Origin of the sequence: Methanosarcina sp. (assembly GCF_035390745.1) — an archaeon.
Classification (GTDB): domain Archaea; phylum Halobacteriota; class Methanosarcinia; order Methanosarcinales; family Methanosarcinaceae; genus Methanosarcina.
Genome location: NZ_DAOOUJ010000001.1, coordinates 57,672 through 173,014 on the forward strand (window position 1 = coordinate 57,672; position 115,343 = coordinate 173,014).

Sequence of the window (115,343 nt, forward strand, 5' to 3'; positions counted from 1 at the left end):
GGATGACAGCTGGGTGGAAAGTTTCTTTTTTACCTATACATTTAAATACTTCCTACAATTATAATCATAGTTATTATATATATGATCAGGGGATTGATTGCACGTGACTTCCATAGTAACTGATTTCAGAAGGGCGAAGCAAAACAACTCATCAAAAAAATTAGTTGATGAGGGGGGTTTAAAAACAACAAATATTGGATCCTTAATGGATAGCATTCCAGTAACTATTTTCAGGACATTGAACGATTCAGCATGGTCGATCCGCTACATTAGTGAGAATGTGTTAGAATTAACCGGCTATTCCAGGGCGGATTTTCTTTCCCATAAGTTGTCATGGTTTGAAATTGTTTATCCAGAGGATGTTCCATTAATTGACAGGAGTATAAAGAAGGCTAAGACAAACGGAACTGCTTACCAGGTAGAATATAGGATCAAAAAAGCAGATGGCAGTACGGTATTCATTCAGGAACAGGGCCATCTGGTGAATGATGAAACCGGAAAACTTGCTTATATTGACGGAATTTTTCTGGATATAACTGCGCAAATAAAACGTAGAGAAGAGTCCCAGAGGGCAATTGTAAGCAGCATACCCAAACCATCACTTGCACTTTATGTAGATTCTTCTGCTAAAATAAAGTACATCAATGACTATTTTGCGAAAGTATGTAAGTTTAGAAGTGCAGGTGAAGCAACAGGTCTGTCACCTTCTGATCTAGTGGAAAGCAATGGAAAAAAATCACTTGCTGAAACAGTTCTGGAAACTGGAAAAGGGGTTTACAACCTTGAGAGGGCACTTAAACTTAAGGCACTGGATAAACCTCTGCAGACAGTAACCTCTTCCGTCCCAATAAAAGATGATTCTGGGGCAACTGTCGGAAATCTCACGATCATAACTGATATGACCGAGATGAAAGACAAGGAAAAAGAAATTCAGGACCTTTTAGAATATACTAACAGTTGCCTGAAGAATCTTGGAGAAGGTATCAGGAGACTAAGTGAAGGGGACCTTGAAGCTCATCTTGATAAGATTAAAGATGACGATTTTGGCAGGACCTTTGACGAATTCAACAGTCTTGTTCTCAATTTGAAATCTGTTATTGGTAACATCCTTGAAGATATGCTTACCACGCTGGAAGAAGCCCGCCAGTCCGAAGAGGCTGTCGGGCAGATGAATGCCGGCATGCAGCAGATCTCAACGGCTGCAGAGCAGATTGCAACCGGTTCGGAGAACCTTTCAAGGCATGCCGGCACAGCAGCTTCTGACATAAAAGCTTCTCAGGAGATCTTTAAAAAGCTCAGCGACTCTTCCACCAAATCCTCCAGCTATGCTTCGCAGGCAGGTAAAAAGAGCGATGAAGCCCAGGCAATAAGCAACCAGGCACTGGAGGATGTGGAACAGGTCGTTGCAGAAATCTCCAAACTTGGAGATATCGTCCACTCTCTGGATGATGCTGTCAACAACATAGGGTCTGTCACCGGAAAAATCAAATCCATTGCTGACCAGACAAACCTTCTTGCATTGAATGCAGCCATTGAAGCTGCAAGAGCCGGTGAATACGGCAGAGGATTTGCTGTTGTTGCCGATGAGGTTAGAAAACTTGCTGCCGATTCGAGAAAGAGCACTGATGAAATTAATGAAATTGTCACAAACGTCCAGAAAGAGACGAAAAAAGTGACTGAAGCTATTAATGTTGCTGACGGTCAGGCTAAAACCGGAAGCAAGAACATTAAACAGGCTCTGAATATGAGCCATGAAATTGCCGATGCAGTTGCCACTATAAACTCCATGCTTGCCGAACTTGACAGGCTTTCAGATGAAGGGCTCAACAAAATTGAAAATATCGAGAAAAGCATAAGTGAGACCGCATCCACAGCCGAAGAAAATGCTGCAAGCAGCGAAGAAACCTCGGCTGCAATCGAAGAACAGACTGCTGCCATGCAGCAGGTAAGCAGTTCGGTAAAGAATGTCAGCGGGCTTGCCCAGAAAACAGTTGACGCTCTCATGGAGAACTTCAAAGTATCTGAGGAATCGAAGAACAGTCAGCTCTCTTCTGCAAAACCACAAAATTTTGACAGAAAGAAAAGTTCAAAGATGTACTGAATATTGAATCTGTTTGATTCGGGGTCTAATGGGGCGTATTAATTTGAATTATGTAGCTTCCTAAGCCCCTGCAGGGTGATAAAATGAGTTATCATAGTCAGATCGTAAACGTGGATAATACAATTCAGGTGATTGTCTTCAGTCTTGGAGAAGAGCGATATGGCGTCGAAATCTCTCAGGTAAAAGAGATTATCCTGCCAACTCAAATCACCAGAATTCCAAATGTGCCTGGCTTTGTAGAAGGAGTCCTGAACCTTAGAGGCCAGATAGCAACAATCATCAATCTCAGGAAGAGACTGGGAAAAGAACCGAAGAAGAATGATGAAAATACCCGGATTATTGTCATCGAATACAATAGTGCTACTATAGGGATGATGGTTGACAGTGTAAGTGAAGTCAAGTACCTGTCTTCTGAGAATATCGAAGAAATACCCAAATTTTTGGCTTTAAGAGATGATTCCAGGTTCTTAAAGGGAGTGGGAAAACTTGAGGACGGGCTTCTCACATTAATGGACCTTAGAGAGTTATTCAGCGAAGAAGAGCTGAAGGAGATAAGGGGATGACCGAAAAAGTCCACCTTAGAGCTCCTATTAAAATTTATGATGGCGGATGGGTGGATGTAGAACTTGTAGTCACAGACAGCAATCTGGTTATTGGAAAACGGAGCATCCCCCTGAGGGAAATAGAAGACCTGGAAGATGTTGAAATTGAGGGCGTCAATTGTATCCAGATTAAAAAAGAGGATAAAATTATACTTCAGCTCCCTAAAAATCTCCATCAACAGGTCTTCAAATTCATTGCATTTAATCTCAAAGCAGATAAGTTTGCAGTGTTTTTCCTGTCGTCCGCAACTGTTGGGGGCGTTGTTTCATCGAATGCACAGTGGGAAAAAGGGTATTTCAGTGTAACAGATGAAGGTTTCTGGTTTTTGTCCGCCAAATATCAGAAAAGAATCCCTATTGAGAATCTCGGATCTGTTAAAACTGACCTTAGAAACGTGGGCGGGAAACAGAGGAAAGTCCTTGTCCTGTCCCACGTTGAAAAAAGTAACGTAGTAACAAGCCTGGTCCTTTGCCCGGAAAGCACGCTGGAAATGCTTGAAGGCTATCTTCAGAGGCTCTTCGAAAAACATAAACCGGCAATTAACCTGTCCGACAATGAAATGGAAATTCTGACTCTGATATATTCCGGGCTGGATTTTGCGTCAGTTGAAAACATAGTCGGAGTATCAACGGATGAATTAAATAATTATTATGATCGCCTTGTCGATGCTGGACTGGCTAAAGTCGTAAAAATTAGAAAAGAAATAGAATTGACCCCTCGCGGGGTAAGTATGGTTGATAAAATATCTAAGAGATAATTTCGGGGGATACATATGGCAAAAGTATTGATTGTTGATGATACTGCTTTTATGAGAAAACTTTTGAAAAACATTCTTTTCGGTGCAGGATTCGATATTGCAGGGGAGGCCGAAAACGGACAGCAGGCTGTGGAAATGTACAGGACGCTCAAGCCAGACGTTGTTACAATGGATGTTGTCATGCCTGAAATGACGGGAATTGACGCACTAAAACAGATAAAGACCACTATAGATAAAGATGCCAAAATTGTGATGTGCACTGCTATCGGGCAGGAAAACATCGTAAAAACAGCCATCAAACTGGGGGCAAGAGGCTACATTATAAAACCTTTCCAGGCTCCGAAAGTCATCGAAGAAATAAAAAAAGTAGTCGGTGAATGAGTCTGGGGATAGCATGATTCGTACTCTTATTGTTGATGATTCTGCCTTCATGCGGATGGCAATAAGAAGCATGCTTGCCAGCAGCCCGGATATAAAGATAGTCGGAGATGCGTGTAATGGAAAAGAAGCTGTAGAAAAGTCAAAAGCATTACACCCTGACATAATCATAATGGACGTTAACATGCCAGTCATGGACGGGCTGACAGCTGTTAAAACCATTATGAGTACGGACCCTGTCCCCATTATCATGTTCAGTACCCTGACTGTAGAGGGCTCAAAAGAAGCACTGGAGGCTTTGCAGCTTGGAGCAATAGATTTTGCTCCAAAATCCGAATCTCACCAGGATGTGAATAAGTCTGAGAAAGAGCTTGTTGATAAAATAAGAAATATTCACAGCTCAAATCCAAACATCTTAAGATTAATTAATATGAGGAAATTCAAAGGTGAGGTTGTCAGGGGAAAATGGAAAGGTGCCGGCGACTTTGGGATTCTCATTGGGTCATCTACGGGAGGTCCTTCAACCCTTGAACAGGTACTTCCAAGGCTTCCCGGAGACCTGCCTGCTCCGGTATTTGTCGTCCAGCATATGCCTGAAGGTAATTTTTGCAAACAACTGGCAGACAGACTGAATTTCCTGTCTGAGCTGAAAATTAAGGAAGCCATAAATAATGAAAAGGTATCCGCAGGTGTTGTTTACATAGCCCCGGGAGGCTATCACATGACCCTTAGAAAGGCTCTTGGTGTGGTCAGAATAAAACTCGTAAAAGGCCAGCCGGTTCATGCTGTAATGCCTGCAGTTGATGTGACTGCTGAAAGCCTGTTAGAGGTATATGGAAAGAATATAGTAGCCACTATTCTTACGGGTATGGGATTTGACGGAGCTGCCGGATTTAAAAAGATAAGGGATGCGGGCGGCTCCACAATTGCATGCAGTGAAGATACTTGCATTATTTTCGGAATGCCAAAAGCTGCAATAGAAGCTGGAGCTATTGATGTCGTGAAACCCATTTTTGAGATCCCTGAAGAAATAGTGAGGATGTCGGAGGTGAAATGCAATGGAAAGTGATATGGCAGCCTATAAAAGCGATTTCCTTCAGGAAGTATATGAGTGTCTCGATATATACAATCAATCTTTTGTGGATCTGGAAAACGGAGACACTGCTGCAGTTGATGAAATTTTCAGAATTACCCACACAATCAAAGGAATGGCCGGGTTTCTTGGATATGCTTCACTTGAACATCTGTGCCACACCATGGAAGAAGTCCTCTGCGGCATAAAAAACGGAGAAATAGATATAGATGGTGACCTTGTCGATATCCTTCTTTCAACAGTAGATAGAATAACGGATATCGTCAAACAGATAGAAAGTGCAGATAATGATAATGTAAAAATAGATGATCTGGTAGAAGCTTTTCAAAATTACGATAAAACAAAGAACGAAGAGCATGAGCCTCATTGCACTCTATCTGCAGAAAATAAGGAATCATCTCCGACAACAACAGCTGTACAGCAGCCAGTGGAAAATATTTCTTCAAGCTCTGAACCTGAGGAAAATGGAGGAACATGCAGTCTGGATGACTGTAACCTTGTTCTGGAAGTAATTCTTGTCAAAGACTGTGTCATGAAAGGTTTGCGAGCATCATTAATCATAGAATCTCTCAAAGAGCTAAGCAGACTGGCTAAAATAGAGCCTGATGAAAATGAGATGGACAACAGTTTTGACGGCCATTTTAAAGTGTTCCTTTCAGGAGACAGCAGCAAGGTTGAAGGGCTGATGGACAGAATTTCTGAAATTGAACATTTCAATATTTCTGAAATTAAACCGACTAATAAGGCATGTGAAACAGCTGCACAGCAGTCGGAGGAAAATATCCCTGCAGTTTCTGAACTCCGGGAAAACGGGGCAGCCTGCAGTCTGGATGATTGTAACCTTGTTCTGGAAGTAATCCTTGTCAAAGACTGTGTCATGAAAGGTTTGCGAGCGTCCTTGATTATTGAATCTCTCAAAGAGGTATGCAAACTGGCTAAAATAGAGCCTGATGAAAGCGGGATGGACAACAGTTTTGACGGCCATTTTAAAGTGTTCCTTTCAGGAGATCACAGCAAAGTTGAAGAAATTATGGCCAGAAATTCTGAAATTGAACATTTTAATATTTCTGAAATTAAACCGGTCAATAATGCATTTAATGACGAAATTAAATGCGATAGCTCTTTCTCAGAGAAATCTCAACACGATGTTCATTCAACCGCAGATGCTCCTGTTGAACCAGCGGCTGTTTCAGGGTTAGGCGACAGAAATTCATTTCACTCCTGTATATACAGCTTGATAGCAAGAATGCGCTGCATTTTAAGCAGAATAAGCAAGTCCATAAATTGTTTCAAAAGAACCGAATCCGCGGTAGTGCTTCAGAAGAACAGATGTAGTGGCTCTTCCGCAGATCATCCGGATCCACAGGAAACTCCTGCTCCCAAACCGGCTTCTGAGGTAATTCCTGCAGTTTCTGATCAAAAGCTGCAGCTGGAAGAAGTTAATGTTCTGGAGCAGATTCCAGAAAAGGTTTCTAAGAAAATTCTTTCTGAAAAAGTTTCTGAGACGATTCTTCCAGAACAGGGTATTCCTGCTCAGGAGATGCGGCTGGATAAAGCCCAGTCTCTGGTAGAGAATTCCGGGAGCATCCCTGCTCGTGAGTTACATCCACAGGAAGCTCCGGAGATTGAGGATCAGGAAACGGAATCAAGCAGCCATTCTTCTGAATCAGCATCATCTGCAAAATCACCTGTGGAATCTAAAAGAGAGGAAACCATCCGCGTCAGGACCTCTAATCTGGATAATATAATGAATCTTGTTGGTGAGCTTGTCATTAACAAAGGACGACTGCTTCAGATATCTCAGCAGTACAACTTGCCTGAGCTGGGAGAAGCAACCGGGACTCTGGATAAATCAATTTCGAGCCTTCAGGATGAAGTAATGAGAATAAGGATGGTAAAAATTGAGAGGGTGTTCAGCAAGTTTCCGCGTATGGTGAGGGACTTAAGCAGAAAATTAAACAAAGATATTGAGTTTGAAGTTGAGGGGCAGGATACAGAGTTAGACCGAACAATTTTAGATGAAATCAGTGATCCTCTGGTCCACCTTGTGAGAAATGCTGTAGATCATGGCATAGAATTCCCTGAAGACCGGGAAAAAGCTGGAAAAAGCGGCACCGGACACATAAAGCTCTCAGCAAGAAGAGAGAAAAACAACGTAATAATCGAGATCGAAGATAACGGCAAAGGCATAGATGTTGAAGTAATAAAAAGGAAAGCTATCGAGAAAGGTCTATTATCCTCATCAGATGCAGAAAACCTCAGTGAAGAAGAAATCCGGATGCTCATTTTTGCCCCGGGATTTTCGACAAAGGATGTCCTGACAGAGGTCTCCGGCAGGGGCGTGGGGATGGATGTAGTAAAAACTGCGGTTGAGAAACTTGGAGGAAAGGTTAAGCTATATTCGAAGAAAGGGGAATTTACGAAAGTCAGAATTGACCTGCCTCCTACGGTTGCTATAATAAAATCCCTTCTGGTAGATGTGGGTCCAGAAACATATGCGATTCCTATCTCCAATGTCGTGAAGGCTTTGAGCGTTGACAGCAGCGACTATAAGCTCGTTAAAGAAACTCCTGTGCTTTATATCAGGGACAAACTAATACCAGTTGTCGAATTGAAGGAATTTTTTAATGTTGAATGTGAAAAGCTTGATCAACAAATCGCCATAATTGTCGAAAAAGAAAATGAAGAAGTTGGCCTGATAGTCGATTCGATCATTGACCAGCAGGAAATTGTCATTAAACCACTTGGAAATGTGTTATCGAATTCGAAAGGATTTATTGGTGCCACGATACTGGGGGATGGGCGTGTGATACCGATTATAGATGTTTCAATGCTTATTAAAGGTGATAGTGATGACTAATTTAGATAATCTTACTGATGTGGAAATGGATGTTTTGAAGGAACTGGGTAGTATTGGAACTGGACATGCTGCAACATCCCTTTCCCAATTACTCAATAAAGATGTCTATTTTTCAGTTCCTGAAGTCAAGGTAGGGGAAATAAAAAATCTTTCCAGCGAATTCATTGGCGAGGTCGTCGCAGGAGTAATTATAGCACTTCAGGACCTCGAACAAAAAAAGTCTGGATATCTGTACATAATGTTTCCGGAAAAGTCTGCAAAAAAAATTGCAGGCGATTTATTTGGAATGGATGAGCTGGATGAGGAGATGTATGCGTCCACAATTATGGAGGTCGGAAATATATTATCTTCGTCTTTCTGTGACGCGTCAGCTGACTTTATGAACATCATATTACTTCCGTCCCCACCAAGTTTCGCAGTAGATGTTCCCACTGCAGTCATTGATTCGGTAGTTTCACAGATGGCCAAAAACAGCAACCATATTATTCTATTTGAGACCGCTTTAAGCTCTGATGCAGACATTGAGATTTATTTAGCCCTGCTTCCTGAATCCTGTCTGCTTGATGATATGATGAAGATACTGGGACAACTATGAGCAGCGATATTTTGTTCGTGTCGAATGGAAGTGGAAAAGCGATTTTCTTAACCGGCAGAGATGTACTGGTAAAATCCTTCTGTTCACTTTCAGATACCTGCTCGTCCAGGGATTCCTGCCGATCATGTTCCCTTATTAATGCTGCAAAGAATCATCTGACGGGCACTAAATCAGAATCGAACGTTAAGGAGCTGGATGGAGAACTGTCTGCCGGTATAGGGGAGTATAAAATCGGGAGAAATGTCCTCTTAAAAGGCATGGGCCTTGGTTCATGCATTGGAGTTATTCTTTCCGATGTTTCGACAGGTATATGCGGTATCGCACACGTGCTGCTTCCGGGAGCCTCAGAGAAAGGCGAGACCAAGTATGCCGAAACCGCGATAGAAAAAATGTTTGAAGATATGGTGAAAATGGGAGCCAGAAAAAGCAGGATTACTGCAAAGTTTGCAGGAGGGGCTCAGGTTTTCAAGCATATGAACCTTGATATGCTTAAAATCGGTGACAGGAACGCGATATCTGTTGAAGAGACACTGGTCAAAAAAAATATACCTATTCTGGCAAAAGACGTCGGCGGAGATGTCGGCAGGAATGTTATTTTTAATCCTGCTGACGGAAGCATGATTGTTAAGTATACTACTAAAGGGGATGTATTGTGGTTATAAATGTTGATGACGACTTTAATTTTCTTGTTCGAAAGATTTCTAGGTCGTCGGGTATTGTTCTTACAGGGTACAGGGACAGTTATCTTAAAAGAAGAATTGACCTGAGAATGAAAGCTGCAGGTGTGGATAACTATGCAAAGTATCTGAGGCTCCTGGAAAGAGATCAAAGCGAGATGAAAGAGGTCATAAATACACTTACAGTAAACGTTACCGAGTTTATGCGGGATAAAACTCCATTTATGTTTTTCCGGGAAGAAATCCTGCCTGACATAATGGAAAGAAAAAAGCAGTGTAAAAGCAATATCGTCAGGTTCTGGAGCGCAGCCTGTTCTTATGGGGAAGAACCTTATTCAATTGCAATTTGTTCAAGAGAGGTTTTGCCGGATGACTGGACTGTATCCATTTATGCAACGGATATTGAAGAAAAATGCCTTAGAGGTGCTTCAGAGGGGATCTACAGCAGAGAACAATTGAAAAACCTTGATCCTTCAATTGTAATGAAGTATTTTGAGCCTTCAGGGGAGGACTTCAAAGTAAAAAATATCCGCAAGCTGTCGATCAGATTTCAGAAGCATGACCTGACAAGCGAAGCTCCAGTATCAAAACATTTTGATGCCGTATTCTGCAGAAACGTCATGATATATTTCAATGAAGGCCAGAAAATAAAAATGTTGAAGGACTTTTATGAGGCTCTTTCAGATGACGGTTATCTTATTATTGGCAAATCCGAAACTTTGCCGATCGAAATTAGAGAATTGTTCGCCCCTGTGAGTGTAAAAGAGAAGATTTTCAAAAAAGTCTAACATTTTTAAAAAAATATCTGACAGATTGTTTATGTTTTTTTCAATTCAGGTCTCTTATTTTTTCCAATTACTTTTTTATTTCTTTTTTATAGTGAGTCAGGTTGCTGAAGTTTTCAACTTTACAGCTGTTTATTATTCAGCAGTATTTTTCTCACAGCTTACAGGTTTTTAACTTATCTGCCGAGGTATGGAACAGGCTGGTCTGCCTGGAATTATGTGATCTTTTACATTTGTTTGCATACCTTTACATGGAGTGAGATTTTTTTTCTATTAGGTTTTTTAAAACTAAATTCATTAATTCCTATATTTTTCTTTAACTGCTTATAAATAGTTGTAAACAAGGCTTTACACAAAGTGTCTCGTGTATGTATAGAAAAGTATGTAATAATTTAATTTTGTTTTTCTTATTGTTGTGAAATTACTTCGATATGTTGCGGCAATAACGAAAATAACGAATCTCAAGCCTTTATATTTTCATAATTGAGATATTAATTAATTTATTTGTCGGTTTTTATCTTAAAATTAATTACTTTTTTTATGAAGTTAAATCTTAATTTTATTTGAAATAAAGCACCTCTTAATATCTTTCTATTTTTGCTAAGTTATGTAAACATTATTTGATTTAAGTTCCAGTTTTTAAAATAAAAACATATCAATAAGCTTAATATTTTATTGAGCGTTTTCCAGGATGTTATCAAAATATTTTGTTTTTTGTCCAGAAATACCCTTTAATTTACCTCTATTTTTGTCTATTTTTGTTCAAAGTAAGCCTTGTAACAGCCGAAACATTTATAATATTATCTGATATTATATTTGGTGTTATAATAATCACACCAAATTGAGGTGAATTATTATGTGGAATCGATTATCTAAAGATGAAAAAGGGTTTACCGGGCTTGAAGCCGCAATTGTGCTGATAGCCTTTGTCGTCGTAGCAGCAGTTTTCAGCTACGTCATGTTGGGAGCGGGGTTCTATACAACCCAGAAAAGCCAGGAAGTCGTGCACACTGGTGTAGCTCAGGCAAGCAGCAGCATTGCACCTTCAGGAGATGTAATCGTCAGAGCCGACGATGACGGCGGTAATGCAGATCAGATTACATTCTACATTACAAACACTGCCGGTGGAACCTCTGTGGACCTGGATAAGACAATTCTTACTTACACAGATGAAGATGACTTTGTAACAAGGGAATATATGGTCGACAGTACCACTACTCCTGTAACCAAAGGGCCGACTTCCATTCCTGCCGACGGTGCCTGGGGAAATACCTATGGATGGGTATATGACGGTGTGATTGTCACCAACGATGATAATCTGCTCGAAAAAGGAGAGAAGTACAAGGTAGTAATTGATGTCACTCAATTACTTGCAACCAGTACTGCAAAGACCCTGCCTGAAGTAAATGAACAGGTCAAGATTGAGGTCAAGCCACCAGAGGGTGCAGTCCTTACTTTAACAAAGTCACTGCCAGCTGCATTATCTGCAGACCAATTCTATCCGGTCTACTGAGGTGATTCATAATGTGGAAAATATTCTCTAAAGATGAAAAAGGATTTACCGGGCTTGAAGCTGCAATTGTTCTCGTAGCATTTGTAGTAGTGGCTGCAGTTTTCAGCTACGTCATGCTCGGAGCAGGTTTCTATACAACTCAGAAAAGCCAGGAAGTTGTGCATACAGGAGTAGCTCAGGCAAGCAGCAGTGTCGAATTGAGTGGAGACCTAATTGCCAAGGGTGATGCAGGAACTCCTCCTACTGAAATTGACACTCTTACTCTCTGTCTGCAGCTCACTTCAGGCGGTTCATCCGTTGATATGGCTAAGACACTTATAGTTGTTTCAGCTCCAGATATTGCACCAACTGAATTGACTCTGGGTGGATCTGCTGATGCAGACAACTTTGCTGTAACAGGCAAGTATAACGCTGATACTGATAACCTTCTCGCTAAAGGTGAGAAATTCGAATTAACCGTCGATCTGGATGCTGTGGCTGCTGCAGCTACTGTTCCTACAAGTGTAGGAGCTAACGACGAGTTCCAGCTTGAAATCAAGCCGCCTCAGGGTGCTTCTTACACCATTCACAGGCAGGCACCTGCATCAATCAGTGCTATAATGACACTCGTCTAAAAATAAATTTAAAGCAGTGGTGACACTCTTCGGAGTGCCATTACTTTTATTTTTTAACGCTACAGCTTTGGTGATATTATGGGGGACTCATTTGACCAGTCAATGATTGATAAAATTGTGGCTACAGCAGAAAGCGACACTATAGAATCCAAAGTTGCAAGTCTTGAAGAAGAAGTAAACGAGATCAAAGGCTCTATTAAGAATCTTCTCATGGACATAAGAGAAACAATGAGTGTCCTTGAAAACCCTTTCCAGAATATCCAGGGGATTGCCAATATTTCCAGTGCTATAGTAAGTCCTAAGCCTGCTGAAGAGATCCCTGAAGAACGTCCTCCTAAAAAAGAAGAAGTAAAGGAAGACGAGCCTGAGGAAGAAGATCTGGAAGTGGAGAAGGTTCCAAAGAATTTCCTTGAAGATCTTAAAAAGGCTGCCAAAAGACAGCAAAAAAGGGGAGACTCAAAACTCATTGATCCCATTTCCTTCTATAAGACTATTGTCTGGTGCAAGGATATGGCGGGGAAATACAATCAGGATGCCATAAAGGAATTGCTTGAAGTGTTCACACTTTTAGGATACATTCCTGGTGAGATTAAAGAGATCATTGTTAAAATACTTGATATCCTGTTCAAAAACAACAATCTTGATGACGCAGTTGTGGACCTGTACAGGCTTTATCACATACTTTATCCGGAAGACCTGTCTCTTGACTCAAAAATGCTGGATCACATCCTGAATGAAAAAGCTAAATCACATCCTGAATGAAAAATAAGAGGGGAAAGAATACATGTCAAAGGAAGTGATAGCTTCAGCAATACTCGTAATCGTGAGTGTCATAGCTGCAGTAGCTTTTGTTAATGCCATCCTTCCTTCGGTATATAGTCTCTCCGGATCTTATAGCTCCGTTGCTCAAACAATGGAAGACCAGTTCAAATCAGATATCGATATCATCTTTATTTATCCTGATGGAAATAATATTAATGTTTGGATAAAAAATGTTGGGTCATCAAATATACCTCTTGAAAAATTAGAACTCAGTGACATATTTATCATTTCTTCTTCAAGCTATTGCAATCCCGGATTTGAGTCTGCTTCAAATCCAGCATGGGATTTCACTCTTGCAAATGGGGACGGGGATACCTGGAATCGTGGGGAGACGATTAAGGCAACTATAACTCTTGACAGCTTGCCCAGTGATATTTACAAAATCACTTTCTTCCTCTACAACGGGGTATCAACATCAGATACATTCTCAACGTGATATCATGGGCCTTGATACAATAATCGTAGCGTTCTTTGTGATGGGGACGGTTCTGGTTGTTGCAGGTACCCTGACAATGGGGACTAACAATCTTGTTGAGTCCTCTTATCACGGATACGTTTCAGCTCATCAAACAATGATGGATCGGCTTCAGACCAGTACTGAAATCCAGAAAATATCGTTTAATGTCTCGACAAATCATACCAGCTTTACAGTTGCAAATACAGGTGAAACCAAATTAAGCGGCTTCGAGCTATGGGATGTAATTCTGGTAAAAAATGGCCAGGTGTCCTATCTGAACGAATCTCAATATAACATAACACCCGGCACGGATATCATGAATCCCGGGATTCTGGACCCTCACGAAAGTATTAATATTGAACTATTAACCGATCTTGCATCCAATGAAAGTTTTATTGTAAAGATTGTTACTGAAAATGGTATCGTCTCTTCCGCAGAGCACGTGGCAGGTGAGTAATATGGGGGAAAAAGAGGAAAAAAAGAATATTATCTCAAGCGGTAATGATGAAATTGATAAAAAGTTAGGTGAGGGTATCCCATTAGGTTCCCTTGTGCTCATTGAAGGTGAAAACGATACTGGGAAGAGTGTTCTCTGCCAGCAACTTACATTTGGCGGATTGAACCAGCTTCATAAGATAGCATACTATTCAACCGAGAATACCATTAAAAGCATGCTGGCTCAAATGGACAGCCTGAGCCTCGATATCTCGGATTTTTACAGCTGGGGATATTTCAGGATTTTTCCGGTTCACCTTGAAGGTGTTGAGTGGACTTCTGAACAGATGAAAGGTACCCTGCATCTCATGACAACTCACATTAAAAGTATCCGGGAAAAAGTCATTTTTATCGACTCTCTCACAATGTTTACTACTTATTCTGGTGAAGATAATATCCTTGAATTCCTCACAAGTTTGAAAAATTTATGTGACAAGGGATACACGATTTTCATTACTCTGCATCAGCATGCATTTAAAGAAGACACTCTTGTCAGAATACGGTCAGCATGTGACTGCCACCTGTTCCTGAGAAAAGAACAGCTTACAGACCGCTACATCAGCGTTATGGAAGTCTCAAAAATAAGAGGCGCCAAGAAAAGCACAGGTAATATAGTAAGTTTTGAAGTTCAGCCTGGGTTCGGTTTAAAGATAATTCCAATATCACAGGCCAAAGTATAAGAAAATTTGAACATAACTTAGCCGCGCATGAGGTTGACATGGATAGCGTTGAAGAAAAGTTAAGCAGTGAAGACGGTCATGCACTTAACGCAGGAGTATTCACAAACTTTCCGTTTAAGCCGAAAAAATATGACGGGCATGACCATTCAAATCTGAAAACATGTAACCTTTACAAGCTCCTCCCTCCGGAAATGAAGGAGGAAGTTGAAAAAAACCTTCATCTTCTGGAGTACCTTCATATCCTGCCCATAGATACGATGGGTATACCCAGATATGTCCCCAAGCTGGAGTCCAAGCACGGCGATATAGAGGATGCAAATCTGATCTACAAGGTCAACGACCAGATCTATGTCCACATTTATCCCAACAAAAACGACGTAAGGAATTTCTATATTCCCATTGAGCCCATACTTCTTACCGGAGTTGGGGGTCTCATTAAAGAACTGGAAATAAAGCTTGTAGACCACCTGACCGGGATTGAATTTGATCCTGAAAATCTGGAGGAAAAAGAAAGGATACTTAGAGAATCCCTGGATGCCGTCTGCATAATTGGAAAAAAAAGTTCGGTTGCCAGTTCTGCTTCCGGAACCGCTTCTGGAGTCAAAAAACTGCTGGGTTCCAGGATTATCCCTGCCAAGGAAGATCCTGATAAAAATCATATATATGTAACAAAAGAGCAGTATGAAGCTCTGAAATACTCGGTTATAAGGGATAAAATAGGAGTGGGTTTCCTTGACCCTTACATAAATGACAACAAAATTGAAGATATTACCTGCAATGGTCTCGGGCCTATCTTTATTGAACACAAGGTGTTCAAGGGCCTCAGGAGTGTCATAGAATTCAACGACAGTGATGCTCTCAATCACTACATTGTCAGGCTTGCAGAAAGGATCGGAAAACCCATTACTTTCAAAAATCCTATCGTAGACTCTACACTCCCGGACGGGTCAAGAATTAACATTGTTTTTGGGGACGATATCAGCAAAAACGGGAGTAATTTCACCATACGTAAATTCGCTGATATTCCGTTCAGTATTCTTCAGGTCATAAAAGGAGGAAGCCTGGATTACAGAATGGCAGCTTACCTGTGGATCCTTATCGGTGAAGGAATGAGCGGTTTCATATGTGGAGAAACTGCCAGCGGTAAGACGACCACATTGAACGGAATTACAGCATTTATAAATCCCGAGGCAAAACTGGTTTCAATAGAAGACACTCCCGAACTGCAGATCCCCCACAAAAACTGGACCCGAGAAACAACAAGAGGCAGTACAAGGGGTTCAGGAACCGGAGAAGGAAGTGGTTCGGATGTTACAATGTTCGACCTTCTCAAAGCTGCATTGAGGCAGAGGCCAAACTACATCCTCGTGGGAGAAATCCGAGGAGTTGAAGGTAATGTCGCATTCCAGGCCATGCAGACCGGCCACCCAGTCATGTCAACGTTCCACGCAGCAACTGTTGAGAAATTGATCCAGAGGCTTACTGCTGATCCTATAAACATTCCTAAAACGTATGTGGATAACCTCAACTTTGTTATTATCCAGTCTGCGGTAAGGAGACCTGACGGTAAGCTTGTAAGAAGAGTTCTCAGTATAAATGAGGTTCTCGGCTTCAACCCGGATAAAGGAGGAATTTCATTTATTGAAGCATTTTCCTGGGATCCGGTTACTGATACCCATGTATTCAGTGCTATGGGAAGTTCGTATATCCTTGAGAATAAAATCGCCACAAGGCTTGGAATTCCAGGCAAGAAAAAGAAAGTAATTTATGATGAGATTGAAAAGCGGGCAAAAATCCTGGAAAGGCTGAACGAGGAAGGGATCACAAATTACTGGGAGTTTTTTAACACAATAGCAAAGATTACAAAGTCCGGTATGCTGAGGATTCAGTTCTAAATGGTGGTTTAAATGGGTGTCAACGCGATAAAAAACATTTTTAGCAAAAAAGCTGATTCAGGATCCATTTTAGACCAGCTTTATGTCAAATATCAGGACTACCAGAAAGAACTCTATATGAGCAACGATATGCTTTTTGCTCTTACTTATATGGCTTCAATCTCGACTGCCAACCTCACAAGAGACAAAATATTCTCAAGCATATCTGAAAAGAAAGAATACTGTCCGAGCAAATATTTTAATCTGATTAGAGAACTGGCTCAACACTGGCATTATGATTACGCCAATGCCTGTGAACTCATATCCACAAAAGTAAAGAATGACAGGATGAGGGCACTTCTCAACAGGTTATCAAACGCCATTGCGGCAGGGGAACCTGATGGTGAATTTCTCAAGAAGGAATGGATATTATTCAAAACAAAAAGAAAAGATGAGTTCGAGAGGGACCTCGACACCACAAAAGAATGGTCAAACGCATATACAGCTTTGCTTGTCTCCACATCCCTCGTAGCTATTATTATATTGCTCTCAGTGATTTTGTACAACGTTGGGGACCCGGCTGATACGCTTTATTCCACAATGGTTATCATATTTTTTATGGCTTTCTTTGGGGTAGGTCTACTTTACAGGTGTTCTCCAAAAGATACTAAAGTCCATAGTTTAAGTGTAAAATCAAAAGAGCAAACATTCGTTTATAAATGGGCTCCTCTTACGCTTGTTCTGGCCGTCCTGTCCGTTATAGTGTTAACTATTCTGCCGGCTTTTACCGGGTTTGCTGAGGATTTCTTTATTGACATTAAAGGGGTCGGAATGATTATTGCAGGAGTTATCATGATTCCTGTAGGGCTTGAGGCAAAAAGAGATATTGAAAAAGTTAACAAAAGAGATGAAAGTTATACGACTTTCATACGAAGCCTCGGATCCATTATAAGCGGTTCCGGTCTGACAGTCCCAAAAGCCCTTCTGAAGATTGACCCCAAGAACCTTGGGGAGCTTAAGGATATGAGCCAGGAACTTTACAAGAAACTGGCATCCGGGCTGGACCCTGCACTTTGCTGGGGGAGGTTTGTCGGAGAAACGGGCAGCTACTTAATCTACAAATTTACAAGTGTCTTTGTAGATGCCGTTAATTTCGGGGGTAATGCGGAAGTAGTAGGTGAGCTTGTAAGCTCGTCCAATCTTGAACTGGTCCTTTTGAGGATGAAAAGGGAACGCATATCCAAAGCATTTTCCAGTCTTGTCATACCTCTCCATGTGGCTATGGTTGGTCTTCTACTCTTCATAGGCCAGATCCTGACGATCTTTACTAACATCGTAACTTCTCTCTTTGCCCAGTTTGAAATAAGCGGTTCCGAACTTGAGGGTATACCCGGAGGCATGGGAGGTATGAATATGGGCATATTCGGGGGGGTTCCTGTCGAACTTCTGGGGCAATTTGTCGTGATAGTTACTATCATTCTAACGATTGCTAACCTGCTTGCAATCGTTGCCGTGAAAGGCGGGCCTACGTACCTGGCAATCTATTATGGCACATTTATGTTCATACTTTCGGGAATACTGATGATTGTAGTCCCTCCACTGGTGGAGATGGCCTTTTCATTCGATGGAGTACTTGAAGGTCTTTCAGGAGGCATGTAAATATGGATTTAATCACCATATACAAAGAGAACTTTACTATCTTCATAGGTATTTTTGTAGCTCTGGCTGTAATGGGAACAACGTCTCTATATGACAGATATAAAAGCAAAGGTGGAGCCTCATTTGACTTTAAGGAACTTAAACTTTTTTCGGGCTCAGGTCCGAAAATAACAGCTATTGGCTCTAAGTGCTTGAAGCAGTTTTCTGAGTTCTGCAAAAAACCTGGCAGTTTCATCCAGAAAAAATCTAGCTCAGCTCAGAAAAAATCCGGTTTGATTCAGAGTAATTCAGTTAGTAATTACCTTGAACAGCTTGAAGCAGTGCTCCTGAAAGTAAAAGATGCTGTTCAGAAGCTCTTTGTTAGTATCCGCGGTAAAATGTCATCTCTTTCATCCTCTTTACCTCGCAAGAATATAGATAATAAGGAAAAATTTGTTCCTTTATCTGATAGCCAGAAAGAGGATCTAAAGTCCGGTGTAACTGATAAAGTCAACAGTCTTGACAAAGTAGTTGAATCCAAAAAAGACGAGTTAGATTTTGACGACGACCTCCTGACTAAAATGTCTAGTTCAAATGCTTTAACAGGCAGCAGTCCTGAGCTTAAGACTGTAGAACCGCCTGCTGGCGAGATATCTTCAGATCTGGATATGTCGTTTGATAATGATTTCAAGCTGGATGAAAATGAATTTGCGATTAAAGTTGAAGGACTGGATAATGAACCGGCACCTGAAAATAACTTCGCGTTTAGTGAAAACACTGCTGAGATAAAGTTCGGCGACGAAAAAGACAATTTATTGGATTCGCTGAAGAAAGATATTGTGGTTAAGAAAGAGAAAAAGATCAACTTCATGGATAATATGCAGGGGGAAAACCTGGACGTGAAGCTGATTAAATCCGATCTTGAAGGCGTCCTCACAGAGTTAAATAAATATAAACAGTATCACAAATCGTAACTGATTGTGCAGATAAAATTTTAATCACAGTCGACAAAGACTCATAATAAAAATAGAAAAAGTTTTAATGTTTGAATAAACATTTATAATTACTATTAAATGTAAATTGTAGAATAACAGATAAAATGAGTGATGAAAAATGGTAGATGCAAAATACATCGGGCTTATTGTTTTAGCAGTGTTTTCAGGATCTATGCTGGTTTACACATGGCTGTCCCTCTATAACAGGTATGATCCCAGTGTGGTGTTCTATGCGGCGCTTCTGATCCTGTCCTTCTCTCTGATGCTGGTAAGAGCTAAGACAACCCAAATTAATTAAAATACATTATGAGGATTTCAAAAGACCTGATATGCAAAAAAATATTCCAGTAAATACTTGCAGAGTTGCAGGTTAATCGAAATCCTTATCTTCCTTCTAAAATCAAGAAAATATAAGCGTCTCCGCAGGCTGTCTGACAGACCATAAAAAGAAACTTGAAAGCAGGAAAAAACAGTAAAAAGAAAGAAAAGAAATCACAGTCATTATTTGCCTGTTTTTTCCCTTCTTTTTTCTCGGAAAAATTTACCTTACGATTACAACCACTGCGCCTTTTACATCAAGCACGTCGACCTCGCGGCCTCCGGAAATGACTTCTTTCCGGATTTCAACGGCTTCAGGCTCGAGTTCTATTTTTTCTCCGTTTACAGTAACGGTTATCTTGCCTGAAGCTGCCTGAGCCTCGACTGCTGCAGGATCTTCTGCTTTGAGGGCTTTTACAACGGCTCCAGCCTCTTTTCTGAAGCGCGGTCCAAGAAGGCCCATATTGGGTTTAACTTCCACAGGCACGTACTCAAATGAAGGAGCTCCTTCCATAAGCTCAACCTCGGAGTTTGTAGCCCCTGCAATATCTCCGGTATCGATCTCTGCATTGTAGATCTCTATTTTCTTCAGGGGAGCATTGAGAGCCATTCCAAGGTCTGACTTGTATCTGCGGACCTCTCCTGTGATATCTTTGATCATTTCGCCTGCGGCTTCGGCTTCTTCGCTTATCAGGCTTTCATTGACAGCAGGCCAGGCCTGGGTGTGCACACTCGCATCATCGAACCTTGAGTACATCTCTTCTGCAAAGAAAGGTATGAATGGAGCCAGCAAAAGGGAAAGGGTTCTGGTCGTTGTATAAAGCACATACTGGGCTGCTTTCCTTCCTTCCTTATCTTCACCGTAGAGCCTTCCTTTTACAAGTTCCAGATAGTTGTCTGCAAGGACTTCCCAGGCAAAGCCCCGGATAGCCTTGAAAGTAGAATCGAACTGATAAGCATCCAGCTCCTTTGTAGTGGTTTCTATAAGCCTGTTAAGCTTGCTAAGGAGCCACCTGTCAATGGTATAGAGAGAATCAAGAGGGAAGTTTTCGGCATCTTCAGGCTCAAAGTCCTTCAGGTGGGACATTGAGAATCTGTATATGCTCCACATCTTCTGCAGGAAACGTGATGCTGAGACCACATCTTTCCAGCGGAACATCACATCAGAACCAGTGGAACCTCCAACAGCGCCCCACTGCCTGAAAGCATCGGCACTGTACTGTGTGGTCACTTCTTCGGGAGAGATAACGTTTCCGAGGGACTTGCTCATCTTATGTCCGTCGGGTCCAAGGACCATTCCATTGATAACTATGGAGTCCCAGGGTCTCTTCCCTTCAAGTGCCAGGCTTCTCAGAATGGTGTAGAAAGCCCAGGTCCTTATGATGTCATGCCCCTGAGGGCGGATCTGTGCAGGCAGGCGGAGGTCGTGTTCGCTTTCCCAGCCGCTGACATGTAATGCCGTAATAGAAGAGTCCATCCAGGTATCCAAGACATCGGTTTCGGGTTCGAATTCAGTTGAACCGCAGGCACAGGCTTTCTTTGGTGCATTTTCGTTCGGGTCAATCGGGAGCCAGCTTTCTTCGGCAATCATGACTTCGCCGCACTTCTTGCAGTACCAGATCGGGATCGGGGTTGCAAAGATCCTCTGCCTGGAGATGCACCAGTCCCATTCCATAGTGCCTGTCCAGTTCTGGAGCCTGACTTTCATGTATTCAGGATACCATTTAATCTCATCTGCGGCTTTCAGGATGTCTTCATGGTTGATTTTTACGAACCACTGGGGCTCGGAAAGGATTTCTATAGGGGTATCGCAGCGCCAGCAGAGCCCGACATTCTGCTCAAGAGGCTTCTGGTCATAGAGGAAGCCTGCGGCTTTAAGGTCGGAAATGACAGCCTGCCTGCATTCGGGAATGCTCATGCCTTCATACTTGCCTGCAGCTTTTGTCATCTTGCCCTGCTTGTCGATGGCTTTTACGAGAGGTAATCCGTACTTAACCCACCAGCGCACGTCCTGCTTGTCTCCGAAAGTACAGATCATCACAGCGCCTGTACCGAATTCGGGTTCAACAGCTTCGTCAGCAATCAGTTTCACTTTCTGTCCGAAAATTGGCACTGTAATTTCTTTGCCTATATACTGGCTGTAGCGTTCATCTTTGGGGTTAACTGCAACTGCAACACAGGCTGCCATCAATTCCGGCCTGGTGGTTGCGATGTTTACCTTGTCGAAGTGGACAAAATTAAGTTTTGTCTGCCCCTGGTCATACTCAACTTCCGCAAAAGCAATGGCAGTTTCACAGCGGGGGCACCAGTTTACAGGGTGGTCTTCGTGGTAAATATGCCCGCCGTTGTACATCCTGACAAAGGACTTCTGTGTCTTTACGAAGTATGAGGGCTCCATGGTGACGAATTCGTTGCTCCAGTCCACTGAGAATCCCAGGCGCAGCATTGTCTGGCGCATCTTGTCAATGTTTCCTGCAGTAAGTTCTCTGCACATCCTGCGGAATTCGGCTCTCGGGACCTGGTTTTTCGTAATCCCGTGGATTTCTTCAACCTTGACTTCGGTTGGCAGGCCGTGGCAGTCCCAGCCCTGGGGAAACATCACGTTATATCCGCGCATGCGTTTGTACCTGGCGACAAAGTCGATGTAACACCAGTTGAGCGCGTTTCCGATATGGAAATTACCTGTAGGATATGGAGGTGGGGTATCAATAATATACTGGGGGCGGGTATCTTCTCCCCAGTTAAAGTGGTACATGGAGAGGTTCCATTTCTCCATCCACTTTTTCTCAACCTCATTTGCATTATATTCTTTTGGAATTTCTGATTCTGTCATAAAGACACTCCGTGATTGAGAAATGAGTGTAAGAATTTCTTTGGTTTTAGAGTGCTTGCGATTATTTAAATATATCTGGTTTAGAACAAAATGTTAATTTCTTACTGTTCAACGATTGTCAGGAATATAAATCTGTTATAAATCTGTTTTTTGTTGATCGCATTTCTTTATCCGAAAACCGACTTACAGGCTATCAAAAGGAGTCAGCTAATATCAATCAGGCTACCGGATTGATATTTGTTTGTGGGCTCTATCCTGCAGCCCTTCTAGGCTGTAATCCTCCGACTTTGAGCAATAAAAACAGATCTTTCAGTTTTACTTGATAACTTAAATTTCAAAAGGCGCTATTCAGTAGTGGAATTCTTTATGAAAGGAAAAAATGTTTTAAATCAGTATGTGTAACGTTTATTGAATTGAATCTCTTATTATGCTTTTCAGAATATGGTTGCTAATCAATTTATGGACGATATAACCAGATAAACGGTGGAAAATTTATGTGCTTGTAAATAGTTAGTTTGGCTCAGTTGTCTTTCTCATTATATCTATCATTTCATCAGGCCTGAAAGGTTTTACTATGAAACCCATAGCACCTGTTTTCATTGACTCTGTTATTACGGCCTGCTGACCAGGAGAAGAACACATTATCATTTCTTCGCCTTCTCATGTACTGTGTTTTTCCTTTTATGCATATCTCCAGGCATCCCGGATATGCATGGCATTCATTCCAAGGCTCTGAGGTGGATAGATATCATTTTCGGGCGTATCTCCGATAGACAGCACTTCCCGGGGTTCAAGCCCGAGACCGTCGAGAGCCATTCTGAAGAGCCGGGTGTCAGGCTTCTTGATACGGTGGTCAGAAGACATAATTACGAAATTAAATCTGTCGTACAGTCCCAGGAAGCGGAGCTCCTGTTCCGTAAATACTCTCTGAGCATTGGAAACAATACATTTGGGAATGTTTCTGTATTTCTCAAGCAGGCGGAGGCTCTGCGGGTAAGCTTCCAATTTCTTTAAAGATGCAGTTCTGAAGACCTTGGCCGTTTCAATTCCAAGCCAGTAGGGATCGATTTCTCTAAAAGCGTTTTCTGCACAGATCTCGGCAAAGATCTCTTCTATGCGGATATCAGGGTGCTGCTGGCCTGAATTCCCAAGCCTGCCTATAACTTTCCACCTGTACTCTTCTCTGAGCCGGTCGGGTTCTATCCTTACCCCCTGATAGAGTAACCATTTGCTTACTCTCTCGTTTGTCTCCTGGCTTTTTTCGTCAGTTTTGATATCAATAAGGGTTTTGTAGCAGTCAAAAATTAAGCCTTTGATTTTTCCGTTCTGGAGCATAAAGCGTCCTCTTTTGTTTTTTATCTCTGAGTTTTTTGGGTCTTTTCTATGTCTATCTTCTATCAATCTAGATATTTATTTTTTAATATATAGATATTTCGCAAATACTCATGTTGGATCTAAATCTAAATATATAGTTCCTCATGACTATATATCTTCCTCCTGTAATTCTGAAAATAAGGCGAGGTTGAAGGTAAAATCTGGGACATTGTACAGAGATTCCGGAGTAGGGCCTTGCGTCAGAAAATACCGGTCTGCTGTGGTCTGGTGGGATCCGTCTGTCCGAAGAAAAGAGCTGAAAGGCATCGCCTGAGAATTCGGCAGATGCTTATGAAAAAAAAAGGTGCGCTGGATTATTGATTGCGGGATAAAATACCCAAAAATGGGTTGCCCTTCATTTTTAAAAATCTGCCCGTTTTTTTGGAATCAATCCGTTATCCCGTAATGTTTCCAGGCTTCTTGAATGGTCATTGCCTGCATCCCGAGCTTTCTGGCTGGAAGTATCTCGTTTTCGTAAGAGTCTCCAAGGGACATAACACATTTGGGCTCAAGCTCAAGTTCCATCCTTTTTAGCGCGGTCATAAAAAGCCTGAGGTCAGGTTTTTTGTACCCAAAGTCGGATGAGAATATAACAAAATCAAAGTAGTCATAAAGCCCGAGGAACCTGAGTTCAAGTTCGGAAAAGACTCTCTGCCCGTTGGAGATTATGCACTTGGGTATATTTATGCAGTGCTCTATCAGCTTTATGCTCTGAGGGAAGGGGCGGAGTTTCCGGATAGAAGCCGCCCGAAAGACCCTTGAAGTCTCAATTCCCAGGCTTTTTTCTTCTATTTTCCAGATCGCGTTTTCCCGGCAGATCTCGGCAAAGATTTCCTCAACCTTTACTTCGGGGTATATCTCCCTTGAGTCCTCCATCCTTTCTTTGACCTTAAACATATATGTGTCCCAGAGCTTTTCCGGCTTTATCTTTACGCCATGATAGGCAAGCCATGCGCTTACGGTCTCATAAGTCTCGATTGTGTGTTCGTCGGTATGGATATCGATAAGCGTCTGGTAGCAGTCAAAAATAACTCCCTTTATCTGACAGCTCTCAAATGTATCTTCCCCTGCTACTGAAGGATCGCCCAGAAAGGTGACAGTTCCCTCACCTGAATCAGATTCATTATTTGCTGAAATGTTCTTGCCTCCCATATCCCCTTAATAATTGTTTTCGATCTCCTTAATTTTACCTTCTGTCTTCTATTTTGTCTCCGATCTTAAAGTTTTCTTATTACCTTAATTCCCTCTATTTATTGCACCTAAACATTCACGTGCTTCTCTTATCAGGTAATTCCTGTACTCGCTCTGGTGAAGCCTTGCAGAACGGAGCAGCCCTATACTCATGAAAAAAGGCAAAACTCTGGTAATGCGGTAAAAGTCCTTTTCTCCGCGGCTGTATTCCCAGAGGAAGTTCCCTATATACGGCTCGGCTTTCCAGCCTCCTCCTTTGCGTAATTCGAATTCATTCTTAAGTTCTGCAGTAAGGATTCCCAGGTCTCTTACAGGATGTGCCTCTAACCAGGAACTCTCAAAATCAATAGCATAGGGCTTTCCTTTGCAGAAAATATAATTTGAAGGAGTAACGTCCCTGTGGACCATACAGCCGTGCTCACGGTCAAGCCAGGAACTGTGCCACCATTCTCCAAGGAGTTTGTTAAAAGTCTCTCTCGTGCTGTAATCAAGTTTAAGGTGGTCCATGACTTCGTGAAAATTTCTGAATTCGTTTTCTTTGTTATAAGAAGACTGTGTGTTTTCATGCAGCTTCCTCAGCATATGGGCAACTGCAGCCAGTTTTGCATACAGGTCCTCTTCGCGTTTAAGGTACCAGCCCAGGGATTTTCCGGGTATGTGTTCGGTTACAAGGACACAGTTAAAATCTTTCCTTACTGCCAGGGGCTTTGCAACATCTATTATCGAAGCTGCTTTTTTCAGGTTTCGGTACTCGTTCATCATGCCTTTATAGGGATTGTAAGCTTTCAGCTTCCCTGTGGGTTCGGCAAAAAATTTTGCCATTACGCTGAAATGTTCTCCTTTAAACTGATACCTGCAGACAGTATGAGAGGAATTGTACTTAAAAACGTTTACACAGCACTGTTTGTTGCGAATCCTGTTTCCGACAACCTCTTCTACAAGCCAGTCCCTGAACGGGTCTCCAGGGTACAGAGTATTGACATGGCGATTTGCCACTTCAAATCAACCCCATTTTTCCAGAAATAACCTCAACAATATTTTGCTTCATAGTTTATCTCTTTACTTAAGCGGCTGTATCTCCTATTTAATCGGCTGTGAATCCAAATTTTGACAGTATTGCTGATAATAATCATGAAATTTAGTACGGCAACGAAATTAGACATCTGTCAGAATCTCATGAAATTTAGATATTCCTGAAACCCGGCTCTTAAAAAACCAGTGTAATAAAAGGCAGTTATACTCGAAACCCTGTAATAATCAACATAACCAGTTACAGGATTTGATTTTATGGCTTTGAATCTTCAACGCTGTCAACAGTATACTATAACCCGTGTATCTTATATTATTATTGGTGTTTCAATAAGGAGTTTTATCCTCATCTTTCAAAATCAGGTCCGCCAACATCGGCTGTGTTATTGTATCCTCGCTCCTCCCAGTAACCTCTGTAAGGTGAGTCTCTGAGTTCGATCCTTAATATCCATTTTGCCCATTTATACCCGTACTTATCCTCAGCCACAAGCTGAAGGGGAAATCCTCTTTCAGGCGGCAGGGTAACATCGTTCAGTCTGTATGCGAGTATGATGTCTTTTTCCAGCAAATAGTCTTTAGTTTGATAAGGACAAAATTACAATCCTCCAATCCATGCAACGTCATTCGCTGCACTGAGTCTTTCTTGTCCCGCTCGACGGAGGAGAGCGATCTTTCCCGTAATAAATAAGAAGAAAAAAGAAAGCTAAAATTAATCGCCAGAAAGTCAAAAGATGAATGAAGCGATAAAAACCAGCTAAGAGCTAAAAAACTAACAATTAAAAAAAACTGACATGAAAGGGCTAAATGAAACGGGATTTAACTGTATTATTTAACCGCACCAGAGGGTAAAAGAAGGTTTTCTCAGGCTAAACGGAGTGTTTTTGACGATATTCAGTTTAACATAGGAAAGTCAGAAGTAAAAATAAAGAAGAACCCGGAAAGCTGCAGATGGAAGAGAAAAGCTAAAAAAGTAAGCCTGAATTATTTTCAGGCTTCATCATATCCTATTTCTTCTTTTGTAAGGTAGCATGCAGGGTCGTCTGCCCAGACGTTTCCGTATACGGCTTCGGCTCTTACTCTAAAGTTTCCGTTGCAGACATCAAACCATTTGCATTTTGCACAACGGTCTCCGTGTGCCTGGATAAGGGGCTTTCTGTTCTTGAGCCCTGCCATGAGTTCATCCCCGAGGTCGGTCCAGATCTCGCTGAAAGGCCTTTCCCGCACGTTTCCGAAGGAATAGTGCCTCCAGAACTGGTCTGCGTGAACCGAACCGTCCCAGGACACGCATCCTATCCCTATTCCTGAAGAATTGCCCTGGTTCATGGAAAGAAGCTCAAAAATCTCGGCAGCCCTTTTCGGGTTTTCGTTCAGCATTTTCAGGTAAATGTAGGGGCCGTCGCAGTGGTTGTCCACGGTAAGGACTTCTGCAGGAAATCCTTTTTCGTGCAGTTTTTTTGTCCTTTCCATAATGAGGTCCACAGCCTGCCTGGACTCTTCAAGGGAGAGGTCTTCGTCCACCATTTTCGAGCCCCTGCCTGCATAGACCAGGTGGTAGAAGCATATCCTCGGGATATTTTCCTGCTCAAGCAGGTCAAAGATAGCAGGGATATCCTTTACATTTTGCCTGTTGATCGTGAAGCGGAGCCCTACTTTTATGCCTTCTTCCTGGCAGTTGTGAAGGCCCCGGAGGGCTGCATCAAAAGCCCCTCTCATGCCCCTGAATTTGTCGTTTGTCTCTCTTATGCCGTCAAGGGAGATTCCTACATAAGAAAGCCCTACCTCTTTTAGCTTTTTTGCAAGAGGCCTGTCTATGAGGGTCCCGTTTGTAGAAATAACTGCTCTCATCCCTTTTTCGCGCGCATAGGCTGTAAGTTCGGGCAGGTCTTTCCGCATTGTGGGCTCGCCACCCGAGAAGAGCATAACCGGAGAGCCAAAGGCTGCAAGGTCATCAATAAGGGCTTTTCCCTCTTCTGTAGAGAGCTCGTTTTTAAACTCCTCATCTTTTGCCTGAGCATAACAGTGGACACATTTCAGGTTGCAGCGGTGTGTCATGTTCCAGACTACAACCGGCTTTTTATCTTTTGAAAACTGCAGAAGGTGAGAGGGAAGCCTCTTAGAGTCCCTCCCATAACGAAGGGCGTCAGAAGGCTCCACGACTCCGCAGTAAAGTTTTGAAATGCCTATCATGTAGATCCGTCAAAATTGAGATTGTTTTCCAGAAGTATTAAGTATTGTTTTATTAAGTATTGTTTTTTGAACCGGCTTTAAGGCTGTGAACCGGCTTTAGAGCTGTTTTTCACAGCTCTTTTTTCATAGCTTTTATCAATGCTTCAAATGTGAACTCATCAGGGATTACGTTTGCATTGACCCCGTGTTTTTTCAGGGTATTTCCCGTAGGGGTACCGATTGCACCCACAACAGCCCTGCTGAGAGCCTCTTTTACAGCCTCTGATTCTCCCAGGTTTTCCGCGTGCCTCATAAAACCTTTAACCATCATGGAGCTTGTAAAGGCAAAAGCGTCAACCTCTCCTGCAAGGGTGCGTTCTATGAGCTCTTTCTGGGCTTCACCTTCAGGGATAGTGAGGGTATACACATGAGTCTCGTAAACCGTTGCCCCGCACTTCTCAAGGCCTTCGATTAAGACTTTTGCCCCATAAGCACTTCTAGCAAGGTCAACAGTTTTTCCTTTAACTTCCGGGCAGAGAGCTTCTACGATCCCTTCGGAACTGTAGTCCGCAGGCAGGAAAGAATTTTCAATTCCTATTTTTACAAGCTCTTTTTCCGTGTTCGGACCAATTGCTATTACTTTGCTTTTTTTCAGAGCTGAGATGAAGCTCTCTTTTTCTGCATTCGAGAGTTTGTCCAGTGTGAAAGTTATTCCGTTTGCACTTGTGAATACAATGTAATCTGAAATCCCGTCAATGACCCTTTTTACAAAAGGCTCGAACCCTTCATCCTTTATTCCTTCCAGCTTTATCATCGGGACATATAAGGGCTCAAAACCGTACTCTCTGGCAATTGCTTCTGATTTTTCCCTGTAGCTTTCAGGCCTCATGATTGCAAGCACGGGAATTTTCTCTTCTGCCATATTTACCTACTCCTATCACTTTATGGGTTAAAACTCCGCATCAGTAATCTGTTCTCCGAGGATATCGTGCAGGTTAACGACATCTCCCACAACTGTGATGGCAGGGGCTTTTACTTTTCTTTCTTCTGCCAGGTCAGCGATGTTTTCAAGGGTTCCCACGGTTACCCTCTGGTCAGGTCGGGTCCCCCTCTCTATTACTGCAACAGGGGTTTTTGGGTCTTTGCCGTGCTTTATAAGCTCTTCGGTGTTTCGCCTGAGCATCTTTACGCCCATGAAGATTACAATTGTCCCGTTGAATTTTGCCAGGGTCTTCCAGTCGAGTCCGCTTTCTTCTTTTGTTGGGTCTTCGTGTCCGGTTATGAAGGTGACCATCGACGTGCTTTCCCTGTGGGTTACAGGAATTCCGGCATAAGCAGGCACTGCGATTGCGGATGTGATCCCGGGAACGACTTCAAATTCTATGCCTTCTGCTACAAGCACCTCGGCTTCTTCTCCTCCCCTTCCGAAGACGTATGGGTCTCCTCCTTTCAGGCGGACTACCATTTTGCCTTCCTTTGCCTTCTGAACAAGCACTTCGTTGATCTCGGACTGGGTCATGGTGTGGTTGCCTGCATATTTTCCCACATCAATCTTCTCTGCACTTTCCGGCATTGAGCTCAGAATTGCTTTTCCGGGAAGCTGATCATAAACAATGACTTCAGCATTATCAATCAGCCGGCGGGCTTTCAGGGTAAGGAGCTCAGGGTCACCTGGACCAGAACCCACAAGATAAACTTTTCCATAATTTCCTGACATGTGACGACGGTTCCTTTTTCTTCATTTGTAATTGGTGATAAGCAGTTCTCTTCATCATTATCCAGATAGATGGCTCATATCCAGATAGATGGCTCGAACCTGTATAGATAAATTCCATTACAGGATAGTTTCTTCTGGGGAAGACCATCTTCTAAGAAGAGAGGTTTGACAGAAACGCAAATCTGTAGGGTTTAAAGAGCTTTTATAATAAATAGTATCCCATCTTTCCTGAGTTTTATTGCGAAACTTCTATATATTGTATATTATACTTCTATTCTCGAATTTCCCGGGCATCCTTTTACTGTCCGGTCCTTAGTATAAACTGGTAAGGTGAGCAGGAATCAATAAATACTCCAACTGGTAAGGTGAGCAGGAATCAATAAATACTCCGGATGTAATCAGTGAATTCTTTATAATCAGCCAGTCCATCATACATGAGTAATCGTCATATCAATCAGTATTCATCATAAATCATGAGTTTAATCAGTGAGTTCATCATGCTTCGCATAACTTTTCTTGGCACTGGAGGGTCTCTCCCGACCCGCAACAGAAATCCGTCAGCAGTAATGGTCAACAGAGAGGGGGAGCTTATACTCTTTGACTGCGGAGAAGGCACCCAGCAGCAGATGATGAGGGCAAAAACAGGGATGATGAGCCTGTCCTCTATTTTTATCAGTCATTTCCATGCCGATCATTTTCTGGGAATTCCGGGTCTGATCCAGACCATGTCTTTTATGGGCAGAAAAGAGCCTCTCATGATTTATGGACCAGCCGGGACCCGGGAATTTACCGAGCTCTTCAAGGCTCTTGGTTATTTCAACCTCAAATACGAAATTAGGGGCATGGAACTGAAACCCGGGGATATTGTCGAAGGGGAGGGGTATTTGATTCGGGCTTTAGGGACAGAACACAGCGTACCAAGTCTTGGCTATGCCCTTATTGAAAACCTCCGCCCCGGTCGTTTTAACAGGGAAAGAGCAGTAGAGCTCGGTGTCCCTCCCGGTCCCCTTTTTGCGAAACTTCAGAAGGGCAGCCCTGTAGAGGTCAGCGGAAAGGTCGTAAAGCCCGAAGAAGTCGTAGGAGCTCCAAGACCTGGAAGGACAATAATATACTCCGGGGATACCAGACCCTGTGAAGCAGTGCTCGAAGCCAGCAGGGATGCCGACCTTTTAATCCATGACGGCAGCTTTGCCGACGAGATGGCAGACTGGGCGGTAGAGTCCATGCATTCGACAGCAGGTGAGGTAGCAGCTCTTGCAATGGAGGCAGGGGTCAGGAAACTGGTCCTTACTCATATCAGCTCACGCTACACCGATGATGTGGAACCTATCATGAAGGATTCGAAAAAAGTATTTGAAAATGTTATTGTAGCCGAAGATCTGATGGAACTTGAGGTGCCTTATCGGCCCGAGTGAATCGGGTACTGAGGGATTTATAAGTGATTTCGTTTTTTAAAAACAGGATTTAAAAGTAGATTAAATCCTCTTAAGGAAATAAGCCTGTAGGATGAATCTTTATCCGAACCAGGTTTTAATCTAACCATATTTCAGTTCCAGGCTGTTCAAACAAGTGTCCAGTCAAGTTGTTTGTCTTCAGCATCATAAAGTGTAACTCTCATTGTCTTGTCTTCTATTTCATAGATCGGTTTGACTCCAAGGTAGAATATGTCCCCCGGGTTGATTTCGGTTTCTCCGCTAACCCTTCCAAAATACACTCTTCCTTTTGTGTCTATTTCTTCGACTGTTACACCTTTCCAGGCCAGGTTCTTGATCACATTTATGACTTTGCATTTAAAACGATCTACTTCACGTATTTCATTCATGGGAATCCCTTTTAAATCTTGTTTCGGGTATAGTTAAGACTTCGCTTAAATATGATTTCTGATAGAAAAATAACGATTTCTGTACATAAAGCTATCCCAGAGGCTTTAGCAGAAATAGTTTTTTTAATTTTTCTTAAAGTTTTTTCCATGAAATAAAAAAGAAGAGAATGCCTGTAAAAATTAATAGAAATGTAATATTATAATAGAGAGAAAGTAAACAGGCACTTTCCCTTCAGTTCTTGTTTTTAGTTTATACGTACAGGTGAGTCGGGTCCGGGGTGAAATCCTTCCTGCCCAATCTTGCAAGGGCTTTTTCAAAGTCTTTGCCTGTGACAATCTCCCTGTCTTCGATGATTGCCTGATGCAGGGCTGTTTTAAGGATTTTCTCGACAATATCTCTGCCTGAAAGCCCTTTTGCCTTCTTTGCAAGTGCCTGAAAATCACATTCCTCTACATTCAGGGGGAAGGTTTTCACATTTGATTCCAGAATATGGACGATTTCTTCTTCCCCTGGCAGGACAAACTCTATTTCCTCTTCGAATCTGCTTCTTACGGCAGAGTCCAGGGAATTGATCCGGTTTGTCGAACAGATGGTACAGACCCCGTCGCGTTCAACTATTCCGTCCATTTCTGTAAGAAGGGCATTTACGATTTCGCTGACGTCTCCTCTTAGCTCCTGGAACCTTCTGTCGAGGGCTATGGCATCAAGTTCGTCAATAAAGATTATGCAGGGAGCTGTCTCTTCTGCGCGGTCATAAAGCTGGTGGATCTGGCGGGCTCCATCTCCTACATATTCCCCTATCAGCTGTGTGGCTTTGACAGGAATGATCGGCACATCTGTTTTGTTTGCAAGGGCTTTTGCAAGCATGGTTTTTCCTGTGCCTGAGGGACCGAAGAACAGGATATTTCTCGGTGCCCATTTCCCGAAGCGTTCGGGCTCTTCGAGGAAGCGTTCAATCAGCCTGCACTTCTGCTTTGCAAGTTCCTGCCCTATGACGTCTTCAAATGAAACATCACTTTTTATTTCTGAAGAGGACGAAATCCCTGTTTCCTCTTCGGTTACGATAATCGACGTTGAGCTGCCTATTATGGATTCTGCGGGTTCCACATCTATAATGCGGTATGCAAAGTCCGGGAACATCCTCTTGTCAAAGAGATAGTCTCCTTTGCGGGCAACGTATCCGCTCCACTGCTCCCGTGCATAGAACTCAAAGACATCCCTGTTTTCAATAACCGGGTACTCTTCCATCATGCCGCTCAGGGGATATCCTTCAGGCTTCAGGATAAGAAGTTCGGATGTTGACTTCCCAAACTCGGTATTGTTCTCGTGAGTCTTTTTCGCATTCACTCTTTGTGAGACTGGTCGCACTTTGTTATCAACTCGAATACTTTTCTATACCCTATAGTGACCTGAGGGGATAATAAAATTAACCCATGATCCAGCCCTGAGATTCGATTACGAAAGCCTTCTCCTTACTCTGTAAATAAGAATTTTTTCCGTGAAAGTCATTTTTTTCTGAATGTTCTTTTCTGCTTTATCTGAAATCATTATAACTTCAGGTAACCATTATATATTGAGATACTCAATTACAGATGTGCATCCTGAAGGATATCATATTGATGTAAAATATTTATAGGAGTACGGATAAAGAGCTTATTGATTAAAACCTGTTTGAACAAACGATATGCAGGCCTTAATGAGTAGTCTATTTAAGTAAAGAGGCTTTCATAACGGGTTCTTTGTATACCCTTCAGATCTATTCATTACATTTACAAATGAAATTGATCAGAGGGAAAGCTAATATATTAGATCAATAATATAAATATTTTAATTATCAAATTAAACTATTTTCCAGAATAGTTAAAACTGGTAATTAATCCAGTGTACTGCCTAATTAACATATTTGTATTGTAGTATATTCGTAGAAATTTGAACAACGTAAAAAAACTTAAGCATCTAAGTTAGTTCCAGAGTATGATTTGTATGTTTACTATGGAGAACACGGAAGGTTTCGACCAGAAAACTCTTGACAAAATGAACGCTGAAGTCAAAAAGACTATGAGCAAGCACGACCCAAAGTCGAAAGATTATAAGAAAATCTGCGAACAGGTTGAGGACCAGGTCTTCGACAAGTACTGTTCTGAGATATTCAGACCCTCTCTTAAACTGTAACTCTTGCCGCTGGATAAACTTATCCCGGTAAGTTTTTATTTTTTTGTTCTATTTTTTATTTTTTCAGCCTTTAACTAATACACTATTTTTATCCAGTTATATTGCAAATATGTGATCATGTCTTATGTTTGATCTGATTGACTATAATATAGGGATCTACAATCAGAACCTCGACCTTCTTCCTGGTATTTTGAAAAGTCTTACAGGAGACGAACAGATCCTTTTCGTCATAACCCTTGAGAATGGTGGAGAATTATACGCATGGGGCACCACGGATAATGCGGAATTCGTTGAATTCGAAAAACTGGAGGCATTAACCGATCAGGAGCCGTCATCAACAGTCAGGAGTGATGAAGCAACGGTTCGCTCAATTATTGAATCTTCTTTCCCTGTACAGGAGTTCAACAAGGCTGTGAAATCCGGCAAGCTGACGGTTGAAGATGCAATTTTTCTGCAAAAACTTATGCTCTGGGCAATAAATGTGGGGATTGCTGACATTTTTATGTAAATTCTGCTCTAGTTATCGCCGGTCCTTCTTGAAGAGTTCTTCTTGAAGATAATAAAAATATGGATTTTTCAGTCTATAAGAATTTCAACACATACTCTCATATTTTTTTTAAAATTTTATATCTATTGAGAACTTTTTTATATCCTTTCTTCTTATTTTCAATTATGGTTTCTTGCAGTAAAAATAGAATTCTGAGTTTATTATTATCAGTGCTTTTGCTTGCTCAAATAACAGGTGTAGCCTCCAGTGCGGGTGATATTACACCTGCCGGTACCTATACAACTTCTATTAATTCCAGTGCAGAGAACGATCTTTATTCCGAGTTGAGTGCCCAGATGAAGATTTACAACGAGAACTTTGATAATGTTCCCGTGCTTGTTCAGAGGCTGGTTGGAAGTGAGGAGATTGCCGCGAAAATAAAGCTTAACAATGGTGAAATGCTCTATGTAACTGCACTTATGAATGGTGGAAAAGTAGGAGACTTTTACAGTTATGACACACCCAATGATCCGAATTCAAAGTTCGGTCCTACCATAACTATTGAAACAGACGAAGAAACGATAAGAGAGATACTTAATTCGGATGATCCTTTGAGAAAAGCCGTAGAGAATATGAATGAGGGTTCTCTCAATGTGGAAATCAAGGGTTTCTTCCGAAAGACCGTGCTATGGAGTATACAGCAACTGTATTCATAAGCCCTGAGAGTATTCACAACTCCACAAAACAGGCTTGAATAAACTCAAATAAAAAATAAATTGAATTGACAGAGTAAATCTGGATAACTGATTATGCAGGAGATTCCCCTCCTTACTCCATCAGGGAAAAGGAGGGTTTTTTGCCTCTTTTTCAGACTTTAGTTGAATTCTCAGTGCTTAACCACTTCTCCGGGAAGTGTGGCTCTTCCTTTTTCCATTACCACACCTATATTTATGCTTGTATTGATTCCCGTATGCACATCGTCTCCCATGATCACGCCGAGTTTTCTTCTGCCTGAGTCAATAATCCTGCCTTTGAGCATTACCTTTATGTTTTTCCCGTCGTGGCGGAGGTTTGCAACTTTCGTACCGGCTCCGAAATTGCAGCGGCGCCCTATTATACTGTCTCCCACGTAACTCAGATGTCCTACGTGAGTGCCTTCCATAACAACTGTATTCTTAACTTCCACGGCATTTCCTATTCTGACGCGGTTGCCCAACGCTGTTGAAGGGCGGATATAACAGTTAGGCCCGATATCGCAGTTCTCTCCTATTATCACAGGTCCCTCGATATAAGCCCCGCTCCGGATAAGAGATCCCTTTCCGATTGAGACCTCCCCTTTTAAAGTAACGTTTGGCTCAACAGTACCCTGGCAGCTGCCTTTCAGAGTTTTTAATAAGTGCTCGTTTGCTTTCAGGAGGTCCCAGGGATACCCTATGTCAATCCAGCTTTCTTCGAGAGGGCTGTAACCTACAGGAGCTCCGCTGTCGATCAGCATCTGGATGGAGTCTGTGATCTCAAATTCGTTTCTCACGGAAGGCTGGGTCCTGTCAATAAAGTCAAAAATGGATTCTCTGAAAAGGTAAATTCCTGCGTTTGCAAGTTTGGTCGGTGGGTTTTTCGGCTTTTCAATTATCCTGATTACTTTACCATTCTTGGTTTCAAGCACTCCGAAATCCGAGGGGTTTTCCACCTCTTTTACGCAGATAACAGCTTCTTCTTTTCTCGAGACAAGGGCTTTTAAGTCCTTCTGCCCGATGAGCATATCTCCGTTAAGTACAAGGAATGCTCCTTCAACATGCCCTCTGGCATAACCTATAGCATTTGCAGTCCCTAACTGCTCTTTCTGCTGCACGTACTCGATGCTCACTCCCCATTTGCTACCGTCCCCAAAATGAGCTTTTATCTGCTCTTCAAGGTAGCCGGTAATGAAGACAAAGCCCTCGATACCTGCTTCTATGGCCGAATTCAGGATATGCTCAAGTATCGGTTTGTTTGCTACCTGAAGCATCACCTTCGGGCAGTCGGAAGTAAGAGGCTCCATCCTTGTGCCTTTGCCTGCCACAAGGACAACAGCTTTCATTTAAGCGCCTCCTTCGCTATCTTTTCTGCCATCTCATAAATTCCGTCCACGTTTTCGCGGGCTTCTGCGGTAATCCTTACTTTCGCTTCCGTACCCGAGGGGCGGACAAGCACCCAGCCGTCTTCAAGTTCCACACGGATGCCGTCAATATCAAGGACTTTTCCGAGCGGTTCCAGTTTTGCTTTTACCTTTTTCATGAACTCTGCTTTCTTTTCATTCGGACAGGCTAGAGCGCCTCTCTTTGTGGCATAAACTGGAAGTTCTGCCCTGAGTTCACTCAGCTTCTTTTCCCCGACAATTTCAACAAGTTTTGCAGCTGCATAAATCCCGTCCGGGCAGTAAGAGATCTTCGGGAAAATCCAGCTTCCTGAAGGCTCTCCGCCATAGATTGCACCGTACTGCTTTATGCCCTCTGCAACATAAACGTCCCCTACTCTTGTCCTTATGATTTCCGAGCCTTCAAGATAATCATCTACCATCATGGAGGTGTCCACAGGCACTACAACAGACCCTTTTTTATCCTCGCATTCAAAACGCCCGAATATTGCAAGCAGCTCGTCCCCGGACACGAAATTGCCCTTTTCATCCACTGCCATCATCCTGTCTGCGTCCCCGTCATGTGCTATTCCAAGGTCGGCTCCGAAATCAACAACTGCCTTTTTAAGCAGTGAGAGGTTCTGTTCGTTGGGCTCGGGGTTTCTTGCCGGGAAATGCCCGTCAGGCTGGGAATTCAGAGTTATTATCTGACAGCCAAGTTCCTGCAGGAGATAAGGGGATATTGTGCTTCCAGCTCCGCATCCGCAGTCAAGAACCACACGCAGCTTTGAATCTCCTACAAGTTCTTCGATCATATGCATGTGATCCCGGATGGCATTCTCGTCTTCAGCAATTTTTCCTATTAAGTTCCAGGGAGCCAGCGAAAAGTCTCCTTTTTCAATGGCTTCTTCAATTTCTTCCTGCTGGGCTGAATCAAAAGCCATACCGTCAGGGTTCCACAGCTTTATCCCAACATACTCTGAGGGGTTGTGTGAAGCTGTAACCATTACGCCGCACTCATATTTCCTGGCTGCATATGCAAGGGTGGGAGTGGTTACCATGCCCACTTTGGTGACATCGCAGCCTGCTGCAGTCAGCCCTGCAACAAGGGCGTGCTCGATCATGGGAGCCGAAACCCTGGGGTCTCTTCCTATAACCGCAGTTTTTTTCCGGCTTCCGAGAACAAGCCCTACCTGCAGTGCAAGTTCAGGCGTTACTTCCTTGTTGACTATACCTCTAATTCCTGAAGATCCGAAGAGTTTCATAAATCCCACTCCATATTTCATGAAGTTAAGTTCTGTTCTGAAAGCTTATTTTCCTTTACTGATCTGTTTAAGTTCCAAACCCTGAATTTCTAAGTTTTTGCTATTACTCTACAGTGACACTCTTTGCAAGGTTGCGGGGTTTATCAATAGCGCAGTTCCTGGCAAGGGCAGTGTAGTAAGCAAGCAGCTGAAGCACAACAACACTCAAAAGTGGAGCCAGCAGTTCATCACTTTGCGGAACTCTAAGGACAACATCCGCATATTTTGCTATTTCTGTATCATTGATATTGGCAACTGCTATTACATAAGCGTCCCTGGCTTTCACTTCTTTTATGTTGCTGAGCATCTTATCATAAGTCTGCCCTTTAGTGGCAATTGCAACTACAGGAGTCCCTTCGTCAAGCAGGGCAATAGGTCCGTGTTTCAGTTCTCCTGCAGCAAATCCTTCGGCATGCACGTATGAAATCTCCTTGAGTTTCAGGGCTCCTTCAAGCGCTATCGGGTAGCTCAGGTGCCTGCCAAGGAAGAAGTAGCTGTTTGCATGGGCAAAGTTCTCAGCGCATTCTTTTACCAGTTCTTTCTGGTTGAGAATCTGCTGAACTTCTCCCGGGACTTTTCTGAGTTCCGTGATGAAACTTTTTACATAATCGGGACTCAGCTTGCCCCTTACAAGAGCGAACTTTACAGCGAGAAGGTAAAGACAGATGAGCTGAGTACTGAAAGTTTTCGTGGCAGCAACTCCTATCTCAGGGCCTGCCCTTGTATACAGCACACTGTTTGCCTCTCTTGTTATCGTGCTTCCCACAACATTTGTGATTGCAAGGGTGGGACAGTTGTAAGACATAATCTCCCGCACGGCTGCAAGTGTATCAGCGGTTTCTCCTGACTGGGTAATCGCAATGGCAAGGGTACCTTCATTCATAACAGGGTTTCTGTACCTGTACTCAGAGCATATGTCAATGTCGCAGTGAATTCCTGCCAGCTGTTCAAACAGATATTTCCCGAGCAAACCTGCGTGCCAGGAAGTTCCGCAGGCGAGAATCTGAACCCTTGAAAGTTTCTTTATTTCATCTTCACTGAGGTTCAGTTCTTTTAAGTATATGGCTCCTTCAAGCTCCGAGACCTTTCCTGCCAGAGTATTATGGATTGCACTGACCTGTTCGTGGATCTCTTTCAGCATGAAATGCTCGTAACCTGCTTTTTCTGCAGCTTCAAAGTCCCATTCTATTTTTTCTATTTTCTTTTCTTTGAGGTTTCCTTCTTTATCAAACACCTTTACACTGTCGGGGGTCAGGACTGCAGTCTCATAGTCATCTACAAAGATTACATCCCTGGTATAATTCAGAAAAGCAGTTACATCAGATGCGGCAAAGTTTTCCCCTTTTCCAAGCCCTATAACAAGAGGGCTGTCCTTGCGGGCAAGCACAAGTTTTCCCTGCTCATCTGCAGAGAGTATTGCAAGAGCATAGGAACCTTCAATCTCCTTTAAAGCTTCTCTAAGTCCTGCAAGGAGGTCACACCGGGCTGTTTTTCCATCCGGGCTTCCATACATGTGTTTATGCAGAAGGTGTGCGACTACTTCTGTATCGGTTTCAGATTTGAATATGTAGCCTTCTCCAGTGAGCCGCTCTTTTAATGCCATGTAATTTTCAATAATCCCGTTATGCACCAGCGAGATTTTATCCGGGTTTCCTGAGTTGTGGGGGTGAGCATTTACCGTGCTTGGACGACCGTGAGTTGCCCAGCGGGTGTGTCCTATCCCGATAGTTCCTCCAAGGTTCTTCGGAATTTCGGATTCGAGATTTACGATTTTTCCCACTGCTTTGTGTGTTTCAATCCCGTTTCCAAGGACTGTAATCCCTGCCGAGTCGTATCCCCTGTATTCAAGTTTTTTAAGAGATTCTATAATTACCGGCGCAGCAGCATTTCGCCCTGCATATCCTACAATTCCACACATTTTTTAATCTCCCTCATATGAGCTTAGAGAACCACCGAATCACGGGACAGGTCTCTGTAAATGGTGTTTCCGGATTCTACCTGACAATTGACAGCAATCATTACTCCTGCTTTCACGAGCACCCTGCCTCCTATGCGGTTGTCGTCCCCAAGTATAGCGCCGAGCTTTGGAGCCTTGTGGATCTTGCTGTTAAGGTTTATCTCAAGGTTTTCCTTTTCCTCTGCAGTAAAACCGGGGCCAAGAGTATTATTGCTTCCAATTATAGAGTTCGAAATCTGTCCATGAGAAGAAATCCTGCAGTCATTCATTATGATACTGTTCTGTATCTCGGTAAAGGATCTTATGGACACGTTGTCTCCTATCGTGGTGGAGGGCAAAATTACTACATTAGGTCCTATATCACAGTTTTCCCCGATTACTACAGGACCTACAATATAAGTTCCGGAACGGATTCTTGTGTTTTTACCTATTGCAACTTTTCCGCGAATTATCACTCCTTCTTCAAGTTCTCCTTCCTGCTTCATGTTTTTGGGGGAATTTAGCACGATAGCATTTGCTTTCAGGAGATCCCATGCGTGAACCGCATCCAGCCATTTTGATTCTGTATTAACTGAGGTGACCATTTTTCCCTCATCAATCATAAGCTGGAGAGTATCGGTTATTGCATATTCTCCGTTTTCTGATATGGGGGTTTTTTCAATGGTTTCAAAGACCTGCGGCGTAAAAATATATATTCCGGTGTTTACAAAACGGCTTAAGCCTCCTGGCCTTTTTTCCAGAATCTGGGTGACTCTCTTCTTTTCTTTAATAACTACTCCATAACCTGCCGTATCTTCCATTCTTACGGTTAAGATGCTTGCATCGCCTTCATAGTTGTTAAGGAGGTCGGCTATGGTTTTGGGTTCTATGAGGTTGTCCCCGTTCAGGACAATGAATTCGGAATCTTCGGGGCTTATAAGTTTTTTTGCCTGTTCAATTGCATGCGCTGTACCTAGCTGGGCTTTTTGCTCGACATATGATATGTTCACCCCAAAGTTCAGCCCGTCTTCAAAATAGTTCATTATGCGCTCTTTTTCATACCCGACAACCAGGATGATCTCTTTGATCCCGTTTTTTTCAAGCGAAGATATGACATGTTCCAGAATAGGCCTGTTGGCGACAGGAAGCATTACTTTGGAACGAGTAAGAGTAAGAGGCCTGCATCGCAGTCCTTCCCCTGCTGCGAGGATAATAGCTTTCATAGAGTTAAAAAACATTTTTTAGAATTTATACATTCCCTTCAAAAACCGTTGGATTAATATATAAAACAGCATTTATACAATACGACTCTTTAAAGATATTTTTATATAATATTCCAATGAATTTCGGATCTATAAAAAGGGGAAAAATATATATAAGAAGTGGCGGCGTCTGCTTTAAAAAGTGAACTAAGTTCCATCTTTTCCAGTAATTCCGAAGATTATGGTGGTAAGTTTGAGTATTATTATAGCTGCAAATTAGAGGATGTTCCTATTACAACTGCTTCTTCAATGATTGCCTGAATTGTCAGTATTGAATATCCTGATGCCTGTAATTGTCAGAAACCTGATATAGTTTTGCTTACTTTCTGGAAAACTATATTATTGTGAAATGAGTCAGTTCTTAAAGTTCGAATACCTGAATGATATAAATATTTTTTATATTTTTTCAGCTGCCGAAGACACCTGACATCCCAAAATATATCAATATTAAGAAACAATCTATTCTAAAGTTGCTAGAAAAATTTTACAAAGTGACTGGTGTTACGGACAGTGTGATCAATACCTGCAAAACACTTTTTATTACAAAGTGCCTTGTGGACAGATCAACGGATGGCTGGCAATCTAAGGAGGACTGTAGAATAGCAAAACAGGGCTACTGATAGATAATTTTACTGTTTACTCTATTTAACAGATCCATTCGGTTACATAACCAATCAGTAAAAAAACATATAAGAAATTTGAGGCTAATTTCGAAGCAGAGGCAGGAGAACGAAAACCGGTTCTCCTGGGTGAAGCGGGACTGCCTTAAAAAGGATAAACTCGTTCCTCAAAATTGGGTTGAGTCTAAGAAGCAGGCACCTTTTCAGGCTTGCAGTTCGTTACAATTGTCTTAACAAGACAGCTGCTCCCTGCTGGAAGAATACTTTCACCCCGCGTCACTCAACTTTATATCCTCTGCTGCAGTAATTTAGAGTGCCTCACAATAAAAATATGATAACCATGAGGCTTGAGGAGAATGAAACATGAAACAAACGGCAGAATCCATTAGAGACCGGTTTATGAAACTTGGCATCGATGTGCCTGTTGAGGACATCGAAAGCAGACTCGACGAGCTGATTAAGAAGTTCAAGGTACCTTCAAATGAAGCGCAGCGCAGCGTAACAAACTACTTTTTGAAGAAATATTCTATTCCTAAAAATGAGTTTTATGTCAGGCAGGCTGAACCCCAGCTCACCAAAATTGTGGACATTACGGAGAACGGGCAGTGGGCAAACCTTAGAGCAAAGGTTGTTCAGCTCTGGGAAAACACTCATGAATCCATTTCTCAGGTTGGGCTTCTGGGGGATGAGACCGGAATCATAAAGTTTACCATCTGGAAAAATGCCGAACTTCCCCTTCTTGAGCAGGGAGAGAGCTACCTTCTCAGGAGTGTAGTTGTCGGGGAATATAACGATAGGTTCCAGGTTCAGGTTAATAAGAACAGTTCCATAGAGAAACTCTCCGAGCCTGTTGAAGTGGGAGGGGGTGACTTCACTCCTGTATCAAGGGAAGCTGAGCTCAGGAACATTGCTGATCTTGTCGGAAACCAGTGGGCAACCGTAAGAGGAAAAGTTGTCCAGCTCTGGGAGAACTCCCACGAGTCGATAGAACAGGCGGGGCTTATAGGTGACGAAACCGGAGTGATCAAATTCACCAACTGGGCAAGCTCCGAACTTCCGGACATGGAAGAAGGCAAGAGCTACAAGCTGAAAAATGTAGTTGTCAGCGAATGGAACGGCAAGGCTCAGGTCCAGCTTAACAGGTCAAGCTCCATAGAATTACTGGATGAAGATATTGAAGTAAAGACCTCCATGTCTACCTATTTCGGGGCCCTCGTTGATATTCAGACAGGGTCCGGACTTATAAAACGCTGTCCTGAATGCAAAAGGGCTCTGGTTAAAGGTGCCTGTGCAGAACACGGGAAGGTCAAAGGGGAATATGACCTCAGGATAAAAGCGGTCCTTGATTCCGGAACTTCCACTCAGGACGCCCTGATTAACAGGGAACTTACTGAAGAGCTTTCAGGAATTTCCCTTGACAGCGCCATTGCAATGGCTGCAGATGCCCTTGATCCCGGGGTTGTACTGGACAAACTGAAACATGAACTTGTCGGCAGGTATTATACCATCACCGGACACAAGCTTGACCGCTATATCCTTGTGGAATCTATTACTCCAAGGACCTCTCTTGACAGGGAGCTCCTTGACCAGATGCTTTCTGAACCGCTTTCTCAACCGGAGGTGAAATAAATGGCAGGCTTTTTCAGGGAGGCAGCTCGACGGGTTTTTGCCCGGGAACTGAAAGACTCGAACCTCACATCAAAGGATGAAAGCGACCAGTATGCTCCGCAGTATCTCCTTACTCCAACAGGGGCGAAAGTGAACCGCATCTTTATTGTGGGTACACTTATCGAAAAAGAAGATATAGGCACAGACTCTGAATACTGGAGGGGCAGGGTTTCCGACCCTACAGGTTCTTTCCTTGTCTATGCAGGGCAGTACCAGCCTGAAGCTGCTCAGTTCCTTGCTGAATGCGAACTGCCAGTTTTTGTTGCGGTAATCGGCAAGACCAGTACCTATACTACAGATGATGGGAATGTCCTGACCTCAATTCGCCCGGAATCTATTCAGCAGGTGGATGAGCTGACAAGGAATCTCTGGGTACTTGATACTGCAAAGCAGACTCTTGAGAGAATAAGGGCAGTTGAGGCGCAGGAAGACCCTAACTCAAAGCTTGCAAAAGAGCACTACTCAAGTGATCTGGATACTTACCGCGAAATGGTAAGAAAGGCTCTTGAATCCCTTAAAGACAACACATAAAAGCAGTAATAAGCTTTGTAACTGAGTAAAATGTTGCACTGAAGCATTCGGAAATTCAGGTTTTTCCTGAATTTTCGTTTTAAACAAAGAAATTTTGTGCTTCATTTAACTTCTATAAATCATTTCTTTGTTTTTGTTTCGTTTTTCTGTTTATATTTGTTTTTTCTAATTCTTTTTCAGATTTTTTTTCAGATTAGTTTTCCAAATTTAATTTACTGAAGAAATCTCTTCTTTTTTCACGAAATTACACAATTGAAAGGCAAAATCTAGATAAATAAACGAAGCAGATATAAAATTAATATTGCGTGCTTTAATCAGAGCCGATGATAAAATTAGAGTCTATACTAGAATCTATCAGTTAATCAGTAAATGGGATGATTTTGTGAAAACCTATCTTGTGGTCTGGTTTAGTAGTGAAGGAGTTCGCCCGTCTGAGGTCAACCAGAGGCTACTGTCCCTTGGTTTCGAACCCATGCAGGGCAGCTACGACTTTGTATATAACTGGAACAGCAATGTTGGTGTTGAAAAGATTCTCGAGTTTGGGGATAAAGTCTATTTGAGCCTTCAGGGCACGGGCGTAATGTTCAAACTGGAGACCATGTGAATTTACAGGAATTTACAGATAAGCAGTTCCAGAGACCTCGCCTAGCGAGGCATGTGCCTGAGTTCTGGATATGAGAGGCCCTTCATCAGGCTTCGGCTCTGTCAGTTAAAAGTCTCCGGCAGCTTGAGACTTTTATGCCCCTTTTATTTGTGCTTTTCTTCTCCTTCTTTTTGTTTTTTAAGGGCATCCTGGAACCTGATATACCCGCAGAGGTCTCCTTCAAGTGTAAGTACCCTTCCTTCTATGCTCCCTTTTTCGATTATAAGTTCTACTACACTTGGACTTGACATTCTGGGCTTTGTAGGAGAACCCGGGCATACAAGCATTACATCCTTTCTTTCAATCAAAGGGCGGTGAAGGTGCCCGAAAATCAGGACGTTCACTTCCATTTCTTTTGCCAGATAACCCTGGGCGGTTGTGTCCATCACTGAGAGCCCTCCTTCGTGAATCACCCCGATTTTCACTCCTTCAACCTCAAATTTCAGCCTTTCGGGAAGGAGTTTCTTGACTTCGAGGCTGTCATCGTTTCCGTAAACGGCTTTCAGCTTGCCTGTGGCATTAAAGGCCTGGTACGCTTTTAAAGTACTGAAATCCCCCGCATGTACGATCAGGTCGCAGTCTTCAAGAAGGCTTTTAAGCTGCCCTGGAATCTCTCCTGTTTTTAGATGGGTATCGGAAAGTACAATCAGTTTCATGAAAAACCTCCTTTATAAGGTAAAATAACCGTGTGAAGATAAAAATGTACAGCGTGAACTTCAGTAAGCCCGAGGATCACACCTGAATTTGAGATTAAGCTTTATATTGAAAAATGAAGACTCGAGTCCAGATGCCTTTACCTGGAACCTCTGAACCCTGAATTAAACATAAAAAGTTAAAAACGAAATATATTCATTCGACTGTCAGGTCCACAAGCTCATACTCGAGGTTCTCGGTTTCCAGCCTGTTCAGGAGAGCAGAGACCTGTTCATCCACTGAGACCACAAGGGACGAAAGCCCGTGATATGCAGCTTCAATAACGGATTCGTTTGTTCCGAACATGACATTCGGGCTTATGCCTATTTTGCGAAGAGCAATTAACGACTCCACACCGATAGCTGCTATATAGGGTTTTGAGATTGCCAGCATCTTCAGGCGCTCGAGGTCTACTTTTCTTGACCCTCCGCGCTCAACCCTGGGAACCTTGCAGATTGTGATGGTTGCATTTTCCAGGTCTATAAGGCCCTTGAGGCTGGTTACTCCCACATCTTCTCCTTCGCTTGCATCGGAAATAATAGTTCCTGACGCACCTGTTGTTTCCTTGCTGCTTACATAGAGGAGCCCGTTTTCCATTTTCAGGTAGACCTGCTGGCCTTCTTTGACCTCTTCTCTTGTAATGGCTGTCCAGGTAGAGACATGGCTGATTATATCCTCCATGACAAAGCGGGCGTACTGCTTCATTTCGGTGGCATTTTCAAGGACCCACTCTACGCCTTCTTTTGTTATCCTGTACCGAACACGGCCCTCGGTGACAATCAGCCCGTCATTCACAAGTTCCTTAATGTATTCGGAAACAGCCTGGGGGGTTATTCCGATCTTTGCGGCAATCTCTTTTTGCCTTACATTGGGCTGGTGGGCTGCAATCTCAATAAGGACCTGAAACTTGGTCACTCCGCTCTTGGTCTGGAGGATTTTAATCATCAATCGTAATTCTCCTCAACATCTTCGATTAATTTTAGCCGCTGCCCCATTACTGAAAGCCTTTCGGACCTGCGGGCAACAGCACATATATAGAAGGGATTCTTATTAAGAGTTCTTGTGAGGTTGCTCATTGATGTATTGCCTTCTTCCACCAGTCTCTCCAGTTCTTCCATAGCATCCTTTACCTCTTCATAAGGCTTGAAGGTCAGCATAATAATATCACTGAGATCTTCAAAGGAACACTGAAAGTTCACCTGAACTTTTGAGTAAGAACTGTGGTATTCTTTTGAAGGTTTTTGTCCAGCTTCAGGTACCCTCCACTGGCTTTCAAGGAGCCCGGCTTTTTTCAGAATATGAAGGCTTTTTGATGAATCTGCGCCTATAAACTCATCGATTTCCGCTCTGGTCATCCATTTATTAGAAAGTGCATCGAATATTTTTTTATGGGTTCTGGATCCAAAAGTCCTGAGTAATGGTACTAAATAGGAAGGATCGTTAATTATTCGAGTTCTTTTACCCATTTATGTCCTCTCCTTCTCACCTTATATCGGTTTCAAATATAATAAAGATTTGTGATGTGATTATTCGTTATAAGCAATCTCAAGCCCTTCGGGGCCGTCCCAGGAAAAAACAGGGGCCTTACGCTTCAGTCCACGTGTCTTTTCGTGCAGAGCATGAGCAACAATTGGAAGGGCAATGGTAGCATCCACAAAAACCTGAACTTTTTTCGCCTGAGCCGCGATTTTGCCCCAGGAGACTGCTTCGTCAAAAGTGCAGCCTGAGAGCCCGCCCCAGTGCGGAGAATCTGCTGTATACTGGATAGCGTATTCATGTCCTGAAACATCCATTCCCAGAATGGAAGCTATCACTTCGGTCTGCTGGATGAAATTCTTAGGGACTCCGCCCCCTACATAGACCACGCCCGTATGTCCTGACTTTTCCACTATCCGGGTGATTTCGTCAACGTCTTTTATCTGGTCTATTTCAAGTTTTATACCTCTTCTCCTTGCAATTGTAAGCCCTATTCCTATGGAACTGTCAGACAGGGCAGGCACAAAAATAGGGACATTGTTCCTGTATGCGCTTACTACTATCGAATCCTCAGCAGCTCCTCTTCTTACCAGCTCCTTTCCAAGAAGATGCATAAACTCCCTTGAAGAACAGCTAGTCTCTCCTATCTCCTCCGCAAAATCCGCAATCAGGTTGTCTGCGGTTCTGAATTCTTCTTCAACTGCAAAAACGTCATAAATCCTGTCCACACCGTGTTCAAAGAGCTTTTCATCGTTGGCAAGGTGTGAGCCCACATAGTGCTTCCTGCCGAGGGCTTCGTGAGAATCGTGGAACAGGTTTGCTCCTGTGCTTACGAGGCAGTCAATCATCCTTTCCCGAATCAGGTAGGAAATAACCCTGCGCATGCCGGCAGGGACCATGGCTCCAGATAAGCCCATAAGCACAGTCGTATCTTTTTCTCTGAGCATGTTATGCCAGGCCTGGACTGACTCAGCCAGTTTCCTGCCCTGAAAGCCGGTCCTGAGCATTCCATCCATCAACTCGCTTACAGACCTGTCCTTTACATCAATTGGAACTGTTGGGTTGTTCGTAAATACGTTGTGATGCATACCATTCTCCATATAAATGTAACAAATTACAATGCCTGTGACCCTTATTGTCCTGTCCTGCGTAACCCGGCAATAGACGGCAAGAGATGCAAATAACGTTAAGGGATTATATATTTTTCATTAAATATCAATATATGCAGACCCTCTTGCCCGACACTTCTCACAGAGAACGGCTTCTTCCGGAGAAGCTCGATTTCCATGATTAAAAGACACAGGTCAGTGAAATACGAATAATGGATAATTTCATAACTTCTGGAAGCTTTCTGTGACAGCCAGATGATGGACAATGATGTTCCGGAAGTGATATAGGAGTATACCAGTTAACGGATATGTCGTAAACAAATAATATTGTAATAATTAAGCAATATCTGTAACTAATAAATGCTATAATGTATATGAAACAGCAGTATTGACCGGAATCTCTGTACGAGATCTCTTTTTCTTTAAATTACAAAAACTGCTGCGGATATTACTGTCATCCAGTCTCCGCTTTCGTGTACTGTGGACGACCTGGGGACGCTGAAGGTTTTGAGAGGTGGCTCTTTTGTCCAGGTGCTGTACATGCTTTCTGCAAGTTTTACAGCGTGTATACCAGCATCCTGTGGATTTTCTTCGTAAGCGTGGTACTCTGAGATATAGCCGTGTCTGCTAATATCCTTCGGGAGAGCACATCCTACAGAAGTGGTTAATGTTCTCCCGGGCTCATTGGAAGAGATTCTGGACATTACACAGAAAACTATCTCTCCAGGGCTCAGTTCTTTTAAACCCTCTTCCTTTGTCACAATTTCACATTTAGGGGGCAGAATGGAACTTACAGTCACCAGATTAAATTTTTCAATGCCTGCATCCCGGAGGGAAACCTCGAATGATTCAAGTTTTTCGGGGTGTGTGCCGACCCCAGTTGTAAAGAATACTTTTTTTGGAATTAACTTTGTAATCATTTTTGTATCCTTAAAATATCCTCAGTTTAAGCCTAAGTCAGATAGCAATTATTATTTTTAAGCGTTGCCCTCCAATTTCGCTGAGTAAAGTTCAATTTCTGTTTATTCAGGCGTCAGCGAACTGCCCAGGTCCATATCTATACTTTTATTTTTATATTCTTTTAAGGAAATCTCCAGATTGATTTTATCAATCTGAGGTTCTTTTCTTTTTTTCAATCTACTAAACGAATTTCTTTACTCAAAATCAGCCTGTTACTTTTAAGGTTTCTTTTGTTCTGTTCTTTCTTACCAATTTTCTCTTGCCCCCTCTGTTTTTCACTTAGACCGCTTTACTTTCCGGTCTTTCTGCAAAATCTCTCATAAGCTTTATATTATGCAGGATAATTAATCGTGTGTTACTCCCTGCAATTTTCCTGTCCGCAGCCTTTTAATAGGGAAACTATTCAATTTTTCCGGAGGCTTTCGGAAGTGCGGACCTGATTACATGCGTTATTGTAGCAGGAGATTGTGTTTTTTTCTGGCCCCGGGCCTGAAGATAGATACCATTAATTAACCCTCATCTCGACACAAAGGCAGAGAAAATGGCAGAGAAACTCAACCTTAAAGTTATGGAATTGCTTAACGGCAGGCGGCTTTCAATAAGCGGGATCACGCGGGAATTGAAAGCTGAGGGAATAGAAGAACACCGTCTGGTCCTTACAGGCTATCTCAGGGCGCTCAGGGACCTTGGACTCCTGGACGAAGTCGAGGTTCCCCCTTCGAAAATCTATGCTCTGCCTGAAAAGAGCAAAGAGCCTTTGCCGGAAAAAGGCAGGGAACCCAGGTCAACCGACCCCTCCAACCCTGAAGACATTTATTCCAATTTCAGGGACCAGCTCCTTAAAGTAGACCTGGACTTCCGGATCCCTGTTGGCGTTTATGTAATTTCCCGGCTTTTTGAAAGGCCCTGTTTCCGCAGGGAGCTAAAGCTGGTGGGAATCACTCAGAAGCACCTTGACCAGTATATGGAAAAGCCCGGAATTGTCTGCGAAGCCCCTGACTCGCACCTGAAAAAAGCCAGAGCCGATATCACAAAAATTGAAATCCCTGCGGATGACCCTGCATACGAAATCCGCGAAAACAGGGAAGAGATAATAAGGCTTGCAAACGAGGTTCTTGCTGGAATGATAAAACACAGAATAGACCTGGAAGGGCTGGTAGCAAAAAGCAAGCAGACTACCCTGCTTCCCTGAAGACATTACACAGACCAAAATCCTGAAAATCTTTATACAAATCCAAACTGCTATCAATCAATATCAAACGGCAGGCTGGCCCGAAGATGAAAGTTGCCTGTATCCAGATGGATGTGCTTCACTGCAAGAAGCAGGAAAACATTGAAAAAGCCCTTTGCATGGCTCTCGAAGCCGTTATGAAAGGAGCCGAACTAATTGTTTTTCCCGAGGTCTTTTCCACAGGCTTTTGCTATGATAACTTCGGTCATGCTGCAGAAAGCCTGCCTTCTCCTGTCCTTGAAAACCTGGCATGTTTTTCTGAAGCTAATGACTGTGTTATCCTCGGCTCTGTTATTCTGAAGGAACCCGCAAAAGATTGTGAAAAAAGAGATATCAGAGAAGGAGAAATTGATTTTTCAGGAAAAGTAAAGGAAGTGCCGGGAAGTAAAAACTCCGCTCTCTACTATAACCTCGGTTTCTGTTTTGAGTCCGGAATCCTTGCAGGCACTTACCGCAAGACCCACCCCTTCAGGGACGAAAATAAGTATTTCTCAAAAGGCAGCTCAATAGAGCCCATTTCCCTGAAAAAGCAAAACCTGAAAATCGGTTTTGAAATCTGCTATGAACTCCGCTTTCCCGAGGTTGCAAGAAAACTGGCTCTTGCGGGTTCTGACCTGCTCGTGACCACAGCCGCTTTCCCGAATCCCAGGTCCGAACACTGGAAGGTCCTTGCAAAGGCAAGGGCGATAGAAAACCAGATCCCGCACATCGCCTGCAACCGGACGGGTTCTGCTCCTGACTGCAGTTACTTCGGGCACTCGATGATTATTGATGCCTGGGGTGAGGTAAAAGCCGATGCAGGCAGCAAAGAGTGTGTAATAGTTCACGACCTTGACCTGTCCGGAAAGGATGAGATCCGAAAGTCTATACCTGTTTTTGAAGACAGGAGGGCGGAGCTTTATTGATCCTATCAAAACTTTTTTTCTTCCGATTTTCCTTGCTCATCCGGGATTTTGAAGAGATAGGGGCAAAAGCAAAAAATCCAGGTACTCTACTAAAAAGTAACAGATCACAGGAAATGCAAAAAATAATAAAAAAGGTCAAGAAGCCTTATGGCTTCTTTTACTCTCCTTTCTTTTCTTCAATATAAATCGCAGGCCTCAGGGGTTCTGCAAACCTGGACTTCTTCTGGGGGTCATACTCAGGAGAATCTGCACTCTGGATTTCGACCGGGCATCCGATTTCTTTCTCGAGGAAGGAGGCAGACTCTTTCAGGAGGTCCTTTTCATCAATGCCGAGGTAAGCAAAAGTCTCGTAGCGTTCTGCACCTCCGCTCTTGAACTCGGGCACTATTTTCTGGACGAACTTCGGGATCTCTTTACCAAAGCGCTTCAGCTCAGGGTTTGCCATAAGGGTCTTGATCAGCGTGCCGACCTCAAGGGGAGCTTCAACATGAAGTTCGCAGGCACACCTTATAGCTTCAGCTTTCCATGCAGGAGCCGTGTACAGGTAGACCTTCTGTGGAGTCATCTTTGTAACCCTTATGATCTCTTCAATATCGTTCAGGGTGCTCTTTACAGCCTCTTCTGCAAGTTCTGCGCCGTTGTCTATAAGGTCTTCGTTATACAGGGGGTACTGGGCAAGGGAAATCGGGTCTTCGTGCCCCATGGCTTCCCAGATCTCTTCACAGAGGTGGGGGGTGAAAGGAGCCATAAGCCTGACCCAGTTATCCAGCACGTAGTAGAGCAGGGATTCCCCGCCTCTTCTCTGGTACCATCTGACGTCGTTTATCAGCAGGAAGAAAGAGTTCTGGATGGCTTCCCTGGTCTGGATTGAGTCAAGGGCAACATTTGTTTCCTTTATGTAGTTCTGCATCCTTGAGAGCATCCAGCGGTCGATCTGCTTCAGCTCGGCCCTCAGGGTTTCGCGTTTTCCGCTCTCAATGACGTCCTTTGCAAAGGCATAGAACCTGTCAACCTGCCTGCGGGCAGAATCTATACCAGTCTTCTGCCAGTCTGCGTCCTGGGTCTGTTCGGCTGTCGAGAGGATGTACATCCTTGTTATGTCTGCTCCGTAAGTGCTGACTGCACTTTCCAGGGTCAGGATGGGACCTTTGGACTTGCTCATCTTCTGCCCTTCAAGGGAAACAAAACCATTTACTGCAAGGGCTTTTGGCCACTTGTCCTCTTCAAAAAGGGCTACATGGTGGAAGAGGAAGAAGAGCAGGTGGTTCGGGACGAGGTCTTTTCCTGAAGATCTGAGATCAACAGGATACCAGTAATTGAAATGGCTGCGGATTTCTTCTATCAGCTCAGGTTTGAGCCCGGTTTCCGCAGAAACTGCTGCAGAATCGCCTTTTCCAAGGAAGACATAGTCGAAGAATGAAAGGGTAAGCTGTTCAAGGTTGAGGTCGCCTTTTTCGAGGAACCTTGCAATAATATAATAGCTCATGTAGATTGTCGAATCGCCGAGAGACTCAATCAGCCATTCCTTATCAAAGGGAAGGCGGGTCCCGAGACCTTTTCTGCGGGCACATGCTTTATCCTTGAGCCAGTCAACCTTGTTTTCGAATTCGACCCTGTACTCTGCTGGGATGATCCGCATCTGGTCAAGGCATTTGTAGACCTTTGCCTTCCATTCCGGGCTTGAATAGTTCAGGAACCACTGGCCCTTCACCATATTCACTACACATGGAGTTCCGCAGCGGCAGACCACGGGTTCGCTGAATTCATAGAAGGTTTCACCTGCATTTGAGGCAATGAAATCCCTGGTAAGTATGTCTTTAATCTTTGAGACAGGGTATCCTTTGTATTTTCCGGTAAGCTCCTTAAGGACTCCGCCGTGGAACTCTCTCCTGTACACGATCTTTGTGGCTTCTTCGGCTTTAGGGTCTTCCTGGTTTGCAATTCCCATGCTTTCCACGATTTCTTTTGCAGGGAATTCTCCGAACTCGGGGACCTGGATAAGAGAAATAAGTTCGATTTTCCTGAGGTCTTCGGTTATTCCATATTCACTCAGGTCAGCATCGTAAAGATCGCGGAGTGCAAGGTAGTCAAAAGGCGCATGTGCAGGCACACTCATTACTATCCCGCTTCCGTTCTCAGGCCTGACAAAGGATGCCGGAAGGGAGATTACTTCGTCTCCGGTTACAGGGTTTGTAAGTTTGATCCCTATTACGGATTTTGCAGGCACATCCTCGACATATTCGACTGTCCTGTCCGTAAAGGTGAGTTTTCTGAACGCGTCTTTGCTGACAACCCAGAACTCTACGTTTCCATCTTTCTCTACTCTTGCTTTTACATAATCAACTTCCGGGTTGACCCAGAGGTTGGTCACTCCGTATGTTGTTTCAGGCCTGAGGGTTGCACAGGGGAGGACAAGGTCTTTGTACCTGAACTTTATCAGGGTGTACTCCACGATGGTGGCTTCTTCTCCGTGGAGGATATCGTGGTCTTCTACAGGGTTGTTATCGTTCGGGCACCATTTTACCGGGTGGGAGCCTTTTACAATCAGGCCCTTTTCTTCAAGTCGGGTGTACTGCCATTCGATGAATTTTTTGTAGGTCGGGTCGGTTGTTGTGAACTTTCGCCTCCAGTCAATTGAGTACCCAATCATTCGCATGGCTTTCTCGGCTTCCACCTTGAAATAGTCCACAATCTTTTCCGGAGTATTAAGGGTCGGCAGGATATCTCCCGGGATCCCGTGCAGGCGCTCATATACGTCCATGGTCTGAGGGTCACGGCTCGCAATCAGTTCGGCAAGTCCTACAATGGGGGTTCCTGTTACGTGGAAGCCCATAGGGTAAAGCACATTGTATCCTAGCATCCTCTTATGCCTTGCAACCACATCGCCTATTGTGAAGGTACGGGTATGACCTGCGTGCAGGTTTCCATTGAGGTAGGGGTAAGGGATTGTTATGAAGAACTTTTCCCGTTTATCCGGTTCAGCCTGAAAAATCCGGCTTTCATTCCATTTTTTCTGCCATTTATTTTCGATCTCGTGAGGCTTATAATCCTGCTCCATTCTTTTCACGCCCACAGATAAATTATCATGATAAAAAAATCTTAATCCGGCTTTATTTTGCCTTCCCGAAGATTGCTTCCCGGATAGCCTCTATATTTGCATCAACAACAGTCGGCTCCTCGCAGACATCAATCACAGTCTGGGGGTCTTTAAGGAGGTGCCCTGTGGTGATGCAGACAACGGTCTCGTCCCTGCCTATAACACCCAGATCAACGAGTTTCTTAAGCCCTGCAACCGAGGCTGCACTTGCGGGTTCGACTCCAATGCCTTCAAGCCTTGCAAGGTCTTTCTGGGCTGCAAGGATTTCTTCGTCAGTTACGGATTCCGCAGTTCCGCCGGACTGCCTTATGGCGCTCAGGGCTTTTGTTGCGTTCACAGGGTTTCCAATTCTGATCGCAGTTGCAACGGTTTCCGGGTGCTCTTCCGGGGTAATTGCTGGAGCCCCGCTCTTTATGGCTTTTACGATGGGGCAGGAGCCTTCTGCCTGGATCCCTGTCATTTTCGGAAGTGAGTCCGTTATTCCGAGGATTTTGAACTCCCTGAAACCCTTGTAGATAGCGGTAATATTTCCTGCATTTCCTACTGGCAGGACAATCCTGTCAGGCACCTTGAAGCCGAGCTGGTCTGCAATCTCAAAGCCTATGGTCTTCTGACCTTCCAGCCTGTAGGGGTTGATCGAGTTTAAGAGGTAAATCTTTTCCTGGGAGCAGAGAGTGCGTACAAGAGCAAGTGCATCATCAAAGTTTCCGCGGATACTGAGGACCTTCGCCCCGTGCATAAGGGCCTGGGCAACTTTCCCGAGGGCAACCTTTCCTGCCGGGAGCAGCACAACTACAGGAATTCCTGCTTTTGCCCCGTAGATTGCAAGGGCTGCTGAGGTGTTTCCTGTAGAGGCACAGGCAACGGTGCTCATTCCGAGTTCAAGTGCCTTCGTAACCCCTACAGTCATTCCCCTGTCTTTAAATGAGCCAGTAGGGTTCATCCCTTCGTGTTTTACATATAGTTCCTTTATCCCTATTTTTTCGGCAAGGCGGTCGCATTTGTAGAGGGGGGTCCCGCCTTCTTTTATGGTTACAGGTTCTCTTTCTATGGGGAGAAGTTTTGCGTATTTCCAGACCGAGGGACATTCGGTCTTCAGTTTCTCCATATCAGGTTTTATTGAAGAATAGTCATAAATAACATCAAGCAGCCCGTCACATTTGCTGCAGGTATAGATTACTTCATCTTTTGAATACTCTGCACCGCACTCGATACATTTCAGATGGTACATTAAATTGCTCCTGTATATGATTTTGAATTTTCTGGATGTCGGGTCCCGGTTCAGGCCCGATCTAATGCAAGATATTTTTCAGTATAACCCGGAATTCGAATTTTCAGGTTGAGAATCTGGATTTCGGATTAGTATAATATTAGAGTTTAATAATATTTTGTATCCTTAACACGTTATTTGCTTTTAAATTATACTGTTTTTTAGAATTCTACTGTATTCGGGCTTTATAATATCTCCGTAGCAGCAAGCTTCTAATGTATGCTCGGCTCCGCGGCAGAAGAAATAAACAGCTATGAAAGAAGGTAGTCTGTATTTAAGGTAAAAGGGCATGATTTCCGGGAATCTAAAATTCAGGAGCCTAAAGCTCAATAAAAAATTGTAAAAAAGCAGATTTCCGGAAGAATTGAATTTTTTTCAAATCCTCCCGGAACTGACCGGCTGATAAGGTTCTCTCTGAATTATTTCCTTTCCGGGCTTTCCGTTTGCAGAGCCGGAATCTTGCCGTGCTCTATCCCGTAGCCTTCTACAGCTTTAGGTGCTCCGAGAAGGAGTTTCCTGATCCTGTTATATACGCTCGGGTATTTCCGGGGGTCAAGCTCCTCAAGGAGGCCTGCAAGAATTTCCACCAGCGGGATATGGTATCTGATCTCCATCTGGTCGATGTTTGCAAAGGCATTGAGCAGGTTGACCGTTGTATATTCGTTTACAGGAGCCAGTTTTCTCAGGATTTCTGCAAAGAGCTTCCTTCCTTCTTCGGTCTGGAGTGACTTCTTGCGGTTGCGGGCAAAGCTTCCGTAAAGGGCACGCTGGTCGTTTGTCTGTTCTATCCTGAAAGCGTCTGACCTTTCCATTTCCCTGACAAGTTCAACCGCATCAACACTGCTGTTGCTTCCTATGACCGAGAGGAAGGCTTCCCAGGCAATGAGGTTCTTTTTCGATTCGGCTTCAAAAGCCCTCAGGACTTCTATTTTGTCGGGAGCCGAGCTGTTCAGGTATGCGGCAAATGCACTCAGCCGGTCGGTCGCACAGACTGCAGTCTCAAACTGCTGCTTTATCAGGGAATGAATGTCAGGGGTATCAAGGGTTGCAAGGACTCCAAGGCAGATGTTTTTAGCCTGCCTGCTCTTGATCACCCTTGCTGTTTCTTCCAGAGACCCGTCCCTCGGGACCGAAGCGTTTTCAAAGTAGTGGTAGGCAGAAATCAGAGAGCTCCTGTACTTTCCGGCAACCGCCTTCAGGAGCGTCTGCTTTACATCATAAAGTTTCTGGTAATGGTGGGCATAATCCTTATCCTCCACGGACTCGAAAATGGTCAGGAACTGCCCTCCTGCCCTTTCGAGAAGCTGCCGGTCATTGAGAAGCCTGTAGTAAAGTTCCACAAAGTCTTCGGAGGGGGCAGCGTTTGGAACTTTAAGGAGCCTCAGCTTTTCCCTGTCCACGAAGGTATAGAAGGCTGTAAACCTGCCTATAATGTCGCTGTCCTTCCTGACCTGCATGAGGAGCTCTTCCTGGCTTGCTTTGTAAACAAGCTTCCCGTAGAAAGAATATCCCCTGTTAAGGGAAAGGAAAGAAGGCATACCCACGTTTTCAATTACAATCTCTGCAGTTTCTCCGCTTATCCTTTCCAGCACCTCGGCAATGTCTTTTCCGTTCTCGTCAACAAGGGCTGCCCTGAACGGGAATTCCCAGGGCTTTCCTCCAGCCGGGAACTGCTGCTTTATGAAGAAAGTGAATTTCCTTGCAGGTTTGTCGTATTCGGCTGAGACCTCGACCACAGGGAATTTAGTCTGCTTTAGCCAGGTCTCTGACATCTCTTTTAAGGGCACTCCACTTTCTTCTTCCATAGCTTCTATCCAGTCCTGCGTGGAAGCATTGGAGTGCTGGAACTTTTTGAAGTAACGGTCAAGCCCCCGGACAAAAGTGTCTTTTCCAATCAGGCTCTCGACCATGCGCACGTATTCAGGGGACTTTACATACGTAACTGAAGTGATAAGGTCGTTAGGGTCATTGAACCCGTCAGGGATGATGGGCATGGAAGCAGCCCCGGAGTCCAGGGCAAAAGTCCCGGATGCAGGTGCTAGAAGATCAAGCACCCTCTGGAGCCTCTGGTAGTCCTCGCCGAAAAGGAAAGCATGGTACTGCTCTTCCACGTGCACGGTCACGGCTTCGTTTAGCCAGATCTCAAACGGGCTTCTCCCGGTAACCTCGGACCCGTTCTGGTTGTGGTAGTACTCGTGCACCTTGACCCGGATCATGTACTCAAAAGCAGGGTCCGTTATCTGCGGGAAAGGCATGATGCGGTTTGTGGTGATGGTGGTGTTCCCCACGTTTTCCATGCCGCCGAAGTCCGAGTTCTGCATCCCGATTTCCCGGTATACGGTTCCTGTGTACCTGTACCCTGGAGTGATAGTTTTGATTAGCCTTGCGAGTTCTTTTCTGATTTTTACGAGCTCTTCTCTTTCTCCTTCCTGTCCGGATTCGGGCTTTGCTTCCATTTTCAGCTTCTCCCTCCTGCGGACAAGGTCCCAGATCAGCTGCCTTACTGGCAGTTTGTCCTTATCGAACTGCTCAGGCCCGGTAAAGACGTAGACCCACATTACGCAGTCGTGCAGGATATCAAGAGCCTTTTCTGCAGCCCTGGCATCCGAATCCGGAGGCACGAGCAGTTCCAGCATAAAAGTGCCCCCGTCAGGGTACTCAAATTCCCTTTTAAAGGTTGCATAGGTGCCGACTCCGAGGAAAAAGAGATAGGTCGCCATGGGCGTTACCGAGTTGTCGTATACGATTTTGTCCCTGCCGGGCTTTATGGTCTGCCTCTCGACAGCAACATCCCCGTTTGTGATGAGGTTTGTGTACCTTGAGTCTGCAATGATGGTCGTCCTGTAGGTGCATTTTGCAGTCATGTCGTCAATGCAGGGCACGATCCTCTGGAACCCCCACTGCTGGCACTGCGTGATCTGCTGCGGAGGAGCCCCTGCCGGAGTTTCGTCGTAGTACAGCCCTTCAAGGATATTTTTTGTGGGCCTGCAGACCGTATCCGTGATAACTGCAATCTCGGTATGCGGCGGAATCACGTCCCTGAAGTTGATCTCAAGAATCGCTTCTTCTTTCCTGAACCTGTAAGAGACCTCGGACTGAAAACAGCTCACAGCCCTGATTTCAAGGTCTTTGCAGTTTAACTCCAGTTTTTCAATGGGCTCATCTTTTGTCCTGACCCTGAGTATGGACTTCACATTCGTCCTGTCATCATAAATGTCAAACGTCAGGTCCATGTGCAGAACATCAACCTTAAGTTCCCCGAAATCTTCTGGATAATATTTGTACAGCCTGTTATTCATAAAAGGTCACCGGGTGAAAGTTATGAGTGTTATATTGTGGGATAGAAAAGGGAGAGGAGAGATTTAAATGTGTAGTTTGGGAGAAGGAAATTCAAAATTTTAATATCAGATGATTCGTATCAACATGTTAATATATTCTAATTTCATCTGATGTTAATCATTTTTTAGAGAATAAACAAGGTCAAAAAGAAAAACAGTTTCGGTGAATTTCTGGATGAAATCAAAATACACAGTTCTTGATATGTTTTCTGGTGCAGGAGGACTTTCAGAGGGATTCTTTCAACAGGGATTCAAATTCGTTTCTCATATTGAAAAAAATGGCCATGCTCGAGATACCCTGGAAACCAGAGCAATTTATCATGCTCTGAAAGATTCTGTGAATGAAAGGATATATAGAGATTACATTTTCGGATATCTAAATAGAGAAGAATTCATCCAGAAATTTAAAGAGCTGGAGCTACCACAAGCTGGATTGTTGCAGGGAGAAGTGACTGAGTCAAACGAAGCTACGATGATAAAAGAAATTCAAGAACATTTGAAAAACATCGATAGTGACTCGGTTGATGTAGTTATAGGAGGACCACCATGTCAGGCTTATTCTGTTGCTGGGAGAGGCAGGAAGCCAAAAGAAATGAAAGATGATCCTCGTAACTATCTATATAGGCATTACCTATCTTTACTGAAACATTTCAAACCAAAAATTTTTGTTTTTGAAAATGTTCCTGGTATTAGAAGTGCAAAAGAAGGAACTATCTACTCAAATATACATGAAGAACTGGAAAAACTTGGATATAAAACAGAGGCCCATATACTGAACGCAAAAGATTTTTCTGTACTTCAGGAAAGAAATCGGATAATATTTATTGGCTGGAAAAACGAGTATGATCTTTCGTATCCTGACTTTGTAAAAACCCCTCCAAGAAGGTTCCATGTTTCTTCTCTTTTAAATGACCTTCCCCCCTTGCAAGCTGGCGAAGGTACTGAAGGTCCTGCAAAATATACAAAGCCGTTTTCATGGTCTTCTGAATACCTTCAAAGATTTAAGATTAGAGAAAAAAAAGATATACTCATTCAACACAAAGCAAGAATACATAATTCCAGAGATCGTACTATATACAGACTTGCAATTGAAAAATGGGATATAGAGAGAAAAAGATTAAAATATGATGAACTGCCACCGGAACTCCAGACACATAAGAATAAAACGTCGTTTCTGGATAGATTTAAGGTTGTCAATCAGTATGGTTGCTCCCATGCTGTACTTGCCCACCTTTCAAAAGATGGTCACTATTTTATTCATCCGAATATTAAGCAGGCAAGATCTCTGACAGTTAGAGAAGCAGCCAGAATACAATCATTTCCCGACAACTACAAATTTGAAGGCCCAAGAATTGCACAATATACGCAGATTGGTAATGCTGTGCCTCCTCTGATGGCTAAAGGAATAGCAGTTGAAATCGAAAAGATGCTTGAAGAGATTTCATGAATGAGATCAGCGATAAAGAATATTTTTCAAAAATAAAAATAATACGAACTGAACTTCTTATCTGGGGAGAGGAGAATCTGAGGAAATTTCCCTGGAGAGAAACCTCTGATCCCTATAAAATTGCTGTTGCTGAAGTGATGCTTCACAGAACGAAAGCTGATCAGGTAAAAGATATTTATGAACAATTTATTCTTAAATATCCTGATTTTGAATCGATTGTTAAAGCTGGTCGTGAAGCAATTAAAGCTGATTTGAAATCCCTTGGACTTTTCTGGCGTGCTGATTTACTTTATGATATGGCTGTAGAAGTTGTAGAAACATATGGTGGAAAACTGCCTCTGGATAGGGAAATATTGATGACAATGCCAGGAGTAGGGAATTATATCTCAGCGGCAATTCTATGTTTTGGATATAACCTTCCTGAACCAGTACTTGACACAAATACTGTTCGTGTTCTTGGAAGAATTTTAGGGCTGAAAATTTCTGATTCCTCAAGGAGAAGCAAGCTTTTCTATAGAATTATGCATGATCTTGTTAATTTCTGGGATCCAAGAACCGTTTCTTTCGCTTTAATTGATTTTGCAAATGCTGTTTGTATCTCTGGAGATAAACCTAGATGTGAAATTTGTAGTATGAGGGATGTTTGCATATATCACATTACCTAGCATGAGATTAATTAAAATCTACTTCTACCATCTCAAAACTTCTATTTTTTCTGTTAAATTATTCTACTATGGATAAAGAATATGTTTTTAATTGTTATACATATATAATATCTTTATTGAGTACTTATTACATCCAATTCCTTAATGATATCATTAACTAAAATATCTTTGATACTGATTTTCTTTTAATTACTTTATTTTTATATTTGGACTAGCTTTTATAATAAAATCCAACATTATATATATGTCAAGTCTTCTCTATTATTTATCGGAAGATTTTTTGATACGAGGCGAGAATTTATGAGAGAACTATTTGTTTGCAATCTTGTAAAAGAAGTACTTGGTCCACGAAAAGGAATTCAAGAAAATATTAATGCTTCGCCACTTAGCGAGTATATCACTGGTGTGCTCTCTCCTGTTACTAATTCTCCATCAATCACATTTTCTGATGTTGATAATGAAGCAGTAATTCCAGTAGATACTGCAGATACATCAGAGGAAGATTCGGATGACTTGGATATAAGTTCAACTCCCTTTTTTTCTCCCGCTCTTGACCCCAAGAACAGATCCTCAAATATAGGATTATCATTTATTGTGAAGTCTCTTGGAGTCCCCAAAATTAAGGTATGTCTTACATGGGCAAAGTATGTCGAGACAGCTGAACGTTCTTTTTGCTGGCAACGAAATCCTAGATATTCTATCTTGGATATTGATCTAGATTCTGATAAGGATTTCTGGATAGATGATTGTGGAAAAGAAGTGGAAACTGAGAAGTCAGAGATTTCATTCCATGTAAATGTTATCCCTAAAGGCAAATATAATTATTTTATAAGTTTGCATTTGGTAAATAGAATTAAAGTAGAGAACAGCCAAAAAATATTTACTGAACACCATTTATTCCAACCTCAGATTCGTGTTAAATGCTATGAAGGAACAGAAGTCGTACCGGGTATTAGAAAAACTTCCAATAGTGAAGAGGAAAAGAAACTTGAGTTTCTTTATAGGAATAAACCTTTGCTTGCAAGAGGTCATCTTTGTTCAGCTATGTGGAAAGATATTGATCCCGAAAATTCTAATTTTGAAGAGGATATTTTAGACTTTTCAGAATGTAAAGATCAACTTCCTTTCCGTTGGTTAGATGGAGAATTATTAACACCTGAAGAAAGATTACAATTTTCACCAGCTGACATACGTACTGAGTTTGTACCTTTATATTCTATCCCATCACCAGATCTGAATTTAGATAATGAATTCGGACATCATCTGGAATTACATGCAGAAAAATTGGCTGAATGTTGGGACCCCGATGTTTTACGTGCAAACCTTCTACCAATAGCAGAAGGGTATAGAAAATGGATAGATGACATGCGGGTCAGAGCGGTCTCTGATTCTGAAGAATATATAAAGATAGTTGAAAAAATTCTTGATGATTGTGAAGTGGTGCACCGGAGAATAGTATCAGGAATTGACATTTTATATGGTGATGATGAAGCCAGACTTGCGTTTTGTTTTGCAAATAGAGCAATGGATATTCAATCTAGGTGGTCTCCTAGAGGTACGGCACTTGAATATCGTCCATTTCAGCTTGCATTTATTCTTATGACCTTGGAGTCAATAGTAAACACTCGATCCCCAGATAGAAAAGTTTGTGATTTACTATGGATTCCAACAGGAGGGGGTAAAACAGAAGCTTATCTAGCTATTATTGCTTTTACCATAGCATATAGAAGGAGAAGAATTTTAACTGGAAATAATGCGAATAAAAATGTTGCAGGTGTATCTGTCATTACAAGGTATACTTTGCGATTATTGACAATACAACAGTACAGGAGATCATTGTCACTTATTACTGCCTGTGAGTTTCTGAGAGTCCAAAATTTATTAGTTGAAGGATCAATAGGCTGGAGACCGGCTGATTGTTCTGTTTCTAATGACTATTTATGGGGATCTACACCATTTAGTATAGGTCTCTGGGTTGGTGGTGGAGTTACACCCAATAAATTCAAAGACATCTGGATATTGAAGCCCAATGGTAAAAAACAGCCTATTTTTGGGGCACTGTCAATTCTAAAAGGAAAAGATGGTGAAGGAGAACCTGCTCAGATTCTGAATTGTCCTGCCTGTAATTCAATTCTTTCAATTCCAAATACGGGTTTACCGATAGGCGTACATACGTTACATTTTATCATACAGTCACTAAATCACATCAATCAACTTGAGCTTCAAATAAATAATTTATTCAACACAATTATAGGAAATTTGAAAGTTATTAATGGAAAAGTAACGTCTCATTCTTCGTCTAGTTACTATACTATTAGCATCAAAGTTGAGCTTCAACATCCAGTAAAAGATAAGGATATAGACGATTTGTGGGTTCACTTGGCCAGTTTTTTCAAAAGTAATGGATGTGAGATCTCTATTGTCTCAGTGCGACCAGCAAGACCTGGTTATTTTATTAGAAGCTATTTGTCTAAATCTAAACCTCAAGAGTATGATTATGAAATTTTATGTCCAGATCCTGAGTGCCCATTACACAAACCATGGTGTGGGGGAGAACCTTTAGGATGGATTGAAAGTCTGAATGCAACTTCCGCTGCAATTTCTCCTGCAGTAAAAAGTATCAATTCAGGTAATTCTTCTTATAATGATAACAATAGATTGATTCAGATACAAAATGCTTTCAGGTACAAAAATTCTCCATACGGTGTTTCTCCATTTATTTCGGATAGAATTCCTATAACAGCTCTAACCAGTGATTATCAGATTTATCAAAAATTACCTACTGTCATTGTTGCAACTGTGGATAAATTTGCGCGTCTTCCCTTTGAACCTAGAACTTCAGGACTCTTTGGGAACGTCGAATATCATCACTGTATACATGGCTATTTCCGAAAGTTTCAGGATAATGACGAGAACCCTTCACCTGCAGGCAGCAAAAGTAACCCACTTTACAAAAAGATTTCTCCTCTCTCTCCTCCTGAATTAATAATTCAAGATGAACTTCATCTGGTGGAAGGCCCCCTAGGCAGTCTTATGGGCATGTATGAGATGGCTGTTGATGCCCTTTGTAGTAATGAAAATGGATTTCCAGTAAAATATATTGCTTCTACAGCAACCATTCGAAGAGCAGAAGACCAAGTTCAAGCAGTATTTCAACGTAGCGTTCAGTTGTTTCCACCTCATGGATTATCAGAAAGTGATAGATTCTTCGTAAAAGGAAGAAATCTCCATCCTCTGGATGACAGTAAACCTGGAAGACTATATTTAGGAATATGTGCTCTTGGAAGAGGTCCTCTTACACCCCTCGTTCGTATTTGGTCCAGATTACTTCAAACTGCTCACCAGAATAGAAATCATCAAAATATTGATCCATTTTGGACTCTCACAGGCTACTTCAATTCTATCCGGGAACTGGGTGGTGCAAGGGCACTTTATCGGCAGGATATCCCACAAAGAATTGATGATATTTTCGGTAGTGATCCAAGAATTCTACCTGATGAGAAAGGAGTCGAACTTTCTGGCAGAATTTCATCCACTGAGCTCCCTGGAATTTTAGACAATCTTAACAGAAAATATCCCCAGGCTGTTGATTCCCTTTTTACAACATCGATGTTTGGAACTGGGGTTGATATTTCGCGTATTGGTCTCATGGTTGTTAATGGACAGCCAAAGACAACATCTTCATACGTTCAATCTACAGGACGTGTAGGCCGAAGTAGAGGTGCACTTGTTGTTACTTTTTTGAGAGCGAGCAGGCCAAGAGATTTAAATCATTATGAGTTCTTCTGTGGATATCATAGTCAGATTGATAGATTTATTGAGCCGGTAACAGTATATCCATTCTCACCAGGAGTTATCGATAGAGCACTGGGACCGGTTGGCGTGTCTATTTTAAGAAATATGAGAAGCCCAACCATAGAATGGTTAAAGGTTGATTCCGCAAGAGAGATGGCAAGTCTAAGGCACAAAGCTCCGGAAGTATTACAACTACCTATTCAGCTTGAAGAAAGAGCTAGCCAACAACCAGCTCTTCGTAGACCGTCTCCTGATAATGTTAAAGATTATATGAAAAGCGAACTTGACAAATGGCAAATTACAGCTGCAAGAAACCCAACGAGTTTAACATATGTTGAGTATGCCTTAAATGATTTGCCTCAGAATCCAGTTGTTCTGGGTGACCTTAAGCATATTCATGCGAAACTTGATGTGGTATATGAAAATGCTCCTCAATCTTTACGTGATATCGAAGAAACAACAGGTTTTCAAACATGAGGTATAAAGTATGACTCAAGATATTCGTCTTTCCCAGTTCATTCTTACATATGGTCCAGGTGCAATTCTTGAAAGTACTTCAGGGCCAAGAATTATCCCATTACCTGACACTGGACTTTTTTATTCGGGTGATTTTAGTCCTGAGAATTTCGAAATCTATGATCCGAGGATTTCTAAAGGGCTATTAAATGGAGCAAGAATATTCAAATTACCCTCAAATGCTGAACTTGGTCGACCTCAAAACTATTATGTTTACCGGACAAAACCGTTTCCATCTTGGAAACTTTGTTTAAATACTCGTATGCATGGTGGAAACTTCAACGTCCTTTACCATGCAAAATCTTGTCCCGTATGTAATATCAGTGGAAGAAAAGGTACTGAATCTATCCGTTTCATTATGGCTTGCCCTGATGGCCACATGGATGATATAAACTGGAACTACCTCGTTCATGGGAATAATTCAAACTGTGATCAACAGTGGTTTAAATGGTATGGAGGTGGGGGTTCGCTTTCAAATGTTGAAATTGAATGCCCTATATGTAGATCAAGGGCTAACTTGGGTGAAGCTTACAGACACACATGGAGATGTAGTGGAAGATACCCTGAGAAAGAAAATATTAATGATTTTCCCAATAGACCCGGGTGTGATAAAAATGCTAGAATAATTCAAAGGCAGGCTTCAAATCTGAGAATTGCAGAATTAGTAACTCTTTTTTCTATCCCACCGAGACACACTAATCTTCACAATCTTCTCCATATATCATATATTGAAGGTGTTTTAGTTGCAAATCGTCCTTCCTCCTTAACCGAATTTAAGAAGACGATTCAAAGGCTTGTTGAAGGAGAATTAATAAGCCCAAACGTAGAAAGAGAAATTTTTCAATGTGAATGGGATGAGATAAAACAAGCTATTCAAGATGTTCTCTCCCCTATTCCTAAATCTTATAATGAACTCATTTTAGATGAGTTCCATGCTCTTGTTGACGGTTCAACTAATGGTGTTCCTCCTTTGAGAGGTCCACGACCTAATTCTCCAGTTACCTTTGAGATTAAACCAAGTATGGTAAGAATGTGTATCGCCCCAAATGGAACCAAATTTCGTATAACTCCAGTTACTAGACTCAGTACAGTCACTGTAAACACGGGTTATCGTCGTGAAGTTGAAACAAGTTCACTTAGCGAAGGAGATACACATTTTCTATCCAAACATGTGTCAATTGTTATGTCCGATCCTCAAAATCCTTCCCAATTATGGTATCCAGGTGTACAGTTTTTAGGAGAGGGCATTTTTATTACAATAGAAGAAAAAGAAGGATTTGAAGAACAGCTTTCTGGAGATTCCTCTGATAATTGGATGAAGAGTTATTTAAAATCTTCATCTTATCCACCATATGTTTTCAGGGATTCTGAACCCCATGAGGAATTACATCCATTGTTCATATACTGGCATACTTTGAGTCATCTACTGATTAGAGCAATATCTGTTGAAGCAGGCTATTCTTCGGCATCAATTAGGGAAAGAATTTATTTAGATATAGAAAACAAAAGAGGTGGAATTTTGTTATACGCTTCTCAACCGGGAACTGACGGTACTTTAGGAGGATTAATTGCTTTAGTTCCGTATTTCCAAGATCTCTTTGACATTGCCTTTGAACAGCTTCAAACATGTTCAGGAGATCCTTTATGCAAAGAAAATCATTTCACGCCAGGAAAACATAATGGCGCTGCTTGTTATGGATGTCTACTTGTTTCTGAAACCTCTTGTGAACATCGTAATATGTGGCTGGACAGAAATGTTTTGCTGGAGAATATGCCATGAAAAACGAGCACAATACAGATAATGTTGAGATACTTGTCACAGGTCCTATAATCATGAACGGAGGTATAAGGGGTACCGAAACTGTTATTGAGGAACTTATCAATGAGGCTAAGCACGAAATTCACTTAGTTTCATACTTATTTACGTCTAAAGCACTTCATATTTTGGAGTTAATAAAAGAAGCTTCTGAGAGGGGAGTAAAAGTAACTATAATTGTAAATGATATCGAGTCTCAAGAACACAAAATAGTTTCTGAACTAAAAGCTATGAGTTTAAGTTTTCCTTATGTAAAAGTATATGACTTCAAGGATCCTAAAAATAGACCTTTACATGCGAAAATTATCATCTCTGATCGGAATAAGGCTGTCGTAGGTTCTGCTAATTTTTCTTGGGGAGGATTGTACACAAATTATGAAATTGGTTTACTTATAAAAGGTCCAATTGTGTGGGAGCTTTCTGAAGTTGTTGATAATCTTACCTCTTATTGCGTGCCTTAATATTAAATTTAATTCTACAATTGGAACCTAAATTTCGTGTTTGAACTGAAAACTGTTACGTTAGGTTGTTAAATGCGTGGTGTCACGTCAATCCTTAAGGATTAAAGGATTCTGAATAGCTGTAACTGACTATATGTGACATTTTACTGCTGACATGATACTAGGTACAGACTTCAACCATGGTGTTTTTTCATCCCCGCAGCAAGCTAGCGGGGTATTCGACTGAAATAAAAAATTTCTCTTCAATACCCCCGCCGCCTGAGAATCATTCGGCTCCGCAGTATTTCAAATTAAAAAAGTTAAAAAAGGAAATAAAGAAACAAACGCTTCTCACTCAACCTCAACAGTAAGTGTAAAGTTCTCCTCAGTTCCGGTGGTATTCTCCCAGGACCTCCTGTATATTCCGTTTACCTGCTGGCTGCCCAGTTCCACGGCTTCAATAATCCATGTATGAGTTCCGCCGACACCAACCTTATCTTCGGCAGCTTCATCCTGAGTATATTCGTCGCTGAGAACGCTGAGCCCCTCAGTCACGTTGAGTTCCCAGGAGTAGCCTGTGGACGGGTTTTCCCTGAGCTGGAGGGTAAAATTCTCTCCTTTTTTGAGACTTATGCTTGTCCCGCTGTCAGCTTCAGTTACGACCTGCCCTGTTTCTGTGGTTTCATTAGCTTGAGTTATGTTAGCTTCAGTCACGGTTTCGTTTGTTATGTTAGATGCTTCCTGAGTTTCATTTTCTGCGGCTTCTGGCTTTTCGGCACAGCCGGCTGCAAAAACAACAGCAGCAATGATAGAAAGCATTGCCATTATCTTTAAAATTTTCTTCATAAATATTCCCTTAAATCTCTCTTTAATCTCGCAGTGCATAATTTTTTGTGATTTTTACTGGTTATTGCACTTCAATATGATATTACTGGTTTTTGAAAATAAATCCTGAAGAACAATTGATCCTTTTTTTCCAAATTCAAACCAGCTTCAGCCTCAACATTGCCTCTCCGTTTCACGCAAACTATATATATCATGGCACTCAAATAGGAATATTGTATAAAAGTCTCTAAATTGGAGAGTGTTTTTTCAGGTAATGCTGCACCAGGGATCAGTTCAAGCGAACCTTCAGATGCATCCTTTGAAGATTTCAACTTTTTATCTCGTTTTATAAGCTTTCTATAGGCTGACGTTATACGTTTTAAAGCGGGGTCGCTGCTCTATTTGAGCCGGTTGAATCTTCATAAAGTTACCTGAACTGAAATTTAAAAAACAGAATAACGAAAAAACAAACTAAACGTTATCAAAACAAAAACACCCTTTAGAGCCTTTATCAAGAGGTTTAAACAAGATGTCAGAAGAATCCGATGATTCAGACAGTAGTGATAGTAGCGATAGTCGTCAGAAAATGTTCACAGCAGCCGGAATGGTTCTGTGTATCGTGCAGTTTGCCTTCTTCGTGGGCATGATTTTAATGTTCATGGAGATGGACTTTGCTCAGGGGTTCAAGTTCATGCTGCTTGCATATTCTTCAGCGTTCATTTATAAGAACATGGAGAATTCCGGGATAATGCAGCTTGTAACAAGGAACTGATGACTGTGTGGATTTAACCAGGATCCACACTTTTTATATCTATACCTTCTGTCCTGTTTCATTTTTTACCTGTTTTTCATATCCTTTTCCGGATTTCTTTTCGTTTCAGCCGCATCTGCTTACTTTTAAATGTACCTTTTAATGAAGCCTTTTTTCTATTGTGTTTCTTCAGAAGCCGAAAACAAAGGGAGAGCGTCTGTCTTACAATTTTTAGAATTTTGTGCAGTGATTAAAATACTTCCATTTTTTTGCTATAGTCTCAGGCTTCTTATATTTTTCAGGGTTTCAGAAAATATAACTCATTAATAAATAGAAAAAGAGATATATAGGATCAATTTTTAGTATCAAATAATAATTATTGTGGGATAAACATGGACCTTACATTGCAGATTGATACTGATTACTCGCTGCAGGAAGCAAGCGAAGTTGTCCGCTCGGCTCTGGAACACGAGAAGCATCTTGCGAAATACAAGGTACAGCGCTATTCCATGATCTGCGATGAATTTGAAGACCAGTATGACCTGATATCTACAGAACTTATCCAAAAAATTGAAGCTGGAGAAATTTTCGATGACGAAAGGTTTTTTGACTGGTACGCCGCAAAAAAAGGGCTTGACCACTGGAAGAAAAAGCTGAAGGTCCTTAATTCTGTCAAGTTTTAAGTTGCAGAACGCTTCCCGCCTGCAAAATTCTACTTTAACCTGATCTATCTTTATATTCTGTTTCATCACTTTATTATTCTTTACTTTCTTTTATTTTTTTTAATTCCTGTTTCTTTTCTTACTTTTATCTCTTTTCTACTTCTATTTCGTTAGTTTTTCATTTTTCCGGCATACCGATAAAGTGTATAAATTTAACGATACTGTTAAATAGTTAGGCTTCTATCTTTTTTATCAGTAATATTTTTTTAATGGTGTTTTGATGAAGGATCAAATTAAATTAACAGAGCTGATGTTCCTATCTGAAAAAAGGAAGAAAATTCTTCTTTTCCTTAAAGATAAGCCCAGAACCATGGCTGAAATTCAGGAGCATCTTTCCGCAGATCCTGTTTCTATCCTTCCTCAGATCAAAAAGTTGAAAGAAGGTAAACTTGTAGTACAGAAAGAGCATATGTACGAACTCTCTTTAATTGGAGTCGTAATTGTTGACAAAATGCCTCCTTTCCTGGGTACCCTTGAGGTCCTGGAAGCAAATTTTGACTACTGGACAAAAAGAAACCTTGAAGGCATCCCTCCCTTTTTACGAAAAAGAATTTTTGAGCTGAAGAACTGCAAGCTCATCCTTCCGGATATAAGCCATATGTTCGAGCTCAATCCTGAATTTGTAGAAAAGCTCCACCTCTCCACACATATTTCCGGTTTTGCTTCCTATTTTCACCCTTCTTTTGCTTCACTTTACCCTGAACTTGCAAAAAAAGGAGTGGAGATTTCTTTGATACTTACTGAGCCAGTAATTCAGAGGTTCAAAAAGGATTATAGGGAGGAACTATGCGCCTTTCTGAATCTCGAAAACGTCAGAGTATTTGCCTTTCCCCATGATGCCAGAATTGCAGATTTTACAGTAACGGACAAGTTTTTCTTGCTTACCCTTTTCTCAAAGGAGAAAATTTTTGAACATGAAAGCCTGCTCAGTTCCGAGCCTGAAGCTCTTAAATGGGGCACCGACCTTTTCTTACATATGAAAAAAGAAGCAGTTCAGGTAAAAGAAGTTTGAATGCAATGCTCTAAAGCATTAAATGCAAATCTCTATTTCTCTACATTATTTTCTTTCTTTTTCATCAATTTCTCTTCTTCTTGAAAATTTTTCTTCACATTTATATTATTAATTTCTCCTGTTGCCTTTTCTCACTTTCAGTTTTCTTTCAGGCACAGTTTCGCAGTAAAAACAAAAAACTACCTTAAATAACTTCTACGTTATCTCTTTTTCAGCTCCTTAATGGACTGAGTTTTTTTGTATGTAAATCTCCAGAGAACAACTGTTTATGATCAGGTTCTTTATATAATGGTAGCTTTATCAAAATCTATGTTTCTGCTCAAAGAAAAAAGCTGTCAGGATGGTTTTGAATCAAAAGCTTAATATTTCGGATAGCAATTTCCATTTATAATGTTAGTTTATTTATGCAAGGAAATATTGATAATATATCGTAAAAGACAATGCTCTAATCTTCTCAGTAAACCTTAGAGCTTTTCGAACTTAAGACCAGCTTAACAGTTTACAGGATTTGCTTATTCAGAAGGAACAGGAATAGTAATAATCTTCAAAAAAATAAAACAATTCTACTTTAATTTAATGATTGGGTGACTTAATTACAACAAAGGCATTAATTCCCGCACAGAAGATCTGGTGCTGGACTCATAAAACAAGAGTAGTGCCGCTGGAAAGTTGTAAACCTGGGTCAAAAACTGGTTAAAATTATTTGGTGAATTATATACGGGGTATGGAGGGGGCAGTGGGATGTCACCAGAAACGCAAAAAGAAAAAAGGGTGCGTGAATTGAAACAAATAACGGTGTTAATGTTTATATTCTTAATATCTTCGTCATTGGCGGTGGTTGTGGGTTCTGATCTTGCCTCTGCCGCAGACGTCGAAAATGAATCAATCAGTGCGGGCTTTTCAGCTTCCCCGACTGAGGGAGAAGCTCCGCTAACAGTACAGTTTACTGACGGCTCAACCGGGAGTCCGACAAGCTGGAAATGGGACTTTGGAGATGGTGGTACCTCCAGTACCAAAAGCCCTTCCCATATATATTCCAAAGCGGGAACTTACACCGTAACACTGAATGTAAGCGATGGCGTTAGCTCGGACAGCGAGGTCAAGATCAATTATATTACTGTTGAAGAAAAGACTGTAGTTCCTGTTGTTGTGACAGCAAACTTTACATCTAACGTAACTTCAGGCAAAGTGCCTCTTACTGTCAAATTTACGGACAGCTCTAGCGGCGGTCCTACCTCATGGAAATGGGACTTTGGTGACGGAAAGAGCTCAACATCCCAGAATCCGGTTCATACCTATTCGACTGCCGGAACATACTCGGTAACCCTTATAGCAACTAACGGTACTGCAAGCGATGATATCACAAAGTCAAATTACATTACTGTTGATGGAAATGGGCCAGATGCCAGCTTTACCGCTTCTCCGGCTGAGGGAGTAACTCCTCTTACCGTTCAATTTACTGATACCTCAACCGGCAGCCCGACAGCATGGACATGGGACTTCGGAGACGGAAACACATCAACTGTCCAGAGTCCTTCTCACACATATTACAGTGCAGGGACATATACTGTGAAATTAACCGCAACAAATTCATACGGGTCCAGTGCGGCTTCTCTGTCGATCCGTGCATCATCGGTCACTGCGCCGGTGGCTGATTTTTCAGCCAATGTCACATCAGGCTCATCTCCGCTTTCCGTCCAGTTCACGGACCTGAGTACCAACGGTCCTGCAGCCTGGGAATGGGACTTTAACTCAGACGGGACCATAGATTCGACTGAGCAAAACCCTGTTCATGTATATACGTCTCAGGGTACCTATTCTGTTACCCTTAATGCGATCAACGGCACTGCCGCGGGCAGTAAAACAAAATCTAACTTTATTACAGTAGGAAATTCACTTCTAGCTTCTTTTACCGCATCTCCGCGTGAAGGCAGTGCTCCGCTTACTGTTCAGTTTAACGATACTTCTTCCGGAAACGCAACTTCCTGGATATGGGACTTTGGTGATGGTAATACTTCAGCATCTCAGAGCCCGTCTCACATCTATTTCAGCGCCGGAAATTATACCGTAAAATTGACCGTAACAAATGCTTTTGGGTCTAACACCAGTGCCCCTTCTTATGTAAATGTGTCCTCAACAATTGCTCCTGTTCCTGATTTCATATCGAATGTAACTTCAGGTCAGGCTCCTCTTACTGTTCAATTTAACGATACCTCTACCGGAGGTCCGACTGCATGGGAATGGGACTTTAACTCGGACGGGACCATAGATTCTACTGAGCAGAATCCTGTTTATCAGTTTACAAGCAACGGGCTCTATGCGGTTACTCTGAGGGCGGGTAATGGTACTGCATGGGGTAATATTACCAAATCTGACTATATTATGGTTGGAGACGGGGTCCATGCTTCATTTACTGTCTCTACACGCACAGGGGCTGCCCCTCTGACCGTACAGTTTAACGATACTTCGACAGGCAATGTAACCTCCTGGCTCTGGGACTTTGGAGACAGCAACACATCTACCGAGCAGAACCCGAGCCACGTGTATTCCGAAACCGGAAGTTATTCCGTAACCCTCAATGTCAGTAATGGCTATGAGTATAGCACCGTTACATGGACCGACTACATTACAGTCGGCGAGGAAGAAGAAGACAGCGGCGGGTCAGGAGGTTCTGGCGGGTCATCATCAGGCGGAGGTGGCGGTTCTCCTGAGCCTGCAAGCAATGTTGAAGTCAGGGAACTCGCCCAGGAGTTTGTTACAACAGGGGACCGTGTAAAGTTCGAGTTCACCAAAAATGCCACTGCTGTCATGTATGTGAAATTTGATTCCAAAAGGACATTTGGGAAAACAACAGCCATAGTCGAACAGCTTATCAACAGGTCCGTTCTGACCCCAAAAGAACCCTCAGGGAAGGTCTATAAGTACCTGAATATCTGGGTAGGGAATGAGGGCTTTGCAAGCCCAGAGAATATTGCCAATGCCATTATAGGGTTCAGGGTAAAGAGCTCTGAAATTTCAGTGAATGAGACAAACGAGACTGATGCTCCTTCAGTTTTCATGTACAGGTATTCGGATGGGAAATGGAATGCACTCCCCACACGTGAAATAGGAGAAGACGGTCAGTATACGTATTTTGAATCCAGGACCCCTGGCTTCTCTCCGTTTGCAATCATAACCGGCAAGAAAGCTATCGAGTTAATAGAAAATGAGACTGTGGTGCCGGAGTCCTCTGGGCTTTCACCAAAGAACAGGCAGACTGAGTCTAATCCCTGGCCCATGCAAACGACTGAATACAAAGACTGGTCAGAAGTCTCCCTGGCCATCAAGGTTATTGTCGGGCTAATGGTAGTACTTTTGATAGGGATTGCTATAATGGAGAAAAAAAATCGATAAAAAGAAATTCTGGTAAAAAGAAATAAGATAATTGTGAAAATAAGCTCGTAAAATGAAGGTCTGGGACAGATTTTCGGATAGAAATCTGTCCAGTTGTTTATTTTCATAATTGCTTTATATGAAGCAAACAATCATAAAGTAAAAACTTCTTTTCTCGGGATAGACATGAGTTTCACGCTGAATATAGAAACTGGTTTCTCACCTCAGGAAGTATGTGAGGCTATCCGCTCTGCTCTTAAACATGAAAAGCATGTTGCAAAGTACAAGATCGAGCGATATTCCATTATCTGTAAAGGTTTCGAGGAGAAGTTTGGGTACAGCTCAGGTGAGCTCAGGTCGAGATTTGAAGCCGGAAATGTGGGGGAAGATATTGATTTCCTCGACTGGTATTCGGCGAAAAGAGAACTTGATCACTGGAATAAAAAGCTTGAGATCCTTTCCGGGATTTCTCTGTAAAAACCGTTTAATGTATCCATTTTCCAGAAACATTACTTTTATTATTCATGGAAAGAGGTTTGAAATCTGATATTCTATACGGGATCGTATTTTATTTCTGAGCTTTTGCAGCCTGCGCTGAAGGAAGTTCATCCCAATCATGAATCCGTCTGAAGGTTTTTGCTGGAAAGGCAAGTTTTTCTGTTCTCCAGGCCAAATAATTGATAAATTATTTATGTGCGTTTTAAAGTATTACAGGCTTGTTTACTTTCTACAAATGAAAATATTATTGTCCCGTATCTTTTTAGAATTATTTTGATATCCACAATTTTCTTTCGAATAGGGGAGGATAAACTTTTCTTTTGTAGATGTAAATTGAGGTGTTAAACTTGACAAAAACCGTTATAAAAAGCATGGTTGGAGAAGCTCTTATTGGTTCAGGTCCGGAGATTGCCCATATAGATCTGGTTATCGGGCCTAGAGGAGGGCCGGTAGAAACAGCATTCATGAATTCCCTTGCAATGCCCAGGCAGGGTCATACTCCGCTTCTTGCTGTCCTTGAGCCTAATGTCCAGCCAAAACCTGTAACTCTGATTGTAAACAAGGTAACAATCAAAAATGTGGCGCAGGCTGCTCTGATGTTCGGACCGGCTCAGGCTGCAGTTGCAAAAGCGGTTATGGACTCGGTGGCTGCCGGAGTGCTCCCTGAAGAACAGGCAGATGATATTTTCATTATCGTATCTGTCTTCATTGAATGGGATGCAAAAGATAAAGATAAGGTCTACGAATTCAATTATGAAGCTACAAAGCTTGCAATAGCCCGTGCAATGGAGAGCAAACCAACAGTTAAAGAGGCACTGGCTAAAAAGGATTCAGCAAAACATCCATTCGCATAAGGCAAACTGCTTAAGGTTTTACCCGGCATATTCAGACTGAAATCCGGCAGAGACCTTAATCATTTATTTTTTATCTCGAGCAGGATTCTCAGGTGATCTCTGGATTTTCCTGGCCTGCCCTGAGTATTGGTGTATATCCGGATATGTTCGGGTATATCCAGATCTCTTTTTTTAAGAGCAGCTCTGTCTCAACCTTGTTTTTGTATTTTTTTATTCTAAGTTTCATTTCTTTGAGTTTTTCTTAAGTCCTGTTTACGCTGAAAGTTTGTGTTGTTCTACCAGGAAGAGGGTCGGTCCTGAACCTGAAATCCTGGAGGATGCCTGCACAAAGGCAGAGAAATTCTTAATTTTCCGGATTCTGTGCCCTGTAAGAGACTTCCATAAAGTTCCTTGCCGTTTATCCTTTAAATTTTAAGGTCAGGGGAGCTGTTATATGTCTTTTATTAAAGGACAGTTCCCTTTTTATTAAAGGATAGTTCCCTTATACGACTGATAGTTACCTGTAAACTTTATTATTATTTCTTTGAAGGTCGTGGCCGTATTTTTCTTTTTTCTTAGGGAGGCCCGCTGCAGGACTGAAGAGTTATCGATTTCGAACACGTGACTCTTACTTTTGTTTCTTTCTTTAGATTTTTTCATGCCACTCCTGAAGTTCTGCAAAAGGGCTGAAAATGCAGTCTACTTTTTCAAAATTAACGGGCGTGGTAGACAAATATTTATAATAAGTATAAGTAGTTTATATTGAAGTAAAAACATAAAACTTTACAGTGGGGGAAGACATAATGAAAATTAGAGTAGTTAGTTCCAGGGAAGAAATTTTCACGCTTAATCCTAATGAGCGTGTTGTTCATCTGGCCTTCAGGCCTTCGAACAAGGACATTTTTGCGCTGGTGGAAACCTGCCCAAAGATTGAGGTAATTCAGTTGCCCAAATCTTACAGGCGTACAGTTTCAAAGTCCATAGAGATGTTCCTTGAGATGCAGAGAATCCAGCTTATTGAAGGAGATGTCTGGGGGCACAGGAAAGACATTAATGAATATTACAGCATTCCATCCTCTGTGATCGAAAAGATCAGAGAACTGAAGATGGAAGGCACACCTGCTGAGAGAATCGAAGAAAAGGTTGCAAGAGAAAGTAAGCTGAACCCTGAAATGGTTGCCTATATTCTGACCAAGGAAGCTTCTGTTTGAAGATCTTGCAATTCAGGATTTTTTCTTCATTTCTCGATGCACATTTCTCAATGTATACAGGATAATATTGAAAGATTCTAAATCTTTCAAGTATCCTCATTTGTTTTCTATCCCGCTAAAACTTTCAGCTTAGGGTTGGAAGGTACTCCTTACTTATGGTAATCACAGCATTTATCCAGCGGAAGCCATGAAGTCTGGGAAACGGTATTAGTTTAACATTTAATTTTCGAAGCTTTCTTTTTTGAAATACTATAGATATTTTTATTCCCAATTTTAGCAGTATTCGGGGTTTCAACTCCGGACTTTTTTAGCGTTTAATCTGGTCAATCCTGTATTATTAATAGATGCCTTTACCTGGTTAAGAACTGTGAGAGAGTAATAACTTATATATTTTTGGCGGCTGTAATCTTTTTAGTCTTATTTGCAATCCTTTTAACTTTAGCACTAATAGGAGACTGAAGGGTGAAGCTGGAACTTATAGAGTTGATTTTTCTTTCCGATAAGCGGAAGCAGTTACTTCTTTTTCTCAGAAACGGGCCCAGGAACATGGATGAAATTACGGAAGCCCTCCAGGTAACTTCCACTTCCATCCTGCCCCAGATTAAAAAATTAAAAGATATGTCTCTGGTCGTTCAGGAGGACAGGTCATATACACTTTCGCTCATAGGAAAAGTTCTCGTTGAAAAAATGCAGCCCCTTGTCAGTACTATAGAGCTTTTTGAAGATAACTTTGATTACTGGTCGGAAAAGGACCTTCAGGGCATTCCTCTGTCTTTCAAGAAAAGGCTTGGAGAACTCGGTAAATGCAAACTGATTCAGCCTGACCTTGACCGCATGTTTGAACTCGATCAGGAAGTTGTGGAAAACCTTTCAGGTTCAAGTTACATTTTCGAAGCCATAGCCTATTTCCATCCCCCTATGATTTCACTCTGCCAGGATCTTGCAAAAAAAGGAGTTGAGTTCTCTCTCCTGATGTCTGAATCTGTCTACGAACGGTATTGTAAAGACTATACAGAAGATTTCCTGAAAATGCTGGCTCTCAAAAATGTAAGGTTTTTCCGGTATTCGGGTGAACTGAGGATTGCAAGTCTTACAGTTACTGATAAATTCTTTATGATTTCACTTTTCCCGAAGAATCAAAGACATTTTGATCGGGAGAGCCTTATATGCTACGAACCTTCTGCTCTGAAACTGGGTTCCGAGCTTTTCAATGAGTTGCAGCTTGATTCAACACAGGCCACTGAAATTTCTCCTAAATAACTGAAGTTCCGGCAGTGTATCGAAAATTCCGGTAATAGAATGATTTTTAGCAGAAAATTGTAAATTTACATAAATGGAGGAAGTCTTATTCCAGCTTTTTACGAACAGAAAGCAGCTTACAGTAACCAGCTCAAATTGCTGATGGGTGCTGGAATGCTGCCTATCCTGGCTTTTTATGTCTTTTCTCTTACCGGACTTTTCGGCTTTGGTGAGGATTCTGAGGAAAGGTATGTTCTGCTTCTTGTTCTTCTCATTTATCTTGCTGCAATGAGGAGTTTCTTTAGTGTAAGGTTTCTGATAACTTCTGACAGTGTGGTTGCAGTTTTCCCACCCTTCAGGTATAGCATCCCTTTTTCCAATATTAGCTCTGTAGAGACCGTTAACGAGTTCCCCCTGCATATGGGGTGGGGTATATGGGGTCGCAAATTAGTTTTTGCTGGAAAGCATGCAAAAGCTATAACAATCAGGAAAGAAAAGGGTTTTTTCAGGACTGTTATCCTTGTTTTGGAAAACTCTGATGAATTCAGAAGGGAGGTGGAGACGGCTACCAGATACTCTTCAGGCTGCCGATTTTTTTGAGAGCCTGAGCTGATTTTCTTTCAGCTGCCAGGTTCCCATTATTAAACTGAACTATATATGGCCAGATTTTTCCTTATGCTAAGTACTTTTCTTATTTCTTGTGTGAGTTTTTGCTTCTTATTATTTCATTCAGGCTTATGTTTTATTTTCATTTTATTGCTTATTTTTCTGACACCGCTTTTTTTGCCCTCTGTTTCATCTTTTCGGCAATGTCAATGCCGAGCCGCTTGCATTCCTGCAGGTCCTTGTCTGTTGGCATGTGAAGGATTCTGAGCACGGGGTCTACAACGGTCATTCCCAGCTCACGCATCTTTTCAGCTATCATTATGGGCGCTTCCCCGCTCCATCCATAAGACCCGAATGCAGCTCCCAGCTTGCCCTGCGGATTTGTAGAAACAAGGGTCTCATTCATAAATTTCTCCATTGGTAGCAGCATTTTGTAGTAAAAAGTCGAAGAGCCAACTGCAATTGCTTCTGCTTCTTTGAGTTCTTCGGGCTTTACATCATAGAAACTGACAACCTTTACGTCAACATTCTTTGATTCAATCCCATTCCCTATTGCTTCTGCCATGGCTTTTGTATTCCCTGAGGTACTCAGATAAACTACTATTGCTTTCAACCTCTATCCCCTCCAGCGATATGATGAATCTGATATCAAGGCAGTCCGGACAACGAGAGCAAAAACCGGCACTTGCGTATCTAAAACTCAGAGTTAGAAGGCATAACCCTGGTTTTCTCGCTCCCCAATTCAACATTATTTATAAAATTTGTTTTAAATAAGGGTTTCGTATCCGAAAAAGTTCAAGTTTTAGAGTCCTGTCTTCATATAAAGTCTGCCTCTATTCGGATAGGGGCTATATAGTTTACTACCTGAAGAGCAATGCTTTCAAGAAAATTGCGGACATTCTGCGGAATTCTGTCCAGGGTATGGGAAGCAAAATTAAGGCTGCCTATCACCTCTCCCCTGTGTTTCATAGGAATCACTGCAACTGCAGTGATCTTTTCTTTCATTAGCAGATCTGCCATATCTTCCGAAAAAAAACTCAGTCTATATACTGGCTTCTCAGTCCAGACCTGCTTTGCTTCCGGAGAGTCTGCCCTGTATGTATAAATTTTTTTCACAAATTCGGAAGAAAGCCCTCTGTGCGCCACGAGGTTGATCTGGTCAAGAAGTTCGTCTTTGAGGTATATGCCTCCGGAGTCTATTCCTTTTACCTTAAGGCAGGCATCAAGGACAAGATTAAGCATAGTCTGGAGGTTCCATGTGGTGCTCAGGGCTATCCCGAGCTCCCTCTGGATTTCGAGCATTTCCTGTGCTTCTTTTCTTTCGGTTATATCAACTATTATTCCCTGGAAGTAAGTAGCATTGCCTTCATTGTCCCGCTGAATGTATGTCCTCTCTTCAACCCAGCGAACATTGCCATCTCCTGTGAGGATTCGGTACTCCATCTCAAAGGAGTCGTACCCCTCTCTAATAGAGCGTGCAAGGTTTTCATGGACCGAATTGATGTCTTCTTTATGAACTATATCTCCATAAAGGATTCTTCCCGACATGAAATCTTCAACAGTGTATCCGAGCTGAGTTACATTTTCCGAAACGAATTCTACAGGCCAGTTTTCCGTATTTTTCCAGAGAAAAGCTACTGCTGAACTTTTGTTGATTATAGTTTTCAGCAAGTTCTGCATTTCAAGGGATTTTCTCAGGGCTTCTTCGATTTTTTTCCTGGAGGTTATATCAAGCACTATTCCCTGAAAACAGGTCACATTTCCATCTTCTTCCCTCTGGATAAAAGTTCTTTCATTTACCCATCGCAGGTCTCCGGCTTTTGTAAAAATCCTGTATTCCGAATTGAAGCTTACATCTCCTTTTTGAATATTTCTCTCGAGTTCTTCTTCTACCCTTTTCAGGTCATCGGGATGTATTATCTTTCCGTACAGAACTTCCTGTGATATAAAATCGTCAGCTGTATACCCAAATTGTACTACGTTTTCTGAGACAAAAGTTGCAGGCCAGTATTTTTCATTCTTCCACAGGAAGACGACAGCCGGGCTGTTGTTGATTACTGCAGTCAGCACTTTCTGCATTTTGAGGGCTTTTTCCAGTTTTTCTTCACTTCTCTTCTTCTCGGTAATATCGAGTACCACACCCTGAAAGTGGGTTACCTTTCCTTCCGGATCTCTCTGAATGAAGGTCCTTTCGTTTACCCAGCGTATCTTTCCGGCTTTAGAAAAAATCCTGTATTCCATATTGAAGTCCGGAGCTCCTGTTTGGATTCTTTTATTGAGCCCTTCTTCAACTTTATTGAGGTCCTCAGGGTGTATAATGTCTCCGTACAGCACCCTGCCTGAGATAAAATCCTCTACCGTATAGCCAAAATTTACCACGTTTTCGGAAACAAATTCTGCAGGCCATTTTTCTTCGTTTTTCCAGAGAAATACCACTACCTGACTATGGTTGATTATAGTTTTCAGGGCTTCTTCCTTTTCCAGGGCTGCGTGGAGAGCTTTTCCCCTCTCACCTCCCGCATCTGCTACTTTGGGATAAGTGTTCAGTTCTTCTCTATTTTCTGCATGCTTACCGTTCATTTTTTCCCTGCCGTTTATATAATTGTGCTTTTATCAAATATCAGTTTTATTGGTCTGGAATCTCTTTTTCCATACCTCTGTTCTGTGGATACGAAAAATATTTATGTTCCAATCCTCTGGCTCTCCTCATGCTGTCTTTACTTGCTGTATTCTTTTTTGAAATCTTCTGGAAAAACTATTTATATTATAAAAGAGGTAATAAGATTCCGTATTCCTTATATGTGATACGGATCTGCCAGTCGGAAGAATTCCATTACCATACCACCAAAAACAACAGACTGGAAAAACTGTGCAACCGCACAATCTATCATGAACCCCTTCAAGAACCCATATGAAGAATATCAGTACCCAACCTGGATACTAACCGACCAAACATGAAGCAAAGCGGGTTTCAGGAAATATGCACAGTGAAAAATCGCGAATACGGAATACAAAAAATGGCAAAAATAAATGGCAAAAAATCTAAAAAATGGCTAAAGTCTAAACAGGATAGAGTGAAAAAAGTCCAAACACATAAAACCTCCATAAAGGATCTGCAGTAAGGTTTTGAGGGAAAACCTGCTGCTTTTCCTTTGCTTTAAAACTATTTTGTCTATCAGCTTTCTTACATTTCTCCTGGACTTTAAGATACGCTATTTATCATTTCTGTCTAAGTTTATTTCTAAAACAGGATAAAACAGAGCTGTCTTTCTCTTTGAATGATATAATCAAATGATGGTTTTATGAAAGTTTCACCTCCTGTTTTTCCTGACTAAAGTGCCGGAAGTGTAAAATTCGAAATTAAGAATTTGTGGAAAAGAACCCTGAATGTATCTGATGCCTTAAAATAATGCCTTAAAAATCAGGGAAATAAAAAAGCAGTAAATGAATAAATCTGGTGAACGGATACTACCCTTTTGTGGTTAGATGTTGTGGTGTGGTGGTTGGGTGTGATCTTGTAGATGTGTAGTCTCGGGCAGGCCCGTTCACTATGCTAAAACCAAGATCCATGACTGGCTATATAAATATTTGGATACTATTATATTAAATTTCCTTTTTGTGACAGCTAATGTCAATTTTGAGACTTAATTTGGGATTTTTTGTCCGGATTTTGTCCTTCTATTGTTAATATAAAGCATTATTCTATTCAGAAGCACTTTACAAAGTCTTTTATTAATATTCTCTTCAACTTTCTTTTTTCCGATTTCCTTTTTTATTCAATGTTTTACTTTTTTCTTCAGTTTACTTTTTTCATATTTTTCTTTAGCGTTTTTACAGTTTTTCTTCCCCAACCTGTTTATACTATGAAGTTTTTTTTCCTATCTACACATTATAACGGATTGAATTCATAGTTTTCAATGTAAAAATTAAAAAAGAAGATCTAGGAGATTTACAATGAGAAGCGCCATCATCAAAGAGGGGCCTGAACGTGCCGCTAACCGTTCCCTTCTGAAAGCAACAGGAGTTACGGATGCGGAAATGAAGAGGCCGTTCATCGCGGTTGTCAATTCCTGGAATGATATCGTTCCTGGTCATACCCACCTGAATAAGCTCGCTGAAGCTGTAAAGGCAGGGATCAGGAACGCTGGGGGAGTTCCTTTTGAGTTCCATACTATAGCGGTTTGCGATGGGATTGCAATGGGGCATGAGGGTATGAAATATTCTCTCCCGAGCAGGGAAGTTATAGAGGACACAATAGAAATCATGGTTAAAGCCCACCAGTTTGACGGTATGGTTCTTATCCCCACATGCGATAAGATCGTCCCCGGGCACCTTATGGCAGCAGGCAGGCTTGATATACCTGCTATTGTTGTGACCGGAGGGCCAATGCTTCCTGGATACGTGGACGACAAATATACCGACCTTATTTCTGTCTTTGAAGGTGTCGGTGCCTATAAGGCAGGCAAACTTTCCGAAGCCGAGCTCAGAAGGCTGGAAAACCTTTCCTGTGCAGGAGCAGGTTCCTGTGCCGGCATGTTTACTGCAAATACAATGGCATGCATGACCGAAGCCCTCGGATTGAGCCTTCCCGGCTGTGCAACTGCCCATGCTGTTGACGCAAAAAAGATGCGTATTGCTAAAGAGTCCGGAGAACGAATTGTGGAGCTTGTAAAGCAGAATATAACTCCGCGGAAGATTGTCACTTACAGGTCCTTTGAAAACGCCATAATGGTCGATATGGCAGTCGGAGGAAGTACAAATACCACTCTGCACCTTCCTGCCCTTGCCCATGAGTTCGGGATTGAGCTGCCTCTTGAAACCTTTGACAAACTGAGCAGGACAACTCCGCATCTGATCTCTCTCCGGCCCGGCGGTCCGAATTTCATGCTTCACTTTGACAGGGCAGGCGGAGTCGAAGCAGTCATGCAGAGGCTGGCATCAAAACTTCACCTTGACCAGCTTACAGTCAACGGCAAAACTATCGAAGAAAACCTGAAAGAGTTTGAAATCGTTAACCCGAAGCTGAACAAAGAGATCATTGCAACCCTTGAAAAGCCAGTCCATGCCGAAGGTGGGATCGCAGTCCTCAAAGGCAGCCTTGCTCCGGATGGATCGGTTGTCAAACAGGCTGCGGTTGACCCGAAGATGCGCGTCCACACAGGTCCTGCAAGAGTTTATGATTGTGAGGAGGATGCCATGAAAAGCATTCTTGCAGGTGATATTAAGCCCGGTGATGTTATTATTATCCGCTATGAAGGTCCCAAAGGAGGTCCAGGAATGCGCGAAATGCTTGCAGCAACAGCCGCAATCGGAGGAATGGGCCTGCTCGAGTCCGTGGCTCTGATAACTGACGGGCGCTTTTCCGGAGGAACCCGCGGTCCATGTATAGGGCATGTCTCTCCCGAAGCCAGTGAAGGAGGCCCGATTGGTCTTGTAAAAGATGGAGACCTTATAGAAATCAATATTCCTGAAAGAATCCTGAACCTGAAAATCTCTGAAGAGGAACTCGAGAAGCGCAAAGCTGCCTTTGTTCCCCGTAAAACGGAAATCACAGGTTACCTTGCCAGATATCAGCGCGCCGTCCATTCCGCAAACACTGGCGGAATAGTGGACTGAAAATGTCTTAAACTTTATTTTTCAGCGGGTTTCTCCTCCGCTGTTCTTTTTCTGGAAACGTTTATAGCGCCTCAGAACGATCTTTTATTTGCCTTTTTATTCAGAGCCATTCGTGCAAAACCATTCTTTATTGAGAATTCACTACGAAATTCAGGGGGAAGGAAGTTCTGGAAGTAGAGGGGTTGTGTTCAATCTGCGGGCGGCCGTCTAAGCTTCATACCTGCCATTTATGCGGGAGGCTTGTATGCGGCCAGTGCATGAGCCATAGAATAGGCGTCTGTATCAAATGTGCAGGTGGAAGGGAACTTTCTGCATTCGATTGAGGAGATCTGGAACATTTAAGTAAGCCGGTCAGAAGCAGACAGCCAATAGTTCCTCAAACTTAATGTAAAAAAACAATAAGTTATATTATAAATCTGCGTAAAGTCATTGCTATTCTCTAAATACGTTTGTCTTTTATACATCATGTTTTCTAATTATTTCTCAGCATTCATAAATATTATATGTAATGATTGATCCTTGAAAAAATTTTTATATATTTCAACCGCCATATTACTGGTTGGAGGTCTAAAATGATATTTGAAAATGGATATACAGTTAGAAAAGTTAACACCTCGCATGGCTTAGATATGTACATCTCCCGGTTTGGCGAGCTTGTAAGCGTTCTGCCATACAGTCCAAAGTTTAATATTTCTAACTTAATTAAGAGAATAGAAGCAATGAATTATTAAATCAGAGAATGCGAAGTTAATATAACTTCCACAATCCTCTTTTTCTTCTGGTATCTACAACTACTTATATCTCTTTATTCAAGCAAATTAAACCAGCAGGTTAATAGGGTGCCTGTTTGCAGGCTCTATATCGAGATCCGCCACGGCTTCGGCAATCATTATGTCGCTCATTGCAGCCATGGGGAAAATATATTCTGCGTATTCTATGGGGCCGTAAAGGATGAAGTCTCCGGCTGCGGCCTGCTGGAGGCATGTAGAGCCTACGTCGCAGATCTTATACATGACAGGATCTTTTTCTTTCTGCCGGTTCAGCCAGTTCCAGGCTGAGGGAGCATTATGTATTCCGGAACCTGTAGGGTAGCCCCATTTTGCTTTTGCGGTAATTGTCATTCTGAGGGCTATCCCGGCTCCGTTTCCCATAGGTGTGATGCTCGGGTCAATAAGCTTGTTTACTATACCGCACCTCTCTGCAATTGATAGGAGACCTTCTTCTAGCAGACCTGCTCCTGTCTCGAGCAGTTCCATCCTTCCCTGAAGGGTAGAGTCCTTGGCATTGAAGCCCAGAATAATCGAACTGTCAATATCGGACTGTTCAAGGGCTTCTATTTCTGATGCGTTTATGCTCATGTTTATGGAGTTATACACTGCCCTGTCTGCAAGCCCTATTTCGCTTACGTATCTGGCTGCATGAGAACGTACAGCTCCTTCGGGAGAATCTATCAGAAAAGGAGAATCGGAAACATCTGCAATAAAATCAATATAGTGTGTGATACTCTCAGCGGTTGTGCCGAAGATATGGACCATATGAGGATTTCCGGTAGTATCAGAACCCGATTCCTGCAGATTTACGAGCTTTTCGGCAGCAGCCCTGTCAAAAAGGCCTTTTGCGGCATTTTCGACTATCTCATGTTTGCTATAAAAAATGGTCCCTGCAAGTACGGTAGGGAGTTCTCCAGGTTGTCCGCCTACTTTTACTCCTGCAATATTGGCAATTTCCTGTTCTTTCTGGAACTTAAACATCTCTACACCCTTGAAATCCACATTTATCAAAATAAAAACTTATTTCGGTTCAAAAAATCATAGAATCAGAGGTTTTCTGCCAGGCAGATGATTCCTGCTTTTGAATCCATTACGAATTCTTCTGAAATAATTATGTCTCCTGAAGTGGGAACTGCAAAAGAAGGCTGTCTTTTTTTCGGAGCACAGACGACCATGGGCTCTTCAGGGTATGCTTCCCCTTTTTCCTTATATTCTTCAACAAGCTTTCGGATCTTTTCCGGGTCGTTCAGCCCAATTCTGTTGAGGAGTGTAACCTGCTGCTGGAAGCGTTCGACTGCAGTCCTGGATATGTTTTCTATAAAGGGAATTGCGCCATGTGAACCTTTAATTCTTCCCTGTTCATCAATTCCGTTTGCATGGATTGCGAGCAGGGAATGCCCTGCAAGATGTCCCCTTGACTCGGTTCCGCAGACCAGCACGTACCTGATATTGGAGTTCGAAATGACATTTACTATTATCTTTTCAACTCCGAGGTTTTCGGTTTTTGAACTGCCCCAGATAGCAGCCTCAGGGCAGGCATCAAGGTGACTTGCAAGGGTTACTACTGCAATTCTTGAATCAGGGTTTCCTGTAACATAGTCTCCTTTTACAGGGGGCCAGTTTTCTGCAATAAGCTTCAATGAATCACCTTTTTTCTTTCTTTGTTCAGATATGATAGTGCACTTGCAAGCATGATGGCTTTCGTAAAATGCCCGCCTACTCTTGATGTGTCCACGAACACATAATCATCCATCAGTACTGGCGCTCCGAGCCCATCGCCTCCGCCAAGGAAGGCAACGGTCCGGAAAATAAGGTTGCCTGAAATTCCGTCAGGGGCAACGATAAAGTTTGATTCCTTTATTGCATCTTCAATAAGAATTGTATAATGTTTGGTTTTAATCCCGAGTTCCTGAGCCCTTCCTGCTACGAACTCCCCATCTGCAAGCGTCCTGTCCACACGCCTGTCTCTTCCGATATCTCCCATCCTGCCTCCGGAAAGCACTCCTACGGCAGGCTCAACCCCCAGTCTCCTTATGTGTTCTGCACCAAGGGTTATCATACGAAGCTTGTCTGAAATCGTGTTTCCTTCATCTATTCCTACAGGGGCGAGGAAAAAAGGTGTTCCATCTGCTGTCAGGAGAAGGGCAAGCCTGCAAATTCTTTTCATGCCAAGGGCTTCTTTCAGGTTTGAAAGAGTTCCGGATGCTTTAGCAGTGCCTCTTATAACTGCATCCACTTCTCTTGAAACAAGGAGCTCTGAAAGGGTTTTTTCGGGGTCCCCGGTATCTATAACCTCAAGCTCGGTCCCTATTTTATCTATTTCTTTTTTACTTCCTACAAGGACTACCTGTGCATACCCAAGTTCCTGAGCTTTCCATGCACTCTCAAGAGTTTTGGGATTTGGGTCTCTTATTCCCATAGCCACTCTTGCTCTGTTTGCCCGGGCTCGTGCTTCGATAGCCTCAAGGAGGGCATACATGCCGTTCTTTTCCATATCTATCAAAACTTTTATTTAAGATTTGAAGTAGTTCTAAGAAAAACAAACACACACATTAATTAATTTTGCCCCTCCCGAGTTCCGCCTCGGGAGGGCGGTGTCCTTTTCGGTCGCCTTGCTCCCTCAAGAGGACTACTTTTTAGTTAATTAACGTCATTTACGTCGGAGGACTGAATTATAAGTTATGATTTTATTCAGAATAGGCTGGGTGCTGGAAAATTAAGTGCTGCGAACATATTAAAAAAATTAAAACATATAAAGTTAATAATGAGTTCTTTTTTTATTGTTATGGTTTAAGATGATATCGTCAATTGAATGGGCTGAAAAATACCGGCCCCGGACCCTTGGAGATGTCGTGGGGAACAAGAAGGCAGTGCAGGATTTGAGGGCATGGGCTGAGGAATGGCAGTCCGGGATTCCTGAGAAGAGGGCTGTGGTTCTTTATGGACCTGCAGGGATAGGGAAGACTTCAAGTGCTCACGCGCTGGCAAGGGATATGGACTGGGAAGTAATTGAGCTCAATGCAAGCGACCAGAGGACTGCAGGTGTTATTGAGAAAGTTGCAGGATCTGCAGCGTCAATGAACACTCTTTTTGGGGGCAAGCGGCTTATTATCCTTGATGAGGCAGATAATCTCCACGGGACTGCGGACAGGGGTGGGATGAGAGCCATTGCCGGGATCATAAAATCCACACTTCAGCCGATAATTCTTATTGCAAATGACATATATGGGTTAACACCGACAGTCAGGAATATTTGTCTGGAAATTAAGTTTGGGTCAGTGCAGAGCCGTTCTATGGTTCCTGCTTTGAAAAAGGTCTGCGAAGCCGAGGGGATTTCTTGCAGCCAGGAAGTTATTCTGCAGATTGCAGAAAATGCGGGAGGAGATTTCAGAAGCGCTATGAATGACCTTCAGGCTGCCGCGAGCGGGAAGGTCGCTCTGGATGTTGAGGATATAAGCACTTCAGGCAGGGATGTTAAAGAGAATATCTTTAAAGCTATGCAGAAGATTTTTAAAGGCACTGACTGTAAAAAGGCTCTTGAATCAGCATACGGGCTGGATGAAAGTCCTGAAGATCTTGTTCACTGGATTGATGAAAACCTGCCTATCCAGTATGCGCGGAAAGACGGCGACCTCGAAGATATAAGGACGGGTTTTGAATATCTCTCAAAGGCTGACCTTTATCTCGGGCGTGTAAAGAAGCGCCAGAACTACAGAATGTGGAGGTATGCCAGCATGCTCATGGTCTGCGGGGTTGCCATTTCAAAGACAAGGCCGTATCATGGCTTTATTAAATATCAGCAGCCTTCACTCTGGAGAAGACTCGGGCAGACACGTTCCAGGAGGGACATGCGGGATAATATTGCTTCAAAGATAGGGGAACACAGCTTTGAATCGATGCACTACTCAAGAAATAACCTTTCGGGTTTTTACGCTCTAATGTTGAAGGACGAAGCGTCTGCTGTTGAAGTTACCGCAAATCTCGGGCTTGAGCTTGAGGAGTTGATGTACCTTTCAGGAAGTGCAAAAGCGAGTAAAAAACTCCAGAAAATTTACGATGATGCGCAGAAACTTCTGGAGAAGAAAAAGGATAAAGCCGAAGAACAGGATTTTTTTAAGGTTCATGTTCCTGAAATAGATGATAAACAGACAACTCTCCACAGTCCTGTTATTATTCCAGAGAACGAACCGGAAGATCCTGTTGGAAAGCCCGAAACTCCTGAACCTCAACCTTCGGAGAGAAAGCAAAAAACCCCTGGCATGGGATTTGACGCACTGAAAGATCTTCATGAGAGGAAAGGTCCCTCAGGGAAGAGACCTGAAGTAAATCCTGAACCTGCAAAGAGTAATTTCTTCTCTTTTACTGAGCTCCTATCTGAAGAAAAACCTCTCTCTGAAGCCGCAGGAAAGAAAGCCTCTCTTGTATCGTCAAAAAAGAAAGAACTGGATAATAAAGAGCCTTCAAAAAAAGGGATATTTGATAAAGGTTTGTCTGCCGCAGCTCTTCAGGATAATTCAGGAGATGTTCCTAAAAAAGTCGAACCTAAGAACCAGAAAACACTTTTCGACTTTTAATTTTTCTTAAACGCTAATAACTCTCTTTTCCTTTTTTGATTGGAGAATAGACTATTTCTTCTTTTTTAGTTTTTTTGACTGTAGGGGTAAGCTTCTGAGGTTTTTAGAGTAAGCATCTGGATATTATGAATAACTTACTGCTGTGTAAAAAAATACGAGTTATGTAGAAGATGATTTTATGTGTGAGCGGAACGACGGGGTTGATTTTTTATGAAAGAAGAAGTTGCTGGTGTGTTTGGGAAGTTTGGACTGGAATCCGCTCACAAATATTACTATGTAACTTCAGTTATAAATACTTTTTTAATATATTTAGCACATGTCTCTTTCTATCTTATTTTGTCTGATTAGTCTTTTATTTTTCTGACATGAATCTTTTATCGATTTCCTGTCTTTCTATTCTCTTCTTACAGATCCTTCTTAAGATTTCCGGGAGGGATAATTCTTTATTTTACTTCATAAAGTTAAAGTATTTTTTACAGTTTGGGCTTGCTGTGATGGGATAAGATAAGGGCGAGTGATACCTGAACAATTCAAGTTAAGAAAAAACTGGTTAATGTTAGTAACTGGTGGGGATAAAACTGGATCCTGTAAAACTGAGTTGAGAAAAAGCTCATTAGAAAAGTTGTGAGCGGGCTTGGGGAGTTTGGGGAATAGTTGGGGGGAATAGTTGGGGGATATGGGTTTGGGGTTATACTATGGAAAAGAGACCCGCTCACTTAGCATGAGTAATCATTGCATCCTATAAATAGCTTTCCATTATATTCCACATAATTTATATTTACAGTCTTATAGTTTTTATTTTCTAATACAGTCTCATTTAATGGCGTTTTTTGGAATATGTACCGTCCTGCTGAGTAGATCAGAACTTTTAATCACACTGAAAGAAACATAGTTAAGAAATGATGATATTAATCTTAGTTCTCTTTGGTATATCCTGATAGAATTTACTGACGAATTGATGGCACAGTCTATTCAGGCACAGTCTATTTATTGTCTTTATTCAAGGATCGTATCCGGCATTTGATTCAGTATTACCCCGTGTCACTTCGACACATCTGAGTAAGCTGTAAACTGGCTTGAGAACAAATTAGCTGGCAGCAACCGGAATTGTAAAGGTAAACAGGTTACAGAAAAGTTCGTATAAGAGTTAGTATGAGCGGGCTGGGGAGTATGAATTGGGGGTGTTGGGGGGTTGGGGTTATCTTACAAAAGAGAGACCCGCTCACATGTATACATCATGCTAATCTCATATAAATATATTTTGCTTGTATTATGGCTGTATCTAAAAATAATCAGAGTTTTTCTGCAAAAGAAGGACTTTTCACACTACAGTAATACTCTTGTAATTTTTCTACTTTTGTCTTATTCCTTAAAAACCTTTTATTAAAATGGTGCGTGAAAATTATGGGGTATATAATGATTTCTAATTGTTGATGATTTCTGAAATCTGCTCCGAACAAAAGACATATATATAACTAGTGACATGTTGGATTTACATTTCAAGCAACTGCTTGTAAGCAAGCACAAAAATGTTACTAATTGCAAACTGGGCTCGTGGTCTAGTCGGTTATGACATCGCCTTTACACGGCGGGGATCCTGAGTTCGAATCTCAGCGGGCCCACTCTTCTTTAAGCTTTTTTCTGATTTTTTAAAAATACTCTGGCATTCAGTACTTTCTTTTTATGCTTAAGCATCTTTTTGAGTATAAATCTTAACTTTTAACATCGATTAAAATGGAGCTCTGTCCGGAATCAATACTAATTCCTTCTAACAATAACATTCTGATTTTGAGCTTGGCAGATTGAGAGCAGATTTACTTCTTTTTGAGGCTCAGTTTTCTCTTTTGCAGGTCAAAATTTCCTTTTAAACTTCGCACTTTATATTATACTGATATTGTTATATAGAAAGGAGAACGATAAAGACTTAGAATCTTTGTTACCTACAAAAAGATACGCTTTAATATATTTTGAAAGCGTTTATCTTTACAAAGATCATTCATATCAGTGGGGGAGGAGTTAGTATTGAAGAGAAGAAGCAGGACAGATATAGCAGTGGATATTTTGAGGGTGGCGATGAATGGGGCAAAGAAAACCCATATCGTTTACGAAGTAAATCTCAACTTTAATATTGCTCAGAAGTATCTGGAAATGTTAAAAGAAAAAGAGCTTATCAGACACGAGAACGGTGTTTTCATCACAACCGATAAAGGAAAAGTTTTTCAGGAAATGGCTAAGGAACTTAAACTTTAAGTTTCTTTTTTCTTACTATTACATTTTTTTATTATTTAATCTCATTCTTTTTTAATCCTTTCTTTTATCCGCCATCTATTCTATTTTTTCATCTTCAGCCCTTTCAAGTAGTAAATCAGGATAAGGTTTAGTGAAGTAATTTGATTCAGTAATACTCTTTCTGAACATTCGTCCCCTTCCATATAAATAACGGCTTTTGGAAACATATATACAGTGGCGATAACGGCATTTTTTTGAACTGCATACCGAAAAAATTGCCTGTCTATTGAATATTTTTTCCTTTCGTTGAGTGCCTGCGGTGTTCTTAAGAGCCTGGTATTGGGAGTGGGGTAACAAAGATTAACCGCAATATAATTGCTGGAGTTTTCTCTATAGTTCTCTATAGAGAAGATAGGGGCAGGTTTAGACTAAAAGTTATATTAAAGAAAGAGGAGAAGGGGCTTTATACAAATATGATAGTCATATACATGATACATATCTTACACATGATATGTAATCTGCATACTAACCAAAGATGACTCTATTCCTGCCAATTTATACAGCTTTACAGGAGGCAAATAAGGCAAATAGTTGATGACATAACTGGCTGAAAAGCGTTTATTGTTTTTATTGCTTTTTTAAATGCGTCCTTTAGATTAGGGGGACATTTTACTGATGGAGGGAATAATTTGACTGAGGGGGATAAATCTATCATAAAACTCAAGGTTGCGGAAGCTGACCAGAGGGATGTTGGAAAAGGGATTGTACGAATCGACGAAAGTTTCAGGGAGATACTTGGCCTCAAGCCCTTTGACGTTGTGGAGATCAAAGGTGGAAAGTCAACGTCTGCCCTAATAGGTCGTCCTTATCCCACTGATGAAGGGCTTGACATTATCCGAATGGACGGGCTTATCCGCACGAATGCAAAGACCAGTATAGGCGAGTATGTGGAAATCCGGAAAGCTGAATGGAAAGAAGCAAAGCATGTGACTCTAGCTCCCGTGACCAAGGGTATGCAGATCTATGCTCCGAGTGAGACTCTCAAAGCCGTATTCATGAACCGCACGGTTTTAAAAGGGGATTTTATTTCCACCACCAGCTTAAGGAGGTCCAGTGACAGGGACATGTTCAGCAAGGGGCTCATGTTTGAGGACTTTTTCCAGGACTTTTTTGGGCAGGGTTTTGGGCCTTCCTTTGGGCTTGGGGAAATAAAGCTTCAGGTGGTTTCTACCTCCCCTTCCGGGATTGTAAAGATCACGGATATGACCGAGATAGAACTCCTTCCCGAAGCCGTGGAAATCCCTCCTGAACAGACCGTTCCTACTGTAATGTACGAAGACCTTGGTGGGATTAAGGATGCCATTGGCAAGGTAAGGGAAATGATAGAACTTCCCCTGAAACATCCGGAGCTCTTTGACCGTCTGGGGATCGATGCCCCCAAGGGTGTGCTGCTCCACGGTCCGCCCGGGACGGGCAAGACCATGCTTGCAAAAGCGGTTGCAAACGAGTCTGATGCTTATTTTATTTGCATAAACGGCCCGGAAATCATGTCCAAATACTATGGGGAATCCGAAAAAGCTATCCGTGACATCTTCGAAGAGGCTGAAAAGAACGCTCCTGCAATCATTTTTCTGGACGAGATTGACTCCATTGCCCCTAAAAGGGCTGAAGTCACCGGAGAAGTCGAAAGAAGGGTGGTAGCCCAGCTTCTTTCCCTTATGGACGGGCTCAAAAGCCGCAAAAACGTGATCGTGATCGGAGCCACCAACCGACCCGAAGCCCTGGACCTGGCGCTGCGACGCCCAGGCAGGTTTGACAGGGAAATTGAACTCCGGGTCCCGGACACTGAGGGCAGGCTCGAGATTTTTCAGATCCATACCAGGGGTATGCCTCTTGCTGAGGACGTGAACCTCAGGGATCTTGCCCAGGTCACCTACGGATTTGTGGGAGCTGACATTGCTGCTCTCTGCCGGGAAGCTGCCATGAGCGCCCTCAGGGCAATTCTCCCGAAAATCAATCTGAAAGAGCCCCAGATCCCGACAGAAATTCTGGATTCCCTTCAGGTCACAAGAAAGGACTTTGAAGAAGCCATGAAAGATGTCCAGCCCTCTGCCATAAGAGAAATCCTTATAGAGGTTCCCAATGTGAGCTGGGATGATGTGGGGGGTCTGGAAAATGTAAAATCACTCCTTAAAGAAGCCATAGAATGGCCGCTTAAAAACCCGGAATCTTACAGGGACATAGGTGTAGAAGCTCCAAAAGGCGTGCTACTCTATGGGCCTCCGGGTACTGGAAAGACCCTTATTGCAAAAGCCATTGCACATGAGTCCGACGCCAACTTCATCACAGCCAAAGGAAGCGACCTGCTCTCCAAGTGGTATGGAGAATCTGAAAAGCGGATTGCGGAAGTTTTCATGCGTGCACGGCAGGTTGCTCCTGCCATAATCTTTCTGGACGAACTGGATTCCCTCGCACCTGTACGCGGGATTTCCGCAGGAGAGCCCCATGTGACAGCCAGGATCTTAAACCAGCTCCTTTCCGAAATGGACGGACTCGAAGAACTTCGGAATGTCGTGGTGCTGGGCGCCACCAACCGCCCTGATATCATTGACCCTGCCCTTATCCGGCCAGGACGCTTTGACGAACTCATTCTGGTGCCTGTTCCGGATGAGGGAGCACGGAGGGAAATTTTCAAGGTGCACACAAGGAAGATGGCCCTCGGAAAAGATGTGGACATCGAAAAACTCGTATCTCTTACCGACCAGTACACAGGTGCCGATATAGCAGCTGTGTGCAAAAAAGCAGGTAGGTTTGCGCTTCGGGAAGACATCCACGCAAAAAGCGTTAATCAGCAGCACTTCTTGAAGGCGATTGAGGAAACAGGTCCTTCAGTTACCCCGGATACCATGAAATACTACGAGGCAATCAGAGGCGAATTGAGAAAAAGGAAGTCCAAAGAAATAGAGAGCCCTTACTATATCTGAGAATCAGATGAAAAACCGTTAGAAGGACCCGGTTTTTTTCTATTTTTTCTATTTTTCTATTTCTTCCCTACTGTCTTTAATCTATTAATTTCTCTAATCTCATTTGACTTTTTTTTGCCCTTAAAGTTCCTATTTATTTTTCAGCTCCTTATTTTTATCATCTATTCTCCTTTTTTTAACTATCATGTTCTTTTTTATCTATTGAAATCTAATTTTTTATTACTGTCATTTCACTGTATCTCTTAAAAAGCGATTATTTTTAAATATAATTACTTATTGACAACCTATTTTAAAGGACAATTATGGAATCAAATTAAGCGGCTCCGAAAGTCATTTATATATAAACTTTCCCAATTATGTTAACCAATGGCATTAAATATCATAATTACTATCGGTAATATATATGCAGCTTCCAACACCCGAAGATCTTAAAAAAAGAAGAAATGAACTCGGGCTTACCCAGAGCGATCTGGCTAAAAGAGCAGGTGTGAGCCAGCCGCTGATAGCCCGCATAGAATCGGGAGATGTAGATCCGAGGCTCTCAACTGTCAGGAAAATCCTTGATGCTTTTGAGGAAGCTGAAAAGGAAAGGCAGATTATCATAAGGGACCTGATGCATTCTCCTGTTCTGCATGTTTCTCCTGAAGATTCAGTCGAAGAGGTGGTAAACCTCATGCATGTTCATGGTTTTTCACAGATTCCCGTGCTTGATAAGGGTGTCCCGGTTGGAAGTGTTTCGGAGGATATGATTGTAAGACTGATGGGCGAGAGCAAGAAAAAATCTATCTCTCAGTTGAAAGTCTCAGGGATAATGGGGGAATCATTCCCGACAGTATCTCCCGGAATATCAATCTCAGTAGTTTCTCATATACTCGAAGGAAATCCTGCTGTACTTGTTGTAGAAAAAGGTACAGTCGTGGGCGTTGTAACAAAACACGACGTGATGAAGCTCCTCCAGGGCCAGTGAATTAAGCCCTTTTTCCTGAGTGCAGGAATTTGTGACCGGGCGTGGAAAGCACATGAATTATATACTAGGATTCATTTAAACCTGAATCCTTAAGTTGATTCCGTATTTAACATGTCAGAAATTCTCTAATAAACGTGTCGATTGTTGTCGAAATGATCAGGTATGAAATGTTGCGCAGCTTTCCTGGCACAATGCATCTATGTAAAATATAACCCTGAATTATTTCCGGGTTGAGTGATTCAAATTATAAAGTTTACACAAATTCCATTAATAAATGAGAAACAAAAGTGAGTTGAAACTTTAAAAATAATACATAATTAAATTCCGATCGGATTTACATGCCTATAATAGGAATTGCAGATACAACGTTTGCACGCTATAATATGGGGCGTGCAGCAATCGACGAGATACAGAAAAACGTATCCGTACAGATTAAAAGGGTAACCGTACCCGGCATAAAGGACCTTCCGGTAGCAGCCAAAAAGCTAATTGAAGAAGAGGGCTGTGATATCGTAATGGCTCTTGGTATGCCAGGCGGTAAGGAAAAAGACAAAATGTGCGCTCATGAAGCTTCTCAGGGTCTGATTATGGCCCAGCTCATGACCAATACCCATATTATCGAGGTCTTTGTCCATGAGGATGAAGGAAAAGACGAGAAAGAACTCGCTTTTCTCATGGACAGGCGGACCCGGGAACATGCCTTAAACGTGATAAAGCTGCTCTTCAAGCCTGAGAAACTTGTGAAGGAAGCCGGTACTGGTCAGAGGCAGGGTTTTGAGGATGCAGGCCCATTGAGAATGTGAAGCGACTTTAATAACTTTAAATTAAAAACAAGACTGGAGACCTTATTCGATGACTATCAGCCTAGGATTTGTTGTAGCTGAATTTAACAGGGATCTTACCTATCAGATGGAGCTGCTTGGAAGAGAGCATGCAGAGTTCCTGGGGGCAACAGTTAAAGAGACTATTCTCGTGCCCGGGGTCTTTGATATGCCTCTTGCAATCAAAAAGCTCTGCCAGAGGGAAGATATTGATGCAGTTGTTACCATAGGGTCGGTAATCGAAGGCGAGACCGACCATGACCAGGTTGTTATGCAGCATGCCGCAAGAAAGATTATGGATCTTTCCCTTGAGTTCAACAAGCCGGTAACGCTTGGAATTCCGGGTCCGGGTATGAGCCGGATGGCTGCTCATGAACGTGTTGACTATGCCAAAAGAGCAGTAGAAGCTGCAGTAAAGCTGGTGAGGCGGCTGTGAAATTGCCTCAATAGGCTAGCAAAATGCAATAAACCAGGACCATCCCTATGTCATCCGCAAGGCTTAAGCGTGTAGAAGAATCCGCAACGATCAGGATCTCCAATATTGCAACCAGAATGATTAAAGAGGGTACAGATGTTATCAACTTTAGCCTTGGCGAACCTGATTTCGATACCCCGAAAAATATCTGCGATGCAGCGGCAAAGGCTATGTATGAGGGAAAGACTCACTATGCCCCCTCGGCCGGAATTCCGGAGCTGAGAGCAGCCATTGCCGAAAAAATGAGGACCGAAAATCGCCTGGATGTGACCGAAAAAGATGTGCTGGTCACTCCGGGTGCAAAGCAGGGGATTTTCGAAATTATGATGGCTGCCCTCGACGACGGTGATCAGGCACTTCTCTTTGATCCTGCCTGGGTAACTTATGATGCCTGCATCCGTTTTGCAGGGGCAGATACCGTATGGGTTCCTACGGTTCCTGAGAAAGGCTTCCTGCCTGACAATTTCGCCGAGTACATTAACAGCAAGACAAAGCTTATTGTTGTAAACACTCCGGGGAATCCAACAGGAGGCGTATTTGGGAAAAAGACCCTGCAGTGCATTGCTGATCTTGCAATTGACCACGACCTTCTGGTAGTCTCGGACGAGATCTATGAGAAAATCATCTATGACCGGGAACATATCAGTATTGGCAGTTTCGACGGCATGCAGGAGAGAACCGTTACTGTTAATGGCTTTTCCAAGGCATATGCAATGACCGGCTGGAGGCTTGGATACCTTACCGCTCCTCCTGAGATCTTCAAGCTTCTGCAGAAGATCCAGTCACATTCAGTAAGCAGTGCCACTACCTTTGTCCAGTACGGCGGGCTTGAAGCCCTTCAGGGCCCACAGGATGGGGTCAAAGCAATGGTAGACCGCTTTAAAATGCGCAGGGACATTCTCATTGACGGGCTGAATAAAATGGGTCTTGAGTGTAAAAAGCCGGATGGGGCTTTTTATGCCTTTGCCAATGTGAGCGATTATGGCAACGGGACCGAAGTTGCCGAAAAGCTCCTGAAAGAAGCTCACGTGGCAGTAACCCCGGGAATCGCTTTTGGGGCTTCCGGCGAGGACTTTATCCGTATTTCTTATGCAACGTCCATTGATAGAATTCGTGAAGCTCTTGACAGGCTTGAAAAAGTATTTTCGTAAAACAGTATATGACGGTAGGGGTAAATTTACCCGTACCGTTTAAGGACTTCTTTTATAATTGTACCTGTACTGCAAAGCGGGCATTTTTTTGAAAGCGGGATCCTGACTACTTTTGCAGGAAGCCCTCTCTTAATAAGTTCTTTTTCCAGAACCTCTATGTCAAAACGCTGGTCATAGCCCAGAGCAATAATGTCCGGTCTTATCTCTTTCAGGGGTTCAAACATGTCTTTTTCACTGCCAAGAATGGCTTTGTCTACCGCTCCGAGTGCACCTACCATCTCAAGCCTCTGTTCCTCAGGAATTACTGGCTTTGGCTTATGGATCACATTTGAATCCCTGGCAACAATGACGAAGAGCTCGTCTCCAAGAGCCCTCGCCTGGGTCAGGAAATAAACATGTCCCGGATGGAGAATATCAAAAGTTCCGGTAGCTAGTACACGTGTCAATAAATCACCTTGTCTCGGGTAATATCCTGCAAGCATAAGAAACTTACTGAAAATAGCCTTATTTTCTTAGCCCTGAAAATTCTATTTATGCAGCCTGTAAATCGTGTAAACAGTCACTGAGTATTTCATAAGTGGCATTTATGTTAACGAGCTTCTGATTATCACAAGTAATATATATGACTCGCAAATATGACTAATAATTATTGAAATGGAAACCCGAGATCAGCAGTTTGAAGCCAGATAATGTAAAGCCGGAATTTTTGAGTCTTCATAGAGCTGGCTGTTACCCCAGGGATTATCACAAGTAATATATAATTCTGGCAAAAATTACCATCTAGATAAGTTTATAGCAAGAGGAAACCCGTATGGTTAAAAAATCGATTCATGAGATTAATAAAAAAATTGAAGATGGGAGTGTCAATGTAGTCACAGCCGAGGAAATGGTCGGAATTGTTGAAAACCTTGGCGTGGAAGGTGCTGCAAAGGAAGTAGATGTGGTAACTACAGGCACTTTCGGAGCAATGTGCTCTTCAGGTTTAATGCTCAATCTGGGTCATTCGGAACCCCCTATTAAGATTCAGAGAGTCTGGTTCAATAATGTGGAGGCATATAGCGGGCTTGCTGCGGTTGATGCTTACCTAGGAGCTGCGCAGATCTCAAACACGCGCGGGATTCAATACGGCGGGGCACATGTTATTGAAGACCTGTTAAGGGGAAAAGAAATTAATGTGCACGCAACTTCTTACGGAACGGACTGCTATCCAAGGAAAGTACTTGATACGACAATCACCCTTGACGACCTGAATGAAGCTGTTCTTCTGAACCCCAGGAATGCATACCAGAAATACAACGCTGCAACAAACAGTTCTAAAAGGATACTCAATACTTATATGGGCGAGCTTCTGCCCAACTTCGGAAACGTCACTTACTCCGGCGCAGGAGTGCTTTCCCCCCTATCAAACGACCCCAGTTATGAAACTATAGGGACAGGTACAAGGATTTTCCTTGGAGGTGCACAGGGTTATGTTATAGGAAACGGGACCCAGCATTCTCCTTCGAGCGGGTTTGGAACTCTTATGGTTAAAGGAAACCTGAAGGAGATGAGCCCTGATTATTTAAGAGCTGCTTCTTTTACAGGTTACGGGACAACTCTTTACATGGGAATCGGTATACCTATCCCTATTCTGAATGAAAAGCTGGCAGCTGCAACTGCAGTGCGTGACGAGGATATAACTACCAGTGTACTTGATTATGCTGTGGGCAGCAGGGATAAGCCTGTGATCAGGAAGGTAAACTATGCCGAACTCAAGTCAGGTTCTGTGCAGATTGAAGGAAAGGATGTTCCAACCTCTTCCCTGTCAAGCTTCAAGAACGCAAGAAAAATTGCAAATGAACTTAAAGACTGGGTAAAGCACGGGAAATTCTTTGTCAGCATGCCTGTGGAGAAGCTTTGCAGTGAAGGTTCGGCAAAACCCATGAAACAGACTCAGGCAGTACCTCTTGTAAAAGACGTCATGTCCGATTTCATTGTCACAATTAAAAAGAACCAGACTGTTCAGGACGCTGCCAAGAAGATCTGGGAGAATTCTTTCAACCACCTTGCAGTAGTTTCGGATACAGGTGAACTTGTGGGAATCCTCACCGCCTGGGACATTTCAAAAGCCGTTGCGCAAAGTAATTTCGATTCTGTGGAAAGTGTTATGACTAAAAAAGTCCTTACCTGTGCCCCTAACGAACCTGTGGACCTTGCAGCACGCAGGCTTGACCGCTACGGCGTTTCGGCAATGCCGGTAATTGACTCCCAGAGAAGAGTACTTGGAATTATCACAAGCGACAATATAAGCAAGCTCCTTGCAAGGAGGTACTGAGCATGAAAATAAAGATCTGCATCCCCACAGAAAGGATACATAACCCCATTATCTCCGACTCTATTATCGAAACAGGAATCCTGCTTAATATTATGGTCGCAAACATTGACTCGACTTACGGAGAACTGATTGCAGACGTAATGGACTCCAGATTTGATAGGATTAAAAATGCTCTCGAGTCAAGAGGTGCAATAGTTGCAATTCTGGACCGTCCCATTCACAGGGACGAGGAAGAGTGTGTTGAATGTGGGGCCTGTATCTCAGTCTGCCCTATGAATGTTTACTCCTTTGATGAGAACTGGAGCCTCTGCGTAGATGAAAAGAAATGCATCCAGTGCGGTATGTGTATCAAGATGTGCCCGCACGGAGCTTTAAAGCTGGGAGAATGAAGAAACTGAACCTTATTTTTTCTCCTTTTTTCTCTCCCTGTTTTTTCCTTCATTTAATTTTTCTCTTTATTCCCTTGTTTTCGCTTTTCTCCCTTTTTTCAGCTTTCTATTCCTGTTCTGGCGTACAAATTGAGTATCTGAGTGGATACCGATTTCTGTTTTGAAACTCTCATTATTTATAGATTGAAACAAATAATTATAATGTATAGTAAGATGCTAACCGACAAAAGCCATCTCTGCCAGAGGTGTCTCAGGTCCAGAACCCTTCCTGGCAGTACTGTGTTTTAAAAGCTTATCAGCGACCTCCGCAAAAACAGATTTTTCTCTGTATTTTTTCATTGTTGGAGATTAAACAGGTGAGGGAATCTTTACTACAAATTTAATTTGTAAAGTGGCTTTGAAATCCTTGAAAAGGGGGAATATAAAAATGAAAATCCTCGTACTTTATACAGGTGAACTGGGAAGAAAAGTTATCCAGAATCTGGTAAACTCATCAAATTTCTGCGTGTCGTGCGGTGAGCTCTGCAACCACTGCCGCCAGGCAAGGAAATCTTATGCAAACCTGATAGTGGGAATCCATGAGTTTCCTGACGACCTGCCGACATTTATCGAAGAGCCCTCCCAGTATATGCCTCCAAACCTTCCGGAGTGTGACCTGATCCTTGCTATAGGCATCCATGCCGACCTCTATTCAGCCATTCCCGAAGTTGTGCAGAAAACTGGCGCAAAGGCTGTAATCGCGCCTTCTGAGGACTCAAAGAAAACTCCTGCTGGTGTCCTTGAACAGCTCAGAAAAGAACTCGAAGCCACAGGTGTAGAATTCGAGGCTCCAAAACCTTTCTGTGCCCTTGAAAAGACCGGAAAGCCAATTATAGACGCTTTTGTGGACATGGGCTTCGGAAAGCCGGTGCTCAGGATCGAGATGAGCCCTGATGGAAAAATGTTCATAGGAGCAGGCGTACTAAGGGATGCCCCATGCGGCTCAACCTGGTTTGTCGCAAAGAAACTCGGCTGGACCGATGTCTCCGGTTATAAGGAAACCATCTCAGGTGCTCACCATTCTTACCCCTGTACGGGAAGCATGGATAAAGACCCGCAGATAGGAGATACCATCCTGCACAAAGCCGGATATATTATCAGAGAGGCTGTGGAAGACGGAATGGAATGTGCAAAAAAGGAGAAGGAAAAGTTTTCGGTAACCTGCAGAGATGAAGCTCAGGCTCTGACTTTTGAAACTTAAAAAGAGTAAATAACGAAGGCACAATTTTTTTCCGTGCCTTTCTTTCTTTTACCTGACAAAAAACGTACTTGCCGGGTTAAGTATAAACGTTTACGGTTGAAACTCCTTTTCTTGTCTGCGTCTGGGAATTAATTTCTTCATAGGGCTGTACTATTACGAATCCTTCTCCTCTGAAAACCATCTGGACAGATTCTCCTGTGCTTCTTCCAACGCTAGTTTTCAGTGAGAGGTCACTTTTTACTTCCGGCTCCAGACTTCCTGTCCAGGCAACTGTGGTATTGGGGTCTGTGAAGATCGGGCGCTCTCTTGTTACTCTGAAGGTAAGAGGCTCATGGTTGGTAGTGATAGCAACTATGCCTGTTCCTTCAAGTTTTACGTTGTAAATGTCATTTTCCGTTACCCCGGAAAACTTTCTCATCATTCTTATGTCCCAGCTGATAGAGTCTTCGATGGCAAGTATATCATTGAAATTTACGCAGATGGAGTCTTTTTCAAGTTTCAGAACTGAGACTTTCTTTCCTTTGTCTGCAAGGTAAAGTTTTCCCACTCCTTCTGCTTTTATAAGGTTGACTCCTTCTCCTCCCATGGATATCTTTACCATCTTTCCAAGCCCGTGTTCGAGAGTTCCTTCTCGTGTAAACCTTATGTTCCCCGTGTATGCCGCCATGGAGCCCATTTTGGTCCATACCACACCTCTGAGATTTACTCCCAGCAGGTGTTCTTTTTCCAGTTCAAAAACTCCCTGCCCAGGGGCTCTTTCTCCATTGCTTCTGATAAAATCTTCTAACAAATAGCTGCCCATTTTTTACCTCTGGGTATAGTTTATTTTTTTACACTGTTTTAATGTTTAATATATTTAAATAAATATAAATAAGTATTCCTGCAGTTCTTTGAATAGTAACCATCTGTTAATTCCGGGCAAACTTCCTGTTATTTATATAATGCATGCAAAACAATTGAAGTAATATCAGATCTCGCTTTTCAGTTTTAGTTTCAAGAGGTAAACCATGAAACCAAAGATCGACTCCACAAGTTTTGGTTCAATCACTGTAGAAGGAGAGACTTTTGATTACGATATCCTTATCCGGCTTGACGGAAGGGTAGAAAAACGGGAGAAAATGCTCTCAAAAGAAAAGTACGGGACTTCCCACAAAATCTCTCTTGAAGAAGCGGAACATGTTTACGAGGAAGGGACAGAAAAAATAATCATAGGGACCGGACAGACAGGTTTTGTGGAACTTTCCGAGGAAGCTGAAGACTTCTTCAGGGGAAAAAGGTGTGGGATAGAACTTTTTCCCACTCCCTGGGCAATTGAGCGCTGGAATGAAATCGAAGGCAGGGTTTCTGCAATGTTTCATATAACCTGCTGAAAAAGATCCACCCTGCGATTAATTCAATAGCTTATTTTTTCCTTTTTTGTCCAGCTATATTTTCCATTTGTTTTTGTCCGGCTGTTTCTTTTCCAGGGCATCTCAGATTTTTTAATCAAATGCTGCTAATAGAGGGCTTTCGGCTTGAATTTCCATTATTTCCTTTTTCTTTTCCTTTGTTTCCTTTATATGTATATCCATCTGCGGGAAGGGAATTTCAATTCCTTCTCTCCTGTAAGCCTCAAAGATTCCGGCGGTAAGGTTATTTTTTACAGCCATAAGGTCTCCAGTCTTTGCCCAGGCTCTGAGCTGAAGATTTACGGAAGAACTGGCAAGTTCGGTAGTAACTACTGAAGGCTGAGGATCCTGAAGCACAAGAGGGTGACTCTTCATAAGGTCAAGAGCTATTTTGATAGCCTGTTCGACATCTGAAGAATAGCTAATACCAACGTCCACGGAAACCCTTCTTGTAGGCATGCGGGTCATATTGACAATTGAACTTCCCCAGACAAGCTTGTTTGGGATTGTTATTAACTGGTTGTCAGGAGTCAGGAGTTCTGTTGACATAATTCCTACTGATTTTACTTTTCCCGTCTGTCCGTTTAAAGTGACTGTTTCTCCCATGTCAATTGGTCTTACCGCAGCAACCCACACACCAGATGCTATGTTTGTAAAGGTATCCTGCATTCCAAGACCCAGGACCAGACCTATCACTGCAGAAAGCCCTACCACGTAACTGTCTACATCAAAACCGAGGCACTTCAAAAAGATCAGGAAAACTACGACATACAGAAAGACGCTCAGGAAATTTGTAAGAAACTTTGTGGTGAGGTCAGGTAATTTTGTTTTCTCGATTCCTTTCCTGAGAATACGTATAAGAAGTTTTGCTAAAATTAACCCTGCAATCAGTACTGCTGTTGCAAAAATCAGTCTGGACACCGATATATCGGTATAAGGAATTACCTTTTCTAATATTTCACTGCTTATTTCGCCACCCAATTTTTTATCTCCTATTTTCGTTTTCGAGTTCTTTTTCCCGGATAAAGACAAATCAGGAAGATTTTCTATTCTCCTGCCCAGTGTATCTCCTTCTTAATCAGGAACATAATAAGGAACAGGAATGTAGAGTAAACTTTAACATATACAGGTAAACTTTAACATATACAGGGAATAAAGAAATATGCCCTGAATAATTGCATTAAATGACCAGCTTTTACCAGACGCTCGACTTCCTTAAATTATTTATTATTTTCCTGTATTAAACCTTACTGAACTCTAAATCTCATAAAGTTATAAGCCTGTAAATCCATTGTTTTCAGTATCTATCTTATCAAACTCAGGGAAGGCCCAAATTGAAATGGATTAAAAAGCTCTTCGGAAAGCCAGAAAGCTCACACGAAAAGAGTATTTCCAGCGAAATCAGTTTTGACGAACTGCCTGCATGGCTGGATGAAAGTTCTCAAAAAATATCTTCTGAAATAGAAAAGGATGTCTCAGGACTTTTTAAGGAGCTTGAAGCTGCGATTTCCGAGCTCAAGGAAAGCAATAACAGGCTTCTGGATGCAAAAGTTGAAGGGAATTTTGATATAAGAGCTGTAAAGCGGGCGAAGAGCAACCGCGAAAATGTGACAAAACAGGTTGGGGTATTTGTAGATAAGCTCGGAACTCCGGCAAATATGGATTTCAGGGCTCTCAAAGGGTTTCATGAAGCAGCCATGCAGAACCTGAACACCTGTCTTGAACATATGAACCGGAGCTTCCGGTACACAAGACCAGTCTTTCCTCAGGAGTCAAAAGAAGTTACTGACAGCCTTGGAAGGCTTGGATATGTTCTTAATCAGCTCAGGGAAACAATCCTGAACCATAGGCATGAAATGGAATCTATTGAAGCAGCTTCCAGAAGCATAGAAGAGGTCAGGGAATTTTCTGCCTTAATAAAAGCTGAAGACAGTGAACTCAAATCTAAAAATCAGAAGATTCTGGCATTAAAAGACGAAGCGTCCAGAACCGGTAAAGCTCTCGAAGAGTTCAAACAGGGAGAAGCCTGGCAAAAACTGCAGAGACTTCAGGAAGAATTTACTCTGGCAGGAGACAGGCTTAAAAAAGCTGAAACAGGTTTGAATTCCCTTATTCTGCCTTTTTCAGGCAATCTCTCCAGAATAAAGAAACTCCATGAAAGCGGCAAATACACCTTAAAGCCTGAGGTAAAAAAGCAGCTTGACATCTGCCTTGAAGCCCCTGCTAACCTTGATCCTTCCTTTTTCCTGGAGCTCCAGAAAGTTTTCGAAGACCCTGCTCTTGATATACAGGCACAGAAGAAAGAAAAAGCTCTTGCACAGGTAAGGTCCGCAGCCTCAGGTTTTGAAGAGAAGAAAAAAGAATATCTTGAATCCAGGAAAGCCTTTGAAGCCAAAAAATCCGAGCTCGCGAGATCGGATACCGGAGAACTTTCCGGACTTGAGCATAAGGAAGCAGAACTTCTCGCAAGAGCCCGCCTGCTTGAAGAAGAAATCGAAAGTTCCGAAAAGAAACTGGCTGCCTTAAATGAAGACCTCAAAACCAGAGAAGAAAAACTTCAGGCAAGCGTTGCCTCAATTAACAGCAGCGTAAAAATCCGATTTCTGTCCTGAAATTCCTGCACTGAAATCCCTGAACATGCGCACCTGATGGAGCTGTAAGCAGCTTCCAGTCAGGAAAGCCTGAGTTGTTATTACTCTCTGTTTTTCTCCCTGCTTTTCCCCTGTATTCTACTTTTCCTTTGCATGAAAGACCGTTCGCATAACAGCTGTCTTATCATTCACTCTTAACAGTTTATCTTATTTTTCTATCTTATGAATTTATAATTCATCAGCTCTTTAATTTATTCTGGGAACTTAATTTTGCGGGGTACTGAAAGCTTTTCAGATCATTATCTGTTACCTTATTTTGTGTAACCGCTGGAAGCTTTTAGGAAAATTTAAAAAAGCTGATGCGCTGGTCACTATGGATAGAATATTGTTGCGTTTATTTGTTAATTTATGTCTGGTTTCTGTTTTTCTATCAGGAGCCACAGTTTCCTGTTTTTTAGATATACAGACGGCTTCTGCGGCTGAATTCATTCTTGCTCAAAATGAGAGCGTGAACAGCAGTGTAAACAGCAGTATTTCTCTGACAGAAGAGAGTGGTCAAGCCGCCTTTTCTTCCGGGGAGCCTTTAAATTCTGCTCAGAAAAAGCTTTCAGGGGACCTGCTGCAGCTCTGTGACGAACGATGCCTTTCAGGAGAAGAGTCCTCAGAGACTCTGAAAGCCCGTATGGTAAAGCTGGGGCAGTTAAGCCAAACAGATCCCGTTTCTGGAAGGGTAGCCAGTTCAGCAGAATACTCTGAAAGCCCTGCCGGTTCAGGGGAGAATGCCAGCAAGTCCTCTTTTTCTTCGGCTGAAATGGTTTATGTGTACATTTATCTGGAGCCTTCTGCAAACAGCAGCATACTTGAAGGATACTGTGAGCTTGTGGAAAGGGATGAAGAAAACCATATCGCTGTGGCATGGATCCCGCTTGAATCCCTTGAGTCCGTGGCTTCTCTTACTGAAGTGAGAAATATCCAGACGGTCCTCCCTCCTTTTGTCAGGCAGGGAAGCACGGTTTCGGAGGGAGACTTCATTCTTAAGTCTTCCAGCCTAAGGGAGTCTAATGGCGTGAACGGGACAGGAGTAAAAATCGGAATAATATCTGACGGCGTGGACAGCCTTGAGGACGCACAGGCTACGGGTGATGTTTCTTATGATGTGCATATCCTGAGCAACAAGATCGGCGGGAATGAAGGTACTTCTATGCTTGAAATCGTTCAGGACATAGCTCCCGGGGCGGAACTGTATTTCCACGACTGCGGTTCCAGCAGGCTCGAGTTCAATAAAGCGGTCGATGCCCTTGTTAATGAAGGGTGCACTGTCATCTGCGATGACATAGGCTGGCTTTCCGAGCCTTTCTTTGAAGACGGGATAGTGGCAGACCATGTGAAAGAGGTCATAAAAAAGCACGACCTCCTTTACGTAAGTTCTGCAGGAAACTCTGGCGACAGCCATTACCAGGGTCTTTTCCACGACAACGGGAGCGGCTGGCATGATTTCAGCAGCGGGAAGGGAGAGGTAAAGAATCTGCAGCTTGAGATCCAGCCCTCGGGAGAGGTGTGGGTGTTTCTCCAGTGGAATGACAGATGGGAACAGTCGGGAAATAATTATGACCTTTTCCTCAAAAACCGGGATACTTCAGAGACCATGGCGTCCAGTGAAGTCTACCAGGACGGAGATAATCTGCCCCTCGAATATATAATGTACAGCAATGAAGGAAACAGCACCCTTAACGCTTCTATCGAGGTTAAAAAGACCTCAGGGGAAACAAAAGAACTCGAGCTCTATATCTATTACTGGCCTGGAGTAACCGTTAATCCTGAAAATATCGTTGCCGAAGATTCTATTTTCGGGCATCCTGCCCTGCCTGAAGCAGTAGCTGTAGGGGCAGTAAGAGCCGGCGACTCCGGAGACTATGAGCTTGAGTACTTCTCTTCTGTCGGTCCGTCTACGATTTTCTATCCTTCTCCGGAAGTTCGTACGAAAGCTGACATTTCGGGGCTTGACGGTGTGAGTGTTACAGGTAAGGACGGCGTTTCGGAGCAGTTTTACGGTACGAGCGCCTCTTCTCCGCATGTTGCAGCTATTGCAGCCCTTGTCTGGAGCGCTTTTCCGGAAAAGTCGGCTATGGATATCAGGAGGCTGCTCTATACTTCTTCAACAGACCTCGGAGATCCCGGATATGATACCACTTTCGGATACGGGCTTGTGAATGCTTCCAGGATGTATGAACAGGCATCAGGAGCTCCTTCTATTCTGACTGTGAAGACTGACGGGAGCGGGGATTTTTCTTCAATCTCCGAGGCGGTAAACGAGAGCAGACCCGGAGATTCCATTCTTGTATATCCGGGAACATACAGGGAAAATGTGGATGTTCCCTGGTCCCTTAACTTAAGTTCTGTTTCCGGAAAGCCAGAGGACACTATCCTCGAAGCTGAAAACACAGAGGAACCTGTTTTTCATATTACTGCCAGTTCTGCAAACATCAGCGGGTTCAGCATTAAAGGCTCTTCCAGAGCTGGTATTTATCTCGAAAGTGCAGGTAAATGTAAGCTTACGAATAACAAAGTATCAGGCTGCGGTCAGGGAGTCTTTCTTGAAGAATCGTTCAATAACACTCTTGCAGGGAATAATATCTCAAATAATATGGAAGGGCTCAGGTTAATGGATTCTTTCCTGAACACTGTCCTTGAAAATGAATTTGATAACGGTATAAATGTCAATGAAAGTTCCAGTCAAAACTCAGGCGAAGAAGGGCTTTCAAATATCTGGAACACGGCTGAAGACGTAAGCTATCTCTATAACGGCGGGGTCTACGAAAGCCGGTTTGGAAATTTTTACTCGGACTATCGGGGGCAGGACACCGACGGCAGTGGGATAGGAGACATTCCTTATGGCAGTGATTCATTTCCACTTATTTCCAGATTGGCGTCATACTCCACAGGGTTTGAAATCGGGAGTATAATTCCTGCTCCTGGTACGGTCTCGTATGAAGGGGATTCTCTGGAATTCAGTGTCCGGTCCACGAGAAACTGCACTTTCAGCTGGCTGATAAATGGAATTCTGTTGCAGACAAACGAGTCTGCTTCTTCTGCGGTTCTTTCGATTAATACCGGAGAATTGACAGGCAGCATTACAGAAGGCAGCAATAATCCTCCTCTCAGGACTGAATACAACCTGACAGTTATTGCAGCAAACGGCTCTTCAACCCTGCAAAATAGCTGGAACTGGGCTGTCTACCCCGCAGAAGAAAAAACGGATACATCTGAAAACATCAGCGAAGATAATGTGGTCAGGGGCAGCAGTTCAGAAGAAGGTAATGAAATAAGTTCTGGGGATGGGAGCGGAGGAAGCGGAGGAAGCGGTGGAATTGCCAGTTCTCCTGAGCCCTCAAGTAATATTGAAAGCAGAGAGCTGGCACAGAGTTTTGTCAGCAGCGGAAACCATATCCGGTTTGATTTTCCCGGGAATGCAACACCTGTAACAGCCGTAGAATTCGATGCGAGGAAAAACGCTGGAAAAGTTACAGTCAGCGTGGAAATGCTGAAGAATCGGTCAGTTCTGGTTTCAAGCCTGCCGGAAGGCGATGTTTACAGGCATTTCAATATCTGGGCTGGCAGTAGCGGTTTTGTATTCCCGGAAAATATTCGGAACCTGACAGTCAGCTTCAGGGTCGAAAAAGACTGGATTTCCAAAAATGGAATTGACCCTGCTTCAGTTTCTCTTTACAGGTACCTGGACTCAAACTGGACAGAACTTCCTTCCCAGATCACCGGGGAAGATGAGTTATTCTTCTATTTTGAATCCGAAACTCCGGGCTTCGAATCTTTTTCAGTTGCAGGCCAGAAGCAGGGTGAGCCTCTGGAGTTTTCTTCTCATACAGATGTGCAGAATGTCTCGCCTGCAACAGTTCCGGACGGGGCTCCGGAAATCTGGATTACTCGCGAAAATGAAAGCAATTCGACAGAAGAGAACAGCGAAGATAACAGGAATGTTCCGTCCCTCAGTGTTGGAATGTGTATTATCCTTTTACTTACGGTCGCAGTGTGGATTAAAAGGAAGTGGTGAGCAGATCCGAAAAATAGTAATCTAATTAAGTTGTGAATTGAAAAATGGTTTTCGGAAATGTGAAAGTATTATTTGGAAACTCTTTTAAAGGAGCATCAAGTTACCTGATAGTATATTTTTGATTCCTGTGCAGTATTATGTTTTGATTTTTCGTAACTTTAAGATCTGCCGGCAGTTTTGAATGCCGACTTTAAATGTGAATTTGTAATAGGTTCTTGATTGGAGAAGTTTGACAATGACAGAAGTGCTTTACTTTCTTGACTGTTACCTGAAAGAATTCGAAGCAACCGTTGAAAAAGTGACGGATGGCAGGTATGTTGTCCTTGACCGCACGGCTTTTTACCCCGAGAGCGGCGGACAGCCCAGTGATGCCGGAAAGCTGATTCGGGAGAGAGATGGCGCTGAATTTGAGGTTGTTTATGTTGGCAAGTTCAATGGGGACATAAGCCACGAGATCGCTTCAGCAGGCGAAATCGGATTTGAAAGCCTGAAAGCCGGAGATAAGGTAAAGGGGGTCATTGACTGGGAACGCCGCTACAGGCACATGCGCATGCATACTGCAACCCATGTGATTGCAAATGTGATCGAAAAAGAAGCAGGAGCCCAGATTACAGGAAACCAGCTCGGGCTTGATCAGAGCAGGGTTGATTTCAGCCTTGAAGCTTTTGACAGGGATAAATTTTCCGAATACGAAAGGATAGCAAACAAGGTAATAGCCGAAAACCATCCTGTAAACCTTTACCTGGTCAGCCGCAGGGAAGCTGAAGAAAAACTCTCAAGGCTTACAACGCTTGCCAAAGGTTTCTCCGAAGAGATAACTGAAGTCCGCCTCGTAGAAATTGAAGGTGTCACAATTGAAGCCTGTGGCGGGACACATCTGAAAAATACTGGAGAGATAAAGGGAATAAAGATTGAGAAACTTCAGAACAAAGGAAAAAGCAACAGAAGAATGTACTTCACGCTTCTGGACTGAGACTGCACGGGAATCTGATTCTATCCTGTAATAAAAAAGAGAATGAACGTTTTTTGTGCTCATTTTTCTGATAACACAGTTAAAAATGTTTTCTCTCTTTAAAGGTATCTGGACAGGTCACAGACAAAAAATATGCTTAAGATAATCATTATTCGTCTGTGACCTTCGCAGTGGTTCAGAAGTTTTACTTCCCTTTTTTCTCGGCTTTCTTTGGTTTATTTTCTGGTGGTTTTTGTGTTGCAGCTTTTGCGCAATTATCTGGCTTTATCAGTGGTTTGCTTGCTTTCTCTGGCATGTTGTTCTCCTGCGTCTATTGGTTGATAAAATTCCTGTACGCAATAGCTAGAATGGATTTCAACATATAAATAAATTTTTAATAGTTTCCCCTAAGATCCAGAGTTCAACGAGTCTTCATTGACTCAAATATTTTTCCGAATATCTTTCAGATTTATATCATATTTTTTAGCTAACCCTGAAGAGTACAAGAAGAAAAGCTGCATAAAACGCCATCAATGCTACTCCTTCCCATCTTTTTATTTCCCAGTCTGTGCTGATAAAGATAAGCAGAATCACGCTTATGAGTATCATGACAGGAGTTGAAAAGAAGAGGCTTATCTTTGCAACGGCTATTGGGAAGAGAAGCCCGGAAACCCCCAGGATCATAAGTACGTTTGTGATGTTTGAACCTATTATATTACCAAGGGCAATATTTCCGTAACCCTGCTTTGCTGCGGATACAGTTACTGCAAGCTCCGGAAGAGAAGTCCCTACTGCAACAAGAGTTGTACCTATGATGGTATCCGATATTCCTATAAGTTCTGCAAAAAAGATTGATTCATCAACAAAATATTCTGCACCTATTATAATCGCTGCACAGCTTAACACAAGGGTAAGGATATCTTTTGAAAAACCCTCTTTTTGATTCGTTTTGTTACCTGAATCTCCGTTAGTAGGATTTACACCGCTGCTTATACCATTGATTTTTTGCTTTGCACTGTTTATATACTGGAATTTGAAAAAGTAAATTATAAACTCTTTGAAATGGAGTTTTCCCTCATATTTTTCTGCTTCTTCAAACAAGAAAAACGAGTAAGCAATGTACAGCAGTATAAATATGCCTGATTCTATTTTCGACAATTCCCCGTTGAATGCAAAAACAAAGAAAAGCACAGCTGCAAAGAGCATTATATAGCCATCTCTTTTGAGCATCTCAACTTCGGTTTTCATCGGAGACAGAAATGCAGCAAGCCCGACAATCAAACCTATGTTTACAATGTTTGAGCCTACAACGTTTCCTACTACTATACCACTTGCATGCTGAATAGAAGCTACTATCGACGAAGCAAGTTCCGGAATTGATGTCCCTACTGCCACAAGGGTCAGCCCTATAACAAATTCTGAAACTCCAAGCTTCTCTGCAATCGCTGAGGCAGACTTCACGAAATAGTCTGACCCCTTGACCAGGAAAACAAGGCCAAGTAAAAGGGTGAGAAAATTTGTTATGACCATATAATAACGTCTTATCTATTTTTTTTGTGTTTATTCTTCTTGCGGATCTGGACTTTAATTTGCAGAACTCTTATTAAAGGTTTTCAGTTAAAAGGAAAATTAATACCTCTGTTTATCCCGAAAATTGAAATATGGGGGCCTCAAAGAAAGTTTTCTTCATAAGTTGTAAAGCTGTTTCATGATAAAGTGCTTTTTCCAGTTCAACAGCCTTTTTGAAGGTACTTATATGCATCAGGCTTTATTCCAATCTCTCTATAGAGAGCTAAAACTCGAATTGGGGCTGCTCGTTATCTCCCCAGCTTTTTCTTTACTGCCAGCCCAGCATATCAATAATAAAAAGAACTTCTGAAGCAAAATTATCATCTTCTAACAAACGTTTTAGTTGAATTATTTTTTATATTATTTATCGCATAATACTGAATGGAGCGAAGGCAACCGAACTAAACACTGAATTTGCAGAAGAATTCAAAACAGCAAATCAGGTAAAGGTCCAGGAGCGTTCGAGGGTTCGAGATCAATAAACTATAATGGGGGGAAATTATGCAAACCAGTCCTATTGAAGTTCAGAAGGCTTTAAAGGGTATGGATTATCCTGCAAAGAAGAAAGATCTTATTGAGCATGCTAAGAAGCATAAAGCCGGTAAGGAAGTAATGGAAGTTCTTGAGGAGCTTCCCGATCATGAATACAACAATGCTACAGATGTCAGCAGGGAGTTCTCAGGCAAGTAATTCTGCCAGGATTAAAACCATTTTTTTAAAAAAATTTCCGTTTTTTAGCGTTATTTTTCGGTTTTTCTCGTATTTTCCAGCTTTTCCTGTATTATTTGCTCATTGAAGCCCTGGAAAAGGGCAAACAGGAATAAAACGGTTATACTCCTACTATCGGTTCCTGTACTCCAGCATAAGTACTCAGATCTGCTCAGCTTATTGGTTTCAGTCCTTTTTCTTCAAGTTATTGACTCGAGTTCCCTTTCCAGTTTTGTTATATCAAACCATACCCTGTACAGCTCATCTCTTCCGGTGTCCCTGACGTCAATTTCTACAGGTTCAACCAGTGCATCTTTAACTGCTCTCCATTCCTCCCTGCGGATATCAACAATTTCCCAGGGACCGGCAGAACTGTCTTTTACTCTGTCCCTCAAAAGCTGCAATAGCAGGTGTTTTTTTTCTACAGGAGTAAGATCTTCTATACCTTTTACTTCAGTCTCGCTGACAGAAGCTTCCCCTGATCTGGACTTGACTACCATCGGTTCTTCATGTTTATCTCTGGCTCTTTCTTTCATGAATTCGCCTTCTTCTTCCATGAATTCACCTCTCTTTCCTGTGTCATGGCTTATCAGGGCGTGGGTCTGAAGGTTCTGGGATCAAGGTAAATATTCCTCTGGCAGTAACTGCAGATGGTCTCGAGGTGTTTCCCTGCAAGAAGAGCCCTCTCCACATCTTCTTCCGGAGAGATATACTGCGTCATCTCCTCTCCGCAATAAGGGCACTTTATTTTCAGCCAGTCCAGTTTTGTAAGCTGCCTCATGTTCCGTATAAGTTTTCCCAGAGCGTCCTCATAGGCTTCAGGGTAAAAATTAATCGGCTGAAGATGGCGTATGAGGACAGGTAGCTCAATCCCTGACTCTACCAGCGGAATAATTAACTGGTCAGCACCTGCAGCCAGCCCGATCTCCTGATTTACTTCCGGGGATAGTACTCCGTCCTGTGTGATAATCGGGATAACGCAGTCTGACTGGCGGATTCCAAATCGTATTCTTTCAGCAAGAGAAAGAATACGAGCCTTCCTGTACAGAGATGAAAAGCTCTCTATTTCCACTGCCCATAAAGCCCTTGCCAGTTCCTGGGCGAGCAGTTCGTCCTGTTCGCAATGAGAAATGTAAACCTTTGTGATCATGCCTGCTGTATTTGACCTGTATTATCTTTTTTTCCGGGCGTATGCTCAGGCTCAGTTTCTGGTTCAGGTTCGGGTATCGGTTCGGGTGAAGGAACTGGCTGCGGTTCAGGATATGGTATAGGTTCAGGCTGAAAAGATGGTTCTCTTTCTTCTTCTGGCAAAATAATTCCCCCTCTATCTCAATAATATAATTTTTCCTCTATAAATAACATGACTTTCCTGTCAAACCCCCTGTATTTGCAGTCCCAAATACATCCGGTTCAGTCAGAGGCTAACATGACGCTTGAGGCCTTAATTACTCCTAGATCTCATGCCCTTCTTTCAAACCCGGATTTTCAGACTTTTTGTGATGATCGACGTAATTTCGGTGCCTCCCGGGATTTCGACAACGACCTCCGAGTTAACTGCTCCGTGTGTTATGCTCTTGACTTGCCTTTAAGGACATTGCGTGCACTTATCTTCATCCTTATCCCACTCATGGTTTTTATTTGTTAATTTTTATTTATTCATCAATAAAGTTAGTGTTGTAAATTATAGATGCATAGGAATCTTAGTTTCTGAACTTAAATTCTGAATTTTACGCCTTAGTTCTTTATCTACAAATTCAAACCTTCATTGATGCAACGGTTCTTTGCCTCCGAAAAATTTCTTCAAAAAACCTTTTAACTGAAAAGGGAACCTGAGGTAAGCATCCGTTTTATACAATAGCTCCAAAAACAATTGAAAGAGTTATTTATATTACTGCAAATCGAATTGCAGTTTAAACAAAGGTTATATCGAAGTGACGCATCTTTCCATGCAATTAATTTATGAGGCATACGATGAAAACTAGAAGTGCATCTATAACTCTGGTTTTACTCCTTACTATAGGAGTTATAACTGCAGTCTCCTTCTCGCTCGGATGTACTGAGCAGGAAGAAGCTCCTGCTGAGCCTGCAAATAATACTTCCGTTGAACCTGCAGAAATCACTCCTGCTGAGCCTGCAGGAAATACTTCTGTCGAACCTGCAGAAAACACCTCTGCTGAATCCACAGAGAGCACTCCTGCTGAATCCGCAGATACCATTCCTGCCGGACCTTCTGGAAGTTCAGTAAGCTCTGGAAGCGCAGATAACTCGGAAAGCTCAGAAAGCACAGACAGCATTATAGAGGAACTCGAACCAATTTCTGCTGACAATATTACAAATATCGAATGGCAGTGGACCAGCTTCCAGGATTCTGACAGCCCTGATAACCCGATAACAGTTTCCAGTCCTGAAAATTATACGCTTTCCTTCTTTGCTGACGGCACATATTATTTCAAATCCGACTGCAACAGCGGCAGCGGGACTTATACCCTTGATGGAAACCGCCTTATCATTGATCTGCCCGTCTCCACTCTTGTTGATTGCGGTCCCGAGTCAATGGATGGTGAATATATGTCGCTTTTACCCAC

At 42.5% G+C, this 115,343-nt stretch carries 98 protein-coding genes and 1 tRNA gene (1 of these 99 only partly in view); 61 read left to right on the forward strand and 38 right to left on the reverse strand.

Annotated elements, in window-relative coordinates; genetic code table 11:
* The first annotated feature begins 205 nt into the window (after positions 1-205).
* The 19 genes from PLL47_RS00275 to PLL47_RS00365 all read left to right on the forward strand — a co-directional run bounded on the left by PLL47_RS00275 (position 206) and on the right by PLL47_RS00365 (position 19,235).
* Positions 206-2,101, forward strand: coding sequence for a methyl-accepting chemotaxis protein (locus PLL47_RS00275; protein WP_324443487.1), 1,896 nt, complete (start codon positions 206-208; stop codon positions 2,099-2,101).
* An 83-nt stretch (positions 2,102-2,184) separates the two neighbouring features.
* Positions 2,185-2,664 carry a chemotaxis protein CheW gene (locus PLL47_RS00280; protein ID WP_324443489.1) on the forward strand — a complete coding sequence of 160 codons (480 nt, stop codon included), beginning with the start codon at positions 2,185-2,187 and terminating at the stop codon, positions 2,662-2,664.
* A complete protein-coding gene (locus tag PLL47_RS00285) occupies positions 2,661-3,461 on the forward strand; it encodes a DUF8579 domain-containing protein (protein WP_324443491.1) in 801 nt (266 codons plus the stop codon). The genes PLL47_RS00280 and PLL47_RS00285 overlap by 4 nt, the downstream gene beginning before the upstream one ends.
* Before the next feature lie 15 nt (positions 3,462-3,476).
* Complete coding sequence (locus tag PLL47_RS00290; RefSeq protein ID WP_324443493.1) at positions 3,477-3,842, forward strand: response regulator; 366 nt, start codon at positions 3,477-3,479, stop codon at positions 3,840-3,842.
* Positions 3,843-3,855: 13 nt separating this feature from the next.
* On the forward strand, positions 3,856-4,908 hold the full coding sequence (locus PLL47_RS00295) for a protein-glutamate methylesterase/protein-glutamine glutaminase (RefSeq protein ID WP_324443495.1): 1,053 nt from the start codon (positions 3,856-3,858) through the stop codon (positions 4,906-4,908).
* Positions 4,898-7,792 carry a chemotaxis protein CheW gene (locus tag PLL47_RS00300; protein ID WP_324443497.1) on the forward strand — a complete coding sequence of 965 codons (2,895 nt, stop codon included), beginning with the start codon at positions 4,898-4,900 and terminating at the stop codon, positions 7,790-7,792. Before PLL47_RS00295 ends, PLL47_RS00300 begins: the two co-directional genes overlap by 11 nt.
* Entirely contained in the window at positions 7,785-8,387 is a 603-nt protein-coding gene (locus PLL47_RS00305) for a chemotaxis protein CheC (RefSeq protein ID WP_324443499.1), read from the forward strand. Before PLL47_RS00300 ends, PLL47_RS00305 begins: the two co-directional genes overlap by 8 nt.
* Positions 8,384-9,049, forward strand: a complete 666-nt coding sequence (locus PLL47_RS00310; protein WP_324443501.1) for a chemotaxis protein CheD — start codon at positions 8,384-8,386, stop codon at positions 9,047-9,049. The genes PLL47_RS00305 and PLL47_RS00310 overlap by 4 nt, the downstream gene beginning before the upstream one ends.
* Positions 9,040-9,852: a CheR family methyltransferase gene (locus PLL47_RS00315; protein WP_324443503.1), complete on the forward strand. Its 813-nt coding sequence runs from the start codon at positions 9,040-9,042 to the stop codon at positions 9,850-9,852. The genes PLL47_RS00310 and PLL47_RS00315 overlap by 10 nt, the downstream gene beginning before the upstream one ends.
* Before the next feature lie 853 nt (positions 9,853-10,705).
* Positions 10,706-11,362, forward strand: a complete 657-nt coding sequence (locus PLL47_RS00320) for a flagellin (protein ID WP_324443505.1) — start codon at positions 10,706-10,708, stop codon at positions 11,360-11,362.
* A gap of 11 nt (positions 11,363-11,373) precedes the next feature.
* The gene (locus PLL47_RS00325) at positions 11,374-11,976 is read left to right on the forward strand and encodes a flagellin (protein WP_324443507.1); all 603 of its coding nucleotides are present in this window, start codon (positions 11,374-11,376) and stop codon (positions 11,974-11,976) included.
* A gap of 78 nt (positions 11,977-12,054) precedes the next feature.
* Positions 12,055-12,738: a hypothetical protein gene (locus PLL47_RS00330; protein ID WP_324443509.1), complete on the forward strand. Its 684-nt coding sequence runs from the start codon at positions 12,055-12,057 to the stop codon at positions 12,736-12,738.
* A 22-nt stretch (positions 12,739-12,760) separates the two neighbouring features.
* Positions 12,761-13,234: an archaellin family protein gene (locus PLL47_RS00335; protein ID WP_324443511.1), complete on the forward strand. Its 474-nt coding sequence runs from the start codon at positions 12,761-12,763 to the stop codon at positions 13,232-13,234.
* Between the two features lie 4 nt (positions 13,235-13,238).
* On the forward strand, positions 13,239-13,712 hold the full coding sequence (locus PLL47_RS00340; protein ID WP_324443513.1) for a flagellar protein FlaF: 474 nt from the start codon (positions 13,239-13,241) through the stop codon (positions 13,710-13,712).
* Position 13,713: 1 nt separating this feature from the next.
* Entirely contained in the window at positions 13,714-14,430 is a 717-nt protein-coding gene (arlH, locus tag PLL47_RS00345) for an archaellum protein ArlH (RefSeq protein ID WP_324443515.1), read from the forward strand.
* 38 nt (positions 14,431-14,468) lie between these two features.
* Positions 14,469-16,325 carry an archaellum flagellar ATPase motor FlaI gene (flaI, locus tag PLL47_RS00350; protein ID WP_324443517.1) on the forward strand — a complete coding sequence of 619 codons (1,857 nt, stop codon included), beginning with the start codon at positions 14,469-14,471 and terminating at the stop codon, positions 16,323-16,325.
* Between the two features lie 12 nt (positions 16,326-16,337).
* Positions 16,338-17,963: an archaellar assembly protein ArlJ/FlaJ gene (gene arlJ, locus PLL47_RS00355; protein WP_324443518.1), complete on the forward strand. Its 1,626-nt coding sequence runs from the start codon at positions 16,338-16,340 to the stop codon at positions 17,961-17,963.
* A gap of 2 nt (positions 17,964-17,965) precedes the next feature.
* Positions 17,966-18,916: a hypothetical protein gene (locus tag PLL47_RS00360; protein WP_324443520.1), complete on the forward strand. Its 951-nt coding sequence runs from the start codon at positions 17,966-17,968 to the stop codon at positions 18,914-18,916.
* Between the two features lie 139 nt (positions 18,917-19,055).
* Entirely contained in the window at positions 19,056-19,235 is a 180-nt protein-coding gene (locus tag PLL47_RS00365; protein WP_324443522.1) for a hypothetical protein, read from the forward strand.
* Positions 19,236-19,478: 243 nt separating this feature from the next.
* Here PLL47_RS00365 and PLL47_RS00370 read toward each other — a convergent pair whose 3' ends face one another.
* The 9 genes from PLL47_RS00370 to cobA form a co-directional block, all read right to left on the reverse strand.
* Entirely contained in the window at positions 19,479-22,088 is a 2,610-nt protein-coding gene (locus PLL47_RS00370; RefSeq protein ID WP_324443525.1) for a valine--tRNA ligase, read from the reverse strand.
* A 510-nt stretch (positions 22,089-22,598) separates the two neighbouring features.
* Positions 22,599-22,736 (reverse strand): response regulator, encoded by a 138-nt coding sequence (locus tag PLL47_RS00375; RefSeq protein WP_324443527.1) that lies wholly within the window; start codon positions 22,734-22,736, stop codon positions 22,599-22,601.
* Between the two features lie 33 nt (positions 22,737-22,769).
* A complete protein-coding gene (locus PLL47_RS00380) occupies positions 22,770-23,423 on the reverse strand; it encodes an HAD family hydrolase (RefSeq protein WP_324443529.1) in 654 nt (217 codons plus the stop codon).
* A 426-nt stretch (positions 23,424-23,849) separates the two neighbouring features.
* Positions 23,850-24,614: an HAD family hydrolase gene (locus PLL47_RS00385; protein WP_324443531.1), complete on the reverse strand. Its 765-nt coding sequence runs from the start codon at positions 24,612-24,614 to the stop codon at positions 23,850-23,852.
* Between the two features lie 84 nt (positions 24,615-24,698).
* Positions 24,699-25,649 (reverse strand): phosphotransferase, encoded by a 951-nt coding sequence (locus PLL47_RS00390; protein ID WP_324443533.1) that lies wholly within the window; start codon positions 25,647-25,649, stop codon positions 24,699-24,701.
* Between the two features lie 379 nt (positions 25,650-26,028).
* Positions 26,029-26,250 carry a molybdopterin-dependent oxidoreductase gene (locus PLL47_RS00395; RefSeq protein WP_324443535.1) on the reverse strand — a complete coding sequence of 74 codons (222 nt, stop codon included), beginning with the start codon at positions 26,248-26,250 and terminating at the stop codon, positions 26,029-26,031.
* Positions 26,251-26,669: 419 nt separating this feature from the next.
* Positions 26,670-27,869 carry a 12,18-didecarboxysiroheme deacetylase gene (gene ahbC, locus PLL47_RS00400; RefSeq protein ID WP_324443537.1) on the reverse strand — a complete coding sequence of 400 codons (1,200 nt, stop codon included), beginning with the start codon at positions 27,867-27,869 and terminating at the stop codon, positions 26,670-26,672.
* 109 nt (positions 27,870-27,978) lie between these two features.
* Positions 27,979-28,770, reverse strand: a complete 792-nt coding sequence (locus PLL47_RS00405) for a uroporphyrinogen-III synthase (RefSeq protein ID WP_324443539.1) — start codon at positions 28,768-28,770, stop codon at positions 27,979-27,981.
* 27 nt (positions 28,771-28,797) lie between these two features.
* A complete protein-coding gene (cobA, locus tag PLL47_RS00410) occupies positions 28,798-29,565 on the reverse strand; it encodes a uroporphyrinogen-III C-methyltransferase (RefSeq protein ID WP_324443541.1) in 768 nt (255 codons plus the stop codon).
* A gap of 497 nt (positions 29,566-30,062) precedes the next feature.
* Here cobA and rnz point away from each other — a divergent pair, with 497 nt between their 5' ends.
* Positions 30,063-30,980, forward strand: coding sequence for a ribonuclease Z (gene rnz / locus PLL47_RS00415; RefSeq protein WP_324443706.1), 918 nt, complete (start codon positions 30,063-30,065; stop codon positions 30,978-30,980).
* 146 nt (positions 30,981-31,126) lie between these two features.
* Here the strand turns inward: rnz and PLL47_RS00420 are convergent, their stop codons facing one another.
* Together PLL47_RS00420 and PLL47_RS00425 are read right to left on the reverse strand one after the other, a co-directional pair.
* Positions 31,127-31,387 carry a hypothetical protein gene (locus tag PLL47_RS00420; protein WP_324443543.1) on the reverse strand — a complete coding sequence of 87 codons (261 nt, stop codon included), beginning with the start codon at positions 31,385-31,387 and terminating at the stop codon, positions 31,127-31,129.
* Between the two features lie 250 nt (positions 31,388-31,637).
* The gene (locus tag PLL47_RS00425; protein ID WP_324443545.1) at positions 31,638-32,756 is read right to left on the reverse strand and encodes an AAA family ATPase; all 1,119 of its coding nucleotides are present in this window, start codon (positions 32,754-32,756) and stop codon (positions 31,638-31,640) included.
* Between the two features lie 615 nt (positions 32,757-33,371).
* Here PLL47_RS00425 and PLL47_RS00430 point away from each other — a divergent pair.
* From PLL47_RS00430 to PLL47_RS00440, 3 genes are all read left to right on the forward strand, one after another.
* On the forward strand, positions 33,372-33,560 hold the full coding sequence (locus PLL47_RS00430; protein ID WP_324443547.1) for a hypothetical protein: 189 nt from the start codon (positions 33,372-33,374) through the stop codon (positions 33,558-33,560).
* 124 nt (positions 33,561-33,684) lie between these two features.
* Positions 33,685-34,068 (forward strand): hypothetical protein, encoded by a 384-nt coding sequence (locus PLL47_RS00435; protein ID WP_324443548.1) that lies wholly within the window; start codon positions 33,685-33,687, stop codon positions 34,066-34,068.
* A gap of 164 nt (positions 34,069-34,232) precedes the next feature.
* A complete protein-coding gene (locus PLL47_RS00440) occupies positions 34,233-34,763 on the forward strand; it encodes a hypothetical protein (RefSeq protein WP_324443550.1) in 531 nt (176 codons plus the stop codon).
* Between the two features lie 170 nt (positions 34,764-34,933).
* Here the strand turns inward: PLL47_RS00440 and glmU (PLL47_RS00445) are convergent, their stop codons facing one another.
* The 4 genes from glmU (PLL47_RS00445) to glmU (PLL47_RS00460) form a co-directional block, all read right to left on the reverse strand.
* Positions 34,934-36,127 (reverse strand): bifunctional sugar-1-phosphate nucleotidylyltransferase/acetyltransferase, encoded by a 1,194-nt coding sequence (glmU, locus tag PLL47_RS00445; protein ID WP_324443552.1) that lies wholly within the window; start codon positions 36,125-36,127, stop codon positions 34,934-34,936.
* Positions 36,124-37,428 (reverse strand): phosphoglucosamine mutase, encoded by a 1,305-nt coding sequence (gene glmM, locus PLL47_RS00450; RefSeq protein ID WP_324443554.1) that lies wholly within the window; start codon positions 37,426-37,428, stop codon positions 36,124-36,126. Before glmM ends, glmU (PLL47_RS00445) begins: the two co-directional genes overlap by 4 nt.
* Positions 37,429-37,531: 103 nt before the next feature.
* Entirely contained in the window at positions 37,532-39,385 is a 1,854-nt protein-coding gene (gene glmS, locus PLL47_RS00455; protein ID WP_324443556.1) for a glutamine--fructose-6-phosphate transaminase (isomerizing), read from the reverse strand.
* Between the two features lie 23 nt (positions 39,386-39,408).
* Complete coding sequence (gene glmU, locus PLL47_RS00460) at positions 39,409-40,626, reverse strand: bifunctional sugar-1-phosphate nucleotidylyltransferase/acetyltransferase (protein WP_324443558.1); 1,218 nt, start codon at positions 40,624-40,626, stop codon at positions 39,409-39,411.
* Between the two features lie 1,022 nt (positions 40,627-41,648).
* Between glmU (PLL47_RS00460) and PLL47_RS00465 the strand changes: the two genes are divergently transcribed.
* The 3 genes from PLL47_RS00465 to PLL47_RS00475 all read left to right on the forward strand — a co-directional run bounded on the left by PLL47_RS00465 (position 41,649) and on the right by PLL47_RS00475 (position 44,088).
* Complete coding sequence (locus PLL47_RS00465) at positions 41,649-42,914, forward strand: replication protein A (protein WP_324443560.1); 1,266 nt, start codon at positions 41,649-41,651, stop codon at positions 42,912-42,914.
* Positions 42,915-43,484 carry an RPA family protein gene (locus PLL47_RS00470; protein WP_324443562.1) on the forward strand — a complete coding sequence of 190 codons (570 nt, stop codon included), beginning with the start codon at positions 42,915-42,917 and terminating at the stop codon, positions 43,482-43,484. It abuts the gene before it with no gap.
* Positions 43,485-43,866: 382 nt separating this feature from the next.
* Positions 43,867-44,088 (forward strand): hypothetical protein, encoded by a 222-nt coding sequence (locus tag PLL47_RS00475; RefSeq protein ID WP_011032245.1) that lies wholly within the window; start codon positions 43,867-43,869, stop codon positions 44,086-44,088.
* Positions 44,089-44,231: 143 nt separating this feature from the next.
* Here PLL47_RS00475 and PLL47_RS00480 read toward each other — a convergent pair whose 3' ends face one another.
* From PLL47_RS00480 to PLL47_RS00500, 5 genes are all read right to left on the reverse strand, one after another.
* Complete coding sequence (locus PLL47_RS00480) at positions 44,232-44,783, reverse strand: metallophosphoesterase (protein ID WP_324443564.1); 552 nt, start codon at positions 44,781-44,783, stop codon at positions 44,232-44,234.
* Between the two features lie 193 nt (positions 44,784-44,976).
* Entirely contained in the window at positions 44,977-45,765 is a 789-nt protein-coding gene (locus PLL47_RS00485; RefSeq protein ID WP_324443746.1) for a DUF7839 domain-containing protein, read from the reverse strand.
* Entirely contained in the window at positions 45,765-46,286 is a 522-nt protein-coding gene (locus PLL47_RS00490; protein WP_324443566.1) for an ArsR family transcriptional regulator, read from the reverse strand. The genes PLL47_RS00485 and PLL47_RS00490 overlap by 1 nt, the downstream gene beginning before the upstream one ends.
* 60 nt (positions 46,287-46,346) lie before the next feature.
* Entirely contained in the window at positions 46,347-47,384 is a 1,038-nt protein-coding gene (locus PLL47_RS00495) for a deoxyhypusine synthase (protein WP_324443568.1), read from the reverse strand.
* Positions 47,385-47,827: 443 nt separating this feature from the next.
* Positions 47,828-48,325, reverse strand: coding sequence for a pyruvoyl-dependent arginine decarboxylase (locus PLL47_RS00500; RefSeq protein WP_324443570.1), 498 nt, complete (start codon positions 48,323-48,325; stop codon positions 47,828-47,830).
* A gap of 581 nt (positions 48,326-48,906) precedes the next feature.
* Here PLL47_RS00500 and PLL47_RS00505 point away from each other — a divergent pair.
* Both PLL47_RS00505 and PLL47_RS00510 read left to right on the forward strand, forming a co-directional pair.
* Positions 48,907-49,557 (forward strand): hypothetical protein, encoded by a 651-nt coding sequence (locus tag PLL47_RS00505; protein WP_324443572.1) that lies wholly within the window; start codon positions 48,907-48,909, stop codon positions 49,555-49,557.
* Positions 49,558-49,643: 86 nt separating this feature from the next.
* Complete coding sequence (locus PLL47_RS00510; protein ID WP_324443574.1) at positions 49,644-50,501, forward strand: nitrilase-related carbon-nitrogen hydrolase; 858 nt, start codon at positions 49,644-49,646, stop codon at positions 50,499-50,501.
* A 157-nt stretch (positions 50,502-50,658) separates the two neighbouring features.
* On the opposite strand, the gene leuS is transcribed toward PLL47_RS00510, so the two are convergent.
* From leuS to PLL47_RS00525, 3 genes are all read right to left on the reverse strand, one after another.
* Entirely contained in the window at positions 50,659-53,559 is a 2,901-nt protein-coding gene (leuS, locus tag PLL47_RS00515) for a leucine--tRNA ligase (protein WP_324443748.1), read from the reverse strand.
* A gap of 52 nt (positions 53,560-53,611) precedes the next feature.
* Complete coding sequence (thrC, locus tag PLL47_RS00520; RefSeq protein WP_324443576.1) at positions 53,612-54,829, reverse strand: threonine synthase; 1,218 nt, start codon at positions 54,827-54,829, stop codon at positions 53,612-53,614.
* Positions 54,830-55,287: 458 nt separating this feature from the next.
* Positions 55,288-58,167 carry a DUF3458 domain-containing protein gene (locus tag PLL47_RS00525; protein ID WP_324443578.1) on the reverse strand — a complete coding sequence of 960 codons (2,880 nt, stop codon included), beginning with the start codon at positions 58,165-58,167 and terminating at the stop codon, positions 55,288-55,290.
* A gap of 214 nt (positions 58,168-58,381) precedes the next feature.
* Here PLL47_RS00525 and PLL47_RS00530 point away from each other — a divergent pair, with 214 nt between their 5' ends.
* The 5 genes from PLL47_RS00530 to PLL47_RS00550 all read left to right on the forward strand — a co-directional run bounded on the left by PLL47_RS00530 (position 58,382) and on the right by PLL47_RS00550 (position 66,906).
* Positions 58,382-59,653, forward strand: a complete 1,272-nt coding sequence (locus PLL47_RS00530; protein ID WP_324443580.1) for a DNA cytosine methyltransferase — start codon at positions 58,382-58,384, stop codon at positions 59,651-59,653.
* Positions 59,650-60,318 (forward strand): HhH-GPD family protein, encoded by a 669-nt coding sequence (locus PLL47_RS00535; RefSeq protein ID WP_324443582.1) that lies wholly within the window; start codon positions 59,650-59,652, stop codon positions 60,316-60,318. Before PLL47_RS00530 ends, PLL47_RS00535 begins: the two co-directional genes overlap by 4 nt.
* A 300-nt stretch (positions 60,319-60,618) precedes the next feature.
* Positions 60,619-64,590 carry a DISARM system helicase DrmA gene (drmA, locus tag PLL47_RS00540; protein WP_324443584.1) on the forward strand — a complete coding sequence of 1,324 codons (3,972 nt, stop codon included), beginning with the start codon at positions 60,619-60,621 and terminating at the stop codon, positions 64,588-64,590.
* Between the two features lie 10 nt (positions 64,591-64,600).
* Positions 64,601-66,409: a DrmB family protein gene (gene drmB, locus PLL47_RS00545; protein WP_324443586.1), complete on the forward strand. Its 1,809-nt coding sequence runs from the start codon at positions 64,601-64,603 to the stop codon at positions 66,407-66,409.
* The gene (locus PLL47_RS00550; RefSeq protein ID WP_324443588.1) at positions 66,406-66,906 is read left to right on the forward strand and encodes a phospholipase D-like domain-containing protein; all 501 of its coding nucleotides are present in this window, start codon (positions 66,406-66,408) and stop codon (positions 66,904-66,906) included. Before drmB ends, PLL47_RS00550 begins: the two co-directional genes overlap by 4 nt.
* Before the next feature lie 330 nt (positions 66,907-67,236).
* Here PLL47_RS00550 and PLL47_RS00555 read toward each other — a convergent pair whose 3' ends face one another.
* On the reverse strand, positions 67,237-67,731 hold the full coding sequence (locus tag PLL47_RS00555) for a protease inhibitor I42 family protein (RefSeq protein ID WP_324443590.1): 495 nt from the start codon (positions 67,729-67,731) through the stop codon (positions 67,237-67,239).
* Between the two features lie 71 nt (positions 67,732-67,802).
* The gene (locus tag PLL47_RS00560) at positions 67,803-68,042 is read right to left on the reverse strand and encodes a hypothetical protein (RefSeq protein ID WP_324443592.1); all 240 of its coding nucleotides are present in this window, start codon (positions 68,040-68,042) and stop codon (positions 67,803-67,805) included.
* Between the two features lie 197 nt (positions 68,043-68,239).
* Between PLL47_RS00560 and PLL47_RS00565 the strand changes: the two genes are divergently transcribed.
* From PLL47_RS00565 to fae, 6 genes are all read left to right on the forward strand, one after another.
* Entirely contained in the window at positions 68,240-68,482 is a 243-nt protein-coding gene (locus PLL47_RS00565) for a hypothetical protein (RefSeq protein WP_324443594.1), read from the forward strand.
* A 371-nt stretch (positions 68,483-68,853) separates the two neighbouring features.
* Positions 68,854-69,144: a hypothetical protein gene (locus PLL47_RS00570; RefSeq protein ID WP_324443596.1), complete on the forward strand. Its 291-nt coding sequence runs from the start codon at positions 68,854-68,856 to the stop codon at positions 69,142-69,144.
* A 289-nt stretch (positions 69,145-69,433) separates the two neighbouring features.
* Positions 69,434-70,195, forward strand: coding sequence for a helix-turn-helix transcriptional regulator (locus PLL47_RS00575; RefSeq protein WP_502883661.1), 762 nt, complete (start codon positions 69,434-69,436; stop codon positions 70,193-70,195).
* 741 nt (positions 70,196-70,936) lie between these two features.
* Positions 70,937-73,588: a PKD domain-containing protein gene (locus PLL47_RS00580; protein WP_324443600.1), complete on the forward strand. Its 2,652-nt coding sequence runs from the start codon at positions 70,937-70,939 to the stop codon at positions 73,586-73,588.
* A gap of 165 nt (positions 73,589-73,753) precedes the next feature.
* Entirely contained in the window at positions 73,754-74,044 is a 291-nt protein-coding gene (locus tag PLL47_RS00585) for a hypothetical protein (RefSeq protein ID WP_324443602.1), read from the forward strand.
* 359 nt (positions 74,045-74,403) lie between these two features.
* Positions 74,404-74,919, forward strand: coding sequence for a formaldehyde-activating enzyme (gene fae / locus PLL47_RS00590; RefSeq protein ID WP_324443604.1), 516 nt, complete (start codon positions 74,404-74,406; stop codon positions 74,917-74,919).
* A gap of 88 nt (positions 74,920-75,007) precedes the next feature.
* Here the strand turns inward: fae and PLL47_RS00595 are convergent, their stop codons facing one another.
* Positions 75,008-75,145, reverse strand: a complete 138-nt coding sequence (locus tag PLL47_RS00595) for a hypothetical protein (protein WP_324443606.1) — start codon at positions 75,143-75,145, stop codon at positions 75,008-75,010.
* Between the two features lie 556 nt (positions 75,146-75,701).
* Here PLL47_RS00595 and PLL47_RS00600 point away from each other — a divergent pair.
* The 3 genes from PLL47_RS00600 (at position 75,702) to PLL47_RS00610 (ending at position 77,948) form a co-directional block, all read left to right on the forward strand.
* On the forward strand, positions 75,702-76,109 hold the full coding sequence (locus PLL47_RS00600; RefSeq protein ID WP_048138295.1) for a DUF1699 family protein: 408 nt from the start codon (positions 75,702-75,704) through the stop codon (positions 76,107-76,109).
* 462 nt (positions 76,110-76,571) lie between these two features.
* On the forward strand, positions 76,572-77,369 hold the full coding sequence (locus tag PLL47_RS00605) for a helix-turn-helix transcriptional regulator (RefSeq protein ID WP_324443611.1): 798 nt from the start codon (positions 76,572-76,574) through the stop codon (positions 77,367-77,369).
* A gap of 141 nt (positions 77,370-77,510) precedes the next feature.
* On the forward strand, positions 77,511-77,948 hold the full coding sequence (locus PLL47_RS00610) for a hypothetical protein (RefSeq protein ID WP_324443613.1): 438 nt from the start codon (positions 77,511-77,513) through the stop codon (positions 77,946-77,948).
* Between the two features lie 160 nt (positions 77,949-78,108).
* Here the strand turns inward: PLL47_RS00610 and PLL47_RS00615 are convergent, their stop codons facing one another.
* Positions 78,109-78,567, reverse strand: a complete 459-nt coding sequence (locus PLL47_RS00615; RefSeq protein WP_324443615.1) for a flavodoxin domain-containing protein — start codon at positions 78,565-78,567, stop codon at positions 78,109-78,111.
* Between the two features lie 203 nt (positions 78,568-78,770).
* Positions 78,771-80,534 (reverse strand): PAS domain-containing protein, encoded by a 1,764-nt coding sequence (locus tag PLL47_RS00620; RefSeq protein ID WP_324443617.1) that lies wholly within the window; start codon positions 80,532-80,534, stop codon positions 78,771-78,773.
* A 1,374-nt stretch (positions 80,535-81,908) separates the two neighbouring features.
* Here PLL47_RS00620 and ilvD point away from each other — a divergent pair.
* Both ilvD and PLL47_RS00630 read left to right on the forward strand, forming a co-directional pair.
* Positions 81,909-83,570 (forward strand): dihydroxy-acid dehydratase, encoded by a 1,662-nt coding sequence (gene ilvD / locus PLL47_RS00625; RefSeq protein ID WP_324443619.1) that lies wholly within the window; start codon positions 81,909-81,911, stop codon positions 83,568-83,570.
* A 572-nt stretch (positions 83,571-84,142) separates the two neighbouring features.
* On the forward strand, positions 84,143-84,301 hold the full coding sequence (locus tag PLL47_RS00630; RefSeq protein ID WP_324443621.1) for a hypothetical protein: 159 nt from the start codon (positions 84,143-84,145) through the stop codon (positions 84,299-84,301).
* A gap of 87 nt (positions 84,302-84,388) precedes the next feature.
* Here the strand turns inward: PLL47_RS00630 and mtrH are convergent, their stop codons facing one another.
* From mtrH to mtxX, 3 genes are all read right to left on the reverse strand, one after another.
* The gene (gene mtrH / locus PLL47_RS00635; protein ID WP_324443750.1) at positions 84,389-85,321 is read right to left on the reverse strand and encodes a tetrahydromethanopterin S-methyltransferase subunit H; all 933 of its coding nucleotides are present in this window, start codon (positions 85,319-85,321) and stop codon (positions 84,389-84,391) included.
* A gap of 65 nt (positions 85,322-85,386) precedes the next feature.
* Positions 85,387-85,980, reverse strand: a complete 594-nt coding sequence (locus tag PLL47_RS00640) for a tetrahydromethanopterin S-methyltransferase subunit A (RefSeq protein ID WP_324443623.1) — start codon at positions 85,978-85,980, stop codon at positions 85,387-85,389.
* Entirely contained in the window at positions 85,977-86,834 is an 858-nt protein-coding gene (mtxX, locus tag PLL47_RS00645; protein WP_324443752.1) for a methanogenesis marker protein Mmp4/MtxX, read from the reverse strand. The genes PLL47_RS00640 and mtxX overlap by 4 nt, the downstream gene beginning before the upstream one ends.
* A gap of 301 nt (positions 86,835-87,135) precedes the next feature.
* Between mtxX and PLL47_RS00650 the strand changes: the two genes are divergently transcribed.
* The 8 genes from PLL47_RS00650 to PLL47_RS00685 all read left to right on the forward strand — a co-directional run bounded on the left by PLL47_RS00650 (position 87,136) and on the right by PLL47_RS00685 (position 97,541).
* Positions 87,136-88,914, forward strand: coding sequence for a replication factor C large subunit (locus PLL47_RS00650; RefSeq protein WP_324443625.1), 1,779 nt, complete (start codon positions 87,136-87,138; stop codon positions 88,912-88,914).
* 1,548 nt (positions 88,915-90,462) lie between these two features.
* A tRNA-Val gene (locus PLL47_RS00655) sits at positions 90,463-90,536 on the forward strand.
* Between the two features lie 382 nt (positions 90,537-90,918).
* Positions 90,919-91,164, forward strand: coding sequence for an Sso10a family chromatin protein (sso10a, locus tag PLL47_RS00660; RefSeq protein WP_230625035.1), 246 nt, complete (start codon positions 90,919-90,921; stop codon positions 91,162-91,164).
* 668 nt (positions 91,165-91,832) lie between these two features.
* Positions 91,833-94,127, forward strand: a complete 2,295-nt coding sequence (locus tag PLL47_RS00665; protein ID WP_324443630.1) for a CDC48 family AAA ATPase — start codon at positions 91,833-91,835, stop codon at positions 94,125-94,127.
* 403 nt (positions 94,128-94,530) lie between these two features.
* On the forward strand, positions 94,531-95,094 hold the full coding sequence (locus PLL47_RS00670; RefSeq protein ID WP_324443632.1) for a CBS domain-containing protein: 564 nt from the start codon (positions 94,531-94,533) through the stop codon (positions 95,092-95,094).
* Between the two features lie 338 nt (positions 95,095-95,432).
* Positions 95,433-95,897, forward strand: a complete 465-nt coding sequence (ribC, locus tag PLL47_RS00675) for a riboflavin synthase (protein ID WP_324443634.1) — start codon at positions 95,433-95,435, stop codon at positions 95,895-95,897.
* Between the two features lie 49 nt (positions 95,898-95,946).
* Positions 95,947-96,351 (forward strand): 6,7-dimethyl-8-ribityllumazine synthase, encoded by a 405-nt coding sequence (gene ribH / locus PLL47_RS00680; protein WP_324443636.1) that lies wholly within the window; start codon positions 95,947-95,949, stop codon positions 96,349-96,351.
* Between the two features lie 47 nt (positions 96,352-96,398).
* On the forward strand, positions 96,399-97,541 hold the full coding sequence (locus tag PLL47_RS00685) for a pyridoxal phosphate-dependent aminotransferase (RefSeq protein ID WP_324443638.1): 1,143 nt from the start codon (positions 96,399-96,401) through the stop codon (positions 97,539-97,541).
* 26 nt (positions 97,542-97,567) lie between these two features.
* Here the strand turns inward: PLL47_RS00685 and PLL47_RS00690 are convergent, their stop codons facing one another.
* On the reverse strand, positions 97,568-98,023 hold the full coding sequence (locus PLL47_RS00690; protein WP_324443640.1) for an FAD synthase family protein: 456 nt from the start codon (positions 98,021-98,023) through the stop codon (positions 97,568-97,570).
* 329 nt (positions 98,024-98,352) lie between these two features.
* Here PLL47_RS00690 and PLL47_RS00695 point away from each other — a divergent pair, with 329 nt between their 5' ends.
* The 3 genes from PLL47_RS00695 to PLL47_RS00705 all read left to right on the forward strand — a co-directional run bounded on the left by PLL47_RS00695 (position 98,353) and on the right by PLL47_RS00705 (position 101,484).
* Entirely contained in the window at positions 98,353-99,855 is a 1,503-nt protein-coding gene (locus PLL47_RS00695) for an L-aspartate semialdehyde sulfurtransferase (protein WP_324443642.1), read from the forward strand.
* 2 nt (positions 99,856-99,857) lie between these two features.
* Positions 99,858-100,244: a 4Fe-4S binding protein gene (locus PLL47_RS00700; RefSeq protein WP_324443644.1), complete on the forward strand. Its 387-nt coding sequence runs from the start codon at positions 99,858-99,860 to the stop codon at positions 100,242-100,244.
* A gap of 427 nt (positions 100,245-100,671) precedes the next feature.
* Positions 100,672-101,484: a DUF166 domain-containing protein gene (locus PLL47_RS00705; protein ID WP_324443646.1), complete on the forward strand. Its 813-nt coding sequence runs from the start codon at positions 100,672-100,674 to the stop codon at positions 101,482-101,484.
* Between the two features lie 76 nt (positions 101,485-101,560).
* On the opposite strand, the gene PLL47_RS00710 is transcribed toward PLL47_RS00705, so the two are convergent.
* The gene (locus PLL47_RS00710; protein WP_324443647.1) at positions 101,561-102,286 is read right to left on the reverse strand and encodes an AIM24 family protein; all 726 of its coding nucleotides are present in this window, start codon (positions 102,284-102,286) and stop codon (positions 101,561-101,563) included.
* A 205-nt stretch (positions 102,287-102,491) separates the two neighbouring features.
* On the opposite strand from PLL47_RS00710, the gene PLL47_RS00715 reads away from it, so the two are divergent.
* Positions 102,492-102,854 (forward strand): Mth938-like domain-containing protein, encoded by a 363-nt coding sequence (locus PLL47_RS00715; RefSeq protein ID WP_324443649.1) that lies wholly within the window; start codon positions 102,492-102,494, stop codon positions 102,852-102,854.
* 111 nt (positions 102,855-102,965) lie between these two features.
* Here the strand turns inward: PLL47_RS00715 and PLL47_RS00720 are convergent, their stop codons facing one another.
* Positions 102,966-103,853 carry a mechanosensitive ion channel family protein gene (locus tag PLL47_RS00720; protein WP_324443651.1) on the reverse strand — a complete coding sequence of 296 codons (888 nt, stop codon included), beginning with the start codon at positions 103,851-103,853 and terminating at the stop codon, positions 102,966-102,968.
* Positions 103,854-104,206: 353 nt separating this feature from the next.
* Here PLL47_RS00720 and PLL47_RS00725 point away from each other — a divergent pair, with 353 nt between their 5' ends.
* From PLL47_RS00725 to alaXM, 3 genes are all read left to right on the forward strand, one after another.
* A complete protein-coding gene (locus PLL47_RS00725; RefSeq protein WP_324443653.1) occupies positions 104,207-105,484 on the forward strand; it encodes a cell surface protein in 1,278 nt (425 codons plus the stop codon).
* A 487-nt stretch (positions 105,485-105,971) separates the two neighbouring features.
* Positions 105,972-109,529, forward strand: a complete 3,558-nt coding sequence (locus PLL47_RS00730; protein WP_324443655.1) for a PGF-pre-PGF domain-containing protein — start codon at positions 105,972-105,974, stop codon at positions 109,527-109,529.
* 235 nt (positions 109,530-109,764) lie between these two features.
* Complete coding sequence (gene alaXM, locus PLL47_RS00735; protein ID WP_324443658.1) at positions 109,765-110,502, forward strand: alanyl-tRNA editing protein AlaXM; 738 nt, start codon at positions 109,765-109,767, stop codon at positions 110,500-110,502.
* Between the two features lie 462 nt (positions 110,503-110,964).
* On the opposite strand, the gene PLL47_RS00740 is transcribed toward alaXM, so the two are convergent.
* A complete protein-coding gene (locus PLL47_RS00740) occupies positions 110,965-112,011 on the reverse strand; it encodes a calcium/sodium antiporter (RefSeq protein ID WP_324443660.1) in 1,047 nt (348 codons plus the stop codon).
* Positions 112,012-112,551: 540 nt separating this feature from the next.
* Between PLL47_RS00740 and PLL47_RS00745 the strand changes: the two genes are divergently transcribed.
* A complete protein-coding gene (locus tag PLL47_RS00745) occupies positions 112,552-112,740 on the forward strand; it encodes a DUF2795 domain-containing protein (protein WP_324443662.1) in 189 nt (62 codons plus the stop codon).
* Between the two features lie 218 nt (positions 112,741-112,958).
* Here the strand turns inward: PLL47_RS00745 and PLL47_RS00750 are convergent, their stop codons facing one another.
* The 3 genes from PLL47_RS00750 to PLL47_RS00760 are packed head-to-tail and all read right to left on the reverse strand — an operon-like array spanning position 112,959 to position 114,069.
* On the reverse strand, positions 112,959-113,315 hold the full coding sequence (locus PLL47_RS00750; protein WP_324443664.1) for a hypothetical protein: 357 nt from the start codon (positions 113,313-113,315) through the stop codon (positions 112,959-112,961).
* Between the two features lie 32 nt (positions 113,316-113,347).
* Positions 113,348-113,908, reverse strand: a complete 561-nt coding sequence (locus PLL47_RS00755) for a toll/interleukin-1 receptor domain-containing protein (RefSeq protein ID WP_324443666.1) — start codon at positions 113,906-113,908, stop codon at positions 113,348-113,350.
* The gene (locus PLL47_RS00760) at positions 113,905-114,069 is read right to left on the reverse strand and encodes a hypothetical protein (protein ID WP_324443668.1); all 165 of its coding nucleotides are present in this window, start codon (positions 114,067-114,069) and stop codon (positions 113,905-113,907) included. Before PLL47_RS00760 ends, PLL47_RS00755 begins: the two co-directional genes overlap by 4 nt.
* A 660-nt stretch (positions 114,070-114,729) precedes the next feature.
* Between PLL47_RS00760 and PLL47_RS00765 the strand changes: the two genes are divergently transcribed.
* A protein-coding gene (locus PLL47_RS00765; RefSeq protein ID WP_324443670.1) for an META domain-containing protein crosses the window boundary here: on the forward strand, positions 114,730-115,343 show its 5' portion. The gene runs 100 nt beyond the window's last position; only the first 614 of its 714 coding nucleotides appear in the window; its start codon is at positions 114,730-114,732; its stop codon lies off the right edge, out of view.

Coding starts and splice junctions, on each gene's coding strand:
- glmM (WP_324443554.1), bottom strand. CDS start 37,428: ATGAAACTCTTCGGATCTTCAGGAATTAGAGGTATAGTCAACAAGGAA.
- PLL47_RS00685 (WP_324443638.1), top strand. CDS start 96,399: ATGTCATCCGCAAGGCTTAAGCGTGTAGAAGAATCCGCAACGATCAGG.
- PLL47_RS00435 (WP_324443548.1), top strand. CDS start 33,685: ATGTTTGATCTGATTGACTATAATATAGGGATCTACAATCAGAACCTC.
- PLL47_RS00690 (WP_324443640.1), bottom strand. CDS start 98,023: ATGCTTGCAGGATATTACCCGAGACAAGGTGATTTATTGACACGTGTA.
- PLL47_RS00710 (WP_324443647.1), bottom strand. CDS start 102,286: ATGGGCAGCTATTTGTTAGAAGATTTTATCAGAAGCAATGGAGAAAGA.
- PLL47_RS00305 (WP_324443499.1), top strand. CDS start 7,785: ATGACTAATTTAGATAATCTTACTGATGTGGAAATGGATGTTTTGAAG.
- PLL47_RS00620 (WP_324443617.1), bottom strand. CDS start 80,534: ATGAACGGTAAGCATGCAGAAAATAGAGAAGAACTGAACACTTATCCC.
- PLL47_RS00510 (WP_324443574.1), top strand. CDS start 49,644: ATGAAAGTTGCCTGTATCCAGATGGATGTGCTTCACTGCAAGAAGCAG.
- PLL47_RS00700 (WP_324443644.1), top strand. CDS start 99,858: ATGAAAATAAAGATCTGCATCCCCACAGAAAGGATACATAACCCCATT.
- arlJ (WP_324443518.1), top strand. CDS start 16,338: ATGGGTGTCAACGCGATAAAAAACATTTTTAGCAAAAAAGCTGATTCA.
- PLL47_RS00745 (WP_324443662.1), top strand. CDS start 112,552: ATGCAAACCAGTCCTATTGAAGTTCAGAAGGCTTTAAAGGGTATGGAT.
- PLL47_RS00340 (WP_324443513.1), top strand. CDS start 13,239: ATGGGCCTTGATACAATAATCGTAGCGTTCTTTGTGATGGGGACGGTT.
- PLL47_RS00420 (WP_324443543.1), bottom strand. CDS start 31,387: ATGAATGAAATACGTGAAGTAGATCGTTTTAAATGCAAAGTCATAAAT.
- PLL47_RS00610 (WP_324443613.1), top strand. CDS start 77,511: ATGGGTGCTGGAATGCTGCCTATCCTGGCTTTTTATGTCTTTTCTCTT.
- PLL47_RS00575 (WP_502883661.1), top strand. CDS start 69,434: ATGTTCCTATCTGAAAAAAGGAAGAAAATTCTTCTTTTCCTTAAAGAT.
- PLL47_RS00295 (WP_324443495.1), top strand. CDS start 3,856: ATGATTCGTACTCTTATTGTTGATGATTCTGCCTTCATGCGGATGGCA.
- ribC (WP_324443634.1), top strand. CDS start 95,433: ATGCCTATAATAGGAATTGCAGATACAACGTTTGCACGCTATAATATG.
- thrC (WP_324443576.1), bottom strand. CDS start 54,829: ATGTACCATCTGAAATGTATCGAGTGCGGTGCAGAGTATTCAAAAGAT.
- PLL47_RS00440 (WP_324443550.1), top strand. CDS start 34,233: ATGGTTTCTTGCAGTAAAAATAGAATTCTGAGTTTATTATTATCAGTG.
- PLL47_RS00360 (WP_324443520.1), top strand. CDS start 17,966: ATGGATTTAATCACCATATACAAAGAGAACTTTACTATCTTCATAGGT.
- cobA (WP_324443541.1), bottom strand. CDS start 29,565: ATGTCAGGAAATTATGGAAAAGTTTATCTTGTGGGTTCTGGTCCAGGT.
- PLL47_RS00365 (WP_324443522.1), top strand. CDS start 19,056: ATGGTAGATGCAAAATACATCGGGCTTATTGTTTTAGCAGTGTTTTCA.
- glmS (WP_324443556.1), bottom strand. CDS start 39,385: ATGTGTGGAATTGTAGGATATGCAGGGCGAAATGCTGCTGCGCCGGTA.
- PLL47_RS00385 (WP_324443531.1), bottom strand. CDS start 24,614: ATGGGAGGCAAGAACATTTCAGCAAATAATGAATCTGATTCAGGTGAG.
- PLL47_RS00565 (WP_324443594.1), top strand. CDS start 68,240: ATGTCAGAAGAATCCGATGATTCAGACAGTAGTGATAGTAGCGATAGT.
- PLL47_RS00585 (WP_324443602.1), top strand. CDS start 73,754: ATGAGTTTCACGCTGAATATAGAAACTGGTTTCTCACCTCAGGAAGTA.
- PLL47_RS00320 (WP_324443505.1), top strand. CDS start 10,706: ATGTGGAATCGATTATCTAAAGATGAAAAAGGGTTTACCGGGCTTGAA.
- drmB (WP_324443586.1), top strand. CDS start 64,601: ATGACTCAAGATATTCGTCTTTCCCAGTTCATTCTTACATATGGTCCA.
- PLL47_RS00310 (WP_324443501.1), top strand. CDS start 8,384: ATGAGCAGCGATATTTTGTTCGTGTCGAATGGAAGTGGAAAAGCGATT.
- PLL47_RS00500 (WP_324443570.1), bottom strand. CDS start 48,325: ATGATTACAAAGTTAATTCCAAAAAAAGTATTCTTTACAACTGGGGTC.
- PLL47_RS00495 (WP_324443568.1), bottom strand. CDS start 47,384: ATGCATCACAACGTATTTACGAACAACCCAACAGTTCCAATTGATGTA.
- PLL47_RS00670 (WP_324443632.1), top strand. CDS start 94,531: ATGCAGCTTCCAACACCCGAAGATCTTAAAAAAAGAAGAAATGAACTC.
- PLL47_RS00325 (WP_324443507.1), top strand. CDS start 11,374: ATGTGGAAAATATTCTCTAAAGATGAAAAAGGATTTACCGGGCTTGAA.
- leuS (WP_324443748.1), bottom strand. CDS start 53,559: ATGGAGCAGGATTATAAGCCTCACGAGATCGAAAATAAATGGCAGAAA.
- glmU (WP_324443558.1), bottom strand. CDS start 40,626: ATGAAAGCTATTATCCTCGCAGCAGGGGAAGGACTGCGATGCAGGCCT.
- flaI (WP_324443517.1), top strand. CDS start 14,469: ATGGATAGCGTTGAAGAAAAGTTAAGCAGTGAAGACGGTCATGCACTT.
- PLL47_RS00380 (WP_324443529.1), bottom strand. CDS start 23,423: ATGCTCCAGAACGGAAAAATCAAAGGCTTAATTTTTGACTGCTACAAA.
- PLL47_RS00335 (WP_324443511.1), top strand. CDS start 12,761: ATGTCAAAGGAAGTGATAGCTTCAGCAATACTCGTAATCGTGAGTGTC.
- PLL47_RS00485 (WP_324443746.1), bottom strand. CDS start 45,765: ATGATTAAAATCCTCCAGACCAAGAGCGGAGTGACCAAGTTTCAGGTC.
- PLL47_RS00595 (WP_324443606.1), bottom strand. CDS start 75,145: ATGAAACTTAGAATAAAAAAATACAAAAACAAGGTTGAGACAGAGCTG.
- PLL47_RS00600 (WP_048138295.1), top strand. CDS start 75,702: ATGAAAATTAGAGTAGTTAGTTCCAGGGAAGAAATTTTCACGCTTAAT.
- PLL47_RS00525 (WP_324443578.1), bottom strand. CDS start 58,167: ATGAATAACAGGCTGTACAAATATTATCCAGAAGATTTCGGGGAACTT.
- PLL47_RS00750 (WP_324443664.1), bottom strand. CDS start 113,315: ATGGAAGAAGAAGGCGAATTCATGAAAGAAAGAGCCAGAGATAAACAT.
- PLL47_RS00530 (WP_324443580.1), top strand. CDS start 58,382: ATGAAATCAAAATACACAGTTCTTGATATGTTTTCTGGTGCAGGAGGA.
- PLL47_RS00650 (WP_324443625.1), top strand. CDS start 87,136: ATGATATCGTCAATTGAATGGGCTGAAAAATACCGGCCCCGGACCCTT.
- PLL47_RS00580 (WP_324443600.1), top strand. CDS start 70,937: ATGTCACCAGAAACGCAAAAAGAAAAAAGGGTGCGTGAATTGAAACAA.
- PLL47_RS00275 (WP_324443487.1), top strand. CDS start 206: ATGGATAGCATTCCAGTAACTATTTTCAGGACATTGAACGATTCAGCA.
- PLL47_RS00375 (WP_324443527.1), bottom strand. CDS start 22,736: ATGATAATGTGTTCTTCTCCTGGTCAGCAGGCCGTAATAACAGAGTCA.
- rnz (WP_324443706.1), top strand. CDS start 30,063: ATGCTTCGCATAACTTTTCTTGGCACTGGAGGGTCTCTCCCGACCCGC.
- PLL47_RS00490 (WP_324443566.1), bottom strand. CDS start 46,286: ATGGGTAAAAGAACTCGAATAATTAACGATCCTTCCTATTTAGTACCA.
- ribH (WP_324443636.1), top strand. CDS start 95,947: ATGACTATCAGCCTAGGATTTGTTGTAGCTGAATTTAACAGGGATCTT.
- PLL47_RS00715 (WP_324443649.1), top strand. CDS start 102,492: ATGAAACCAAAGATCGACTCCACAAGTTTTGGTTCAATCACTGTAGAA.
- PLL47_RS00285 (WP_324443491.1), top strand. CDS start 2,661: ATGACCGAAAAAGTCCACCTTAGAGCTCCTATTAAAATTTATGATGGC.
- glmU (WP_324443552.1), bottom strand. CDS start 36,127: ATGAAAGCTGTTGTCCTTGTGGCAGGCAAAGGCACAAGGATGGAGCCT.
- PLL47_RS00465 (WP_324443560.1), top strand. CDS start 41,649: ATGAAACAAACGGCAGAATCCATTAGAGACCGGTTTATGAAACTTGGC.
- drmA (WP_324443584.1), top strand. CDS start 60,619: ATGAGAGAACTATTTGTTTGCAATCTTGTAAAAGAAGTACTTGGTCCA.
- PLL47_RS00740 (WP_324443660.1), bottom strand. CDS start 112,011: ATGGTCATAACAAATTTTCTCACCCTTTTACTTGGCCTTGTTTTCCTG.
- mtrH (WP_324443750.1), bottom strand. CDS start 85,321: ATGTTTAAGTTCCAGAAAGAACAGGAAATTGCCAATATTGCAGGAGTA.
- PLL47_RS00280 (WP_324443489.1), top strand. CDS start 2,185: ATGAGTTATCATAGTCAGATCGTAAACGTGGATAATACAATTCAGGTG.
- PLL47_RS00405 (WP_324443539.1), bottom strand. CDS start 28,770: ATGGCAGAAGAGAAAATTCCCGTGCTTGCAATCATGAGGCCTGAAAGC.
- mtxX (WP_324443752.1), bottom strand. CDS start 86,834: ATGGAAAAGAACGGCATGTATGCCCTCCTTGAGGCTATCGAAGCACGA.
- PLL47_RS00430 (WP_324443547.1), top strand. CDS start 33,372: ATGTTTACTATGGAGAACACGGAAGGTTTCGACCAGAAAACTCTTGAC.
- PLL47_RS00470 (WP_324443562.1), top strand. CDS start 42,915: ATGGCAGGCTTTTTCAGGGAGGCAGCTCGACGGGTTTTTGCCCGGGAA.
- ilvD (WP_324443619.1), top strand. CDS start 81,909: ATGAGAAGCGCCATCATCAAAGAGGGGCCTGAACGTGCCGCTAACCGT.
- PLL47_RS00480 (WP_324443564.1), bottom strand. CDS start 44,783: ATGAAACTGATTGTACTTTCCGATACCCATCTAAAAACAGGAGAGATT.
- PLL47_RS00755 (WP_324443666.1), bottom strand. CDS start 113,908: ATGATCACAAAGGTTTACATTTCTCATTGCGAACAGGACGAACTGCTC.
- PLL47_RS00705 (WP_324443646.1), top strand. CDS start 100,672: ATGAAAATCCTCGTACTTTATACAGGTGAACTGGGAAGAAAAGTTATC.
- PLL47_RS00570 (WP_324443596.1), top strand. CDS start 68,854: ATGGACCTTACATTGCAGATTGATACTGATTACTCGCTGCAGGAAGCA.
- ahbC (WP_324443537.1), bottom strand. CDS start 27,869: ATGATAGGCATTTCAAAACTTTACTGCGGAGTCGTGGAGCCTTCTGAC.
- PLL47_RS00630 (WP_324443621.1), top strand. CDS start 84,143: ATGATATTTGAAAATGGATATACAGTTAGAAAAGTTAACACCTCGCAT.
- PLL47_RS00555 (WP_324443590.1), bottom strand. CDS start 67,731: ATGAAGAAAATTTTAAAGATAATGGCAATGCTTTCTATCATTGCTGCT.
- PLL47_RS00290 (WP_324443493.1), top strand. CDS start 3,477: ATGGCAAAAGTATTGATTGTTGATGATACTGCTTTTATGAGAAAACTT.
- PLL47_RS00370 (WP_324443525.1), bottom strand. CDS start 22,088: ATGACAGAATCAGAAATTCCAAAAGAATATAATGCAAATGAGGTTGAG.
- PLL47_RS00550 (WP_324443588.1), top strand. CDS start 66,406: ATGAAAAACGAGCACAATACAGATAATGTTGAGATACTTGTCACAGGT.
- PLL47_RS00330 (WP_324443509.1), top strand. CDS start 12,055: ATGGGGGACTCATTTGACCAGTCAATGATTGATAAAATTGTGGCTACA.
- PLL47_RS00695 (WP_324443642.1), top strand. CDS start 98,353: ATGGTTAAAAAATCGATTCATGAGATTAATAAAAAAATTGAAGATGGG.
- PLL47_RS00300 (WP_324443497.1), top strand. CDS start 4,898: ATGGAAAGTGATATGGCAGCCTATAAAAGCGATTTCCTTCAGGAAGTA.
- alaXM (WP_324443658.1), top strand. CDS start 109,765: ATGACAGAAGTGCTTTACTTTCTTGACTGTTACCTGAAAGAATTCGAA.
- PLL47_RS00505 (WP_324443572.1), top strand. CDS start 48,907: ATGGCAGAGAAACTCAACCTTAAAGTTATGGAATTGCTTAACGGCAGG.
- PLL47_RS00535 (WP_324443582.1), top strand. CDS start 59,650: ATGAATGAGATCAGCGATAAAGAATATTTTTCAAAAATAAAAATAATA.
- arlH (WP_324443515.1), top strand. CDS start 13,714: ATGGGGGAAAAAGAGGAAAAAAAGAATATTATCTCAAGCGGTAATGAT.